Annotated in this window: 105 protein-coding genes and 2 pseudogenes (2 of these 107 running past the window's edge); 54 read left to right on the forward strand and 53 right to left on the reverse strand. The window is 71.4% G+C overall.

Annotated features, from left to right (window positions below):
- Window positions 1-176: the 5' end (the start) of an ABC transporter ATP-binding protein gene (locus tag ACWCO8_RS02040; protein WP_451030473.1), read on the reverse strand. It extends 508 nt beyond the left edge of the window; the window shows 176 of its 684 coding nt (coding positions 1-176); the start codon lies at window positions 174-176; the stop codon falls past the left edge of the window.
- Window positions 173-1,258: an ABC transporter permease gene (locus ACWCO8_RS02045; RefSeq protein WP_451030474.1), complete on the reverse strand. Its 1,086-nt coding sequence runs from the start codon at window positions 1,256-1,258 to the stop codon at window positions 173-175. The genes ACWCO8_RS02040 and ACWCO8_RS02045 overlap by 4 nt, the downstream gene beginning before the upstream one ends.
- 112 nt (window positions 1,259-1,370) lie before the next feature.
- Between ACWCO8_RS02045 and ACWCO8_RS02050 the strand changes: the two genes are divergently transcribed.
- Both ACWCO8_RS02050 and ACWCO8_RS02055 read left to right on the forward strand, forming a co-directional pair.
- Entirely contained in the window at window positions 1,371-2,540 is a 1,170-nt protein-coding gene (locus tag ACWCO8_RS02050; protein WP_451030475.1) for a sensor histidine kinase, read from the forward strand.
- Complete coding sequence (locus tag ACWCO8_RS02055) at window positions 2,537-3,169, forward strand: response regulator transcription factor (RefSeq protein WP_362012739.1); 633 nt, start codon at window positions 2,537-2,539, stop codon at window positions 3,167-3,169. Before ACWCO8_RS02050 ends, ACWCO8_RS02055 begins: the two co-directional genes overlap by 4 nt.
- Before the next feature lie 19 nt (window positions 3,170-3,188).
- Here the strand turns inward: ACWCO8_RS02055 and ACWCO8_RS02060 are convergent, their stop codons facing one another.
- Together ACWCO8_RS02060 and ACWCO8_RS02065 are read right to left on the reverse strand one after the other, a co-directional pair.
- The gene (locus ACWCO8_RS02060; RefSeq protein ID WP_451030476.1) at window positions 3,189-3,941 is read right to left on the reverse strand and encodes a class I SAM-dependent DNA methyltransferase; all 753 of its coding nucleotides are present in this window, start codon (window positions 3,939-3,941) and stop codon (window positions 3,189-3,191) included.
- Window positions 3,942-4,074: 133 nt separating this feature from the next.
- Window positions 4,075-4,395, reverse strand: a complete 321-nt coding sequence (locus ACWCO8_RS02065) for a DUF5955 family protein (RefSeq protein WP_362012734.1) — start codon at window positions 4,393-4,395, stop codon at window positions 4,075-4,077.
- A gap of 169 nt (window positions 4,396-4,564) precedes the next feature.
- Here ACWCO8_RS02065 and ACWCO8_RS02070 point away from each other — a divergent pair, with 169 nt between their 5' ends.
- The 3 genes from ACWCO8_RS02070 to ACWCO8_RS02080 all read left to right on the forward strand — a co-directional run bounded on the left by ACWCO8_RS02070 (window position 4,565) and on the right by ACWCO8_RS02080 (window position 8,474).
- Complete coding sequence (locus tag ACWCO8_RS02070; RefSeq protein WP_362012731.1) at window positions 4,565-5,179, forward strand: nucleotidyltransferase family protein; 615 nt, start codon at window positions 4,565-4,567, stop codon at window positions 5,177-5,179.
- Between the two features lie 237 nt (window positions 5,180-5,416).
- Window positions 5,417-7,039, forward strand: coding sequence for a malate synthase A (aceB, locus tag ACWCO8_RS02075; RefSeq protein WP_451030477.1), 1,623 nt, complete (start codon window positions 5,417-5,419; stop codon window positions 7,037-7,039).
- Between the two features lie 262 nt (window positions 7,040-7,301).
- The gene (locus ACWCO8_RS02080; protein ID WP_451030478.1) at window positions 7,302-8,474 is read left to right on the forward strand and encodes a GDSL-type esterase/lipase family protein; all 1,173 of its coding nucleotides are present in this window, start codon (window positions 7,302-7,304) and stop codon (window positions 8,472-8,474) included.
- Window positions 8,475-8,499: 25 nt separating this feature from the next.
- Here ACWCO8_RS02080 and ACWCO8_RS02085 read toward each other — a convergent pair whose 3' ends face one another.
- Window positions 8,500-10,386 (reverse strand): hypothetical protein, encoded by a 1,887-nt coding sequence (locus ACWCO8_RS02085; RefSeq protein ID WP_451030479.1) that lies wholly within the window; start codon window positions 10,384-10,386, stop codon window positions 8,500-8,502.
- 51 nt (window positions 10,387-10,437) lie between these two features.
- The gene (locus ACWCO8_RS02090) at window positions 10,438-11,388 is read right to left on the reverse strand and encodes a fibronectin type III domain-containing protein (RefSeq protein ID WP_451030480.1); all 951 of its coding nucleotides are present in this window, start codon (window positions 11,386-11,388) and stop codon (window positions 10,438-10,440) included.
- Between the two features lie 133 nt (window positions 11,389-11,521).
- Here ACWCO8_RS02090 and ACWCO8_RS02095 point away from each other — a divergent pair, with 133 nt between their 5' ends.
- Together ACWCO8_RS02095 and ACWCO8_RS02100 are read left to right on the forward strand one after the other, a co-directional pair.
- Window positions 11,522-12,121, forward strand: a complete 600-nt coding sequence (locus tag ACWCO8_RS02095) for a hypothetical protein (RefSeq protein WP_451030481.1) — start codon at window positions 11,522-11,524, stop codon at window positions 12,119-12,121.
- A 119-nt stretch (window positions 12,122-12,240) separates the two neighbouring features.
- Window positions 12,241-13,098 carry a chitosanase gene (locus ACWCO8_RS02100; RefSeq protein WP_451030482.1) on the forward strand — a complete coding sequence of 286 codons (858 nt, stop codon included), beginning with the start codon at window positions 12,241-12,243 and terminating at the stop codon, window positions 13,096-13,098.
- On the opposite strand, the gene ACWCO8_RS02105 is transcribed toward ACWCO8_RS02100, so the two are convergent.
- The 9 genes from ACWCO8_RS02105 to ACWCO8_RS02145 form a co-directional block, all read right to left on the reverse strand.
- Window positions 13,071-13,781, reverse strand: coding sequence for an aspartate/glutamate racemase family protein (locus ACWCO8_RS02105; protein WP_451030483.1), 711 nt, complete (start codon window positions 13,779-13,781; stop codon window positions 13,071-13,073). The two genes, ACWCO8_RS02100 and ACWCO8_RS02105, sit on opposite strands and share 28 nt — an antisense overlap.
- Window positions 13,782-13,849: 68 nt before the next feature.
- Complete coding sequence (locus ACWCO8_RS02110) at window positions 13,850-15,298, reverse strand: nucleobase:cation symporter-2 family protein (protein WP_362012678.1); 1,449 nt, start codon at window positions 15,296-15,298, stop codon at window positions 13,850-13,852.
- 340 nt (window positions 15,299-15,638) lie between these two features.
- Window positions 15,639-17,030, reverse strand: coding sequence for an 8-oxoguanine deaminase (locus tag ACWCO8_RS02115; protein WP_451030484.1), 1,392 nt, complete (start codon window positions 17,028-17,030; stop codon window positions 15,639-15,641).
- A 48-nt stretch (window positions 17,031-17,078) separates the two neighbouring features.
- Complete coding sequence (locus tag ACWCO8_RS02120; protein WP_451030485.1) at window positions 17,079-18,485, reverse strand: nucleobase:cation symporter-2 family protein; 1,407 nt, start codon at window positions 18,483-18,485, stop codon at window positions 17,079-17,081.
- A gap of 70 nt (window positions 18,486-18,555) precedes the next feature.
- The gene (gene pucL / locus ACWCO8_RS02125; RefSeq protein WP_376436837.1) at window positions 18,556-19,479 is read right to left on the reverse strand and encodes a factor-independent urate hydroxylase; all 924 of its coding nucleotides are present in this window, start codon (window positions 19,477-19,479) and stop codon (window positions 18,556-18,558) included.
- A 5-nt stretch (window positions 19,480-19,484) separates the two neighbouring features.
- Window positions 19,485-19,874, reverse strand: a complete 390-nt coding sequence (gene uraH, locus ACWCO8_RS02130) for a hydroxyisourate hydrolase (protein ID WP_355106814.1) — start codon at window positions 19,872-19,874, stop codon at window positions 19,485-19,487.
- Window positions 19,871-20,392 (reverse strand): 2-oxo-4-hydroxy-4-carboxy-5-ureidoimidazoline decarboxylase, encoded by a 522-nt coding sequence (uraD, locus tag ACWCO8_RS02135; protein WP_362012664.1) that lies wholly within the window; start codon window positions 20,390-20,392, stop codon window positions 19,871-19,873. Before uraD ends, uraH begins: the two co-directional genes overlap by 4 nt.
- Window positions 20,393-20,548: 156 nt before the next feature.
- The gene (locus ACWCO8_RS02140) at window positions 20,549-20,887 is read right to left on the reverse strand and encodes a helix-turn-helix domain-containing protein (protein ID WP_362012933.1); all 339 of its coding nucleotides are present in this window, start codon (window positions 20,885-20,887) and stop codon (window positions 20,549-20,551) included.
- A gap of 44 nt (window positions 20,888-20,931) precedes the next feature.
- Complete coding sequence (locus tag ACWCO8_RS02145) at window positions 20,932-21,180, reverse strand: hypothetical protein (protein WP_362012931.1); 249 nt, start codon at window positions 21,178-21,180, stop codon at window positions 20,932-20,934.
- A 140-nt stretch (window positions 21,181-21,320) separates the two neighbouring features.
- Between ACWCO8_RS02145 and ACWCO8_RS02150 the strand changes: the two genes are divergently transcribed.
- From ACWCO8_RS02150 to ACWCO8_RS02165, 4 genes are all read left to right on the forward strand, one after another.
- Window positions 21,321-22,172 (forward strand): TIM barrel protein, encoded by an 852-nt coding sequence (locus tag ACWCO8_RS02150; RefSeq protein ID WP_451030486.1) that lies wholly within the window; start codon window positions 21,321-21,323, stop codon window positions 22,170-22,172.
- A 39-nt stretch (window positions 22,173-22,211) separates the two neighbouring features.
- The gene (locus ACWCO8_RS02155; RefSeq protein WP_451030487.1) at window positions 22,212-23,102 is read left to right on the forward strand and encodes a 2-hydroxy-3-oxopropionate reductase; all 891 of its coding nucleotides are present in this window, start codon (window positions 22,212-22,214) and stop codon (window positions 23,100-23,102) included.
- A 186-nt stretch (window positions 23,103-23,288) separates the two neighbouring features.
- Window positions 23,289-24,746: a catalase gene (locus ACWCO8_RS02160; RefSeq protein WP_451030488.1), complete on the forward strand. Its 1,458-nt coding sequence runs from the start codon at window positions 23,289-23,291 to the stop codon at window positions 24,744-24,746.
- A gap of 467 nt (window positions 24,747-25,213) precedes the next feature.
- On the forward strand, window positions 25,214-25,879 hold the full coding sequence (locus tag ACWCO8_RS02165) for an HNH endonuclease family protein (RefSeq protein ID WP_362012653.1): 666 nt from the start codon (window positions 25,214-25,216) through the stop codon (window positions 25,877-25,879).
- On the opposite strand, the gene ACWCO8_RS02170 is transcribed toward ACWCO8_RS02165, so the two are convergent.
- On the reverse strand, window positions 25,815-27,017 hold the full coding sequence (locus ACWCO8_RS02170) for an MFS transporter (protein WP_451030489.1): 1,203 nt from the start codon (window positions 27,015-27,017) through the stop codon (window positions 25,815-25,817). The genes ACWCO8_RS02165 and ACWCO8_RS02170 overlap by 65 nt on opposite strands.
- Window positions 27,018-27,143: 126 nt before the next feature.
- On the opposite strand from ACWCO8_RS02170, the gene ACWCO8_RS02175 reads away from it, so the two are divergent.
- The gene (locus ACWCO8_RS02175; RefSeq protein WP_451030490.1) at window positions 27,144-28,130 is read left to right on the forward strand and encodes an ArsR family transcriptional regulator; all 987 of its coding nucleotides are present in this window, start codon (window positions 27,144-27,146) and stop codon (window positions 28,128-28,130) included.
- A gap of 69 nt (window positions 28,131-28,199) precedes the next feature.
- Here ACWCO8_RS02175 and gcl read toward each other — a convergent pair whose 3' ends face one another.
- The gene (gene gcl / locus ACWCO8_RS02180; protein ID WP_451030491.1) at window positions 28,200-29,987 is read right to left on the reverse strand and encodes a glyoxylate carboligase; all 1,788 of its coding nucleotides are present in this window, start codon (window positions 29,985-29,987) and stop codon (window positions 28,200-28,202) included.
- A 224-nt stretch (window positions 29,988-30,211) separates the two neighbouring features.
- On the opposite strand from gcl, the gene ACWCO8_RS02185 reads away from it, so the two are divergent.
- The 3 genes from ACWCO8_RS02185 (at window position 30,212) to ACWCO8_RS02195 (ending at window position 32,807) form a co-directional block, all read left to right on the forward strand.
- Window positions 30,212-31,234, forward strand: coding sequence for a hypothetical protein (locus tag ACWCO8_RS02185; RefSeq protein WP_451030492.1), 1,023 nt, complete (start codon window positions 30,212-30,214; stop codon window positions 31,232-31,234).
- Between the two features lie 169 nt (window positions 31,235-31,403).
- Entirely contained in the window at window positions 31,404-32,231 is an 828-nt protein-coding gene (locus ACWCO8_RS02190; protein ID WP_451030493.1) for a TIGR04222 domain-containing membrane protein, read from the forward strand.
- Between the two features lie 27 nt (window positions 32,232-32,258).
- Complete coding sequence (locus tag ACWCO8_RS02195; protein ID WP_362012637.1) at window positions 32,259-32,807, forward strand: GNAT family N-acetyltransferase; 549 nt, start codon at window positions 32,259-32,261, stop codon at window positions 32,805-32,807.
- A gap of 81 nt (window positions 32,808-32,888) precedes the next feature.
- Here the strand turns inward: ACWCO8_RS02195 and ACWCO8_RS02200 are convergent, their stop codons facing one another.
- Window positions 32,889-34,505, reverse strand: coding sequence for an AMP-binding protein (locus ACWCO8_RS02200; RefSeq protein ID WP_451030494.1), 1,617 nt, complete (start codon window positions 34,503-34,505; stop codon window positions 32,889-32,891).
- Complete coding sequence (locus ACWCO8_RS02205) at window positions 34,502-36,190, reverse strand: AMP-binding protein (RefSeq protein WP_451030495.1); 1,689 nt, start codon at window positions 36,188-36,190, stop codon at window positions 34,502-34,504. The genes ACWCO8_RS02200 and ACWCO8_RS02205 overlap by 4 nt, the downstream gene beginning before the upstream one ends.
- 91 nt (window positions 36,191-36,281) lie before the next feature.
- Here ACWCO8_RS02205 and ACWCO8_RS02210 point away from each other — a divergent pair, with 91 nt between their 5' ends.
- Window positions 36,282-37,166, forward strand: coding sequence for a LuxR C-terminal-related transcriptional regulator (locus ACWCO8_RS02210; protein WP_451030496.1), 885 nt, complete (start codon window positions 36,282-36,284; stop codon window positions 37,164-37,166).
- 48 nt (window positions 37,167-37,214) lie between these two features.
- On the opposite strand, the gene ACWCO8_RS02215 is transcribed toward ACWCO8_RS02210, so the two are convergent.
- On the reverse strand, window positions 37,215-38,336 hold the full coding sequence (locus ACWCO8_RS02215) for a winged helix DNA-binding domain-containing protein (protein ID WP_451030497.1): 1,122 nt from the start codon (window positions 38,334-38,336) through the stop codon (window positions 37,215-37,217).
- Between the two features lie 230 nt (window positions 38,337-38,566).
- On the opposite strand from ACWCO8_RS02215, the gene ACWCO8_RS02220 reads away from it, so the two are divergent.
- The 3 genes from ACWCO8_RS02220 to ACWCO8_RS02230 all read left to right on the forward strand — a co-directional run bounded on the left by ACWCO8_RS02220 (window position 38,567) and on the right by ACWCO8_RS02230 (window position 40,991).
- Window positions 38,567-39,697, forward strand: coding sequence for a magnesium and cobalt transport protein CorA (locus ACWCO8_RS02220; protein WP_451030498.1), 1,131 nt, complete (start codon window positions 38,567-38,569; stop codon window positions 39,695-39,697).
- A 398-nt stretch (window positions 39,698-40,095) separates the two neighbouring features.
- Window positions 40,096-40,308, forward strand: coding sequence for a hypothetical protein (locus ACWCO8_RS02225; RefSeq protein ID WP_451030499.1), 213 nt, complete (start codon window positions 40,096-40,098; stop codon window positions 40,306-40,308).
- Window positions 40,309-40,361: 53 nt separating this feature from the next.
- Window positions 40,362-40,991: a restriction endonuclease gene (locus ACWCO8_RS02230; RefSeq protein WP_451030882.1), complete on the forward strand. Its 630-nt coding sequence runs from the start codon at window positions 40,362-40,364 to the stop codon at window positions 40,989-40,991.
- Window positions 40,992-41,054: 63 nt separating this feature from the next.
- Here ACWCO8_RS02230 and ACWCO8_RS02235 read toward each other — a convergent pair whose 3' ends face one another.
- Entirely contained in the window at window positions 41,055-41,210 is a 156-nt protein-coding gene (locus ACWCO8_RS02235) for a hypothetical protein (RefSeq protein WP_451030500.1), read from the reverse strand.
- Between the two features lie 6 nt (window positions 41,211-41,216).
- Here ACWCO8_RS02235 and ACWCO8_RS02240 point away from each other — a divergent pair, with 6 nt between their 5' ends.
- On the forward strand, window positions 41,217-41,396 hold the full coding sequence (locus ACWCO8_RS02240) for a hypothetical protein (protein ID WP_451030501.1): 180 nt from the start codon (window positions 41,217-41,219) through the stop codon (window positions 41,394-41,396).
- A gap of 33 nt (window positions 41,397-41,429) precedes the next feature.
- Here ACWCO8_RS02240 and ACWCO8_RS02245 read toward each other — a convergent pair whose 3' ends face one another.
- Together ACWCO8_RS02245 and ACWCO8_RS02250 are read right to left on the reverse strand one after the other, a co-directional pair.
- The gene (locus ACWCO8_RS02245; RefSeq protein WP_451030502.1) at window positions 41,430-42,668 is read right to left on the reverse strand and encodes an MFS transporter; all 1,239 of its coding nucleotides are present in this window, start codon (window positions 42,666-42,668) and stop codon (window positions 41,430-41,432) included.
- A 284-nt stretch (window positions 42,669-42,952) separates the two neighbouring features.
- Window positions 42,953-44,113 (reverse strand): serine hydrolase domain-containing protein, encoded by a 1,161-nt coding sequence (locus tag ACWCO8_RS02250; RefSeq protein WP_451030503.1) that lies wholly within the window; start codon window positions 44,111-44,113, stop codon window positions 42,953-42,955.
- A 170-nt stretch (window positions 44,114-44,283) separates the two neighbouring features.
- Between ACWCO8_RS02250 and ACWCO8_RS02255 the strand changes: the two genes are divergently transcribed.
- The 3 genes and pseudogenes from ACWCO8_RS02255 to ACWCO8_RS02265 form a co-directional block, all read left to right on the forward strand.
- Complete coding sequence (locus tag ACWCO8_RS02255; RefSeq protein WP_451030504.1) at window positions 44,284-45,564, forward strand: sensor histidine kinase; 1,281 nt, start codon at window positions 44,284-44,286, stop codon at window positions 45,562-45,564.
- Window positions 45,561-46,235, forward strand: a complete 675-nt coding sequence (locus ACWCO8_RS02260; RefSeq protein WP_451030505.1) for a response regulator — start codon at window positions 45,561-45,563, stop codon at window positions 46,233-46,235. The genes ACWCO8_RS02255 and ACWCO8_RS02260 overlap by 4 nt, the downstream gene beginning before the upstream one ends.
- Before the next feature lie 204 nt (window positions 46,236-46,439).
- Window positions 46,440-46,532, forward strand: a pseudogene (locus ACWCO8_RS02265) (IS5/IS1182 family transposase); the annotation flags it as partial.
- A gap of 50 nt (window positions 46,533-46,582) precedes the next feature.
- On the opposite strand, the gene ACWCO8_RS02270 reads toward ACWCO8_RS02265, so the two are convergent.
- From ACWCO8_RS02270 to ACWCO8_RS02290, 5 genes are all read right to left on the reverse strand, one after another.
- Complete coding sequence (locus ACWCO8_RS02270) at window positions 46,583-47,602, reverse strand: hemolysin family protein (protein WP_451030506.1); 1,020 nt, start codon at window positions 47,600-47,602, stop codon at window positions 46,583-46,585.
- Window positions 47,599-48,915 (reverse strand): hemolysin family protein, encoded by a 1,317-nt coding sequence (locus ACWCO8_RS02275; RefSeq protein WP_451030507.1) that lies wholly within the window; start codon window positions 48,913-48,915, stop codon window positions 47,599-47,601. The genes ACWCO8_RS02270 and ACWCO8_RS02275 overlap by 4 nt, the downstream gene beginning before the upstream one ends.
- Before the next feature lie 115 nt (window positions 48,916-49,030).
- Window positions 49,031-50,047 (reverse strand): hemolysin family protein, encoded by a 1,017-nt coding sequence (locus ACWCO8_RS02280; protein ID WP_451030508.1) that lies wholly within the window; start codon window positions 50,045-50,047, stop codon window positions 49,031-49,033.
- Window positions 50,044-51,381 (reverse strand): hemolysin family protein, encoded by a 1,338-nt coding sequence (locus tag ACWCO8_RS02285; protein WP_451030509.1) that lies wholly within the window; start codon window positions 51,379-51,381, stop codon window positions 50,044-50,046. The genes ACWCO8_RS02280 and ACWCO8_RS02285 overlap by 4 nt, the downstream gene beginning before the upstream one ends.
- Before the next feature lie 226 nt (window positions 51,382-51,607).
- A complete protein-coding gene (locus ACWCO8_RS02290; RefSeq protein WP_451030510.1) occupies window positions 51,608-51,811 on the reverse strand; it encodes a hypothetical protein in 204 nt (67 codons plus the stop codon).
- Window positions 51,812-52,021: 210 nt separating this feature from the next.
- On the opposite strand from ACWCO8_RS02290, the gene ACWCO8_RS02295 reads away from it, so the two are divergent.
- Both ACWCO8_RS02295 and ACWCO8_RS02300 read left to right on the forward strand, forming a co-directional pair.
- Window positions 52,022-53,023 (forward strand): sporulation protein, encoded by a 1,002-nt coding sequence (locus ACWCO8_RS02295; protein WP_451030511.1) that lies wholly within the window; start codon window positions 52,022-52,024, stop codon window positions 53,021-53,023.
- 264 nt (window positions 53,024-53,287) lie between these two features.
- Complete coding sequence (locus ACWCO8_RS02300) at window positions 53,288-53,743, forward strand: tellurite resistance TerB family protein (protein WP_451030512.1); 456 nt, start codon at window positions 53,288-53,290, stop codon at window positions 53,741-53,743.
- Between the two features lie 108 nt (window positions 53,744-53,851).
- Here the strand turns inward: ACWCO8_RS02300 and ACWCO8_RS02305 are convergent, their stop codons facing one another.
- Together ACWCO8_RS02305 and ACWCO8_RS02310 are read right to left on the reverse strand one after the other, a co-directional pair.
- On the reverse strand, window positions 53,852-54,784 hold the full coding sequence (locus tag ACWCO8_RS02305) for a M56 family metallopeptidase (RefSeq protein ID WP_451030513.1): 933 nt from the start codon (window positions 54,782-54,784) through the stop codon (window positions 53,852-53,854).
- Between the two features lie 4 nt (window positions 54,785-54,788).
- A complete protein-coding gene (locus ACWCO8_RS02310) occupies window positions 54,789-55,193 on the reverse strand; it encodes a BlaI/MecI/CopY family transcriptional regulator (protein WP_451030514.1) in 405 nt (134 codons plus the stop codon).
- 233 nt (window positions 55,194-55,426) lie between these two features.
- Between ACWCO8_RS02310 and ACWCO8_RS02315 the strand changes: the two genes are divergently transcribed.
- From ACWCO8_RS02315 to ACWCO8_RS02335, 5 genes are all read left to right on the forward strand, one after another.
- Window positions 55,427-56,002 (forward strand): TerD family protein, encoded by a 576-nt coding sequence (locus tag ACWCO8_RS02315; RefSeq protein ID WP_451030515.1) that lies wholly within the window; start codon window positions 55,427-55,429, stop codon window positions 56,000-56,002.
- 21 nt (window positions 56,003-56,023) lie between these two features.
- Window positions 56,024-56,305 carry a Sec-independent protein translocase subunit TatA gene (gene tatA, locus ACWCO8_RS02320; protein WP_451030516.1) on the forward strand — a complete coding sequence of 94 codons (282 nt, stop codon included), beginning with the start codon at window positions 56,024-56,026 and terminating at the stop codon, window positions 56,303-56,305.
- Window positions 56,306-56,926: 621 nt separating this feature from the next.
- Window positions 56,927-57,319, forward strand: a complete 393-nt coding sequence (locus tag ACWCO8_RS02325) for an ArsR/SmtB family transcription factor (protein ID WP_451030517.1) — start codon at window positions 56,927-56,929, stop codon at window positions 57,317-57,319.
- Window positions 57,316-57,573, forward strand: coding sequence for a hypothetical protein (locus ACWCO8_RS02330; protein WP_451030518.1), 258 nt, complete (start codon window positions 57,316-57,318; stop codon window positions 57,571-57,573). The genes ACWCO8_RS02325 and ACWCO8_RS02330 overlap by 4 nt, the downstream gene beginning before the upstream one ends.
- A gap of 155 nt (window positions 57,574-57,728) precedes the next feature.
- Window positions 57,729-59,837: an MMPL family transporter gene (locus ACWCO8_RS02335; RefSeq protein ID WP_451030519.1), complete on the forward strand. Its 2,109-nt coding sequence runs from the start codon at window positions 57,729-57,731 to the stop codon at window positions 59,835-59,837.
- Window positions 59,838-59,850: 13 nt separating this feature from the next.
- On the opposite strand, the gene ACWCO8_RS02340 is transcribed toward ACWCO8_RS02335, so the two are convergent.
- A complete protein-coding gene (locus tag ACWCO8_RS02340) occupies window positions 59,851-60,519 on the reverse strand; it encodes a TetR/AcrR family transcriptional regulator (RefSeq protein WP_451030520.1) in 669 nt (222 codons plus the stop codon).
- Window positions 60,520-60,628: 109 nt separating this feature from the next.
- Here ACWCO8_RS02340 and ACWCO8_RS02345 point away from each other — a divergent pair, with 109 nt between their 5' ends.
- The 10 genes and pseudogenes from ACWCO8_RS02345 to ACWCO8_RS02390 all read left to right on the forward strand — a co-directional run bounded on the left by ACWCO8_RS02345 (window position 60,629) and on the right by ACWCO8_RS02390 (window position 72,330).
- On the forward strand, window positions 60,629-62,092 hold the full coding sequence (locus ACWCO8_RS02345; protein ID WP_451030521.1) for a serine hydrolase domain-containing protein: 1,464 nt from the start codon (window positions 60,629-60,631) through the stop codon (window positions 62,090-62,092).
- A 361-nt stretch (window positions 62,093-62,453) separates the two neighbouring features.
- Window positions 62,454-62,639, forward strand: a pseudogene (locus tag ACWCO8_RS02350) (CorA family divalent cation transporter); the annotation flags it as partial.
- Window positions 62,640-62,782: 143 nt separating this feature from the next.
- A complete protein-coding gene (locus tag ACWCO8_RS02355) occupies window positions 62,783-63,196 on the forward strand; it encodes a DUF7144 family membrane protein (protein ID WP_451030522.1) in 414 nt (137 codons plus the stop codon).
- 51 nt (window positions 63,197-63,247) lie between these two features.
- The gene (locus ACWCO8_RS02360; RefSeq protein ID WP_451030523.1) at window positions 63,248-64,174 is read left to right on the forward strand and encodes an aldose 1-epimerase family protein; all 927 of its coding nucleotides are present in this window, start codon (window positions 63,248-63,250) and stop codon (window positions 64,172-64,174) included.
- Between the two features lie 32 nt (window positions 64,175-64,206).
- Entirely contained in the window at window positions 64,207-65,145 is a 939-nt protein-coding gene (locus tag ACWCO8_RS02365; protein WP_451030524.1) for a cyclase family protein, read from the forward strand.
- 153 nt (window positions 65,146-65,298) lie between these two features.
- Window positions 65,299-66,879 carry a GMC oxidoreductase gene (locus ACWCO8_RS02370; protein WP_451030525.1) on the forward strand — a complete coding sequence of 527 codons (1,581 nt, stop codon included), beginning with the start codon at window positions 65,299-65,301 and terminating at the stop codon, window positions 66,877-66,879.
- 205 nt (window positions 66,880-67,084) lie between these two features.
- A complete protein-coding gene (locus tag ACWCO8_RS02375; RefSeq protein ID WP_451030883.1) occupies window positions 67,085-67,891 on the forward strand; it encodes an SDR family oxidoreductase in 807 nt (268 codons plus the stop codon).
- 42 nt (window positions 67,892-67,933) lie between these two features.
- Window positions 67,934-69,415 (forward strand): cytochrome ubiquinol oxidase subunit I, encoded by a 1,482-nt coding sequence (locus ACWCO8_RS02380; protein ID WP_451030526.1) that lies wholly within the window; start codon window positions 67,934-67,936, stop codon window positions 69,413-69,415.
- A complete protein-coding gene (locus ACWCO8_RS02385) occupies window positions 69,412-70,467 on the forward strand; it encodes a cytochrome d ubiquinol oxidase subunit II (RefSeq protein WP_451030527.1) in 1,056 nt (351 codons plus the stop codon). The genes ACWCO8_RS02380 and ACWCO8_RS02385 overlap by 4 nt, the downstream gene beginning before the upstream one ends.
- Window positions 70,468-70,554: 87 nt before the next feature.
- Complete coding sequence (locus ACWCO8_RS02390) at window positions 70,555-72,330, forward strand: cation:proton antiporter (RefSeq protein ID WP_451030528.1); 1,776 nt, start codon at window positions 70,555-70,557, stop codon at window positions 72,328-72,330.
- A gap of 30 nt (window positions 72,331-72,360) precedes the next feature.
- On the opposite strand, the gene ACWCO8_RS02395 is transcribed toward ACWCO8_RS02390, so the two are convergent.
- Window positions 72,361-74,199, reverse strand: coding sequence for a glycoside hydrolase family 15 protein (locus ACWCO8_RS02395; RefSeq protein ID WP_451030529.1), 1,839 nt, complete (start codon window positions 74,197-74,199; stop codon window positions 72,361-72,363).
- A gap of 264 nt (window positions 74,200-74,463) precedes the next feature.
- Between ACWCO8_RS02395 and ACWCO8_RS02400 the strand changes: the two genes are divergently transcribed.
- On the forward strand, window positions 74,464-75,750 hold the full coding sequence (locus ACWCO8_RS02400) for a DUF2254 domain-containing protein (protein WP_451030530.1): 1,287 nt from the start codon (window positions 74,464-74,466) through the stop codon (window positions 75,748-75,750).
- Between the two features lie 5 nt (window positions 75,751-75,755).
- Here the strand turns inward: ACWCO8_RS02400 and ACWCO8_RS02405 are convergent, their stop codons facing one another.
- On the reverse strand, window positions 75,756-76,763 hold the full coding sequence (locus ACWCO8_RS02405; protein ID WP_451030531.1) for a LacI family DNA-binding transcriptional regulator: 1,008 nt from the start codon (window positions 76,761-76,763) through the stop codon (window positions 75,756-75,758).
- A gap of 180 nt (window positions 76,764-76,943) precedes the next feature.
- Here ACWCO8_RS02405 and ACWCO8_RS02410 point away from each other — a divergent pair, with 180 nt between their 5' ends.
- Together ACWCO8_RS02410 and ACWCO8_RS02415 are read left to right on the forward strand one after the other, a co-directional pair.
- Window positions 76,944-77,888: a carbon-nitrogen hydrolase gene (locus ACWCO8_RS02410; protein WP_451030532.1), complete on the forward strand. Its 945-nt coding sequence runs from the start codon at window positions 76,944-76,946 to the stop codon at window positions 77,886-77,888.
- A 128-nt stretch (window positions 77,889-78,016) separates the two neighbouring features.
- Window positions 78,017-78,961, forward strand: a complete 945-nt coding sequence (locus ACWCO8_RS02415; protein ID WP_451030533.1) for a nitrilase-related carbon-nitrogen hydrolase — start codon at window positions 78,017-78,019, stop codon at window positions 78,959-78,961.
- Here the strand turns inward: ACWCO8_RS02415 and ACWCO8_RS02420 are convergent.
- Window positions 78,954-79,502, reverse strand: coding sequence for a MarR family winged helix-turn-helix transcriptional regulator (locus ACWCO8_RS02420; RefSeq protein WP_451030534.1), 549 nt, complete (start codon window positions 79,500-79,502; stop codon window positions 78,954-78,956). The genes ACWCO8_RS02415 and ACWCO8_RS02420 overlap by 8 nt on opposite strands.
- A gap of 132 nt (window positions 79,503-79,634) precedes the next feature.
- Between ACWCO8_RS02420 and ACWCO8_RS02425 the strand changes: the two genes are divergently transcribed.
- The gene (locus tag ACWCO8_RS02425) at window positions 79,635-80,858 is read left to right on the forward strand and encodes an MFS transporter (protein ID WP_451030535.1); all 1,224 of its coding nucleotides are present in this window, start codon (window positions 79,635-79,637) and stop codon (window positions 80,856-80,858) included.
- 146 nt (window positions 80,859-81,004) lie between these two features.
- Here the strand turns inward: ACWCO8_RS02425 and ACWCO8_RS02430 are convergent, their stop codons facing one another.
- The 3 genes from ACWCO8_RS02430 to ACWCO8_RS02440 all read right to left on the reverse strand — a co-directional run bounded on the left by ACWCO8_RS02430 (window position 81,005) and on the right by ACWCO8_RS02440 (window position 84,646).
- Window positions 81,005-82,096 carry a hypothetical protein gene (locus ACWCO8_RS02430; protein WP_451030536.1) on the reverse strand — a complete coding sequence of 364 codons (1,092 nt, stop codon included), beginning with the start codon at window positions 82,094-82,096 and terminating at the stop codon, window positions 81,005-81,007.
- A gap of 105 nt (window positions 82,097-82,201) precedes the next feature.
- Window positions 82,202-83,983: a lysyl oxidase family protein gene (locus ACWCO8_RS02435; protein WP_451030537.1), complete on the reverse strand. Its 1,782-nt coding sequence runs from the start codon at window positions 83,981-83,983 to the stop codon at window positions 82,202-82,204.
- 261 nt (window positions 83,984-84,244) lie between these two features.
- Entirely contained in the window at window positions 84,245-84,646 is a 402-nt protein-coding gene (locus ACWCO8_RS02440) for a RidA family protein (RefSeq protein WP_451030538.1), read from the reverse strand.
- 143 nt (window positions 84,647-84,789) lie between these two features.
- Here ACWCO8_RS02440 and ACWCO8_RS02445 point away from each other — a divergent pair, with 143 nt between their 5' ends.
- From ACWCO8_RS02445 to ACWCO8_RS02460, 4 genes are all read left to right on the forward strand, one after another.
- The gene (locus tag ACWCO8_RS02445) at window positions 84,790-85,782 is read left to right on the forward strand and encodes a helix-turn-helix transcriptional regulator (RefSeq protein ID WP_451030539.1); all 993 of its coding nucleotides are present in this window, start codon (window positions 84,790-84,792) and stop codon (window positions 85,780-85,782) included.
- 121 nt (window positions 85,783-85,903) lie between these two features.
- Complete coding sequence (locus ACWCO8_RS02450) at window positions 85,904-86,413, forward strand: cupin domain-containing protein (RefSeq protein ID WP_451030540.1); 510 nt, start codon at window positions 85,904-85,906, stop codon at window positions 86,411-86,413.
- Window positions 86,414-86,491: 78 nt separating this feature from the next.
- Complete coding sequence (locus ACWCO8_RS02455) at window positions 86,492-87,397, forward strand: oxygenase MpaB family protein (RefSeq protein WP_451030541.1); 906 nt, start codon at window positions 86,492-86,494, stop codon at window positions 87,395-87,397.
- Between the two features lie 9 nt (window positions 87,398-87,406).
- Window positions 87,407-87,805: a TOBE domain-containing protein gene (locus ACWCO8_RS02460; RefSeq protein ID WP_451030542.1), complete on the forward strand. Its 399-nt coding sequence runs from the start codon at window positions 87,407-87,409 to the stop codon at window positions 87,803-87,805.
- A 16-nt stretch (window positions 87,806-87,821) separates the two neighbouring features.
- Here the strand turns inward: ACWCO8_RS02460 and ACWCO8_RS02465 are convergent, their stop codons facing one another.
- Window positions 87,822-89,369 (reverse strand): PucR family transcriptional regulator, encoded by a 1,548-nt coding sequence (locus ACWCO8_RS02465; RefSeq protein WP_451030543.1) that lies wholly within the window; start codon window positions 89,367-89,369, stop codon window positions 87,822-87,824.
- 256 nt (window positions 89,370-89,625) lie between these two features.
- On the opposite strand from ACWCO8_RS02465, the gene ACWCO8_RS02470 reads away from it, so the two are divergent.
- The 3 genes from ACWCO8_RS02470 to ACWCO8_RS02480 all read left to right on the forward strand — a co-directional run bounded on the left by ACWCO8_RS02470 (window position 89,626) and on the right by ACWCO8_RS02480 (window position 92,945).
- Window positions 89,626-90,018: a TOBE domain-containing protein gene (locus ACWCO8_RS02470; RefSeq protein WP_451030544.1), complete on the forward strand. Its 393-nt coding sequence runs from the start codon at window positions 89,626-89,628 to the stop codon at window positions 90,016-90,018.
- A 75-nt stretch (window positions 90,019-90,093) separates the two neighbouring features.
- On the forward strand, window positions 90,094-90,909 hold the full coding sequence (gene modA, locus ACWCO8_RS02475) for a molybdate ABC transporter substrate-binding protein (RefSeq protein ID WP_451030545.1): 816 nt from the start codon (window positions 90,094-90,096) through the stop codon (window positions 90,907-90,909).
- Window positions 90,910-90,998: 89 nt separating this feature from the next.
- Window positions 90,999-92,945, forward strand: a complete 1,947-nt coding sequence (locus ACWCO8_RS02480) for an ABC transporter permease (RefSeq protein ID WP_451030546.1) — start codon at window positions 90,999-91,001, stop codon at window positions 92,943-92,945.
- A 14-nt stretch (window positions 92,946-92,959) separates the two neighbouring features.
- Here the strand turns inward: ACWCO8_RS02480 and ACWCO8_RS02485 are convergent, their stop codons facing one another.
- Together ACWCO8_RS02485 and ACWCO8_RS02490 are read right to left on the reverse strand one after the other, a co-directional pair.
- On the reverse strand, window positions 92,960-93,379 hold the full coding sequence (locus ACWCO8_RS02485) for a TOBE domain-containing protein (protein WP_451030547.1): 420 nt from the start codon (window positions 93,377-93,379) through the stop codon (window positions 92,960-92,962).
- 178 nt (window positions 93,380-93,557) lie between these two features.
- Entirely contained in the window at window positions 93,558-93,980 is a 423-nt protein-coding gene (locus ACWCO8_RS02490) for a hypothetical protein (protein ID WP_451030548.1), read from the reverse strand.
- Window positions 93,981-94,193: 213 nt separating this feature from the next.
- Here ACWCO8_RS02490 and ACWCO8_RS02495 point away from each other — a divergent pair, with 213 nt between their 5' ends.
- Window positions 94,194-94,862 (forward strand): endonuclease, encoded by a 669-nt coding sequence (locus ACWCO8_RS02495; RefSeq protein WP_451030549.1) that lies wholly within the window; start codon window positions 94,194-94,196, stop codon window positions 94,860-94,862.
- Here ACWCO8_RS02495 and ACWCO8_RS02500 read toward each other — a convergent pair.
- Complete coding sequence (locus ACWCO8_RS02500; protein ID WP_451030550.1) at window positions 94,851-95,204, reverse strand: hypothetical protein; 354 nt, start codon at window positions 95,202-95,204, stop codon at window positions 94,851-94,853. The genes ACWCO8_RS02495 and ACWCO8_RS02500 overlap by 12 nt on opposite strands.
- 58 nt (window positions 95,205-95,262) lie before the next feature.
- Entirely contained in the window at window positions 95,263-96,516 is a 1,254-nt protein-coding gene (locus tag ACWCO8_RS02505) for an NAD(P)/FAD-dependent oxidoreductase (RefSeq protein ID WP_451030551.1), read from the reverse strand.
- 209 nt (window positions 96,517-96,725) lie between these two features.
- Here ACWCO8_RS02505 and ACWCO8_RS02510 point away from each other — a divergent pair, with 209 nt between their 5' ends.
- A complete protein-coding gene (locus ACWCO8_RS02510; protein ID WP_451030552.1) occupies window positions 96,726-99,053 on the forward strand; it encodes a protein kinase domain-containing protein in 2,328 nt (775 codons plus the stop codon).
- Between the two features lie 22 nt (window positions 99,054-99,075).
- Here ACWCO8_RS02510 and ACWCO8_RS02515 read toward each other — a convergent pair whose 3' ends face one another.
- From ACWCO8_RS02515 to ACWCO8_RS02565, 11 genes are all read right to left on the reverse strand, one after another.
- Window positions 99,076-100,191 (reverse strand): agmatine deiminase family protein, encoded by a 1,116-nt coding sequence (locus ACWCO8_RS02515; protein ID WP_362012559.1) that lies wholly within the window; start codon window positions 100,189-100,191, stop codon window positions 99,076-99,078.
- Window position 100,192: 1 nt separating this feature from the next.
- A complete protein-coding gene (locus ACWCO8_RS02520) occupies window positions 100,193-101,035 on the reverse strand; it encodes an ABC transporter ATP-binding protein (RefSeq protein WP_451030553.1) in 843 nt (280 codons plus the stop codon).
- Entirely contained in the window at window positions 101,028-102,056 is a 1,029-nt protein-coding gene (locus ACWCO8_RS02525; RefSeq protein ID WP_451030554.1) for an ABC transporter ATP-binding protein, read from the reverse strand. The genes ACWCO8_RS02520 and ACWCO8_RS02525 overlap by 8 nt, the downstream gene beginning before the upstream one ends.
- Complete coding sequence (locus ACWCO8_RS02530; protein WP_362012551.1) at window positions 102,053-102,913, reverse strand: ABC transporter permease; 861 nt, start codon at window positions 102,911-102,913, stop codon at window positions 102,053-102,055. Before ACWCO8_RS02530 ends, ACWCO8_RS02525 begins: the two co-directional genes overlap by 4 nt.
- On the reverse strand, window positions 102,910-103,887 hold the full coding sequence (locus ACWCO8_RS02535) for an ABC transporter permease (protein ID WP_451030555.1): 978 nt from the start codon (window positions 103,885-103,887) through the stop codon (window positions 102,910-102,912). Before ACWCO8_RS02535 ends, ACWCO8_RS02530 begins: the two co-directional genes overlap by 4 nt.
- Complete coding sequence (locus ACWCO8_RS02540) at window positions 103,884-105,605, reverse strand: ABC transporter substrate-binding protein (RefSeq protein WP_451030556.1); 1,722 nt, start codon at window positions 105,603-105,605, stop codon at window positions 103,884-103,886. The genes ACWCO8_RS02535 and ACWCO8_RS02540 overlap by 4 nt, the downstream gene beginning before the upstream one ends.
- 156 nt (window positions 105,606-105,761) lie before the next feature.
- Window positions 105,762-106,775: an agmatine deiminase family protein gene (locus ACWCO8_RS02545; protein WP_362012544.1), complete on the reverse strand. Its 1,014-nt coding sequence runs from the start codon at window positions 106,773-106,775 to the stop codon at window positions 105,762-105,764.
- A gap of 122 nt (window positions 106,776-106,897) precedes the next feature.
- Window positions 106,898-108,649: an urease subunit alpha gene (locus tag ACWCO8_RS02550; protein WP_451030557.1), complete on the reverse strand. Its 1,752-nt coding sequence runs from the start codon at window positions 108,647-108,649 to the stop codon at window positions 106,898-106,900.
- Window positions 108,646-109,389, reverse strand: a complete 744-nt coding sequence (gene ureA / locus ACWCO8_RS02555) for an urease subunit gamma (protein ID WP_451030558.1) — start codon at window positions 109,387-109,389, stop codon at window positions 108,646-108,648. Before ureA ends, ACWCO8_RS02550 begins: the two co-directional genes overlap by 4 nt.
- 263 nt (window positions 109,390-109,652) lie before the next feature.
- Window positions 109,653-110,234, reverse strand: coding sequence for a TetR/AcrR family transcriptional regulator (locus ACWCO8_RS02560; protein WP_451030559.1), 582 nt, complete (start codon window positions 110,232-110,234; stop codon window positions 109,653-109,655).
- A gap of 71 nt (window positions 110,235-110,305) precedes the next feature.
- A complete protein-coding gene (locus ACWCO8_RS02565; protein WP_451030560.1) occupies window positions 110,306-111,817 on the reverse strand; it encodes a serine/threonine-protein kinase in 1,512 nt (503 codons plus the stop codon).
- A gap of 135 nt (window positions 111,818-111,952) precedes the next feature.
- Between ACWCO8_RS02565 and ACWCO8_RS02570 the strand changes: the two genes are divergently transcribed.
- Window positions 111,953-112,273: the 5' portion of a TetR/AcrR family transcriptional regulator gene (locus ACWCO8_RS02570; RefSeq protein WP_451030561.1), read on the forward strand. Its footprint extends 285 nt past the window's final position; the window shows 321 of its 606 coding nt (coding positions 1-321); it begins with the start codon at window positions 111,953-111,955; the stop codon falls past the right edge of the window.

The following is a 112,273-nucleotide window of genomic DNA, read 5'->3' on the forward strand; positions in this document are numbered from 1 at the left end:
TCCGGGGTCACCAGCGTCGCCGCCACCGCGAGCAGGCTGGACTTGCCGGAGCCCGAGGGTCCGACGACCGCCGTGAGGTGACCGGCGGGGACCTCCAGGGAGACGGCGTCGAGGGCGGTCAGACGGCCGTCGCCGTCGGGATACGTCAGGGTCACGTCGTCGACGAGGAGGGTCATCGGGCACTCCCGAGCGCGGTCAGGGGGTCGACGGCGGTGATCCGCCGGATGGACAGGGCGGCGCCGAGGACGCCGAGCACGATGATCACGGCGGCCGGGCCGAGCACGGTCAGCGGCTCCAGGACGAACGGCACGTTCCCGCCGCTGATCAGCACCCCCGCGCCGACCGCGAGGGCGGTGCCGAGGAGTGTCCCGGCGCCGAGCATCAGGACCGCCTGCCCGAGGGCGTCCTTCAGGAGGTACGGGGTCGAGGCGCCGAGCGCCTTCAGGACGGCCACGTCACCGCTCCGCTGGATCGTCCAGACGGTGAAGAAGGCCCCTATGACCAGCGCGGAGATGGCGAAGAGGAAGCCCCGCATCAGCTGCAGCGAGCCGTTCTCGGCCTGGTAGGACCCTATGGCGGTGAGCGCCCCGTCGATCGTCCGCGACTCCGTGCCGAGGGCCGCGTCGGCGGCCCCGAGGTCGGCGCCGTCCGTCACGCGCAGGGCGATGACGGTGGCCTGTTCCTCAGGGGTCGTGCCGTTGTGCCCGACCTTCTGCCAGTCGTCGAGCGAGGTCCAGACGACGGGCGTGTGGCTGTACGAGGCGTCTCCGGCGACGGCCGCGACCTGGGCCTCCAGCGGACCGAGGCGTACGGCCCCGCCCACGCCGACGCCCAGTTCCTCGGCCGCGGACTCGGAGAGGACGACCCGCCCGGGGCCCAGCTTCCGGCTCTCGGGCGCGAGGGCCGCCGCCGGCTCCGTACCGAAGACGGAGACGGCGACCGTACGGTCCCCGGCGGCGCCGTTGAGCGTCCGGATCGCGAGCGGCTCCGCGCTCACGACCCCCGGCCGCTCGGCCCACCGCCGCCACTGCCCCTCCGTCACCGTCGAGTTGGTGAAGGAGACCGACTGCCCGGACGGCGGCGCGGCGAAGGCCAGCCGGTCCGCCGGCAGCCCGGTGATCCCGGAGATGTTCTCGCGGGCGAGTCCGGCGGTCAGCCCGGACAGCAGTCCGACGAGCAGTGTGATCAGCACGATCACGGTCCCCATCAGCGTGAATCGCCCTTTGGCGAATCTCAGGTCTCTCCATGCCACGAACATGCGGACCAGCTTTCCCGCCCCCGGTGCCTCCCGGCATCGCGCCACGGATGGCTCCGGAATCAATCCTTTGGTTGAGTCCGGATTGTCTGCACCGGCCTACGCTGGACGGACCATGGATCCGCGTTCCCTCACCCCCGCCCTGCGCGCGCTGCGTCTCTGTCTGCATCTGCTGATGGCGGGGCTGCTCGCCCTCGCGGCGGTCCGGGCGGCCTCCGCGGCCGGGGTCGCGCTCGCCGTGGTGACGGGCGGGGTGTACGCGGCCGGGTCCGTGGTGCCCTCCGTACGGAACTCGCAGCGGGCCGCCGCGCTCTGGCTGGCCGTGCTGTGCGCGTCCTGGCTGGCGCTGCTCTGGGCCACGCCCGACGGGCTGTGGGTGGCGTTCCCGCTGTACTTCCTCCAGCTGCACCTGCTGCCGATCCGCTGGGCGCTGCCCGCGGTGGCCCTGACGGCGGTCGCGGCGATCCTGTCGTACGTGGGCCATGGCGCGACGCTCAACCCCGGGGTCTTCATCGGGCCGCTGCTCGGCGGTGCGGTGGCCGTGGCGACGGTCCTCGGTTATCAGGCGCTGTACCGGGAGAGCGAGCGGCGCCGGCGGATGGTGGAGGAGCTGATCGCGACCCGGGCGGAGCTGGCCGCGGCCGAGCGGCACGCGGGCACGCTCGCGGAGCGCGAGCGGCTTGCGCGCGAGATCCACGACACGCTCGCGCAGGGGCTCTCCTCGATCCAGCTGCTGCTGCGGGCCGCCGAGCGGGCGCTGCCCCCGGGCTCGCCGGCCGCCGGGCACATCGAGGCGGCGCGGCGGGCGGCGCAGGACAACCTGGCGGAGGCCCGGAGGTTCGTACGCGCGCTGTCGCCGCCGGACCTGGAGCACGGCTCACTCGCGGCGGCCCTTGAGCGGCTGTGCGAACCGGGCCCCGAGCCCTCCCCGCGCGCCCGCCTCACCGTGAGCGGGACGCCGGTCGAGCTGCCGACGCCGTACGAGGTGGCGCTGCTGCGGATCGCCCAGTCGGCGCTCGCGAACACGGTGCGGCACGCCTCGGCGGCCCGCGCGGAGATCACGCTGTCGTTCATGGACGCCTCGGTGACCCTTGACGTGGTGGACGACGGCAAGGGCTTCGACCCGGCGCTGCTCTCGCCGTCGTCCGAGGACGGCGGTTTCGGGCTGCCGGCGATGCGCGCCCGGGCGGAGTCGCTGGGCGGCACGTTCACGGTGGAGTCGGCCCCCGGCCAGGGCACGGCGGTCGCCGTGTCCCTCCCCCTTCCCGCTGGAGTGTCGACATGACGATCCGTCTTCTGCTGGCCGACGACCATCCGGTGGTACGGGCGGGTCTGCGCGCGGTCCTGGACACCGAGCCGGACTTCGCCGTGGTCGGCGAGGCGGCCACCGCCGAGCGCGCGGTCGAGCTGGCCGAGGCCGGTGGAGTGGACGTGGTCCTGATGGACCTGCAGTTCGGCGCGGGGATGCACGGCTCGGAGGCGACGGCGGCGATCACGGCCCGTACCGGCGGGCCGCGCGTCCTGGTCCTGACCACGTACGACACCGACGCGGACATCCTGGCGGCGGTCGAGGCGGGCGCCTCGGGCTATCTGCTGAAGGACGCCCCGCCGGAGGAGCTGGCGGCGGCGGTCCGCACGGCGGCCGCGGGCCAGTCGGCGCTGGCCCCGGCGGTGGCGCACCGCCTGATGGACCGGATGCGGACCCCGGCGGAGGCGCTGACGAAGCGGGAGCTGGAGGTGCTCCAGCTGGTGGGCGAGGGTCTGTCGAACCAGCAGATCAGCAAGGCGCTGTTCCTGAGCCAGGCGACGGTGAAGTCCCACCTGGTGCACATCTTCGCGAAGCTGGGCGTGGACTCCCGTACGGCGGCGGTGGCGACGGCGACCTCACGACGCCTGATCCGACGCCCGTCCTGACCAGTCTCAGGACTCCCTCTCAGGACTCCTTCTCCCACACGGACACATGCCGACTGCTCTCCCCGGTGAACGGCGTGCGGTCCCAGTCCTGCCACCGGTCGCGCAGCCGCATCCCGGCGATCCGCGCCATCAGGTCGAGCTCCGAGGGCCACACGTACCGGAACGGGATGGCCCGGTGCACGGCACGGCCGTCGCCCGTGAGCGAGAAGTAGTGGGAGCTCATCGCCTGGGTGGCCGGATCCACGGTGTCGAAGCCCCACGAGGCCGCGTCGACGTGGAACGGGACCGCGCTCTGCCCCGGTGGCAGCAGGCGCAGCGGCGGCACCCCGACCTCGATGACGAAGGTGCCGCCGGGTGCGAGGTGGGCCGCGGCGTTGCGGAAGCAGTCCACCTGGGCGTCCTGCGAGGTCAGGTTGTTGATGGTGTTGAAGACGAGGTACGCGGTGGTGAAGGTGCCCGCGCCCGTGAGGCGGGTGGTCGCGAAGTCCCCGATCGTGACGTCGAGGTCCGCGCCGCCGGGCTTGGCGCGCAGCCGCTCCACCATCGCCCGGGAGAGGTCGATGCCGTGCACCGGGACGCCTCGGCCGGCCAGCGGCAGCGCGATACGGCCCGTGCCGATGCCGAACTCGAGGGCGGGTCCGCCGCCGGCGAGCCCGGTCAGCAGGTCGACGGCCGGGTCGACCGCCTCGGGGCGGAACATGTCCGCCGAACCGGTGTCGTAGCGCGCCGCGACATCCTCGCCGAAGTACCCGTCGTCATCAGGATCAGCCATGACCCGGGAGGCTAGGGCGAGGACGGGCCGCCGCGCACGTGGTTTTCGGGGGCTCCCCGGTCGTCCCGGCCCGTCCCGGCCAGCAGCCGTCCCGGCCCGTCCCCGCCGCCCGTCCCGCCGCCCGTCCCGTCCGTCAGACCTCGCGCGGCGGTTCGCCGAAGAGTTCGACCGCCTGGCGGACGTTCGCGAGGCCGTTCGCGAGGGCGCTGACGGAGCCGATCGAGCCGGCGATCAGGAGCAGGGAGCGGCGCAGGCGCCGTACCTCCGGAACGCCGCTGACGGCCATCGCGTCCAGTGCGGCGAGTTCGTCCTCGGCGATTCCCCGGTCGGTGAACTCGGCGCGGTGGCCCGCGAGTTCGCGGCGGAGCCGGGAGACGGCGGCACGCAGCTCTGCCACTCTCGGGTCCTCGTCGCCGCCGGTTGTCACACGCCTCTGCCCAACGCTTCGCAACAACAGTTCTCCCCCTCGCACGACACTGTGCGTCGAACTCCCCCACTCCGAGCCGGCCGGTCGAACGGTGGTCAGGCGCCCGGAGTCGCGAGCCAGTTAACGCCATGGCGCGCCCGGCGCGCCACACCGCGGACACAATTCAGGCGTCCGTGTCATGGGGTATGCAGTCAGCATGACGAACACACGGCAAACGACCCCTCTGGTGGCCGGTCTGCTCCTCGCCGCGGGCGGCGGGCGGCGCCTCGGCGGCCGCCCCAAGGCGCTGCTCACCCACCGCGGCCGTCCGCTGGTCGAGCACGCGGTGCGGGTGCTGCGCGAGGGGGGCTGCGAGGTGATCCATGTCGTCCTCGGCGCCTCGGCCGAGCTCGTACGGGAGCGGGCGCGGCTGCCCGGGTGCGTCCTGGTCGACAACCCGGAGTGGGCGGAGGGCATGGGGTCCTCGCTGCGCGCCGGGCTCGCGTCGCTCGCGGCCGAGACGCTGCCGGTGGACGCGGCGCTCGTGTCCCTGGTGGACCAGCCGGGGATCGGCGCGGAGGCGGTGGACCGGGTCCGGTCGGCGTACCGCTCGCGGGACGCGCTCGCGGCCGCTTCGTACGACGGGAAGCGCGGCCATCCGGTGCTGTTCGGTGCGGACCGCTGGGCGGGGATCGCGGCGGGGGCGGTCGGCGACCAGGGGGCGCGGGACTACCTGAAGACGCACCGGGATGCGATCACCCTGGTGGACTGTTCGGATGTGGCCGAGCCCTACGACATCGACACGGAGGCGGATCTGGCGCACCTTGAGTGAAGGATGTGGCACTGAGCGCCATGGTCTGTCGATCCAGAGAATCTCGATATCAACAAACGATTGAACTTCCACCATGAGGAAACTAGTATCCACTGTTCAGAAGCGCCTGATCCCCTGACGGCGCTCCGCGGCCGTATCTCGGCGCCTGCGGCACTCCGTGCCGATCCGTGACGCCCGGCGGCCGCACAGGCACCGCCCAGCACCGCCCGCGAAGTCCGCTGAAGGAAGTGACAGTTCATGTCCGCACCAGCGCCGTCCCCCCTGGCGATCGTCGAAGCCGCGCCCCTGCCGAGGCAGGAGGAGGTGCTGACCGACGCGGCTCTCGCCTTCGTGGCGGAGCTGCACCGTCGGTTCACCCCGCGCCGGGACGAGCTCCTCGCCCGCCGGGCGGAGCGCCGCGCCGAGATCGCCCGTACCTCGACCCTCGACTTCCTGCCGGAGACCGCCGCCGTCCGCGCGGACGACTCCTGGCGGGTCGCGCCGGCCCCGGCGGCCCTGAACGACCGCCGCGTCGAGATCACCGGCCCGACCGACCGGAAGATGACGATCAACGCGCTGAACTCGGGCGCCAAGGTCTGGCTCGCGGACTTCGAGGACGCCTCGGCCCCGACCTGGGAGAACGTCGTCCTCGGTCAGGTCAATCTGATCGACGCGTACACCCGGCAGATCGACTTCACGGACCCGAAGTCGGGCAAGTCCTACGCGCTCAAGCCTGCCGACGAGCTGGCCACGGTCGTCATGCGGCCGCGCGGCTGGCACCTGGAGGAGCGTCACCTGACGTTCGAGGGCCGCCCGGTCCCCGGCGCGCTGGTCGACTTCGGCCTGTACTTCTTCCACAACGCCAAGCGCCTGATCGAGCTCGGCAAGGGCCCGTACTTCTACCTCCCGAAGACGGAGTCGCACCTGGAGGCCCGCCTCTGGAACGACATCTTCGTCTTCGCGCAGGACTACGTCGGCATCCCGCAGGGCACCGTCCGCGCCACCGTCCTCATCGAGACGATCACGGCCGCGTACGAGATGGAGGAGATCCTCTACGAGCTCCGCGACCACGCCGCGGGCCTCAACGCGGGCCGCTGGGACTACCTCTTCTCCATCGTCAAGAACTTCCGTGACGGCGGGCAGAAGTTCGTCCTGCCGGACCGCAACGCGGTCACGATGACGGCCCCGTTCATGCGCGCGTACACCGAACTCCTCGTCCGCACCTGCCACAAGCGCGGTGCGCACGCGATCGGCGGCATGGCGGCGTTCATCCCGTCCCGCAAGGACGCCGAGGTGAACAAGGTCGCGTTCGAGAAGGTCAAGGCGGACAAGGACCGCGAGGCCGGGGACGGCTTCGACGGCTCCTGGGTCGCCCACCCGGACCTGGTCCCGATCGCGATGGCCTCCTTCGACGCGGTCCTCGGCGACAAGCCGAACCAGAAGGACCGGCTGCGCGAGGACGTGTCGGTGGCGCCCGGTGACCTGATCGCCATCGATTCGCTCGACGCGAAGCCGACGTACGACGGCCTGCGCAACGCGGTCCAGGTCGGCACCCGCTACATCGAGGCCTGGCTCCGCGGCCTCGGCGCGGTCGCCATCTTCAACCTGATGGAGGACGCGGCCACGGCGGAGATCTCGCGCTCGCAGATCTGGCAGTGGATCAACGCCGGTGTCGTCTTCGAGAACGGCGAGACCGCCACTCCCGAGCTGGCCCGCAAGGTCGCGGCGGAGGAACTGGCCGCGATCCGCGCGGAGATCGGCGAGGAGGCCTTCGCGGCCGGCAAGTGGCAGCAGGCGCACGACCTGCTCCTGCACGTCTCGCTCGACGCCGACTACGCGGACTTCCTGACCCTCCCCGCGTACGACCAGCTCATCGGCTGAGTCCCCTTCTTCGGCCGACCCGCACAGCGGCCGAACACCTGAGAACGGCTCCGCCCCCGGTGAACGCACAGCACCGGGGGCGGGGCCGTTCTCCGTCCCTCACCGCTCCCCCGACTTTCGCTCCAGTGCGTTTCACAGGGCACGTGACGCAACCGAAACCAGACGCTACCTAGCGGTAACAAGCCACGGCATGCCAGATTCCGCATGCCACCGGCCGGCGGCTGTCCCCCACTCCTCTGCACCGACGCAGGAGAACACAGCCATGCCCAGAACCCCCCACCGCACGGCCCGAAGACTCGTCACCGCCCGCAGGCTCGTCACCACCGCCCTCGCCGCAGGCGCCCTGCTGACCGCCGGCATCGCCCCCACCGCCGCCGCGAACGGCTCCGGGCCCACCGCCGTCGTGTCGATGGGCGACAGCTACATCTCCGGCGAGGCGGGGCGCTGGCAGGGCAACAGCCTGACGACGAGCGGCAACCGGAACGGCACCGACCGGGCATGGACGGGGAGCGCGTACGACCCCAGCCGGGTGTACGGGACGACGGCGGCCAACGGCTGCCACCGCTCCGACTCGGCGGAGGTGAGGAGCGCGGGCCCGATCGCCTCGGCGCTGATCAACCTGGCCTGCTCGGGGGCGACGACCCGGAACGTCTTCCGCGCCTCGAACGGCGGCGTGGCGTACAAGGGCGAGGCGCCGCAGGCCGACCAGCTGGCGGCCGTCGCCGCCTCCCACGACGTGGGGACGATCGTGCTGTCGGTCGGCGGCAACGACCTGGGCTTCGCCGACATCATCCGCAGCTGCGCGACCGACTACATCGTCTGGTACTCGTACTGCCACGACGACCAGCAGACCGAGGTGGACGCGAAGATCGACGCGGCCATGGCGGGTGTGGCCAAGTCCGTGGACGAGATCCGCGCCGTCATGGCGGGCGCCGGATACGCCGCGTCCGACTACCGGATCGTGCTCCAGTCGTACCCCTCGCCCATCCCGCGCGGTGCCGAGAACCGGTACCCGGAGAGCGGCTGGAGCCGTACGAACACGGGCGGCTGCCCGTTCTGGAACCTGGACGCCGACTGGGCGCGGGACACCCTGGTCCCCCAGGTCTCGAACCGGCTCAAGGGGGTCGCGGCCGCCAAGGGCGTGCAGTTCATGGATCTGCGCGACATGCTCCAGGGCCGTGAGGTGTGCGCGAAGACCAGCAAGCTGGTCAGCGCGACGGTGCCCGCCTCGGCCGCGACGAGCGAGTGGGCGCGCTGGATCGACCCGAACGAGACCCAGGGGCCGATCCAGGAGAACGTCCACCCCAACCACTACGGGCAGTTGGCGCTCGGCCGCTGCCTCGCGCTGATCCAGGCCAAGCCGAGCGGGAACTTCTCCTGCCGCAACACGGCGGGGGCCGGAGCCTCCGGCATGTATCTGACGGCCGTCTCCTGACGGTCGCACCGACCCCCCACGGGGATCAGCGGGTGCGGCGTCCGCTCCGGCCGCGGCGCCGCACTCGCTCGTTCGTCCGCCCGTTCCCCCGGCCGTTCGCCCGCTTCCTCTCCGGCAGCGGGATGCGGAGGGGCACGAGGGTCCGCTCCGCGAGGTACGGGTCGACGGCGGCCATCTCCGCCACCAGGGCGTCGACGCCGCCCGGCCAGTTCGCGGCGGCGGTGTCGAGGACCGTCCGCCGGTCCTCGCCGTGCCGGGAGAGCCGGTCCAGGATCAGGACGGCGCGGGCGGATCGCGGCACCGGGGCCTCGTCCGCCGGCTCGCCCCGGGCGCGCAGCACGCCGTAGGCGTACGCGCCCATCACCGGGTCGTCGAGGGCGCCGCGCAGCGCCTCGACGGGGACGGCCTCGGGGTCGAGGAAGCCGAAGAGCGCGCGGGTCCCGGCGGCCTCGAAGGTCCCGGCGTGGACCGTGCCGAGCGCGTCGAGCAGCGCGGACCAGGCGTCGACGGAGTCGCCGTGGGCGTGCAGCCACTCGGCGAGGACGCGGGTCGCCGCGGCGGCGGACCAGCCCTCGGCCGCGGCGATCACGGTACGGGCGTCCCAGGCGGCGGCCTCCTTGCTGTCGGGCGCCGCGACCCAGCGCACCCGCAGCAGGTAGTGGAGGACCTCGACGCCCCAGGGCGTGAGACCGAAGGCGTCGCCGGTACGGAAGACCATGCCGGTGCCGGCCAGCCGGTCGACGGCGTCGGCCATGGCGCGCGCGCCCGGTTCGAGCGCCGCCCGGTCCTCCTCGGTGGCCTCGGTCCCGGTGAGCCGGGACAGCTCGTCGAGGGGCGGGAGCACGTACTCCGCGGGGGCGTTCACCGGTACGAGGACGGGGGCGTCCTCCAGGCGGGGGTCGACCGGCCAGTCCTCGAACTCGGCGGCCCTGCGGGCGACCGACTCGGCGCAGGCGCCCCGCTGGTAGAGCGCGTAGAGCAGGTGCGCGGCCTCGCCGTCGTACAGGCCGCCGTCCTCGCCCTTCATCTCCTCGACGGCCGCCGCGAGCAGGTCCGCGCCGGCCTCGACGGAGCGCTGGGGCTCGTGGGCCTCGACGGGCGGGGGCGGGAGCGGGACGGCGGAGTCCTCGTAGTAGTTGAGGTGCTCGTCGAGGAGGGTGTCGGCGAGGACGAGGTGCGGGAAAGCCTCGGGGCCCGGGGCGAGATGGGCGTACGGTCCCGTGAGCGCGCCGGAGAGCCCTTCGGCGGTCCACCGGTCGACCAGCAGGCCGCCCAGCCTGCCGAGGCCGTGCGCGACCTCGGCGTCGGTGAGCAGGGGACCGGCAGGCGAGGGCCGCTCCGCCTCGCGCACGTAGGCGCCGCTGAGCGCGTCGGCGAGGAGGGAGTCGGCGACGTCGCTGCGGTTCATCAGGTCCGCCCGGTTGAGCCCGTCCGGCGGCCGCGTCCCGTCGTGCCCGGCGAGCCAGGCCCGTACGGCGCCGGGGTCGGCGGGGTCGGTCCCGTCGGCGCGCAGGAGGGAGGCGTACCAGCGCTGCCAGGTGTAGTTGGCGGGGTCGTTCATGGCCCGTTCGAAGTCGGGCACGATGTCCTCGACGGCGGCCACGATCCGCGCCTGCCGCTTCCCGTTCAGCCGCCCGGCCTCCCGCACGCGCGCGGTGAGCGCCACGAGCACGGCCGGGTAGGCCGCCAGCTCCTCGGGCGTGGCGTAGACGAAGGCGGGCGCGTCCTCGACGAGCAGCCTCCGCACCAGCTCCACGCTCGGCTCGGGCAGCCCGCTCCTGCGGTCGGCCCCGCGCAGCGACAGCAGCGCGAGCACCGCGTCCGCCGCCCGTACGGACGAAGGGTCACGAAGCTCAGGGGTTCCGTCGAGGAACGCGTCGAGCCCGGTGTTGGTGAGCACGGTCCCTGCCACCTTTCCCAGGGTAGTTCCGGCACGGGCCGGACGACGCCCCGGACGGCGCCGTCATGGCACGACAACGGTGCGCTGGGCCGAGAAGTCACCCCAGGTGCCGTCGGGGAGGCGGGCGCGGAGTTTGACGCTGTGGCGGGTGGGCTTCGTGGTGGGGACCGTGAAGGTGTAGGTCGCGCGGCCGGGTGGGGGTTCGGCGCCCCAGATGATGGTGGTGGCGAAGGCGCCGTCGAGGAACAGCTGGTGTTCGGTGACGGGGGCGCCCGTGCTCGGTGGGGTCCAGGTGAGGGTGACCTCGCCCTTCACCGCCTTGGCCGTGAGTTGCGTGGGGGCCGTGTTGGGGGGAGCGCCGGGGGCCGGGGTGGTGGTGAGGTCGGCGGTGGGGCTGTCCGGGGAGGAGTTCTCGGCGGCGTCGCGGGCGCGGACCGTGAAGGAGTAGACCGTGCCCGCCCGAAGGCCCGTGAGGCGGGCGGTGGTGGCGGTGCCGGGGACGGTGTGGATCCGGGCGTCCGCCTGGTAGATGTCGTACGCGGTGACCTTGGTGTCGTCCCGGGCCGGCTGCCAGGTCAGGGTGGCCCCGTGGCTGCCGTCGGCGGTGGCCTGGAGGGTGCGCGGGGTCGTCGGGGGCGTGCGGTCCTGGGCGCTCGCGGCGAGCGTGGTGGCGGGGACGGTCGCGCTGTGCGGCGAGCGGTTGCCGGCGGCGTCGCGGGCCCGGACCGTGAAGGCGTACGCGGTCGCGGGCGTGAGGTTCACGATGTCGACCATGAGCGTGGTGGCGGGGAGGTCCTTGACCTTGCGGCCCTGCTGGTAGACCTCGTAGCCGGTGACCGCGCGGTCGTCGGTGGCCGCGTTCCACATCACGTGGACGGTCTGGGCACTGCCGGAGGCGGCGGTGACGCCCGTGGGGGCGGTGGGGTTCGCGGTGTCCTTCGCGGGGGCTGCGGAACAGGCCGTGAGGGTGAGCGCGACGGCCGTCAACAATGCTGCGGCGAGCGGGCGTTGCACAGGAATGCCTCCGTCCGTCGACTTGGTCCAGACCTGTATGGCACGGGTGCCGCGACCCCGGCAAGAGGGCGGTTGTCAGTGGTGTGCGCTTCACTGGATTCGTCACGCTGAGTAATCAAAGCGAGGGGGAATCGTGACGGACCGTACGACTTTTGTGACGCTCACCGGGCTGCGCGAGCGCGGCTGGACCGACCCGATGGTGCGCGATCTGCTGGGTGAGCCCGACATCCAGGGGCGGGATCCGCGGCGGTGGTCGATCGCGCCCGTGCGGCTCTACCGGCTCGCGCGGGTGGAGGCGGTGGAGCGGACACCGGAGTTCGCCCGGGCCGCGGCCGCCCCCGGGAGCCGTTCGGCGGCCGCCGAGGCGGGGGCGGAGCGGCGACGACGGGCGGTGCTCGCGGCGATCCGGGCGGAGCCGATCACCGTGCCCCGGCTGCCGGCGGCCGAGCTGGAGCGGCGCGCGGTACGGCACCGGCAGCCGCTCGGGGCGCGCGGGCCGGGCGGACCAGGGGGACCCGCCGGCGGGGTGGTGGCCGGGGCGCTGGTGCGGTGGCAGGTGACCTATCTGCGGCACGCCCTGGCGCGGTACGAGACGCTGCTCGACGGGCTGTTCGGGTCGACCGGACGGGCGGAGGCCGAGCGGCTGCTGCGCGCGCGGCTGTACGAGGCGATCGGCGCGGCCTACCCGCACCTGGCCCGGGAGTGCCGACGGCGCGCCGAGGCCGAGAGGTGAGGTCGACAGGTGAGGGTCCGCGCTCAACTCCTTTGCACGCAAGGGGTGTACGGACACTCGCCCGGCTGATAGGAAAGCTTCCTAACAAACCAACCCCCGCTTCTGTTTGGGAGGCCCCGGTGCCCAACCCCCATCAGCGCACCGCGATCCGCGTCGCACTCGGAATCGCCCTGCTCGCCGTCCCGGCGACCGCCATCGCCGCTCCCTCGGACGGCGCCGCCCCGGCCCGCGCCGAGTCGAGGGCGGCCGCTCCCTTCGCCGCCGCGGCCGTCGGTCTCGACGACCCGGCGAAGAAGGAGATCGCCATGAAGCTGGTCTCCAGCGCGGAGAACTCCTCGCTGGACTGGAAGGCGCAGTACAAGTACATCGAGGACATCGGCGACGGGCGGGGCTACACGGCCGGCATCATCGGCTTCTGCTCCGGTACGGGCGACATGCTCGACCTCGTCGAGCTCTACACCGAGCGCAAGCCCGGCAACGTCCTCGCGAAGTACCTGCCCGCGCTCCGCAAGGTCGACGGAACCGACTCGCACGCTGGCCTGGGTTCGGCCTTCGAGCGGGACTGGGCCAAGGCCGCCTCGGACTCCGCCTTCAAGAAGGCCCAGGACGACGAGCGCGACCGGGTCTACTTCAACCCGGCCGTCAAGCAGGCCAAGAGCGACGGCGTGGGCGTGCTCGGTCAGTTCATCTACTACGACGCCATCGTCATGCACGGCGACGGCACCGACTCGGCGAGCTTCCGCAACATCCGTAAGAAGGCCCTCGCGAAGGCGAAGCCGCCGGCCCAGGGCGGGGACGAGATCAAGTACCTCAACGCCTTCCTCGACGCCCGCGTCTGGGCGATGAAGCAGGAGGAGGCGCACAGCGACACCAGCCGGGTCGACACGGCCCAGCGGGTGTTCGTCCGCAACAAGAACCTCAACCTCAACACCCCGCTGGACTGGAAGGTCTACGGGGACAGCTTCCACATCGGCTGACCGGAGCCCTGAACGGAGCCGGACCCCTCCGACACCGCCGGATCGTGCTGCGCCAGCTCGCGTGCGATCCGGCGGCAGGCGGCCGGGACGGGGGCGATCACCGGGACGTCGAAGCGCGCCCGGAGCGCGTCCGCGGCCTCGGCCAGCGGGCCGCCGCCGATCACGACGGCCCGCGCCCCGTCCCGTACGACACACGCCCGTACCGCCTCGGCCAACTCCTCCCGCAGCGCCTCCGGTTCGCGGGCGAGCAGGTGTGCGTCGCCCCGGGTCAGGCGGATCCCGGTGTACCGGTCCGCGAGCCCGAGGGCGGCGATCCGCCGGCCGATCGCCTCCGCCAGGTCCGGGGTCGTCGTCGCCACCCCGAACCGCGCTCCCCCGGCCGCCGCCTCGGCGCAGGCCGCCTCCGCGAGGCCCACGACCGGGACGCCCGCGAAGGCCCGCAGCTCCGCCACGCCCGGATCGCCGAAGGCCCCCACCACAAGGCCCGCGCAGTCCCCGGCCGCCAGGGCCTCGCGTGCCGCCGCGACCACCTCGGGCACCGCCGCCCTCAGCGCCGCCGGGTCGGTCAGCATCCGGGAGCCGCGCGCCACCGTCACCCCGCGTACGGAAGGACCCAGGGTCCGCCGGGCGATCGCCGTCATCATCGCCGTCGTGTCGGCGGAGGTGTTCGGGTTGATCAGCACCACCGAACGCCCGCGGCCGGCCCCCGCGGCGTACGCGGGGACCGGCTCGACGGACGGCGGATGTGCGCTCAGTGGACGTGCGCCGCCTTGGCGCCACGGGTCTCGGAGATCTCCTCGCCCGGTTCCATGGGCGCGGTGACCGTGTCGTCGTCCTGGCCCTTGCCCAGGTGGTTGAAGACCAGGTTCAGCAGGACCGCCGCGACGCAGCCGGTCGAGATGCCCGAGTCCAGGATGATCTTCGCGGTCTCCGGGAAGGCGTGGTAGAACTCCGGCGCCGTGATCGGGATGATGCCGACGGCCAGCGAGACCGCCACGATCAGGACGTTGTTGTCCTTCTCCAGACCGGCCTTGACCAGGGTCTGGATGCCGCTCGCCGCGACCGAGCCGAAGAGGACCACGCCCGCGCCGCCGAGGACCGGTCGCGGTACGACCGAGATCAGCGAGGCGGCGACCGGCGACAGGCCCATCAGGACCAGGAAGCCGCCACCGCAGGCGACCACGAACCGGCTGCGGATCTTCGTCATCGCGACCAGACCGATGTTCTGGGCGAAGGCGCTGCACATGAAGCCGTTGAAGAACGGGCTGATCGCCGAGCCGAGGGTGTCGGCGCGCAGACCGGCGGCGATGGTCTTCTCGTCGGCGGGCCGGTCGACGATCTCACCGAGCGCCAGCATGTCGGCGGTCGACTCGGTCATCGAGACGAGCATGACCACGCACATCGAGATGATCGCGGCGAGCGCGAACTGCGGGGCCCCGAAGTGGAACGGCGACGGGAAGCCGACGATGTCCGCCTCCGTCACCGGGCTGAAGTCCGTGACCCCGAACGGGATCGCGATCAGCGTGCCGATGACCAGACCGACCAGGACGGCGATCTGCTTCAGGAAGCCGCGGGTGAACCGGCGCAGGACGAGCACCACGACGAGGGTGATCGCGGCGAGGGTGAGATAGGTGGTCGAACCGTAGTCCTCGGCCGCCGGATTGGGCCCTTGGGCCCAGCCGAAGGCGACCGGCAGCAGCGAGACACCGATGAGGGTGATCACGGTGCCGGTGACGACCGGCGGGAAGAAACGGACGAGCTTGGAGAAGTACGGGGCGGCTATGAAGCCGAGTACTCCGGCGACGATGATCGCGCCGAAGATGATCGGCAGCGCGTCGGACTTGTCGTCCGTGGTGTCGACGATCGCGAGCATCGGCGCGACGCCGGCGAAGGTGACGCCGTTGACGAACGGCAGTCGGGCGCCGATCTTCCAGACGCCGAGCGTCTGCAGGAAGGTGGCGAGTCCCGCGGTGAAGAGGCTGGCTCCGGTGAGGAAGGTCAGCTCGGTGCCGGAGAGTCCGACGGCCGCGCCGACGATCAGGGGCGGGGCCACGACCCCCGCGTACATGGCGGCCACGTGCTGGAGACCGCTGGTGAACATTTTCAGGGGCGGCAGAGTCTCGTCGACCGGATGCTTCTGGTCTTCGGTGTCGGCGCCTGCGTCGTGCGCATCATTGCGAAACCTGGGCTTGGTGGCCACGGAGGTTCCTCCGGTCGGGTAACACGTCGGCGGTGACGTGGGTGTCATGGAGGTGGTGCAAAGCGGTGCAGGTCGTGCGCCTCACGGGTGCGGCTCATGAGGAAGTGGGGGGGTACTTCTTCATCCTTGAGAACGGCGTTGATCGTTCTCGAAACTGCGTCGATCCTTGAAAACTGCTCGTGTGCCCGGGGAGGCCTGGATGGCTGACACACGTCGACCGTCCGGGGGGTGCCGTACCTCTTGTCGTACGGTCACCCCCCGTCCAGCCGTCCGCGGACCCCGCTCGGGTCCACGGTGACCGACCGAGGGCCGTCCCCCTCGGTCGGACTCCTTGGGGAGGTCAGCCCTGGGCGGTGATGCGCGCCAGGCGCTGGGCCTCCGCGCGCGCGTCGCGGGCGATCGCCTCTTCGTCCGCGAAGAGCAGGCGGTTGTTCTCCACGATCTGCTTGCCGTTGACGAACGAGGCCGTCACCGGGGCGGCGGCGCCGAACACGATCGCGGTGACCGGGTCGGCGATCGAGGAGTGGCCGAGGCCGTCGATCTTCCACAGGACGAAGTCGGCGAGCTTGCCGGCCTCCAGCGAACCGATCGAGTCGGCGCGGCCGAGGACCTGCGCGCCACCGAACGTCCCGAGGCGCAGGGCCTGGCGGGCGTTGAGGGCGGCCTCGCGGTGGGCGCCGAGGCGGTTGATGAGGAGCGCGTTGCGCAGCTCGGTGTGGAGCTCGCCCGACTCGTTGGAGGCGGTGCCGTCGACGCCGAGGCCGACCGGTACGCCGGCGCGCAGCATGTCCGGGACGCGGGCGATGCCGGCGGCGAGCCGCGCGTTGGAGGACGGGCAGTGGGCGACACCGGTCTTCGTCCGGGCGAAGGCCTCGATGTCGGAGTCGTTCATGTGGACGCAGTGCGCCATCCACACGTCCTCGCCGAGGAAGCCGGTGGACTCGAAGTAGTCCGTCGGGCCCATGCCGAAGAGCTCGTGGCAGAACTTCTCCTCCTCCACGGTCTCCGAGCCGTGGGTGTGCATGCGCACACCGAGCCGGCGGCCGAGGGCGGCGCCCTCGCGCAGCAGGTCGGTGGAGATGGAGAACGGCGAGCAGGGGGCGACGGCGACCTGGGTCATCGCGTCGAAGGAGGCGTCGTGGTGCTTCTTGACGGTCTCCTCGGTGGCGATGAGCGCACCCTCGGTCGTCTCGACGGCGAAGTCCGGCGGCAGGCCGCCGTCCTTCTCGCTGCGGTCCATGGAGCCGCGGGCGAGGGTGAAGCGGACGCCCATGTCACGGGCGGCGCCGATGATGGCGCCGGACAGGTCGCCGGAGCCCTGCGGGTAGACGTAGTGGTGGTCCATCGCGGTGGTCACACCCCCGCGGGCCATCATCGCGAGCGAGCCCTGGGCGGCGACGCGGACCATCGACTCGTCGATGCGCGACCAGGTCGGGTAGAGGGCGACCAGCCAGTTGAAGAGGTTGTGGTCGGTGGCCAGGCCCCGGGTGATCCACTGGTAGAAGTGGTGGTGGGTGTTGATCAGACCGGGCGTCACCAGATGACCGGTGGCGTCGATCCGGCGGACCACGTTCTCCAGGCCCTCGGGCGCCTTGCCGGCGCCGAGGGACTCGATCCTGTTGCCGGCGACGACGATGTGCCCGGAGGCGTACTCGGTGTCGTTGGCGTCCACGGTCGCGATCGCACAGTTCTCGATGACGATGCGCTCGACTGCTGCCGAAGGTGCTGCCATGGCGGTGCTTCCTTCATTCCTCGGGGGTGGTGTGGGCACGGCAGGACCCTAGGAGGATTTGAGTGCCGGAGCCGCTTGACGGCTCCGGGTGCCGAGATGGTGGAAGAACAGATTGAGCGAGACCGCGACGAGCGCTCCGGCGCTGATGCCGGAGCCGAGCACGGTCTGTGCCCAGGCCGGGAAGTCGGCGTAGAAGGTGGGAGCGGCGAGCGGGATGATGCCCGCTCCGAGCGCGACGGCCACCAGGATGATGTTGGAGCTGTCGTCGAGTCCGGCTTCCGACAGGGTACGGATTCCGGAGACGGCGATCGAGCCGAAGAGGACGATACCGGCACCCCCGAGGACCGGCATCGGGACCATCGACACGACCGCTCCGAGGACCGGGAACGCGCCGAGGACCAGCAGGGCGCCGCCGGCGACGGCGACGACGTAGCGGGAGCGGACCCGGGTCAGCGAGACCACTCCGACGTTCTGGGCGAAGGCCGAGGTGGGGAAGCCACCGAAGACGGGGCCGATCAGGGTGGCGATGCCGTCGGTGCGCAGGCCTCGGGTGATGGTCTTCCCGTCGCTCCTGCGGTCGCAGATCTCGCCGAGGGCCAGCATGCCGGCGCTCGACTCGGTCATGAGGACCAGCATCACGATGCAGAGGGAGAGGATCGCGGCGGGCTGGAACTCGGGTGCGCCGAAGGCGAAGGGGCTCGGCAGCGCGGCGACGGGCGCCTCGCGCAGGGCGGTGAAGTCGGCCATCCCGAACGGGATCGCGGCGAGCGTGCCGATGAACAGGCCGAGCAACAGGGCGACTTGCTTGACGAAGCCCTTGCCGAAGCGCTGGAAGAGCAGGATGACGACGAGGGTGAAGCCGGCGAGCGCGAGGTACTTCATCGCGCCGAAGTCGGCGGCTTCCTTGTTCCCGCCCTGGGCCCAACTGACCGGTACGGGCATCAGCGTGACGCCGATCAGGGTGATCACGACACCGGTGACGAGCGGCGGGAAGAAGCGGAGCAGCCGGCCGAAGAAGGGGCCGACGGCGAGGCAGAAGACTCCGGCGACCATCACCGCGCCGTAGATGGCGGGGAGTTGGTGGCCGGGGGCGCTGGTCTCGGCGATCGCGAGCATCGGGGCGATGCCGGCGGACGAGGCCGCGTTGACGAACGGGAGCCGGTTGCCGGCGAAGCGGCCGGCGCCGATCGTCTGGAGGATGGTGGCACAGCCGGCGATGAGCAGGCTGGCGGCGATGAGCCGGGTCATGCCTGCGGCGTCCAGGCCGACCGCCTGGCCGATGATCAGCGGAGGGGTGACGACGCCCGCGTACATCGCGGCGATGTGCTGGAGCGCGGCGGGAACGAGCCGCGAGGCGGGGAGCTTCTCGTCCACCGGGTGGACCTCGTGCGAGGCCACCGGCGGGGTGGAACACGGGCCTTCTGCGGATGCCGGCCCCGTTGCGGGCTGTGCCATGGGTACGTCCCTCCGGTGGTGGCGGCCCCCGCCCGACTGCGGGCGGGCGGGGGCGGCCACGAGGTGCCGCTTAGAGGTTGGTCATGTCGACCGGGATCTGCGCCGTGGCTCCGTCACGCAGCACCGTGGCCTCGATGAGGCCGTAGGGGCGGTCGGCGGCGAAGTAGACCTCGTTGTCGTTCTTGAGCCCGAAGGGCTCCAGGTCCACCAGGAAGTGGTGCTTGTTCGGGAGCGAGAAGCGGACCTCGTCGATCTCCGAACGGTGGTTGATGATGCGCGTGGCCATCTGGTACAGCGTCTGCTGCAGCGAGTACGAGTACGTCTCCGAGAAGGCCTCGAGCATGTGGCGCCTGGTCTGCGCGTAGGACTTCTCCCAGTTGGGCATCCGCTGGTCGTCGTCGGTCCAGTTGAACCGCCAGCGGCCGGACACCTGCGTGGCCAGGATGCGGTCGTACGCCTCCTGGAGCGTCGTGTACTTGTCCTTGATGTAGCCCCAGAACTCCGAGTTGGTGGAGTTCATGACGATGAGGTCCTTGAGGCCGGAGATGACCTCCCACTTCTCACCGTCGTACGTGATCTGGGAGACGCGGGTCTCCTGGCCCTTGCGGGCGAAGGAGTGGTTCACCTCGTCCGAGCCGATGAACTTGGAGTTGGCGTCGGAGCTGGCGATCCGCTCCCACGAGTACTCCTCGATCCGGATGCGCGCCCGCTTGATCGGCTCCTGGCTGGTCACGAAGTGACGCGCCAGGTGGATGCCGAACTGCTCGGCCGACTCGATCCCGTACTCCTTGGCGAAGGCGTACACGGTGTTCTTGGTCGTGTCGGTGGGCAGGCAGTGGGCGTTGGAGCCCGTGAGGTGGACGTCGTCGAGGTCGCCGGAGAGGGCGACGGAGACGTTCAGGTCCTTGATGTGGTGGGTGGCGCCGTCCCGCGTGATCTTGACGACGCGGTTCTCTGCTTTGCCGTACTGGTTCTGGCCGAGAATCGTGGGCATGTCTGCTAGCTCCCTCGGTAAACGGAGTAGCCGAACGGGTTGAGCAGCAGCGGTACGTGGTAATGCTCGCCCGGCTTGACGGCGAACGTGATCGCCACCTCCGGGAAGAACGCACCGCTGTCCCTTACGCGGGGGGCGTCCTGCTGCGCCTCGGCTTGCTTCTTGGAGAAATACGCCTCGGTCTCGAAGTCGAGACGTACGTGGGTGGTGCCCTCCGGCAGGGCCGGCAGGTCCTTGCAGCGCCCGTCCGCGTCGGTGGCGGAGCCACCGAGCGTGACCCACTGCGCGTCGAAGCCGCTGCGGGCCGCGAGCGTGATGGCCACGCCCTCGGCGGGGCGGCCGATGCTGGTGTCCAGGATGTGGGTGGACACCGAAGCGGTGGTGTCGGTGCTCATGCGCTCTCTTCCTCAGTGCTCTCTACGAGACGGGTCAGGCGGATGCGGTTGATCTTGCCCAGTTCGGTGCGGACGATCTCCCGCTCCGCCTCGGGCGAGTTCTCGATCCGCTCGCGGACCGCGTCGCGCATCTGCTCACCGGTCTTGCCGGTGGCGCAGATCAGAAAGACATGGCCGAACTTGTCCTGGTAGGCCAGGTTGAGTTCGAGCATCTCGGCCTTGAGCTCCTCGGAGGCGCCGGCCATCCCGCTCTGCTCGCGGGAGGAGGTCGGGTCCCCGGCCTTCGGACGACCGATCGGCGGGTGGCCCGCCATCGCGTCGGCCAGGTCCTCCGCGGTCAGCTCGGCCATGGCGGCGTCGCTGGCGAGGAAGAGGGCGTCGGCGGTGGCGTACGGGCGCTGGGCGAGGATCTTGCTCCCCCACGCCGAGCTGGAGCACACCTCGTGGAGGGCGGCGACGGCGTCGCTGTCCGCGGAGGTGTTGAACCGGGTGAGGCCCGGTGTCGTACCTGAAGTCACGGGAAGCCTCCGTGGCTGTTTTTCGCTGTGCGTCTGACGGGCTGCGGATAGCTAACGCCCTTTGCCGACACCACGTCAACACTTTGTTGAAAACTCGGGGACACAAAAGCCGTCGTCCCGACATCCGGACGACGGCTCCTGTCCACACATGATCAACTAGCCGTTCTCGGCGGCCTTTTCCCTGCTCAGGGCGGTCTCCCGGTTCAGGTAGTTGTACACGGTGAACCGGCTGACACCCAGTGCCCCGGCCACCGTCTCCACTCCGTGTCGCACCGAGAAGGCTCCGCGCGCCTCCAGCATCCGGACCGCTTCCTGCTTGGCCTTGCGGTCGAGCTCGGCGAGCGGCATCCCGTGCCGTCGCTCCATCGCGGCCAGAATGTGGTCGAGCGAGTCCGAGAGCTGCGGCAGCCGTACGGCGAGCACGTCCTCACCCTCCCAGGCGAGCACCACATCGTCGGTCTGGGCCTGCTCGGGCCCGAGTATCTCGGCCCCCATCGCGTCGACCAGCGGCTTCACTGCGGTGATCAGCGGGTGCTCGCTCACGCTTCCTCCCCGATCACATTGACCTGGAGGGAGACGCGGGTCGCGCCGGCCGCCAGGGACTTGCGCAGCAGCGCGTCGACGGCGGTGAGCACGGCGTCGGAGCCGCCTTCCGCCGTATTGCCGAAGGGGCCGACATCCACCGCGTCCAGCTCGGCCGACTGGATGACCTCACGGGCCACGACCGCGTGCTCCGGCGCCTCGTCCAGGTCGAAGGGCTCGGTCGTGAACTCCACTCTCAAACGCACCATGGCCCCACGCTACTGGCCGGATGCGGGCCGACGGCAGCCCTGAGCTGCCGGACCCTCTTGACAAGCACGCGGATCCCCTTGCAACATTCCGTCAGACAGAAAGTTACTTCCGCAATACGGAAGGAGCGCCGCCCCTCATGGCCCGCTTCTCAGAAGGCGCAGTCACGGACCAGCGCTTCGATGTGAACCTGTCGATCCTCTTCACGGAACTCCCGCTCCTGGAGCGCCCCGCGGCCGCCGCCGCGGCGGGCTTCACCGCGGTCGAGCTGTGGTGGCCCTGGATCGACACCGCCACCCCCGCCCAGAGCGAGCTGGACGCCCTCAAGAAGGCTCTGGACGACGCCGGCACTCAGCTGGTGGGTCTGAACTTCTACGCCGGCCAGTTGCCGGGCCCCGACCGCGGCGCGCTCTCCGTGCCCGGTGAGGAGTCGGACCGCTTCCGCGCCAACATCGACGTGGCGGCCGACTTCGCCGCCTCGGTCGGCTGCAAGGCGCTCAACGCGCTCTACGGCAACCGCGTCGAGGGCGTCGACCCGCAGGTCCAGGACGCCCTCGCCCTGGAGAACCTGGTCCTGGCGGCCCGCGCGGCCGACCGGATCGGCGCGATCCTGCTGATCGAGACCCTGAACAAGCCGGAGTCGCCGCTCTACCCGCTGGTGAGCGCCCCCTCGGCGATCGAGGTCGTCGACAAGGTCAACGCCGCCACCGGGCTCGGCAACGCCAAGTTCCTCCTCGACATCTACCACCTGTCGATGAACGGGGAGAACGTCAGCCAGGTCATCGCGGAGTACGCGGACAAGACCGGCCACGTCCAGATCGCCGACAACCCGGGCCGTGGCGCGCCGGGCACCGGCGAGCTCCCCCTGGAGCAGCTGCTCGACGAGCTCAAGAAGGCCGGTTACGACGGCTGGGTCGGCCTGGAGTACAAGGCCGCCGACGCCGCCGCGTCCTTCGAGTGGCTCCCGGCCGAGGCCCGCGCGGCCCGCTGACCTCCTCCCCACGTACCACCAGTTTTGAGAGGCACCCCAATGAGCAACCTCCCCAAGATCGCGTGGATCGGTCTCGGCATCATGGGCTCCCCCATGTCCGAGAACCTGATCAAGGCCGGCTACTCGGTCACCGGCTTCACCCTGGAGCAGGACAAGCTGGACCGTCTCGCCGCGGCCGGCGGCACCGCCGCCGCGTCGATCGCGGAGGCCGTCAAGGACGCCGACGTGATCATCACGATGGTGCCCGCCTCCCCGCACGTCGAGGCGATCTCCTACGGCCCCGAGGGCATCCTGGAGAACGCCAAGTCGGGCGCGCTGATCGTCGACATGTCGTCGATCACCCCGCAGACCTCGGTCGACCTGGCCAAGAACGCCAAGGAGAAGGGCATCCGCGTCATCGACGCGCCCGTCTCCGGCGGCGAGGCCGGCGCCATCGAGGCCGTCCTGTCGATCATGGTGGGTGGCGAGCAGGCCGACTTCGACGTGGCCCTGCCGATCCTCGAGGCGCTGGGCAAGACCATCGTCCTCTGTGGCCCGCACGGCTCCGGCCAGACGGTCAAGGCCGCCAACCAGCTCATCGTCGCCGTCAACATCCAGGCGTGCGCCGAGGCCGTGGTCTTCCTGGAGAAGTCCGGCGTGAACCTCCAGGCCGCCCTGGACGTCCTCAACGGCGGTCTGGCCGGCTCCACGGTCCTGACCCGCAAGAAGGACAACTTCCTGAACCGGGACTTCAAGCCCGGCTTCCGGATCGACCTGCACCACAAGGACATGGGCATCGTCACCGACGCCGCCCGCAACGTCGGCGCGGCCCTCCCGGTCGGTGCCGTCGTGGCCCAGCTGGTCGCCTCCCTGCGTGCGCAGGGCGACGGCGGCCTGGACCACTCGGCCCTGCTGCGCGCCGTCGAGCGCCTCTCCGGCCAGCAGGTCTGACGCAGGTCCACCTCATGACTTCCGGTCGGCGGCGGCGCTGACAACCTGTCCTGTCGCGCCCAGGCGCCGCCGCCGCCCGGAACACCACACTTCACTTTCAACAAACTGTTGACGCTGGGTTCAAGCGAATTTACGCTCCTGAACACCCGCACAGTCAGCGGTGCAGCTCCCGTACGGAAGGTCACCATGTCGAAGCGCGTGCTTACGACCGAGTCCGGCGCCCCCGTCGCCGACAACCAGAACTCCGCCACCGCCGGCGTCGGTGGCCCCATCCTGCTCCAGGACCAGCACCTGCTGGAGAAGCTCGCGCGCTTCAACCGTGAGCGGATCCCGGAGCGCGTGGTGCACGCCCGCGGTTCCGGCGCGTACGGCTACTTCGAGGTGACCGACGACGTCACCGGCTTCACGAAGGCCGACTTCCTCTCCGAGGTCGGCAAGCGCACCGAGACGTTCCTCCGCTTCTCCACCGTGGCCGACTCGCTCGGTGGCGCGGACGCCGTCCGTGACCCGCGCGGCTTCGCGCTGAAGTTCTACACCGAAGAGGGCAACTACGACCTCGTCGGCAACAACACCCCGGTGTTCTTCATCAAGGACCCGATCAAGTTCCCCGACTTCATCCACTCCCAGAAGCGCGACCCCTTCACGGGCAAGCAGGAGCCGGACAACGTCTGGGACTTCTGGGCGCACGCCCCCGAGGCGACGCACCAGATCACCTGGCTCATGGGCGACCGCGGCATCCCGGCCTCGTACCGTCACATGAACGGCTACGGCTCGCACACGTACCAGTGGACCAACGAGGCGGGCGAGGCCTTCTTCGTCAAGTACCACTTCAAGACGAACCAGGGCATCCGCTCCCTCTCCGCCGACCAGGCCGCCGAGCTCGTCGGCAAGGACGCGAACTCGCACCAGACCGACCTGCTCCAGGCCATCGAGCGCGGCGTCGCCCCCTCGTGGACCCTGTACGTCCAGGTCATGCCGGCCGCCGAGGCCGCCGACTACCGCTTCAACCCGTTCGACCTCACCAAGGTGTGGCCGCACAGCGACTACCCGCTGCAGCGCGTGGGCCGGCTGGTCCTCGACCGCAACCCGGACAACGTCTTCGCCGAGGTCGAGCAGTCCGCGTTCTCCCCGAACAACTTCGTCCCGGGCATCGGTCCCTCGCCGGACAAGATGCTCCAGGGCCGGCTCTTCGCCTACGCGGACGCCCACCGCTACCGCCTCGGTGTCAACCACACCCAGCTGCCGGTGAACGCCCCCAAGGCGACCGTGGCCGACAACTACGGCCGCGACGGCTTCATGGCCACCCGCAACGGCCGCCGCACGGACAAGAACTACGAGCCCAACTCGTACTCCGGTCCCTCGCAGACCGACGAGGCACTCTCCGCCCCGCTGGCGATCCACGGCTGGACCGGCACCCACGCGGCGCCCGAGCACGCCAAGGACGACCACTTCTTCCAGGCCGGCGAGCTCTACCGCCTGATGTCCGAGGACGAGAAGAAGCGTCTGGTCGCCAACATCGCCGGTGGCCTGTCCCAGGTGTCCCGCGAGGACATCATCGAGAAGAACCTCGCGCACTTCGCCGCCGCCGACGCGGACTACGGCAAGCGCGTGGCCGAGGCGGTCCGCGACCTGCGCGAGGACTGATCCACGGCGATATCCAGACCGCGTACGGCATATGACGGGAGGTCAGATGCCGTACGCCGTCCGGACCGACGGCCCGGATGAGGGGTGGCCGGCGGAACGGACAGCGTGAGGACCGCGGCGGCGACGAGCCAGTGCGGTGGTAAGGGCGGACCAGGCCCCTTCTTGACCTGAAGGAAGGGATCCCGGTCCCACCCGTCGTCACCGCCGCGGTCCCAACGCCCCCTTCGGGGGAACTCACAGACTCCGCCCGGCGGCGCGAACGTCCTGTCGCGCCAGCCTCGCACCGTCGGGCGGGCACAACGAGAGCGCGGAACCAGGTTTACGGTCCTTGGTTCCGCGCTCTTCTGCGTTCCCTCATCGCCTGTGCGGCAGCGCATCGTTTCTGCGGTGAAGATCCACACCCGCACGGGCGAGCGCACCGCGATTCACCGCGTGTGCGCCCCTCCCCCGCCGCTATCCACTCGTACATGATCAAGAACCTGGTGCGGGGCCTCGCCCCGCTCGCCCTCATCCTGTCGCCGCTCGCCGTGCCCTCCCCGGCCATGTCGGCCAACGTCGTCCTCTTCCCCGACGCCCTCGCCGACCTGACGGAGGCGACCGAGGACCCGGCCGGCTACAAGGAGTCCGCGTTCAAGCACTGGAACGCGGGCCTCGACGCCGCCGACGGCTGCGACACCCGCTCCGAGGTCCTCCTGGAGGAGGCCGTCGACGCCCCGAAGACCGGCCCCAAGTGCGCGCTGACGGGCGGGAAGTGGACCTCGTACTACGACGGCCAGACCGTCACCGACCCGACCGCCCTCCGCGTCGACCACGTCGTCTCCCTGAACGAGGCCTGGGAGTCGGGGGCGTCCGGCTGGACCGCGGCCCGGCGCGAGAAGTACGCCAACGACCTGGGCTCCCCCAACACCCTCGTCGCCGTCACCGCCCGCAGCCAGAAGGACAAGGCCGGCCGCGACCCCGCCGACTGGGTGCCGTCCTCCTCCACCCAGTACTGCCGCTACGTCGCCGAGTGGGTGGGCACCAAGCTGCGCTGGGGCCTGAGCGCCGACAAGGACGAGGTGGAGGCGCTCAAGCTGTTCGCCGACGGTCCCTGCGAGGAGACGGTCGTGGTCCGCTCGAAGGCGCCGCAGTGAGGATGAGTGACACCGTGACGGCGAGCGAGGCGACCGCGAGCACCACCATCGCCGTGCGCGGCGAGGTCGCCTCGGCGACGGCGCCCGCGAGCGCCGCGCTCAGCCCCTGCAGGGCGAGCATGCCGGAGGTGTGCAGCCCGAGGGCGTGACCGCTCAGCTCCTCCGGTACGAGGGCGAGCAGCCGCTCCTGGTACAGCAGGCTCGCGCCGTAGCCGACCGCGGAGACGGTCACGGCGGCGAGGGCGAGCGGCAGCCCCGGGTCAAGGGCGAAGAGCAGGAACGGGGCGGCCAGGAGCGCCTGGAGCGGTGCGGAGAGCCGGCCCCGGAGCCCGCTCGGGACGAACCGGCCCAGGACCGTGTCCCCCACCAGCATTCCGAGCGCGCCGCAGGCGAAGAGCAGCCCGGCGCGCTCGGGGTCGTACGGCACGAAGAGCGACTCGCAGCCCACGATCAGCCCGTTCGGCACCCACAGCGCGATGTACACGCGGCGGCGGGCGCGGGAGGACCAGAGCGTCCGGTTCGTACGCCAGGTCACGGCGGCCGAGGCCCGGCCGGTGGCGCGCGGGGCGCGCCGGGAGAGCCCGAGGCGGGCCACGAGGGCGGCGACGAGGTAGAGCGCGGCCCCGGTCAGCAGGGTGCCGCGCGGGGAGAGCAGCGCGACGAGCAGCCCGCCGGTCGCGAAGCCGGCGATCTGACAGCCGCCGACCGCCATGTTCATCACCGAACGCCCCAGCAGATACCCCTCGCGGGGCAGGACCTCGCCGAGGAGCCCGTAGCGCACCCCGCCACCGACGGACCCGACCAGTCCCTGGGCGAGCAGGATCGCGAAGACCACCCCGATCGGCAGCCCGGGCACGGCCGTCACGGCGGCGCCGACGGCGAAGAACAGCGCCATGCCGGCGAGCGCGGCGCGCGGCGGGAGCCGGTCGGCGGCCGAGAGGAGCGTGGCGGCGCCGAGGAGCTGCGCGAGCGAGGGCCCGAAGAGCGCGAGGGAGGAGAGGAGCGGGGAACCGGTCTGCCGGAACACGAGCGTGGCGAGCCCGAGCCCGGCCACGGTCTGGGCGGCGACCTGGACGGAGCAGGTGAGGAAGAGGGGAGTGAACTCGGGTGTACGGAAGAGGACTCGGTAGCTGCGCATGCGGCGGAGTCTGCGGGGGCGGTCGGGACGGCCGGTAATGTTTCGCGCGGGGGCGAAACGAGAGGCGCGGGACGAGGTAGGTCTCGGGACGGCGTAGGTCGCGGGACGACACAGGGGGCGGGGCGCATGGGGTGGTGGCGGGTCGACGCGGACGCGCTCGCGGGGAGCCGGTTCCTGATCTCCCCGCTGGCGGAGGCCACGGCGGCGCTCCAGACCCTGGACGTACCGAAGGCCACCCACCCGGGCGAGCGGGCCTGGCTGGAGGCCCATCTGCCCGCCTACCGGGCCCGGTTGGCGGCCGAACCGCTCGACGCCCTGCTCGTCCGGGCCGCGCTCGGCACCTCCTGGAACGCCGATTTCGTCACGCCCACGCCCCTGGGCGACCGCGAGTCGACCTTCGAGGAGGAGCTGGCCCGGGTCCGCGCGACGCCGCTCTCCGCGGCCGTGGCGGATCTGGCGGTGTCGCTGGGCGGCGGCCCGGTGCCCGAGCCCCTGGCATCGGCGCCCGATCTTCCGTACCGGATGGCCGAGTTGCTCGCGTGGGTGTGGCGGGAGACGGTTCTGCCGACCTGGCCGCGGCGCCGGCGGATCCTGGAGGCGGACGTCCTCGCGCGCACGGCGCGGCTCACCCGGGAAGGCTGGGCGGCGGCCCTGGACGAGCTGAGTCCGGGCCGCACGCGCTGGCTCGGCGAGGGCCGGCTCCAGGTCAACACCCGTGACCATCCGCCCCGTTCGGCCACCGGAGCGCGGCTGCTCTTCGTACCGGTGACCCCGAGCCGCGGGTGGGTGTCGTGGGAGGGGGCGGAGCGCTTCGCGATCGTCTACCCGTGCGCGGGCGCCCTGGCGGACGTGGAGGGCCCGACCGTTCCCGAGGCCCTCGCCGCGCTGCTCGGGAGCGCGCGGGCCGGGGTGCTCGTACGCCTGGAATCGCCGCTGTCCACCAGCCAGTTGGTGGCGCTGACCGGGCAGGGGCTCGGGTCGGTGGGGCGGCACCTGAAGGTGCTGCTGGACGCGAGGCTCGTACGGAGGAGAAGGGCGGGCAGGTCGGTCCTGTACGACTGGACGGAGGCGGGGGCGGCTCTGGTACGGGCGCAGGGCGGCGGGCCGACGTAGAGGAGGCACACACAGATCGGCCCCCGCTCCGGTGCTCTCGGAGCGGGGGCCGATCGGTGAGGGCCGGGATCAGACCTTGAGGGCCTTGATCGCGGTCGGCGCGTGGCCGGGCTCGGTCGCGAGCTCCTCGAACTCGGTGACGTCGCTCATGTCGACCGTCTTGCTCATCGCGATGTTGGTGATCCGCTCCAGGATCGCCTCGACGACGACCGGGACCTGGAACTCGACGGCCAGCTTCTTGGCCTGCTCCAGGGCCTCGCCCAGCTTCTCCGGGTCGGTGACGCGGATGGCCTTGACGCCCAGGCCCTCGGCGACCTTGACGTGGTCGACGCCGTAGACGCCGATCTCCGGGGTGTTGATGTTCTCGAACTCGAGGTTGACCTCGAAGTTGATGCCCAGGTTGCCCTGCGCCTGCCGGATCAGACCCAGGTAGGCGTTGTTCACGAGGACGTGGACGTAGGGGACCTTGTGCTGGGCGGCGACCGCCAGCTCCTCGATCATGAACTGGAAGTCGTAGTCGCCGGAGAGCGCGACGACCGGGGTCTCCGGGTCCGCGGTGGCGGCACCGATGGCGGCCGGGATGGTCCAGCCGAGCGGGCCGGCCTGGCCGCAGTTGATCCAGTGGCGCGGCTTGTAGACGTGCAGGAACTGCGCGGCCGCGATCTGGGAGAGACCGATGGTGGTGACGTAGCGCGTGTCCGGGCCGAAGGCCTTGTTCATCTCCTCGTAGACGCGCTGCGGCTTGATCGGCACGTTGTCGAAGTGCGTACGGCGCTGGAGGGTGGCCTTGCGCTCCTGGGCGGAGGCGGCCCAGGCGGAGAAGTCCGGGAGCTTGCCCGCGGCCTTCCACTCCTTGGCGATCTCGACGAAGAGCTCGAGGGCGACCTTGGCGTCGGAGGCGATGCCGTAGTCCGGGGCGAAGATCTTGCCGATCTGGGTCGGCTCGATGTCGACGTGGACGAACTTCCGGCCCTTGGTGTAGGCGTCCATGTTGTAACCGGTGTGGCGGTTGGCCCACCGGTTGCCGATGCCGAGGACGAAGTCCGACTCCAGGAAGGTCGCGTTGCCGTAGCGGTGCGCGGTCTGGACGCCGACCATGCCGGCGGACAGCTCGTGGTCGTCCGGGATGGTGCCCCAGCCCATGAGGGTGGAGATGACCGGGATGTTCGTCAGCTCGGCGAGCTCGACCAGCAGGTCGGAGGCGTCGGCGTTGATGATGCCGCCACCGGCGACGATCAGCGGGCGCTCGGACTCCAGGAGGAAGCTCAGGGCCTTCTCGGCCTGCGCGCGGGTCGCCTGCGGCTTGTAGACCGGCAGCGGCTCGTAGGTCTCCGGGTCGAACTCGATCTCGGTCAGCTGGACGTCGATCGGCAGGTCGATGAGGACCGGGCCGGGACGGCCGGAGCGCATCAGGTGGAAGGCCTGCTGGAAGACGCCGGGGACCTGCGCGGCCTCCAGGACCGTGGTGGCGGCCTTGGTGACGGGCTTGGCGATCGAGGCGATGTCGACGGCCTGGAAGTCCTCCTTGTGGAGCTTCGAGACCGGGGCCTGGCCCGTGATGCACAGGATCGGGATCGAGTCCGCGATCGCGGAGTACAGGCCGGTGATCATGTCGGTGCCGGCGGGGCCGGAGGTACCGATGCAGACACCGATGTTGCCGGCCTTGGCACGGGTGTAGCCCTCGGCCATGTGGGACGCGCCCTCGACGTGGCGGGCGAGGGTGTGGCTGACCCCGCCGACGTTCTTGAGCTCGCGGTAGAAGGGGTTGATCGCCGCGCCGGGCACGCCGAACGCGTTGGTGACGCCTTCGCGCTTGAGGATCTCAACGGCCGCTGCGGCGGCGGTCATACGGGGCATGGGAGGGCTCCTGCTTCGGCCAGGCGGAACCGGGTCCGCCACCGTCTCGGCGGGCCGTTTCCGTATTGCGGAAGTATTGTTCTGCTATACGGAAGCAATGTAGGTCGGGGTGGCGAGGGCCGTCAAGGGACTGGGCTCGGCCGATGGCCGAACTCCCTCCCCTCGCGTGGCGGATTGGTGGACGATGGGGGCGGGAAGACAGGGGGTTCGCCGTGGGGTTCGGTGTGGGTGACTCGGTTCCGGTGCGCTGCCCGGAATGCCTCCGTACGCAGGCGTACGCCGCGCCGGTGTTCCCGTGCGCGTGCGGCACCCCGGTGGTGCCCCCGGTGATTCCCGGGGCGACGGGCGAGCCGGTCACGCACCGGAACTGGACGGATGAGTGGGTCACGGTCCGCTGCGCCGCCTGCGGCCGCGAGGACGCGTGGCCCCACCCGGAGCTCGGCTGCACCTGCGGCACGGTCCTGCGAGTACCCGTCCTGCCCCCGACCGGAGGCAGGGGCCCGGCGGAGGGCACGGGTCCGGGTACGGGAGCGGGCGACGGTACGGGACGGGGTACGGGCGCCGGCACGGGTGCCGATTCGGACACCGGGCCCTGGCGGGTCGTGGACCCGCGCTCCGCGACCGACGCGCGCCCGGGTACGGGGACAGGGACGGGTACGGGTACGGGCGGGTGGTTCACTCCGGGGAACGGCGGAGACGGCGCCCCCGAGGGCCATGGCGGCGGGCACCCGTTCACGGGACCGGGCCCCGGCCCGGCCGAGAACCGCGCCCACGCCGCTCCGCAGACCGGCGGGCACCGTGCGTTCGCAGACCGCTACCCCACGCACATACCGCTGCCGCCCACGGCTCCGCACCCCGCGCCGCCGAGGCCCTCCTTCCGGCCGGTGACCATCCGTACCGCCCGGGACGCGGTCGCCGCGTCCGCCGGATACCTGCGCTGGCTCGGGTTCCGGGACGTCGTCCAGCCCGAGGAGCGGTCCACGTCCGAGGTCGACCTGCGGGCGCCCGGACTCGTCGCCCAGGTCGACCCGAGCACCCGCCCGGCCGGCCTGCGGGCCGTCGAGTGCCTCTGGCTCAACGGCCTCAGCAGCACGGCCGTGAGCGTCTTCTTCTCCCTCGCCGGCTACACCCCGGAGGCCCGGTCCCGCGCGGACGAACTCGGCATCCCGCTCTTCGTCCTCGACCTGACGGGCACCCCGCAGCCGGTGAACACCCCGGCCGACGAGCTGGTCACCACGGGCGCGTAGCTCGACGCCACCTCCGAGGGGCCCCCGCGCGGCACCGCGGCCGGAGCCGGAGCCGGTCCTGAAGCGGCCCTCCAGCGCGTCCCCGACTCAAAATAACCTCAGAATTCGGCCAATTCACGCGTGACGATCACCCTCCCCCGGGCACAACAGTCTCGGGGGGTGGGGCGTCATGGGGGCGGAGACGTGGTGGTTCATCGGTGCGTCGTGCGGACAACTGCTGCTCGCGCTCGCCCTGTTGCGAACGCGCAGCCCGCAGCGGGCGGAACTGCCCCCGCAGGCACTGGCGTTGCTCAGGGGCGGACCTCGGGCGGCCGTCGTCGTGGCCCTGGTCGCGCTGCATCAGCGCGGTGCGGTCGCGGCCGGCCGGAAGGGCACGATTCGGGCCAACGGCGGGCCCGGCCGGACGCGTGACCCGGTTCAACTCGGGGTGCACGGTTCACTGCGGCGCGCGCTGGGTCTCCGGGTGCTCGCCGCGCAGCCCCGGGCGCGGCGCGCGATCGACGCGCTGCGGGCCGAACTCGGCCGGGCGGGGCTGCTCCGCCCGTACGGCAGACTGCGCATCGCGCGCGTGCTGCTCGTGGGCGCGGCGGCGACGGTCGTCGCGGGCCTGCTGATCACCCGCCCGTCCGGGACGGAGCTCGCGCTCGCGCTCACCCTCGGAGCCGTACCGACCGGCGCCGCGCTCGCCCTGCTGTTCCTGCCGCCGACCACCCGGGCCGCCCGCCGGCTGCTCGCCGGGCTCCGCGAGCGGCACCCGCTGCCCGCGCACCGGCGCGAGGTGACGGACGGCAATCAGGTGCTGCTGTACGTCGCCCTCTACGGCGACCCCGCGCTCGTGCTCTTCCTCCCCCGCTTCTCCCGCGACGGCGGGCTCCTCGGCCGCGGCGGCGGGACGGACGGGTACGCGACCGGCCGCGGCTGGTTCGGCGGGCAGGACGTGATCGGAGGGAGTTCGGGCGCCGCCGGAGACGGGGGCGGGACCGGGGGCTCGGGTTGAGGCGAGGGTCCGCGCCATACTCGTCGTATGCACATCCGAGCGGCCGCACCGGCCGAACTCCCGCTGCTCCAGGACATCGAGCGGGCCGCGGGCGAACCCTTCCGCTCCGTCGGCATGGCGTTCATCGCCGACGACGAGCCCCTGCCGCTGGACGTCCTGGACGCCTACCGGCGTGCCGGCCGCGCCTGGGTGGCCGCCGACGAGGCCGACCGCCCGGTCGCGTACCTGCTCACGGACACCGTCGACGGGGCCGCCCACATCGAGCAGGTCTCCGTGCACCCGGACGCCGCCCGCCGGGGCATCGGCCGCGCCCTGATCGAGCACCTCGCGGCTCAGGCGGCCGAGCACGGCCTCACGGCGCTCACGCTGACGACCTTCGCCGAGGTCCCCTGGAACGCCCCGTACTACGCCCGCCTCGGCTTCCGCCCGCTCGCCGAGTCCGACCCGGAGCTCACCGTCGGCCTGCGCGCGATCCAGCGTGCCGAGGCCGCCCACGGCCTGGCGACCTGGCCCCGGGTCTGCATGCGCCGCGAGCTGGCGGGCGCCGCCGTGGTCCGGCAGGCGCCCGCGACGTAGCCCGTACGTAGCCGCCTGTACGGGCAGGCACCCGCGCCGTAGGCCGTACGTACCCCGTGGCGCGCGTCCGTACCCCGCCGGCTACCTCTCCTCCCCCGACCCGAAGCGCCGCCGCAGCTCCACCTTCCGCACCTTCCCGCTCACGGTCATCGGGAACTCGGCGAGGATCTCCACCCGGCGCGGGACCTTGTAGTGCGCGAGACGGTCGCGGCAGTACGCGGTGATGTCGTCGAGGCTCGGCGGGTCGGCGGGGTCGCGGGGGATCACGCAGGCCAGGATCTCCTCGCCGTAGCGGGGGTCGGGGACGCCCACGACCTGGACGTCCGCGATCTTCTCGTACCCGTGGAGGAACTCCTCGATCTCGCGCGGGTACACGTTCTCGCCGCCCCGGATGATCATGTCCTTGATCCGGCCGACGATCTGGACGTACCCGTCCTCGCGCATCACCGCGAGGTCCCCTGTGTGCATCCAGCGGCCCGCGTCGACGACCTCGGCGGTCTTCTCGGGCTCGTCCCAGTAGCCGAGCATCACGCTGTAGCCGCGGGTGCGCAGCTCGCCGGGGACCCCGCGCTCGACGGTGAGGCCGGTGACCTGGTCGACGACCTTCACCTCGACGTGCGGCATGACCCGGCCGACCGTGCCGGTGCGGCGCTCCAGGTCGTCGTCGCGCCGGGTCTGGGTGGAGACGGGCGAGGTCTCCGTCATGCCGTAACAGATCGACACCTCGGCCATGTTCATCTCGGCGACCACCCGCTTCATCACCTCCACCGGGCAGGGCGAGCCCGCCATGATGCCGGTGCGGAGGGTGGAGAGGTCGCACGAGGCGAAGTCGGGGAGGTTCAGCTCCGCGATGAACATCGTCGGCACGCCGTACAGGGACGTGCAGCGCTCCTCCTGGACCGCGCGGAGGGTGGCGGCCGGGTCGAAGGACGGCGCGGGGATGACCATGCAGGCGCCGTGCGAGGTGGCGGCGAGGTTGCCCATCACCATGCCGAAGCAGTGGTAGAAGGGCACGGGGATGCAGATCCGGTCCTGCTCGGTGTAGGCGATCATCTCGCCCACGAAATAGCCGTTGTTGAGGATGTTGTGGTGGGAGAGGGTCGCCCCCTTGGGGAAGCCCGTGGTGCCCGAGGTGTACTGGATGTTGACCGGTTCGTCGCAGGAGAGCGCGGCGGGGCGCAGCTCGCCGGCGGTACGGGAGAGCAGCTCGTCCCAGGTCGGGTCGTCGAAGTAGACCGCCTCCCTCAACTCCGGGCATTTCGCGGATACTTTCTCGACCATGGCCCGGTAGTCGCTCGTCTTGTGCGTGCGGGAGGCGAAGAGGAGCGAGATCCCGGCCTGCCGGAGCACGTACTCCAACTCGTGGGCGCGGTAGGCCGGGTTGACGGTCACCATGACCGCGCCGATGCGTGCCGTGGCGTACTGGACGAGCACCCACTCGGGGCAGTTGACCGCCCAGATGCCGACCCGGTCGCCCTTGGTCACCCCGCTGCCGAGCAGGGCGTCGGCCAACTTGTCGACGTCGGCGCCGAATTGGGCGTAGGTCCAGCGGCGCCCGGACGGCACGTCGACGAGCGCCTCGCGCTCGGGCCAGGTGGCGACGGCCCGGTCGAGGTTGGCACCGATCGTGTCGCCGAGGAGGGGGGTGGAGCCGACGCCGTGGGCGTAGGAGAGGCTGGATCCGGTCGAGGTCGTCATGCGAGGTCCCCCTCCGTGTACTCCGTACCCTCACCCTTCGCCGTACGCTCGCGCAGCTCGATCCGGCGGATCTTCCCCGAGACGGTCTTGGGAAGGTCGGCGAACTCGATGCGGCGCAGCCGCTTGTACGGGGCGAGCACCGTGCGCGAGTGGGCGAAGAGCGCCTGCGCGGTCTCCTCGTTCGGCTCCCAGCCGTCCGCGAGGACGACGTACGCCTTGGGGACGGCGAGCCGCAGCGGGTCGGGGGCCGGGACGACGGCGGCCTCGGCGACCGCCTCGTGTTCGAGGAGCGCGCTCTCCAGCTCGAAGGGCGAGATCTTGTAGTCGGAGGCCTTGAAGACGTCGTCGGACCGGCCGATGTAGGTGATGTACCCGTCGGCGTCGCGGGAGCCGATGTCGCCGGTGCGGTAGTAGCCGCCCGCCATGGCCTCGGCCGTACGCTCCGGGTCGCCGTGGTAGCCGGTCATGAGGCCCACCGGGTCGGAGGAGAGATCGAGACAGATCTCGCCCTCGTCCACGTCGGCCTTGCCGCTCACCGGGTCGACCAGGGTGACCCGGAAGCCGGGGCTGGGCCGGCCCATGGAGCCCTCCTTGAGCCGCTGACCTGGGCTGTTGGAGACCTGGACAGCCGTCTCGGTCTGCCCGAACCCGTCACGGATGGTGATGCCCCAGGCCCTCCGCACGGACTCGATGACCTCGGGGTTGAGCGGCTCCCCGGCCGCCACGACCTCGCGCGGCGGGTGCTTCAGCTGCGTGAGGTCGGCCTGGATCAGCATGCGCCAGACGGTCGGTGGCGCGCAGAAGCTGGTGACGCCGTTCCGCTCCATCTCGGCCATCAGGCGGGCCGGGTCGAAGCGCGTGTAGTTGTGGATGAAGACGGTCGCCTCCGCGTTCCAGGGGGCGAAGAGGTTGGACCAGGCGTGCTTGGCCCAGCCGGGCGAGGAGATGTTGAGGTGCACGTCGCCGGGCTTGAGCCCGATCCAGTACATGGTGGCGAGATGGCCGATCGGGTACGAGGTGTGGGTGTGCTCGACGAGCTTGGGGCGGGCCGTGGTGCCGGAGGTGAAGTAGAGCATCAGCGGGTCGTCGGCGCGGGTGACGCCGTCGGGCTCGAAGACGTCGGAGGCGCGGGAGGCGTCGGCGTACGAGACCCATCCGCGCGCCTCCCCGCCCTGCGGTCCACCGACGACGATCCGGGTGTAATCCCCGGGCACGTCATCGAACTTGGCGGTGTCCTCGGCGCGCGCGATCACGTACCGGGCCCGGCCGCGCTCGACGCGGTCCCGCAGGTCGACCGGGCCGAGGAGCGGGGTGGCCGGGATGACGACGGCGCGCAGCTTCATCGCGGCGAGCGCGGTCTCCCACAGCTCGGCCTGGTTGCCGAGCATGACGATGATCCGGTCGCCGGCCCGAACGCCCTGCGAGCGCAGCCAGTTGGCGACCCGGTGGGAGCGTTCACTCATCTCGGCGAAGGTGACGCGCGTCTCGGTGCCGTCCTCCTCGACGATGTGCAGCGCGGTCCTGTCGTTGCCGGCCGCGATGACGTCGAACCACTCCAGGGCCCAGTTGAACCGGTCCGGACGGGGCCAGGCGAAACCCTCGTAGGCGGCCTCGTACTCCTCGCGGTGCTGGAGCAGGAAGTCGCGGGCGGCCCGGAACCTCTCCGTCGCGGTGGTGGGCGTCATGTGTCCTCCTCGTTGCGGGACCGGTCACGGACATCGTGTAATCAGTGACCCAGGTCTCACTACCCCCGTTCGGGGGTGAAGGAGTAGTCGCGTGGCCGAGCTGACGGAATCGGTGGAGATGCGTGCGGCGCTGTTGCGGCTGCGCCGGTCCACGGGCCTGGAGGTCGCCTTCGGCGGACTGCTGCACGACGGCCGGGCGGGCGGTGGCCGGGTGGACGGTGGCCGGGCGGGCCGGGACGGGCGCGAGGGCCGCGACGGGCGTCGGCTGCGGATCGCGGAGCTGAACGGCGCCGTGACCCCGGCCCTGCGGGGCCTCTCGATCTCGGCCGGCAGCGGCCTGGGCGGGAAGTGCCTGGCGCTGTCGCGGCCCTGCGCGGTCGTGGACTATCCGTCGGCGCGGCACATCACGCACGAGTACGACGGCCCGGTGTCGGCGGAGGGCCTGCGGTCGGTGATCGCGGTGCCGATCGTCGTACGGCGCCAGGTGCGGGGCGTGCTGTACGGGGCGCTGCGGGACGCGCTGCCGCTCGGCGACCGGGTCTTCGACGCGGCGGTGGCGGCGGCCCGGGACGTGGAGCAGGCGCTGGCGGTACGGGACGAGGCGCGGGACCACGTACGGGAGCTGCTTGCGGAGGGGCCCTCGGCGGAGATCCGCGAGGCGCACGGCGACCTGCGCGCCCTGGTGCCCCAGGTCACGGACCCGGACGTGCGGGCCCGGCTGCTTGAGGTGTGCGCCCGCCTGGAGGCGGCCACGGCGGGCCCGGTGCGCCGTCCGGCGGGCGTGGCGCTGACGCCGCGCGAGCTGGACGTTCTGGTGGCGGTGGCGTCGGGGGCGACGAACGCGACGGCGGCGGACCGCCTGGGGCTCCGCCCGGAGACCGTGAAGGGCTACCTGCGCTCGACGATGCGGAAGCTGGGGGCGCACACGCGGGGTGAGGCGGTGGTGGCGGCGAGAAGGGCGGGGCTACTCCCGTAGGGGCGGCTGACGCCGCCAGTGGGGGCGGCTGACGCCGCACCCGTTCGCCTACACGTCGACGACCCCGAACCCGACCTCGAACGGAACCCCCTCCTCCGCCATCACGCTCAGCATTCGCTCGGCCTCCTCGGCCAGCTCGGCACGCACGCTCTTGGTCGTACGGCCGAAGGGCTGGATGGTCATCGTCGTGCGCTCCTTGGCCTCCTCCAGGCGCCAGAGCCCGGCGAGGAGGCCGTCGAGGAGGAAGACGGAGAAGGCCTGGTTCCCCTTCCAGGTGCGGTTCTTCGCCTCGGCGGAGACGAAGCGGCTGCGGTCCGCGTGGGAGAGGAGGACGTTGTCGTACTCGGGAAGGAAGCGCGGCGGGGCCGGGGTGTTGGGGTCGGGGCGGGGGGCCTCGGGGAGGTCGAAGAGTTCGACGCCGCTCTCGTCCTGGAAGGCGAGGAGGCGGGGGCGGAGGCGCTCGAAGGCCTCGCGGAGGCGGGTGAGGCCGCACCAGGTCTGCATGTCCTTGACGGAGGCGGGCCCGAAGGCGGCGAGGTACCGGAGGACGACGGCGTCCAGGTCGATCTCGGGCTCGGCGGCGCCGGACGTGTGGAGCCAGGTCCGGGCCGTGGTGAGGCGGACCTGCCCGCTGCGGCGCCAGAGGCCGCGCGGGGTGACCTGGACGAGGGGCAGCAGGCAGCGGGCGGCGACCGAGAGGGACTGCGGGTCGGCGTCGGGCCAGTGGACGAGCAGGGCCTCGCGGATCTCCTTGGGGGTGCGGGGCTCCTCCTCGACGAGCGCGCGCGAGAGGTCGACGAGGCGGTCGAGGTCGACGCCGTCGAGACCGGCGCGGAAGATCTTGAGCTCGCGGGCGCGGGCGGGCTGGACGAGCGGCCGGAGAATGCGGACGTCCTCGGCGGTGTGGGTGTGGATGGTGGAGCGCAGGGTGACGATCCGGGCGACCTCGCGGGACTCCATGAGCGCGGAGAGCTGCTCGGGGCGGAACCCGGCGAGCCGGGCGGCGAGGGCGTAGTACGGCGGTTTGGTGTTCTGCGCCTGGAGCCCGAGGAGATGGCTGACGGCGTCCTTGGCGGACATCGAGGCGGGCTCCAGCAGGAGCTGCCGGGCCAGCGTGGCGCGACCCAGGGCGCGGGTGGAGAGAACCGGGTTCGTCGAGGTGGAGGCCATGAACGGCACGCTACTCGGGCTTGCGGACAGGGAGTGTCCGCAAGGGAAGGGCGGCGGCCCGGTCAGGGCACGGGGCGCACGGACCGGGGCACGGACACCGGCCGCCGCGCTGCGGCAATTCACCCCGTATATCCTTCCCGGGAGACTGGCCACGCCCCCTGACCCCAACAGCACCCACACCCGCACCCACACCCACGCCCACGCCCACGCCCACGGAGATGGACCCCACGATGTCGGAGCGTCGCCCCCGCGCAGCCTGGCGCCGTCAGCCGGAACCGCCGGAGCGGACGCCCCGGCCGGAGCCGAAGCCGTCCGAGGCGGAGGCCGCGGCAGCGGACCGGCCGAGCGTGGTGCAGGCCACGTTGTACCGCGACGGCCGCAAGGTGGCGTCCCCCGACACGCTGGCCGAGACCTTCCGTCAGCTGCGCGAGCACCCGGACGGCATGGCGTGGATCGGCCTGCACCGCCCGACGGAGTCCGAACTGCACTCACTGGCGGGCGAGTTCGACCTGCATGAGCTGGCGGTGGAGGACGCGCTCGAGGCGCACCAGCGCCCGAAGCTGGAACGGTACGGGGAAACGCTCTTCGTCGTTCTGCGGGCGGCCCGCTACCTGGACGCCCAGGAGGAGGTCGACTTCGGCGAGCTCCACATCTTCGTGGGCCAGGACTTCGTGATCACGGTCCGCCACGGCGCGGCCCCGGACCTCTCGGCGGTCCGCCTCCGCATGGAGGAGGACCCGGACCTGCTGGCCCTGGGCCCGGAGGCGGTCCTGTACGCGATCCTGGACGCGGTGGTCGACGGCTACGCCCCGGTGGTGGCGGGCGTCCAGAACGACATCGACGAGATCGAGACCGAGGTCTTCAGCGGCGACCCGGCGGTCTCGCGCCGCATCTACGAACTCTCCCGTGAAATGGTCGAGTTCCAGCGCGCGACCCGCCCTCTGGTGGGCATGCTGCACGGCCTGATGGCGGGCTTCGCGAAGTACGGCACGGACGAGGAACTCCAGCGCTACCTCCGCGACGTGGCCGACCACGTCACCCACACCAGCGAACGCGTGGACGGCTTCCGCCAGGCCCTGACAGAAATCCTGACCGTCAACGCAACCCTGGTCACCGAACAACAGAACGCGGAAATGCGCGCGTTGGCGGAAGCGGGCTTCGAACAGAACGAGGAGATCAAGAAGATCTCCTCGTGGGCGGCGATTCTGTTTGCACCCACGTTGGTGGGAACGATCTACGGCATGAACTTCGACAACATGCCGGAGTTGCACTGGGTGGGCGGGTATCCGTTCGCCATTGTGCTGATGGCAGTGGTGTGTACGAGTCTGTACGTGATCTTCAAGAGGCGGGACTGGCTGTAGCCACCCACCCCAGACCTTGATCCACTTAGCATGAGCAAACCCAGGGTGGCACCTCCAGAAGCCCCCTGGGGAGAATCTGGGGAGAATCGCGCGAGAGGGTCGATCGGGCACAGGACCTCCGCCTCCCCAAGGGGCGGCGCCCGGCGCAGTCGCCCCTTGGTCGCGCTCCGCAAGAACAGGCCATTCAACGAGCCCTGCCTTTCCGCAGTGTGGGACCCGACGCTGAGGCCTCGGCGCAGGCCAGAGGTACGTGCAGGCGGGCAGGCGCTCACGCGAGCATGGCCGACTCGCCCTCTTGCGGCCCGCTCGATCGTGACGATGCATCAGGTTATGTCAGTGGCCGCCGCTACAACCGATCTAGAGGTCCGCACGGTGCGGACCGATGGGGAGGAAGCACCATGCCGAAGGTTCCGGACGGGTACGTGCGCGTACGAAGCCACCTCCGCCGCAAGCCGGGGCCGAAGTCAGCCAAGGGGCTGAGCGCGTGGGCCGTGGCCGGCCTGTGTGCGGTGGTGTGGCTGTGGGGTCAGGTCTTCGGGTTCGGCGACGATTCCGCCGCACAGCAGCCTGCACCGAAGCCCGCCGTCTCCGCGTCGGTGGGCGGGCAGTGACGCCCCGGTCTCGGCGGAGGATCCGATGGCGGCCGCGTAGTACAACGGACGTCCTGGGCGCGGCAGCCGTCGCCCTCGCGCTCGCGGTCGCCCTGGCACAGGCCGCGTCCCGTCTGGTGACGAATGCCGCCGAGGCCTGGCCTCTGCTGGCTCTGGCCGGGCTTGTCTGCGCTGTCGCCCTGGTCGGCCTTCGAATACGGGACCATCACCGGCATCGCGCGGACAGCGAGAGACTGGCCCATCTGCGCATCTCCTTGCCGGAGTTGGACGCTATGAGCAACCAGGAGTTCGAGTACGCACTGCGCGACCTCCTCGTCCGCGACGGCTGGACGGCCAAGAAGGTGGGCCAGGGCGGGGACCAGGCCGCGGACGTGATCGGCGTCCGACTACCCCTCGGGCGGATCGTGGTACAGGCGAAACACACCCGCGTCGGCGGCAAGGTCGGCTCATCGGTGATGTACCAAGTGAAGGGCACGGCAGGTCCTGCCCACGGGGCGGACCACGCGGTCGTCGTCACCAACGGCACGTTCACCCGCGACGCCATGGCCTGGGGTGACCGCCACGGCGTGCGCTGGGTGGACCGCGAGCGGCTGAACCGCTGGGCCCACGAGGGCAAAGCGTTGCATGAACTGCTCGGACTGCCTGCAAGGAGCAGCCGCTTGTCCTGGCGTCGGACGGCATAACGCGGGCAGCAGTTGGCCTCTCGACGAGAACGGGTGGCACAGCATGTGCTGTGCCACCCGTTCTCAGGCGAGGGCGAGGTTCTCCGGAACGTACGCGGGGGCCACGCCGAGCAGCCCGTCGACGGCCGCCCGCCCCTTGCCGCCGGCCTCGGGAATGAAGGGGGCAGCTCGCCTCTCCCGCTCGGGCTCCGGTCCGCCCCAAGGCAGCTCGACCTCCACGGACGGATGCCGCAGGACAACGCCAACGGCGGCGGCACGGTCATCCTCGGCGTCGTCTGGTACGACGAGGAGTTCTTCACCGACCGGCGCGACGCCTGGCTCGGCGTGATGCACCAGCGCATCTACAAGGACCTCGGCATCCCGCTGGAGAACATCGAGGTCTCCCACCGGCGGCTGATCGCCTGACGATCGGTCGGCGAGAAGGCGGGCCCGGGGCAGCTAGGCGCCCCGGGCCCGCCCGTTCGCACCCGCTCCGACGGGCTCCTGCCCGGGTACGGGACCGGTCGGAGCCCAGCGGGCAGCGAGGACCGCGCCGAGCAGTCCCACGCCGACCAGGCAGAGGCCGGCCACTGCGAACGCCAGGCTCGGGCGGTGCGCTGCGAGCGCGGGCACGAACAGCATCGAGACCGTCCCCGCGGTACGGATGACCGTGAGGTCCACGGACATCAGGCGCAGCCGGTGGGCCGGAGGAAAGCCCGACAGGTGAGTGACGAGAGCGACTTGAACGAACGGATTGACCGCCCCAAGCAGGACGGACAGGGCCAGCAGCGCCGGGACCGACCCCGCGAGCGCGATCGACGCGAGGGCCACGCCGGAGGCCCCCCAGGCCAGGCAGTAGAAGGCCGGCAGGTTGGGCGGCAGGCGAAGATTCCCGGCGAGACCGTTCGCCGCGAGCGCTCCAGCGCCCGTGGCGGCGAGCGCGGCGCCGTACGTTCCGGCACCGGCGCCGAGTTGGAGGGTGATGAAGGCCGGCAACGCGAGGGCGACGGTGTGGGCCGCGATGCCGACGCCGTGGATCCCGATGGCGATCGCCGTGTCCGGTCGCGTCCGCAGCAGCATCCGGGCCTGGGCCGGGGCCGTTTCCTTCTCCGGAGCACGGGCCTGCCGCACCACCGTGCTGCGGCGGGCCAAGACGGCGAGGGCGACGGCGGAGACGAGGAAGGTGGCCCCGTCCAGCCAGAACAGGGTGGTCATCGGCATGACCGCGAGCAGCAGCCCGGCCGCGCCCGGCCCGGCGATCCGCGCGATCCGGCCCGACAGATCCATCAGGCCGCTCACCGCCTGGACGTCCCGCTTGTCGACCAACTCGGGCGTCAGCGCACCCAGGTTCGGATCGAACACGGCCCCCGCGAACCCGGCCACCAGAACCAGAGCGATCGCTCCGGCCAGCCCCAGGTGGGTCCACGCCAACGGAAGAACGACCACCAGCCCGGCCCGTACGACATCCACCACGGCCAGCGCCCTGAGCGAGCCGAACCGACCCACGATCCGGCGCCCGACCGTGCCGAGCACGATGTACGGAACGGACTCGGCGATAGCCACGAGCCCCATCGCGAACGCCCCGGACTCCTCGAAGGCGATCCACATGACCGCCATCGCGTACAGCCGGTCCCCGAAGACCGACAGGGCCTGCCCCACCCACAGCGTGAGCACGGACCGGCTCCGAAGCAGCCGCACGTAACCCAAGATCACCACCGGTCCAGGAACGAACAGAACCCGGCGACACCGCAGAGCACCGGGAACGCACGTCACCCTAGAGCACCACGACATGAGAGTCAGGCGATGTCAGAAGAAATCAGGATTCCCCGCGAGGCTGGGGCCTCCGCCGAATCCCACTGCGGACAGCCAGCGCGATGGGCAGCCTCCGCCTCCACCTGGACGCGGATCAGGTTGATGCCTGGTCAGGGGCCCTTCTCGTGCGCCGGCCACTGGCGCGAGCCGATCCCCGGCGCGAGGCAGCGTCAGCGGCGGCAGAGGGCCGTATCCACGACGGTCTCGACGCGCCTCGTGCCCGAGATGTCGGCCGGGATGCTCGTCACCGCGATGTTCGCGGCGTAGCCGTCGTCGGTCGCTCCGCCGCGGGTCTCGTATCCCACGATGTCGCCGCCATGGCCCCAGTAGACGCCGCCGCACGACAGCTTCCTGCTCATGAGGCCCAGGCCGTAGCGGGCACCGGTGTCGCCGACCGGGACAGTGGTGCGCATCTGGGCGAGCTGGGCGGCCGGGAGGAGGCCGCCGTCGAGGAGCGCGGTGAAGAAGCGGTTGAGGTCGGAGTTGGTGGAGATCATCTGGCCCGCCGCCCAGCCTGCCGACGGGTCGATCTCGGTGTACTCGCGCAGCGGCTCGCCCGCCGGCATCACTCGGTAGCCCTTCGGGTGGGGTTCCCTGATGGTCCTGTCGCCGGGGGCGGGGAAGTAGGTGTGGCGCAGCCCGAGGTGCTGGACGACGCGCCGGTCGATTTCCTCGGCGAGGGGGCGGCCGGTGACCTTCTGGACGATGAGGCCGGCCAGGACGTAGTTCGTGTTGCTGTAGCTCCACTTCGTCCCGGGCCGGAACTCGGCCTTGTGCTTGAGGGCGATGTCGACGAGGTCGCGAGGCTCGAAGTACCGGTACGCAATTTCGTCGTCGCTGATGTGCGCCCCGTACTCGGGAAGCCCGCTGGTGTGCTGCAGGAGCTGACGGACGGTGATGCGGCGGCCGTCGTTGCCCTTCCCGCGTACGAGGCCCGGGAGGTAGGTGTCGACGGAGGCATCGAGGGCGATCTTCCCCTCGCCGACCAGTTGCAGAACGACGACGGCGACGAACGTCTTGGTGTTGCTGCCCATCCGCACCTGGCCGTCCCTCGGCACCTTCGCACCGGTGGCCAGGTCGCCAACGCCCGCGGTGTACGTACGGGTGCGGCCGTCCGGGCCCTGGACGGTCGCCAGCGCGGCGGGTTGGCCCTCGCGCACCAGTCCATTCAGGCCCTGCTGGACAGAGTCCGGCCGGGCGGCGGCAGATGCCGTGGGCGGAGCCAGGGTGCCCGTGGTCATGACGGCGACGGCCACCGCGGCCGCGGCCGCCAGCACTCCGCGGCGCCGCGTCGTGGAAGTACGGGGCCCGTGCCAGGTCTGCTCACGCATGAGTCAACTCCAGGGAAATCGTGGGGTGCTGTCGGCTGAGCCGCCCGTCAACCGGGCAGGGCACGATCATGGATTCCCGGGCTCCGGCGCGCATCGCGGGAAAGCGGGAGAACGTACTCCCCCGATCGGGGGAGGCCGCGGGTGTGCCGCCCCGTACATACTGGCCGATCATGATCAAGGGACTTCGGCCGCTGCTGCGCCGCTCCACGTACTCGGGTGCGCTGTTCGCCTACCTCGCCGTCCTGGCGAGCCTTCCCCTGTTGTCCCTCGCGCTGCTGCCGGCGCTGGCGTGGCGCTCCGCTCCCGAGGGCGTGCAGATCGTCGTGGTCTTGCTCGGCTGGACGGTACTGATCGGCCTGGTCGGTCTCGCGCGCACCACGCGGCGGGTGCTGGTCGTGTCCGCCCGCCGGCTGCTGAGGGTGTCGTTGCCCGAGCCTGTCGCCGTACGTACGCCCCCGAGCCGGCTCGGCGACGGGCCGGCCGCCGCTGTGCCGTCCCGCGTCGACCGCTGGCGGACTCCTCTCTGGCTGCTGCTGCACGTGGCGCTCGGATGGACGGGAGCACTGGCGAGCGGCGTGCTGCTCTTCGCGGGCCTGACCCTTCCGGGGGGTTGGCTCGACGCCGAGTTGGGGCTGAGCCTGTTCGGCCGGACGGTACGGGTGGAGGGCGGCTGGCAGAGCTGGGCGGTCGCGCTCGGCTGCCTGCTGCTCGCGGCGAGCGTGTGCGTGGTGGTGACGAAGGCGCTGCGCTGGTCGGCGCCCCGGCTGCTCGGGCCATCCTCGGCCGAGCGGCTCGTGCTGGCGGCCGAGCGGGAACTGCGGCTGGCCGAAAGGAACCGGCTGGCCCACGAACTGCACGACTCGATCGGGCATACGCTCACGACGACCACGATCCAGGCGGCGGTGGCGGGCGAGGTGCTCTCCGCCGACCCGGTGGCGGCGCGGGCCGCCCTGCGCAGCATCGAGGAGTCGTCCCGGGCCGCGCTGGAGGACCTGGACTACGTGCTCGGCGTCCTGCGCGAACGAGAGGCCGAGACGGCGCCGGCCCGCACCCTGGCCGATCTGCCCGAGCTGCTCGACCGGTTGCGGCACGCGGGCGCGGTGGTGGAGCTGGAGCTGTCGGGGGACCCGGCGCAGGTGCGGGGGACGCTCTCCCGCGCGGCCTACCGGATCCTGCAGGAGGGGCTGACGAACGCGATGCGGCACGGAGCGGGTGGTCCGATCGAGGTCCGGGTGGCGGCCATGCCGGACCGGCTGGAGCTCGGCGTGGTCAACCGGACCGGGGACGGGCCGGGTACGAGCACGGGGCCGGGCGCCTTCCCCACGTCCGGGCACGGCCTGCCCGGCCTCGCCGAGCGCGTGCGACTGCTGCACGGCGAGATCGACGCGGGCCCGGACGGGCCGCGGCACTGGCGGTTGGCCGTCCGGCTGCCCGTACGGTTGTCGCCATGACCGGCTCCGGCAGCACCCCCGTCACCCTCCTGATCGCGGACGATGACGAGGTGACCCGCAGCGGTCTGCGCACCTTGCTCGCGGCACAGCCGGGGCTCGCGGTGGTCGGCGAGGCCGCCGACGGCGTCGAGGCGGTCGAACAGGCACGGCGGCTGCGTCCGGACGTGGTCCTGATGGACGTCCGGATGCCGCGCCGCAACGGGATCGAGGCCACCCGGCACCTCCTCGCCGGGTCGGCCGAACCGCCGAAGGTCGTGGTGATCACCACCTTCGAGAACGACGACTACGTCACCGCCGCGCTCAGCGCTGGCGCCAGCGGGTTCGTGCTGAAGCGGCTTCCGGTCCGGCAGATCGCTGAGGCGGTGCGGGTGGTGGCGGCGGGGGAGGCGATCCTCTTTCCGACAACCCTGCGCCGGATGATCGCACCCCGGCCGCTGCACTCCGCCGAGGCCCTGCCGAGGGCGGCGCTGACGGGGCGGGAGGAGGAGGTGCTGCGGCTGATGGCCACCGGCCTGTCCAACCCGGAGATCGCGGAGTCGCTCACAGTGAGCCTGGAGACGGTGAAAACGCACGTCGGGAACGTGCTGACCAAGCTCGGCGCACAGAACCGGACCCACGCGGTGGTGATCGCGTACGAATCCGGCCTGGTGGTCCCGGGGTTCGCCGGCTGAGCCCCGGAACGTCGTCGGGACCCGCACCGGAGCCCCCCTCTGATTCCCCACCCCGGGGGACCGGAGGGGCGGCTCTCGTGCATTCCGGGGCCGGGCCGAGTACGGCGGCCCGGCGACCTCGTGTGACTCCCCCATGAGGGACCCACCTCCGGACCACGTCCCGGCACGCTTCAGAAGTGCCCGACGACAGCCACGTCGCTCGGCGAGTCCTGGCGCATCTTCTGCAGATCCCGATGCAGTCCAAACCCCATGACGTCAATCGCCAAAGTCGTCCTCACCCTTGAGCGGCAACGCTGATGAAGCTCACTGATACGTGCAGTCCATGCATCGTGGCCTTTGGGATGTCGTCAGACTGTCTGGGGTCCCATGATGCGTACGAGTAGGTCGTCGAGGCTCACGAGCCCCGTGAGGTCGCCGTGCTCGTCCAGGACTAGGGCGAGGGACGCGCGCCGCTGTCGCAGCAGTTCGACGGCGTGGGAAACGGTCGTGGTGGCAGTCAGTTCGGGGACCGGGCGTGCGAGGTCCTGTGCGGTCAGGTATCTGCCTCGGGTACGGGCGACCAGGGCGTCGCGCGCGTGGAGCGAGCCGATGATGCGGTCTCCGTCGCGGACGAGGAGGCGGGTGCGATCCGCTTCCGATGCTCGGGCGAGGAGCGTGTCCAGGTCAGCCGTGGCCGGGACGGTGACCATGTCGGCGGCCGGAATCTGGAGTTCGGCGACCGGGGTCTGGGGCTCGGTCAGGGAGCGGGTGATCAGCTGCGAGTCCGTCTTGTTGATCAGGCCGAGGCGCTCGGACTCCTCAACGAGGTGCGTGAGCTGTTCGCGGTTGTGGACAGCGGCCAGTTCGTCACGGGGCTGGACGCGGCACAACCGTACGAGGGCGTTGCTGACCTTGTTCAGGATCCCGATCAGCGGTCGGACCGCCTTGACCACGGCCCGGAACGGCGGGGTGAGGAGCATCGCCGCGCGTTCCGGGTGGGCGATCGCCCAGGACTTGGGGGCCATCTCCCCTACAACCATGTGCAGGAACACCACGATGATCATGGCGACCGCGAAGGCGATGCCGTAGCTGAGGGCCGTCGGCAGCCCCAGGTCGACCAGGAGCGGGTCGAGTTCGTGGGAGATCGCGGGCTTGGAGACCGAGCCCAGGCCCAGGGTGCAGATGGTGATGCCGAGCTGGGCGCCGGCGAGCATCAGTGACAGTTCGCGCATACCGGCGAGCGCTGCCTTGGCGCCGCGCTGTCCGTCCGCGACGGCCTTCTCGATGCGGTGCCGCTTGGCGGCGACGAGCGCGAACTCGGCGGCGACGAAGAACCCGCTGCCGATCAGCAGCAGGACGGTGACGAAGAGCGCCATCGGGAAACTCATGCCTGCGCCTCCTCGGCGACGGACGGGGCCTGCTCGAGTCGGACGTGTTCCGGAACGTGCCGGTCGAGGCTCAGGACCTCGATCCGTACGCCGTCGACGGTGAGCCGGTCACCGATCGTCGGGAAGCGGCCGAGGCGGTCGATGATCAGGCCGGCCACGGTGTCGTAGTCGTCTTCCTCGGGCAGGACGATGCCGGTCGCGTCCTCGACCTCGTCCAGGCGGCGGCCCGCGTCGACGCGCCAGCCGTCCCCCTCCGCGACGGCGAGGGCGACGACCGTGTCGGTCTCGTCCGCGATGTCGCCCACGAGCTCCTCGGCGATGTCCTCGTACGTGACGATCCCGGCGACGCCGCCGTGCTCGTCGAGGACCACCGCGAACTCGTCGTCGTACTCCCGCATCCGGGCCACCGCCTGCGGCAGCGGCAGGGTGTCGGGCAGCAGGAGCGGGGAGCGGGCGGCCTCCGCCGCGGTCATGCTGTCGAAGCGGTCGGCGGGCAGGCGCATGAGTTCGCGTACGCCGAGGACCCCGGCGACGTCGTCCGGATGGTCGCCGATGACCGGGTAGTTGGAATGGCCATGCTTCGCGATCAGCTCGACGGCCTCGGTGAGCGGAGCGTCCTTGCGTACGAAGACGGCGTCGACGCGCGGAACCATCACCTCGCCCATCGTCCGCTCCGAGAACTCCAGAGCGTGGTCCAGGAGTTCGGCGGTGTCGGCGGGCAGCTGACCCTGCTCGTGGGACTCCCCGATGAGGTGGCTGAGCTCTTCGAGCGTCGCGCCGTGGTGCAGCTCCTCGACCGGTTCGATGCCGAGCTTGCGCAGAAGCTTGTTCGCGGCGCCGTCAAAGACGTGCACCACCGGGCCGACGATCTTCAGGTAGAGGAGGGTGGAAGAAGCCAGCGACTTGGCGAGGCGCTCCGGCACCGCCAGCGCCAGGTTCTTCGGGGCCAGTTCGCCGAGAACCATCTGGAGGACCGTGGCGAGAACGAAGGCCAGGGTCACGGAGATGGCCGAGACCGCGCCGTCGGGCAGGCCCGTTCCCTCCAGTGCCGGCCTGAGCAGCGCCGAGACCGACGGTTCGGCCAGGAAGCCGACCACCAGGCCGGTGACCGTGATGCCGAGTTGGGCGCCGGAGAGCATGAACGAGAGGCGTTCGAGGACCTTCAGGGCGCGGGCCGCGCGCCTGTCGCCCGCCTCCGCCTCCCGGGCGAGCTCGAGCCGGTCGGCGGCCACGTACGCGAACTCCTGGGCCACGAAGTAGCCGGTGCCGGCCGTCAGGACGAGGACGGCCAGCAGGCCGAGAACTGCGGTCATCGGCTACCGCACCCCATCACGTCGGGGTGCGTCGATCTGGCGGACAAGAAGAAGCTCCTTCGTGGGGCGGTGATCAGAACCGAGTATCTACGGGTACGCGAAGGGTCGCGCGGAATCACACGGTGGCGGGGCCGACCAGCTCCTCCAGGACGTCCTCCATCGTCACGTAGCCGAGGACGGTGCCGGCCTGGCCGGTGACCGCGGCGAGGTGACTGCCGGCGGCGCGCAGGGCGGTGAGGGTGTCGTCCAGCGGAGTGTCGATCCGTACGCGCGTCACGGCGTGGAACGCCGTGCGCGGGAAGGGTTGGTCGCGGTCCGCGACCCCCAGGGTGTCCTTGATGTGGAGGTAGCCCAGGACGGCCCCGGCCGGGCCGGTGACCGGGAGGCGAGAGTAGCCCGCGCGTGAGGCGGTCCGCTCCAGCTCGGCGGGGGTGACCCGATGGTCGACCGTGACCATCCGGGCGGCGGGTACGAGGATCTCGCCGACCGGCCGGGTTCCCAGCTCCAGCGCGTCGCGCAGCCGCTCGCCGTCGGCGGGCGACAGCAGGCCTGCTTCGCTGGTGTCCTGGACCATGCGGGCGAGCTCGTCGTCGGTGAAGACCGCGGAGACCTCGTTCTTCGGTTCGACACGCAGCAGACGCAGGAGCGCGTTGGCGAAGGCGTTGATGCCGAAGATCACAGGCTTCATCGCCCGGGTGAGGCCGATCAGCGGCGGGCCCAGGAGCAGCGCGGTCCGCACCGGGGCGGCGAGCGCGATGTTCTTGGGGACCATCTCACCGATCAGCATGTGCGCGTACGTCGCCAGGCTGAGGGCGATGACGAAGGCGACCGGGTGGACGAATCCATGCGGGACATGGGCCGCCTCGAAGGCGGGCTCCAAGAGGTGGGCGATGGCCGGTTCGGCGACCGCGCCCAGGACCAGGGAGGAGACGGTGATGCCCAGCTGGGCGGTGGCCATGACGGCGGAGATGTGCTCCAGGCCCCACAGGGTCGTGCGGGCCCGCTTGTCGCCCTCGCGGGCCATGGGCTCGATCTGGCTGCGGCGTACGGAGATCAGGGCGAACTCGCCGCCGACGAAGAACGCGTTCGTCAGGAGGGTGAAAAAGCCGATGGTGAGCTGGACGGCGGTCATCGGGACGCCCCCGCGTGCTTGTGCTCCGCGGTGCGGGCGGGCTCGGTGAGGTGGATCCGGTCCGCCCGGTGGTGCTCGACATCGAGGATGTCGAGTCGCCAGCCGTCGAGCAGGACCGCGTCGCCCTGGGCGGGGATGCGTCCGAGGCGGGTGGCGATCAGGCCGGCCAGAGTCTCGTACGGGCCGTGGGGCGCGCGCAGCCCTATGCGGGCCAGCTCGTCGATCCGTACACCGCCGTCGACCTCCCAAGTGGCCCTGCCGTCCTCGGTGGGCGGCGCGGGCAGCAGGTCGGGGGTCTCGGACGGGTCGTGCTCGTCGCGCACCTCGCCGACGACCTCCTCGACGATGTCCTCCACCGTCGCCACGCCGGCCGTGCCGCCGTACTCGTCGATCACGACAGCCATGGTGCGGCTCGCCCGCAGCCGCTCCAGGAGCCGGTCGGCGGGCAGGGTCTCGGGCACAAGGAGGGGCGCGGTCACGAGCTTGGTGATCGGAGTGGCCGCCCGGGCGGCCGGATCCAGGGCGAGGACGTCACGGATGTGGACGGTGCCGATCACGTCGTCGAGACTGACCCGGTAGACGGGGAAGCGGGACAGGCCGGTGGCGTGGGTGAGGTTCGCGGCGTCCGCCGCCGTGGCCTGCGCTTCCAGGGCGCAGACGTCGACGCGCGGTGTCATCACGTTCTCGGCCGTCAGCTCGCCCAGGTGGAGCGTACGGACGAACAGCTCGACGGAGTCCGCCTCGATTGCACCCTCGGCGGCCGAGTGCCTGGCCAGGGACGCCAGCTCGGCAGGGGTACGGACGGAGGCCAGCTCCTCGGCCGGCTCGAGGCCGAAGCGGCGTACGAACCGGTTCGCGGTGTTGTTGAGGTGCCGGATGAACGGCCCGAAGGCCGCGGTGAAGCCCCGCTGTGGTCCTGCCACGACCTTGGCGACGGCCAGCGGACGGGAGATCGCCCAGTTCTTCGGGACGAGCTCGCCGACGACCATGAGCACGACCGTGGAGATCGCCACCCCGAGAACAGTGGCGACCGAGGACGCCGCGGCGCCCAGACCGATCGCCTCCAGCGGGCCGCGCAGCAGCGCCGCCAGGGACGGTTCGGCGAGCATGCCGATCACCAGCGAGGTGACGGTGATTCCCAGCTGAGCACCGGAGAGCTGGACGGTCAGTCCTCGAACGGCGCGCAACGCCCCTTCGGCGCCCCGTTCCTTCGCCTCGGCGGCCCGCTCCAACTCACCGCGCTCGACAGTGGTGAGGGAGAACTCGGCCGCCACGAACACCGCACACATCAGCGTGAGGGCCAGGGCCAGAAGCAGCAGAAGCACTTCGGTCACCGTGCCACCTCCGCTCCCCGGCTCGACTGGGCTGAGCAGGCGGTGGCACGGCTCGTACTGGGAGGCTCACCCATTGCGGGTCGCTCACTCCTTCTCGTCCTCGGGCTGAATCGTCGGCAGGCAGGTGCACTGCTTTCTACACCACTGTAAAGGATTGGCAAAGCGACATCGAGAGGCCAGGGCACCGGAACAGCCAGGCTCCAGCGCCCCTACGTGGAGGGCCCGGCTACCCCGCGTCCCGCTCCACCCTCCAGCCCCAGTCCCTGGATCCGGTGCCGGCGATCACCGCACCCACACCCAGGCCCAGCGTGAGACCGAGGCCGACGTCGTCGAGCCAGGCCATGCCGAACAGGATTCCGGCCACCAGGCCGATCGGGATCGCGGAGGCAGCCAACCCGCCGCAGGTCTGGTGATCGCCATCGTCTGTCACGCGAAACTCCTGTGACTCACCCATCACGTCGCCACCTTCCTCGCCGGGAGGGGCCGATCGTGACCCACCCCCGACACGCCTCTTTCGGACTTTCCCACCGAAGCCCCTTGGGGCGCGCCGCCGTTGGGCGCCCGTCGCGTATTCTTCTACAGTGATGTAGAGGTCGCCAATGGCGACTCCCCACATACGCAAGAAGGAGTGAACGCCACGATGGTGTTCAAGCGACTGCTCGGTTCCCTCGGCGTCGGCGGCCCGACCGTGGACACGGTCCTCGACCCCGGCACGGTGACTCCGGGCGGCAACCTCACGGGCCAGGTCCGGCTGACCGGCGGCAACAGCAACTTCACGATCGAGCACATCACCCTCGAACTGGTGGCCCGCGTCGAGGCCGAGCACGAGGGCGAGGAGTCCGAAGGGATGGTCGTCTTCGACCGCTTCACGGTGGCCGGCGACTTCCGCCTCGCCGAGGGCGAGGCTCAAAGCCTGCCCTTCGCTGTCACCCTGCCCTGGGAGACCCCGATCACCGAACTGTACGGCCAAGGTCTCGGCATCACCCTCGGCCTGCGCACCGAAATCAGCGTCGCCGGCGCCATGGACAAGGGCGACCTCGACCCTCTCGCCGTACGCCCCCTCCCGGCCCAGGAGGCGATCCTCGAAGCGTTCGGCGGGCTCGGCTTCGGCTTCAAGTCGGCCGACCTCGAACTTGGGCACATCCGGGGAACGGGGCAGCAACTGCCCTTCTACCAGGAGATCGAGATCACGCCGTCGCCGCAGTACGCGCACCAGGTCAGCGAGATCGAGGTGACCTTCCTCGCGGGCCCGGAGGGCCTCGAAGTCGTACTGGAAGCCGACAAGCGCGGCGGGTTGTTCTCCGAAGGACACGACGCCTTCGCCCGCCACACAGTCAGCCACCACGGCATCGACCAGGTCGACTGGAACGCCGAGGTCGACTCCTGGATGCGACAGCTCGTCGAACACCGCGCCGCGCACGGGGCGCACTCCCCGTACGGGCCGCACGACGCCACTCACCACGGTGCGCCGCCCACCGACGGGCACCGCTCCCGCCCGGGCATGGGCACGGCAGTCGCGGCGGGTGCGGGAGGGCTCGCTGTCGGCGTAGTGGGCGGCATGGTCGCGGCCGAAGTCGTCGACGAGATCGGCGACTTCTTCGAGGGCGACGAGGAGGACGAGGAGGAGGGCGACGAAGGCTGACGTCCCCCGCCAGTCGCTCGCCCAGCCCCCCGTGGGGCCCGTCGGCCGCAGCCACTCTCGGCCGCGGGCCCGCTCCACGCCCGACCGAGGCCCTACTTCGTACGGCCACCTGCGCCGCGCCACAGCCAACTCCTGCGTGAAGCGACCGGAATGACGCCGTTGGCACACAACCCCTGATAGCTTCTACATCGATGTAGAAGATGCGCTGGCGCGGACCGTATCCATCCGGCCGGGCCCGCCTCCGACACGTAACGGAGTTCCGAAATGGCCCTGTGGGACCGCATCAAGGAGTCCGCATCGACGATGCAGACTCAGCTGAACGCGAAGAAGAACGACCTGAAGAGCGGCGCCTTCCGGGACGCCAGCATGGCGATGTGCGCGCTCGTCGCCGCCGCCGACGGCACGATCGACCCGACCGAACGCCGCCGCGTGACGGAGCTCATCTCCACCAACGAGGTGCTGCAGAACTTCGACGCCACCGACCTCCAGCGACGTTTCGACGGGAACCTGAACAAGCTCACCGCCGACTTCGACTTCGGCAAGGTCAGCGTCCTGCAAGAGATCGCCAAGGCGAAGAAGAAGCCCGCCGAAGCCCGCGCCGTCATCCAGATCGGCATCGTCATCGGCGGCGCGGACGGCGACTTCGACAAGACCGAGCAGGCCGTCGTACGCGAGGCATGCTTCACCCTCGACCTGCCGCCGCACGAGTTCGACCTCTAGGTCGCCTCCGGAGGGACCGGACTGGCTCGCGACGCCCTTCAGGCGGACGGCCATCCTTCTGGACACTCCATAGGTCCCCGCGGCAGGCGGGGCCGCACGACGCCGCCTCTAGAGCGGCGTCGCCGCGCGCAGGATGAGGAACAGGGTGACGGCGGAGTTCGCGGAGGAGAGTGCGGACACCGCCGTCCCCGCCGCGGCGCCCCAGGCGGCCATCCCCACCGCGGTGAACAGCGACGGCCATGCCCGCGAGGCCGGCGGCGGGGCCAGCAGGGCGGACACCCGGCGCGGCACCGGGCCGGCGGTGGCGAAGCCGGCGAGGGTGGCCACCGGCGCGCCTCGCGAGATCAGGGCGGACTTACCGATGGCCCGTGCGACCGTTCGGCGGCTGCCGACGCGTGCCGCCGCATCCTCGTCCGCCCACCGCTCGGTCGCATAGGTGACGGCGGTACGCAGCGGGCGCAGGAACGGGTTGGCCCGGGCCGCCAACTGCGCGACGAGCAGGTAGCGGTGGTGCCGGCCCGCCAGGTGAGCTCGCTCGTGGGCGAAGAGCGCCCTGCGCTCAGCCGACCTCAACCCATCGAGCATGCCTCGGCTGACGACCACACGGTCGAGCCGGCCAGGCAGCGCGTACGCATACGGCGCGTCATCGGGGAGGACGGCGACGGAAGTGGCTCGAGGCAGCGCGCGGAGCGCCAGGTCCGCCCGTCGACGAACCTTCCGATGACGCCAGAGGGTTCGCCCGCAGGCGACGACCACGACGAGGAGCGCGGGGATGGCGATCCGTCCGGCGATCTCGTCGTACGGCACCGCCTCCCGCACCTCGGGGTCCGACCAGGCGTCCGGAAGCGGGTTTCCCGGGAGTTGCGCGGTGCCGACCACCATCAGCAGCCCGAGGCACAGGGTGCTGCACACGCCCAGCACGGCGGCGACACCGGCCAGCAGCCGGGTCGCAGTGCGCGGGTGCAGATGCTGTTCGGCCAGCCTGGCAACCGGCCACGCGGTCAGGGGCAGGACGAGCGGCAGGAAGACGAAGACCCCCATGGCGTCAGCCCTCCCCCTCCCCTTCCGATTGCGCGAGCAGGTCGCGCAGCAGCCGCTCGTCAGCGGAGGAAAGAGTCGTCACGAAGCTCGCGAGGACAGCCTCCCGATCACGTTCCCCATCCAGCACCCGCCGCATCCGCAGTGCGGCGAGCCCGGCCTCGTCGGCGACGGCCGTCCATTCGAAGGACCGGCCGGCTCGCTCCCGGGAGACCGCGCCCTTGGCGTGGAGGCGGGTCAGAATCGTGATGACCGTGGTGTACGCGAGGTCTCCGCCGAGCCGCTCCTGCACCCAGCCCGCCGTGACCGGCCGCTCCGACTGGAGCACGGCAGCCAGTACCTCGGCCTCCAGCTCGCCCTGGCCACGGCGCCGCGTGGAGTGGCCGGCACCGTCTCTGTTCCGGTCCGTCATGCCGTCAACCTCCCGCCTGCCCACGCTCGGCATCAGTGAACTCCTGGGTGGGTCCACCCGCCACAGGAGCGGCTCATCTTACTGAGACACCACGCATGCGCCCGCTTCCGTTTCCCGGGACGCCGCCTACGCATCCCGCCACCGTTCATGGCGCGTCCCAGGCTGACGCCGCCTACCTTCATTTTCTACGCCACTGTAGATTTGAGCACCTGGACTCGGGAAAGGGATACGACATGACCGTGAGCCTCGCCAAGGGCGGCAACGTCTCACTGAGCAAGGAAGCACCGGGGTTGACCGCGGTCATCGTCGGCCTGGGGTGGGACGTCCGTACGACCACCGGGGCCGGCCACGACCTCGACGCAAGCGCCCTCCTGCTCGACGAGACCGGAAAGGTCGCCTCCGACGGCCACTTCGTCTTCTACAACAACCTCACCAGCCCCGACGGCTCGGTCGAGCACACCGGCGACAACCTCACCGGTGAAGGCGAGGGCGACGACGAGGCCATCAAGGTCAACCTGGCCGCGGTACCGGCCGACATCACAAAGATCGTCTTCCCCGTCTCCATCCATGACGCCGAGAACCGTGGCCAGAGCTTCGGCCAGGTCCGCAACGCCTTCATTCGCGTGGTGAACCAGACCGGCGGCGCCGAACTCGCCCGCTACGACCTCTCGGAGGACGCCGCGACCGAGACCGCGATGATCTTCGGTGAGCTCTACCGCCACGGCGCCGACTGGAAGTTCCGCGCCGTGGGCCAGGGATACGCTTCCGGGCTCGCCGGCATCGCCACCGACTTCGGCGTCCACATCTGACCCGAGCGGGGAGAGGAAACCATGTTCGGAATCAGCGAGATAGCGATCCTCGTGATCGTTGTCATCGTCCTGCTCGGCGCCAAGAAGCTCCCGGAGCTGGCCCGCAACGCCGGCAAGGCGGCTCGCATCCTGAAGAGCGAGGCCAAGGCGATGAAGACCGAAGACGGCGCGGCACAGGAGCAGCAGGCGTCGTACGAGGTCAAGCAGACTCCGCCCACCGACGCGAAGCCGACGGCGGGCGGGACCCAGCCGAACGCACCGCGGTCGTCTGAAGGCCCCCGCTCCGGCCCGACCGCCGGCTGACGGCTGCCTCACTGGTCGGTCGGGAAGGCGCTTCAACCCGCTCGTTCCGACCGACCCGCTGCGGCGGCCGATCCCGCCCAGTCAGGTCAGCGCCGACGCATCCGCCCGCAGCAGAACCTCAGGTGTGCGACATCCCGTGGGGCTTCTCCGAGCGATCAGGTGAAGGAGAGGGGCCCGGTCAGCGCTGGTCGCCGCCGCGTACGACTGGGAGCCGCCCGTCGTGCGACCGTACTGAACTACGTCTGCTCCGTGGACTGTTGGGCGGCCTCGCGATCGCAAGGAGTCGAACTGCTCCCGCTCGCACTCGGCGGCCTGCTCATCGCCACCCTCGGTGCGCTCCTGCCCGCCGGCTCAGCCGCCAGAGCCCGAACGGCCACGGCCCTGCGCACCGAATAGGCGGTCAGGTTCGGGCTCGTGCCGACGACCCCCACCGCAAGGAGCGGTGGGGGTCGTCGGCTGGTCCACTCCTTCATCTCGGCCGAATGTGAAGGGATGAGGGGGGGCACCCTGAGACAACCCTGAAATGCGCGCCTGTCGAACCTGAGATGTGTCAGGAATCTTTGACAGGTGTCTGCGGGGCCTGTCAGCCTGAACTGACAGGTACGGATGAAGGGGGTCGAGATGACCGGTGTCCCGCCCTTGGGTCCGGCTCCGACCGGGGACGAGCTGCTCAAGATCCTCGGCGCGCTGGGGAATCCCCACCGCCTGCGGATCGTGGCCGCACTCGCCGGCGGGGGCCGGAACTACGTCAGCCGGCTCGCCCGCGAGCTCGGCATCGGCCGCCCCCTGCTCCATATGCATCTGCAGCGTCTGGAGGCGGCCGGGCTGGTCAGCGGTTCGCTGGAGCTCGCGGACGACGGCAAAGCGATGAAGTTCTTCGATGTCACGCCGTTCGCCTACGCGCTCACGCCTCATGTCATAGCGGAGGCCGCCCTGACGATCACCGAGGAAGAGAAGCAGAACCCCGTGAAGGACACGCAAGACACGAAGGACACGAAGGAGACGGCGCGATGAATGGAGCGGACTGGGCGGGAGTGGTCGGCGCCGCCGGTGTCTTTCTCCTCCTGATCACGGTCGTGTGGCAGGTCGCCGCGACCTGGCGGGCCCGCATGCTCGCCGCCCGCGAGGAGCAGTACCGGCAGCTCTCGGCGAAGTACGCCGCCCTGTTGGAGGACAACGTCGAGCTGCACCGGCGCACGCTGGAGGAGCTGACACAGGCCCGGGCGTCAATCGCGTCGATGGAGAAGATGATGCGCTCCATCGAGTAGCGGCACCCCCGAGCCGTACGGCCGGGAGCGGGAACTCCCGGCCGTACGCATGGAGAACACAACCCGGGCACATCCCACGCCACGGCAGGTCGCCAAACCATCACGCCGCGGTGCGGGACTCGTGCGCCCCGAACTCCACACTCAGGAGATTACTCATGAACGCGCTGCTCAAGCGCATGACCGCCGCCCCGGCCGGCCGGCGCTCGAAATGGCTCGTACTGGCGGCGTGGCTGATCCTCGCCGTCGCGCTAGGCCCGCTGGCCGGGAAGCTCGGTGAGGTCGAGGACAGCAGCGCCAACGCCTTCCTGCCGCGGGGGGCGGAGTCCGCCCGGGTCAACACCGAGCTGGAGAAGTTCCGTACGGATCCGAAGGACGCGGTGATGCCCGCGGTCGTCGTGTACTCCGGCGCGGACGCCCGCCAGACGGCGGACTCGGACCTGACTGTCTTCGCTCCTCTCGCCGCCGAAGGCGAGCGGGTCTCGGGGCCCATTCCCTCCGAGGACGGCAAGGCCCTGATGACGGTCGTCCCGCTCTCGACGGAGGACGAGATCACCGACAGGGTCGACGAGCTCCGCGATGTCGCGGGCGCGAACGCCCCGCCCGGCGTCGACGTCCAGGTCGGCGGACCGGCCGGATCGCTCACGGACCAGGTCGCGGTCTTCGACTCACTCGACTCCACCCTGATGCTCGCCACGGGGCTGGTCGTCGCGGTGCTCCTGCTGATCACGTACCGCAGCCCGATCCTGTGGCTCTTCCCGCTGCTCGCCGTCGGCTTCGCCGCCGTGCTGACCCAGGTGGGCACGTACCTGCTGGCGAAGTACGCCGGACTGCCTGTCGACCCGCAGAGTGCGGGCATCCTCATGGTCCTCGTGTTCGGCGTCGGAACGGACTACGCACTGCTGCTCATCGCCCGGTACCGGGAGGAGCTGCACCGGCACGAGGACCGGCACACCGCCATGCGGATCGCTCTGCGCCGCTCCGGTCCGGCGATCCTGGCCTCCGCCGGCACCATCGCCGTCGGGCTGGCGTGCCTGGCCCTCGCCGACATCAACTCCTCCCGGTCCATGGGCCTGGTCGGCGCGGTCGGCGTGCTCTGCGGATTCCTGGCGATGATCACCGTGCTGCCCGCACTGCTCGTGATCGCGGGCCGCTGGGTCTTCTGGCCGTTCGTGCCGCAGCACGGCACGCCGGCGCGCAAGGCCCGGACCGTGTGGGCCCGGGTCGGAGCGGCTGTGGCCCGCCGTCCGCGCTGGTCCTGGATGATGTCGGTCGCCGTCACCGGCGTCCTCGCACTGAGCGCCGTCGGGATCGACATGGGGCTGCGGCAGGCCGACATGTTCCAGGACAAGCCGGAGTCCGTGGTCGCCCAGGACCGGATCTCGGCGCACTTCCCCTCCGGGTCCTCCGACCCGGCGAAGGTCGTCACCAAGGCGGATCGGGCGGGCGAGGTGAAGGCTGCGGCGGCAGCGGTCGAGGGCGTCTCACGCGTCGAGGACGGCGAGCGCACCCAGGACGGCGAACTCGCCACCCTCGCCGTCGTCCTGGCGGACGCGCCCGACAGCCAAGGGGCCAAGGACGCCGTGGACGCGGTGCGCGAGGCCGTGCACACGGTCGACGGGGCCGACGCGCTCGTCGGCGGTACGACGGCCCAGACGCTCGACACCCAGCGGGCGGCCGACCGCGATCTGAAGACCGTGATTCCGGTCGTCCTCGCCGTCGTCCTGCTCGTCCTGATGTGGCTGCTGCGCTCACTGGTGGCGCCGGTTCTGCTGCTCGCGACCGTGGTGCTCTCGTACTTCGGCGCGCTCGGAGCGTCGAACCTGCTCTTCGAGCACGTCCTCGGGTACGCGGGCGTCGACTGGTCGATCCCCCTGATGGGCTTCGTCTTCCTCGTCGCCCTCGGCATCGACTACAACATCTTCCTCATGCACCGGGTACGGGAGGAAGCCGACCGGCTCGGGCACGCCCGTGGCGTCCTGGAGGGGCTCGCCAGCACCGGCGGCGTGATCACCTCCGCGGGTGTCGTCCTGGCCGCGACCTTCGCCGTCTTCGCGGGACTGCCACTGGTGACGATGGCTCAGATGGGCATCCTCGTCGGCATCGGCGTCCTCCTGGACACCTTCCTGGTGCGGACGGTCCTCGTCCCCGCACTGGCACTGGACCTGGGCCGCTGGTTCTGGTGGCCGGGCCGGCTCTTCCGCGAGCTCGGCGACCGCGAGGACGAACAGCACCAGGAGGTGCAGCGGGCGCGTCAGCCCGCCTGACACTCCGCCCGCATCACGACGGCTCGGGTGATGCCGCCGGGCGCTCGCCGGGAGACCGGCCGCGCAGGCGGCATTCGCCCGTGAAGACGGTGGCGAGATGGTCCCCGAGGGCTGCGAGCACGGCGTCGGCCGGCAGCCCGTCGGGATCGGCGAAATGGTGGGCAGTGAGGCCGTCGGCGTACGCGGCGATGCGCGCCGCCTCCTTCGCCACATCCGCGGACTCGGGGACCTCGCCGCACTCCTGGGCGTTGGTGATCGCCTGCGCGAGCAGCGCGCGGGTACGGCCGAGCGCGGCGGCCTTGGTCGCGCCGAGGCGGGGGTCGTCGGCGGCGCGACCGGTGAAGGCCAGGGCCACCCGCCACTCCTGACGACGCTGTTCATCGAGCGGCATGTACTCGGCGAGGCCATCGAGGACGATGTGCTCAACGCGGGCGCCGACCGCCTCGGAGCGCTCGATCAGGTCGCTGACCCGGCGTTCGATCCTTTCCAGCACGTAGCCGTAGGTGAACAGCAGCATCTCGTCCTTGCTGCGGAAGTAGTGCTGGACCAGGCCGACCGAGATGCCCGCCTCGGCGGCGGTCTTGGCGACCGTCACCGCGTTCAGGCCCTCGGCGGCGATGATCCGGCCCACCGCGGTGGCCACTTGGTGGCGGCGCTCTTCGTGATCGGCTACGCGAGGCATGCCGTAACCATATCGCGGTACGGTAACGTCGCCATCGAAACCGTACAGCCATATGGTTATGGGAGGCGCCATGCGTGCCACTGTTCTGCATGCCCGGATACGGGCATGGATGCTGCTATTACTCATACTCGCGGCCGTCACGACGGCCGGAGTTCCCGCCGCCCGGGCCGCCGACGGCGGAAGATACGCGGAGGTCGACCGCTACGCGGCGGCACAGCGCGAGCGGGCCGACGTGCCCGGCATGGCGCTCGCTGTCGTCGACCGCGACAAGGGCCTGGTCCACAGCCGGACTTGGGGGTCGAACGGGAACGGCGCGCCGATCACGACCCGCACCCCCTTCCTGCTCGGCTCACTGGCGAAACCGTTCACGGCCCTGGCCGTGATGCAGCTGGTCGAGGCGGGGAAGGTGGGCCTGGACGACCCGGTGCGGCGCCATCTGCCGTGGTTCCGCCCCACCGACATCACCGTGCGCCACCTACTCAACCAATCCAGCGGCCTCTCGGAGGACGACGGCTTCGCGCAGTCGGACCGCTTCGACAACACGCCCGGTGGCATCCAGCGCATCGCCCGCGGCCTCGCCGACGTCACCCCCGTGGCCCCGCCCGGCAAGCGCCACGAGTACAGCGCCGCCAACTACATGCTGCTCGGCGCCCTGGTGGAGACGGTCAGCGGCCGCACCTTCAGCGACCGGATGCACGAGTCCGTCTTCGGCCCGCTCGGCATGACCGGCGCGATCACCGACGCCGGCGACGCGGAACGCAGCAGCCTCGCCCCCGGCCACCGGTACGTCTTCGGCAAGCCCTGGCGCCACTCCGCCCCGTTCGACACGTCAGGTGCCCCGTACGGATACGTTGGCGCGACACTCGACGACCTGGTTCAGTTCACGCGAGCCCAACTCGGCGGCGGAGCGGCCTCGTCCGTCCTCTCCCCCGCCGGCTTCCGCCAGATGCACACCGGAACGGTGCCGGTCCACACCTCGCACCGCTACGGACTCGGCTGGCGCGACGACCGCTTCGACGACCTCGGCACCCGCATCGTCTGGCACGGCGGAGCCACCACGGACTACCAAGGCAGCATCGTGCTCGCCCCGGACAAGGGCCTCGCCGTCATCGTCCTGCACAACGCCTACGCCCCGTACAAGGACGAATTCCTGGTCGGCACTGGCCTCGGCGCCATGCGCGTCCTGCTCGGCGCCGAGCCCGAAACGGTAGGTGACGACCCGATGTTCGGCCAGTTGCTCAGCACGCTGTGCATCGCGACCGCCGCCCTCACGGTCGCGACCGGCTGGTCGCTGTACCGTCTGGTCCGCCCGAGGCGCGGCGGCCGGGGGGACAGCCGACGGACCCTCATCGGGTCGGCGGCGGCAATACTCGGCTGCCTCCTCCTCGCGACCACAGCCTTCCTGCTCCTTCCCAGATTCGTGGCAACAGACCTGCGCCAGATCCTCCTCTTCACCCCCGACGCGGGCTACCTCCTCGTGACAACAGGCTCGCTCGCGCTCGCCCTTGCAGTCCTGCGTGGCCTCGCCGGCTTCCAGACGATTCGCAGGAAGGCCGCCCGCAACCGGAACTGATCACCCGGCGGCGCCAACCGCAGGCCTGTCCCCGCGGAAGCGGCTCACCCCTCCCCCGGCAGATGAACCAACGAAGCCGGGAGGGGTGCTCCGGCCCGTCGCCAAGCATGTCGGACCCGGACCGCTACACCTTCTAATACGGCGCGTGAACGCCCGCACGGCTCAAGCAAGGCGTCCCACCAGGGGCAAGGCCTTCAGGAGACGGCGCCCTCTGGGGAGAATGACTCCGCGATGGGGAGCGGCCGGGGAGAATCGGCCACGCAAATCGGCGTCATCATGAATCCTTCGGAAAGACGCAAAGTCGCAGGTCAGAGCTGCTCGCACAGCAATCCGGGCAGGTCAGCGTGTCGAGGGTGACGACTTCAAGAAGATCTCCTCCTGGGCCGCCATCCTCTTCGCCCCCACCCTCGTCGGCACGATCTACGGCATGAACTTCGACAACATGCCGGAGCTCCACTGGGCGGGCGGGTACCCGTTCGCCATTGTGCTGATGGCCGTGGTGTGTACGAGTCTGTACGTGATCTTCAAGAGGCGGGACTGGCTGTAACGGGCGGGCGGGCACCGACCCTGACGGGGCGGTCCGGGTTGGCCGACATGCGTGTGCGGAGGCAGAGGGGAAGATGGGAGATAGCCGACTCGCCACGCTCGGGCGGGCGTGGTGGGCGGAGTGACGACAGGAAGGAACCTGTCATGACCACACAAACGGGCGAGCCCGGCCGGAGAGAGGCGGAGCACGGGAGCGGCTGGCTGCTGTTCGCCGCCGTGATGATGATCTTCGGCGGCATCATGATGCTGCTCGGAGGCATCTCGGCCATCGCGAAGGACGATGTGTTCCTCACGACCCGCAACTACATCTACGCGTTCGATCTCACCGGATGGGGCTGGGTCCATCTCATCCTGGGCATCGTGATCACGCTGGCCGGCGTCGCCCTGTTCTCGGGCGCCACCTGGGCCAGGGTCGTCGGCATCGCACTGGCCGGCCTGAGCATGATCTCCAACTTCCTGTGGCTCCCGTACACGCCCTGGTGGGCGCTGTTGATCATCGCGATCGACGCCCTCGTCATCTGGGCGCTGTGCGTCGCTCCCAAGCCGCTGAGAAGCTGAGGAACGACCGGCCTCACACGAACTCCCTCGTCGTGGACGTGAGGAGCCCACATGTCCGCAAGCCCCACCGGCGCGCAGTGGCAGGTGACCCGCGGCGGACAGAGCGTCGTGGTCGTCCAGTTGGGCGGCGCTCTGCGCGAGTACGCCGTGCACGGGCGAGCGGTGCTCGACGGGTTCGCCGCCGACTCCCCCATCACCGGCGGCCGCGGGCAACTCCTCGTCCCCTGGCCGAACCGCGTGGGCGGCGGACGCTACCGCTTCGGCGGCCGGGACATGCGACTCCCCCTGACGGAACCGGAGAAGAACAACGCGATCCACGGGCTGCTCCGGTGGTCGCTCTGGGAGCTGCTCGCCCGCACCGACGACGCGCTGATCGTCGGCACCACGCTCTGCCCCCAGCCCGGATATCCCTTTCTCCTCGACGTCCGCGCGGAGTACCGGCTGCGGCCGGAAGGGCTGGAGACCGCCCTCTTCGCCACCAACTCCGGTACGCGACCGGCACCTTACGGCGCCGGCCAGCATCCCTATCTGACGGTCGGCACGGACCTCGTCGACACCGCGCTGCTGACCGTGCCCGCCCGGTCCGTCCTGCTCACCGACGACCGAGGGCTTCCGGTCGGCCAGGAGCCCGTCGACGGCACTCCGTACGACTTCCGGGCCGCCCGCCCCATCGGCGAGCTGCGTCTGGACACCGCCTTCACCGGACTGGACCGCGACACCGCCGGCCGGACGGCCGTACGCCTGGCGCATCCCTCCGGGCTACGGGGTGTCGACCTGTGGCTCGGCGAAGGCACCCGGTACGTACAGGTATACACGGGCGACACGCTGGCCGAGCCCGATCGTCGGCGGCGCGCGGTCGCCGTCGAGGCCATGTCCTGTCCGCCGGACGCTCTGCGCAGCGGCACGGACCTCACCGTCCTGGCAGCGGGCTCCACGCATGTGCTCCGGTGGGGCCTCACCCCTTGGGGGCCGCCGTGACGTCCTCCGCACAGCCGCCGGACGCCCCGGCCATGAGCGCGCCCGCATTCCGGGCGCTCTACGACCGCCTGCGGCACCGGGCGGCACCCCAGGAGGGCGAGGACCGCCCCGACCGCACGAGCCCGCGGCCCGGTGCGCTCCGTCATGTGACGGCCGCGCGTGTGGTGGCGGCCGCTGCCGAGGTCCGCCTCGGTCGTACGGTGTCGCTGGCCGCTCCGATCGAGACCGTGGCGGGCCCCGACGACCCCGAGCCGGCCGTCCACCGGATGACCGGGCCGGGCCCAGGTGAACTCGGAGCGGACGGGCTGCACTTCGCCACCGACCGCTTTGCCATGAACGTGCACGGGGACGCGGACAGCCATCTCGACGCCCTCTGCCACGTGGTGTTCGACGGGCAGCTCTACGGCCACGTGCCCGCGAGCAGCGTGACGGCCGAGGGCGCCCGTGCGCTCTCCGTGGACCTGGTCGCGAACGGCATCGTCGGTCGGGGCGTGCTGCTGGACATCCCACGGCTCCGTGGAGTGTCCTGGCTGGAGCCGGGCGACCAGGTGACATCGGACGATCTGACGGCCGCCGAGGCCGCTCAAGGGGTCCGTGTCGGACCGGGGGACCTGCTGTTCGTCCGGGTGGGCCACCGCCTTCGTCGTACAGAAGTCGGACCGTGGAAGGCCGCGACGGCTCGGGCCGGCCTCCACCCGACCGCCCTGGAGTTCCTGGCCGAGCGGGAGGTCGCGGTGCTGGGCGGCGACGGCAACAACGACAGCGCCCCCAGCGCGGTGGCGGACATCGACTTTCCCGTGCATGTCCTGGCCATGCATGCCATGGGCATCCATCTGCTGGACTACCTGCGGTTCGAGGACCTGGTGCCGGTATGCGCGCGGGCGGGGCGCTGGAGCTTCCTGTGCGTCGTGGCCCCCCTGCGGCTGCCCGAGGCCACGGGCTCGCCCGTGAACCCCGTCGCGGTGCTGTGAGCGCGGTGCCCGGTTCACGGGACGGGCTCTCCGGTCGCCTTTCGCGAGCAGGGCGGATACGTTCGAACGGGTGGGACCACTCGGCCCCCGCGTCGGCGGGAAGACAGGGCCTGACGCCCGTCAGTGCCCGTGATCACAAGGACGGTGGTCGCCGTGGGCGACGCCCCTCACTACGACGTGGTCATCATCGGTACCGGTGCGGGCGGCGGCACCCTCGCCCATCGCCTCGCCCCTTCCGGAAAACGCGTGCTCCTCGTCGAACGAGGCGGCTACCTGCCGCGCGAGCGGGACAACTGGGACTCGACGGCCGTCTTCGTCAAGGGCAAGTACCGGGCCCCGGAGTTCTGGCTGGACAAGCACGGCGCCGAGTTCCCGCCGGAGGTCAACTACTACGTCGGCGGCAACACCAAGTTCTACGGCGCCGCCCTCTTCCGGCTGCGGCCCGAGGACTTCGGCGAACTCCGCCACCACGGCGGCCTCTCCCCCGCCTGGCCGATCCGGTACGAGGACCTGGAGCCGTACTACACCCAGGCCGAGCACCTCTACCGCGTCCACGGACGCCATGGCGAGGATCCCGGCGAGGGCCCGGTGAGCGCACAGTACGCCCACCCGCCCGTTCAACACGAGCCGCGCATCCAGCAGTTGAGCGACGACCTCCAGAAGCACGGTCTGCACCCCTTCCACCTGCCGATCGGTGTCGATCTCAGCCAGGAGAACGGAGGGCGGGCCACCCACAGCAGCGTCTGCATCCGCTGCGACCGGGTGGACGGCTTCCCGTGTCTCGTGCGCGGCAAGTCCGACGCCGAAGTGATCTGTGTGGAGCCCGCGCTACGGCACCCCAACGTCGAGTTGGTCACGGACACGCACGTGGTCCGGCTGGAGACCGACGCGACCGGACGCCGTGTCAGCGCCGTCGTCGGCCGACTCCCCGACGGCTCCGAGGTCCGGTACACGGCGGACGTCGTGGTCGTCTCCTGCGGGGCGGTCAACTCCGCGGCGCTGCTGCTCGCCTCGGCGAACGAGCACCATCCCCGCGGCCTCGCCAACAGCTCCGACGTGGTCGGCCGGTTCTACATGCGGCACAACAACGAAGCCCTGATGGCGGTGTCGAAGGAGCCCAACGACACCCGGTTCCAGAAGACCTTGGCCCTGCACGACTGGTACCTCGGCGCGGACGACTGGGACTTCCCGCTGGGCGGGATCCAGATGCTCGGCAAGTCGGACGCCGAACAGATCCACGGCGAGGCCCCGCGGTGGGCGGGTGCCGTGACGCCGGACATGCCGTTCGAGGTGCTCGCGCACCACGCCGTCGACTTCTGGCTGTGCGGCGAGGACCTGCCCCTGGCCGACAACCGCGTCACCCTCGACGGTGACGGGCGGATCCACCTCGCCCTCGACGAGAAGAACAACATCGAGGGCCCGCGTCGGCTGAAGCACAAGCTGGAGGGCATGCTGGGCCACCTGGGCATGCACGAGCACCATCTGCTCCCCCACAGCATCTACCTGCACAAGGGCATGCCGATCGGCGCGACCGCGCACCAGGCGGGCACCGTGCGCTTCGGCACGGACCCGGCCGCCTCCGCCCTCGACGTCGACTGCAAGGCCCACGACCTCGACAACCTCTACGTCGTCGACACGAGCTTCTTCCCGAGCATCGGCGCGGTCAACCCGTCCTTGACGGCCATCGCCAACGCCCTGCGGGTCGGCGACCACCTCATCGCCCGCCTGGGCTGACCGTACCCGCGGCCCGGGTTCCGTTGGACCGATCGGACGAAGATGCGCGGCCCAACGGCCCAAAGACAGTTCTCGGTGCATGCCGTCCGCCGGAGCCGGTGGTTGCGTGACCTCCGTGCTCGGCCGGTGGCAGCCGTGCGGGCACGGCCGCGCAGCGAGGAGGCAGGGCATCGTGGATTCGACCGAGGGAGCACCGCAGGGTGTGATCCCCGCACGTCTGCTGAAGGGTCAGAAGGCCCTGGTCACCGGAGCCAATTCGGGCATCGGCAAGGCCACGGCCATCGGCCTGGGCCGGGCCGGCGCCGAGGTGGTCGTGAACTATGTCGCAGGCCGTGAGGCCGCAGAGGAAGTGGTCGAGGAGATCGCTTCGTTCGGGGTGCGTGCGGCGGCCTACGAGGCGGACGTGTCCAAGGAGGACCAGGTCGAGGCGATGATGGACCGGATGGTCGAGGAGTTCGGGACCATCGACATCCTCGTCGCCAACGCGGGCCTGCAACGGGACGCCCGGCTCGCCGACATGACGCTCGCCCAGTGGCAGAAGGTCATCGACGTCAACCTCACCGGTCAGTTCCTGTGCGCCCGGGAGGCGACGAAAGAGTTCCGGCGCCGTGGCGTCGTCCCGGAGGTGTCCCGGGCCGCCGGAAAGATCGTCTGCATGAGTTCGGTGCACCAGATCATCCCGTGGTCGGGGCACGTGAACTACGCGTCCTCCAAGGGCGGTGTGCAGATGATGATGCAAACCCTGGCCCAGGAGCTCGCGCCGGAGAAGATCCGGGTGAACGCGGTCGCCCCGGGGGCGATCAGGACACCGATCAACCGCGATGCCTGGGAGACTCCCGAGGCGCGCGAGGACCTGCTGAGGCTCATCCCGTACGACCGGATCGGCGACCCCGAGGACATCGCCCATGCCGTGGTCGCGCTCGCCTCCGACCTCATGGACTACGTGGTGGGAACCACCCTGTACGTCGACGGCGGCATGACACTCTTCCCGGGCTTCGCCACCGGCGGCTGACCGGCCGCCCCACTTCGGACGTCACGAACAGCGAAGGCGCGCATGCCCACCTCGTTCCACCTGCTGGCGGACGCCCCGGCCCAGCTGCTGCCGGCCCGGGAACTCATGGCCTTCACTCTGGCGTCCCACATCATCCTGGTGCCCCTGGGCGTGGCCTTTCCCTTCATCACCCTGGTCATGCACTACCGCGGGCTGCGCCGCAAGGACGCCGCGGCGTTGCTCCTGGCGCGGCGCTGGTCGGCCGTCATGGCGGTGCAGTTCGCGCTCGGCATCGTCACCGGCACGGTGCTCTCCTTCGAGTTCGGCCTGCTCTGGCCGGGTCTGATGGGCAGGTGGGGTGATGTCTTCGGCATCGGGTTCGGCGTCGAGGCCTGGGCGTTCTTCCTGGAGGCCGTGCTCATCGCCATCTACTTGTACGGGTGGCGGCGGCTGAAACCCCGTACGCACTTCCTGCTCGGTCTTCCGCTCCCGGCCGCCGCGCTGCTCGGGGCGTTCGGCATCCTGGCCGCCAACTCCTGGATGAACACGCCTCAGGGCTTCTCCCTCGACTCCGAGGGGAACCCGGTCGACGTCGACGTCTGGAAGGCGATCTTCACCCCGATGTTCGGGCCGCAGTACTGGCACTTCGTCGTGGCGATGGTCATCACCGCGGGGTTCATGGTCGCCGGGGTCTACGCCATGGGCTGGCTACGCGGCCGCCGGGACCACTACCACCGGCTCGGATTCGCCGTTCCGTTCACCATCGCCGCGGTGGCCACTCCTCTGCAGTTCGTCCTCGGCGACTCCATCGCCCGGTCGGTGTTCCACAAGCAGCCGGTGAAGTTCGCCGCCCTTGAGATCGTCTGGGAGACCGACACCCGGGTACCGGAGTACCTCTTCGGGCGCCTGAACGAGGACGGGACCGTCTCGGGCGGCATCAAGATCCCGCTGCTCGACTCGGTCCTCGCCGGATTCAGCCCCGACACCAAGGTGGTGGGACTGACCTCCGTACCGGCGGACCAGCGTCCGACGGCCACCCAGGCGACCATCGCCCACTGGGCCTTCGACCTGATGGTCGTCATCGGCTCCGTCCTGGTGCTGCTCGCCCTCTGGTACGGCCTGGTCTGGCTGAGACACCGGCGACTTCCCGCGTCCCGGTGGTTCTACCGCTCCGCCGCCTGTGCGGGCGTCGCCTCCGTCGTGGCCGTCGAGTGCGGCTGGATCGCCACCGAGGTGGGACGCCAGCCATGGATCGTCTACCAGAACATGCGGGTCGCCGAGGCGGTGACCTCGACCCGCTCCACGAGCCTCTGGATCATGCTCGGCGTGGTGATGGTCGTGTACGTGTTCCTCTTCGGCTCGTTCCTCGCCATCCTGCTCAAGATGCGAACGCGCTGGCGGCTCGCCGACGAGGAACGGGCCGCCGGAGGTACGGCCCACGTGCCGGAGGCGGACACCCCCTACGGGCCACGGGCGCCCCTGCCCGCAGGCGACGCCCCCGCCGCCGGTGGTGGATCGTCCCGGACCGAGGACGGCCGGTCATGACCGCCGACTTCATCGCCGTGGTGCTGCTCGTCGCCGTCACCGCGTACGCCTGCGCGGGCGGTACGGACTACGGCGCCGGGTTCTGGGACCTGACGGCCGGGGGAACGGACCGCGGCAGGCGGCCACGATGGCTCATCGACCACGCCATGGCCCCCGTCTGGGAGGTCAACAACGTCTGGCTGATCTTCGTCCTCGTCCTCATGTGGACCGGCTTCCCGATCCTCTTCCAGACCGTGTTCTCCGCGATGTGGCTGCCGCTGGCGCTCGCCGCCGTGGGCATCGTCCTGCGCGGAGCCGGCTTCGCGTTCCGCAAGCCCTCGCGGCGGCTCGTCGGCCGACGGCTGTACGGGGCCGTGTTCGCCGTCTCCTCGCTCGTCACGCCGTTCTTCCTCGGTGCCGCGGTCGGCGGGATCGCGTCGGGACGGGTGGCACCGGGCACGGCGGCGTCGACGGACGCCTGGTCGAACCCGACCTCGCTCACGTTCGGTCTTGTGGCCATCGCGACGACGGCCTTCCTCGGCGCGGTGTTCCTGACGGGAGACGCCCACCGGTTCGAAGCACCCGATCTGGTCGGCTACTTCAGGCGCCGGGCGCTGGGCTGCCTCGCCGTCCTCACCGTCCTGGCGGTGGTCACCGGCTTCGTCACGCACGAGGACTCCCCGTACGTGTGGCACGGACTCACCCACGGCCTGGGGCTGCTCTTCGTCGTCATGGCCGGGGTGGCCGCCCTCGCCACCACCTGGCTGCTCCTGCGGCCGCCGGGCATGTGGATGCGCGTCACGGCGGTCGGGGTCGTCGCCTCCGCCGTCGTCGCCTGGGGCATGGCCCAACGCCCGTATCTCCTCCCCACGTCGCTGACCGTGGCCGATGCCGCGGGCGCGTCCGCCACGCTGACATGGCTGGCGATCGTCACCCTGGTGGCCCTGGTGCTCGTCGTACCGGCGGTCGTCCTCCTGTACTGGCTGGACACCCACGGCGAGCTGGAGGAGCTCACCGACGCCGAACTGCGCGGAGGAAACGGCACGGACGGCGACACCACATCCGGCGGCTGAGCTCCCGTACCCGCGCGGGACACCCGCCTCACGTCCGCATCCACGCAGGACATCCCCTCAAGCCCGGACTCCGACGGAGGAACCGCTGTGACCGACGACGAGATCCTGCTCGGACTCGCTCTGACGGTGGTGCTCGCCACCGGCTCGCAGATCCTGGCGAGCAAGCTGCGCGTCCCGGCCCTGATCGTCCTGCTGCCGGTCGGCTTCGCCGCCGGCGCGATCACGGACGTCATCCACCCGGACAGGTTGATCGGGCCGACCTTCTCCGCCCTCGTGTCGCTGGCCGTCGCGGTGATCCTCTACGACGCCGGGCTCGGCCTCGACCTGCGCAAACTCACCGGCCGCACCCGGGGGATCGTAGGACGACTGCTGGTGTACGGGGTGCTGCTCACGTTCCTGGTCACCGCATCGGTGTCACCCGCGATGTTCGACATGCCCCTCAGGGTCGCCTCGATGCTCGGCGTGATCCTCGTCGTCTCGGGTCCCACCGTCGTGGGTCCGCTGCTCGACTTCGTACGGCCGAACGACAAGGTGCGGCGCATCCTGATCTGGGAGGGGACGCTGACCGACCCGATCGGCGGCATCCTCGGCGCGCTCACCTTCCACGCCATCGCCACGACGCACCAGATCGACATCGGCCGGGGCTACCAGCTGGGCCAGTTCGCCATCAGCCTCGCTGTCGGGCTGGTCGGCGGGGCCGTGGGAACCGCGCTGCTGTGGTTCACCCTGCGTACCCTGAGACTCGGCGAGACCCTCGGCACGCTGGCCCAACTCGCCACCGTGATCGCGGTATCGGCGGGCTGCGACATCGTGCGCGACGACACGGGGCTCATCGCCGCGATCGTCACCGGGCTGGCCGTCGCCAACATCCCGGGGTTCGACATGCCTGCTCGGCGTCCCTTCTTCGCGACCCTGGTGCAACTGATCATCGGGCTGCTGTTCGTCTCCATCTCCTCCACCGTCACACCCGCGTCCCTGGTGCCGGTGCTCCTTCCCGCGCTCGCCCTCATCGCGATCCTCGTCCTGGTGGTGCGGCCGCTGGTGGCCTTCGGGGCGACAGCGCACTCCGGACTGGCCCGGGGGGAGCGGGCCTTCATCGGGTGGATGGACCCGCGAGGCATCGTCGCGGCGGCCACGGCCTCGGCCTTCTCGGCCAGCCTGGTCGAACGGGGGGTGAGCGGGGCCGGGAGGATCCTTCCCGTCACGTTTCTGGTGATCGTGGGAACCGTTCTGCTCTACTCGCTGACGGCAGCCCCCATGGCCAGACGGCTGGGCGTCGTCAAACCGACGGGCACGCGGATCCTCCTGGTGGGTGGGGAGCCCTGGGTGGTCGACCTGGGACGGGCCCTGCGGTCCGCGGGTCTCGAGGTCGTGATGTGGGCGGGACTCGACGAGGAGCGGGCCCTGATCAAGGCCGCCGGGATCGACCTGGCCAAGGGCGATCTGCTGGCCACCGCCATCAACCCCGGGGCGCGACTCGAGGGCGTGACGGCCGTGTTCCTGGCCACCGATGACGACGACTTCAACGCGCTCGCCTCCGTGGTGATGCAGGACAATGTCGAAGGGCCCGTCTACCGGGTCGGACCGCCGCACGACAGCCACGGAGTCGTAGCTCCGTACACCGGTGGCGACATCCTCTTCGGCCGTTCCCTCGTCCGGCACGTCCTCGCGGAGCGTTACGAGCGGGGCGCCCGGTTCGTGGTGCAGCCCGCGTCCGCACCACTGCCGGCGGATCATCACACCTTGTTCGTCGTGCGGGCGGACCAGACCCTGGACCCGGTCACCGAGCGGAAGGAGACCGTCCCGCGGGAGGGTGACACCGTCGTGCTGTTCGGTACGGTCCCGACGGCCGCAGGGGAGTGAACCGGGGCCCGGGGCCGGGGCCCCGGACGACTAGCGGCGCACGCCTTTGAGCCTCGCGTCCAGCGTGATCGCCGCGTCGATCAGGGCCAGGTGCGTGAAGGCCTGGGGGAAGTTGCCCAGTTGCCGCCCCGTCAGGCCGATCTCCTCGGAGTACAGACCCAGGTGGTTGGCGTAGGTGAGCATCTTCTCCAGCACCAGCCGGGCCAGGTCCGTACGGCCGGCCCGCGCCAGGGCGTCGACGTACATGAACGTGCACAGCGAGAACGTGCCCTCGGAACCGCGCAGTCCGTCGGGTGACGCCTCCGGGTTGTAGCGGTAGACCAGGCTGTCGCTGACCAGCTCACGATCCATCGCCTCCAGCGTGGACGTCCACTTCGGATCCTCGGGGGTGAGGAAGCCGACCGTCGGCATGCGCAGCAGCGACGAGTCGAGCACGTCGTCGCCGTAGTGCTGTACGAAGGCCTGCTTCTTCGGGTCCCATCCTCGGCTGAGGACCTGCCGGTAGATCGCGTCACGTGCTTCGACCCAGCGGCCACCGGCCGCGGGACGGCCGTCGTCGTAGGCGATGCGCAGGGCGCGGTCGAAGGCCACCCAGGACATCACGCGGCCGTAGGTGAAGTCCTTCCGGCCGCCGCGGGTCTCCCACAGTCCTTCTCCGGGCTGATCCCAGTGGTCGACGAGCCAGTCGAGGAGCGTGTGCAGGGCGGTCCAGCCCCCGGTGTCGAGATGCATGCCGTGCCGGTGCGCGAAGTAGATGCTGTCGAGCGCCTCACCGTAGATGTCCAGTTGCAGCTGGCTCGCCGCCCCGTTGCCGATGCGGACCGGTGCCGACCCGCAGTACCCCTCCCAATGTTCCAGCGTCTCCTCGACGAGGTCGGAGGTGCCGTCGACGCGGTACATGATGTTCAGTGGCCCGGTGCCGTTCCCCTCGCCGGCCTTCTCCTTGACGCGGTCGTGCAGCCAGCCGATGAACGAATTCGCCTCCTCCGTGAACCCGAGCCCCAGCAGCGCGTACACCGAGAACGAGGCGTCACGGATCCAGGTGAACCGGTAGTCCCAGTTGCGCTCGCCGCCCAACTGCTCGGGCAGCCCCGTCGTGGGGGCGGCCACCAGGGCGCCCGTCGGCGCGTACGTCATGAGCTTCAGCGTCACCGCCGAGCGTTCCACCGCCTCCCGCCAGCGGCCCGCGTAGGTGGACTGGCCCAGCCACGAGCGCCAGAAGCCGACCGTCTCACCGAAGAGCCGTTCGAACTCCTGCACCCGGACCACGTGCGGCGGCCCGTCGGGGGACGACTCGACGACCATGCCGCGCTGCTGCCCCGCGTGCAGGGTCAGCGAGAAGCGCAGGTCCTTGTCGGCCGAGAGGATGTTCAGCGGCCGGTCGTCCTGCGGCTCACGGACGGGGTGGACGGCGAGGTCGAGGCCCTCCGAGGTGAACAGGGCCCCCTGCTCCGCGATGTGCAGCCGGTGGGGCCTACGCCCGTAGTCGAAGCGCGGAGCGATCTCCCCCTCGAACGTCATGCTGCCCCGGACACAGCGCAGCATGCGGACCAGGCGGTGCCGGTCCGTGGCCGTCGTGCCGGTCACCGGCATGAAGTCGACCACCTCGCCCGCCCCGGCCTCGGTCATGAACCGTGTCACCAGAACGGCTGTGTCGGGGTGGTAGAGCTGTTTGGTGGTGTACGTCTCCGCGGCCGGCCGGACGGTGAAGTGGCCGCCCTTCCGCCGGTCGAGCAGAGCGCCGAAGACGCTGGGCGAGTCGAAGCGCGGGCAGCAGAACCAGTCGATCGTGCCCTCGGTGGTCACGAGCGCGGCGGTCTGCAGATCGCCGATCAGGCCGTGGTTCTCGATCAGGGGATAGTCGTCCATCATGAGCCCCTCTCGGCCCGGCGGACAACGATCGGACACCGTTGCACGGCGGACGCGGCAGCACCGGACGTCACTCGGTCAGCGTAGGCCGACGCGGTCGGCGCGTCCTGGCGAGGGAGAGTCGCGTGAGGTGGCGGCGCGGGGTTCCGCCGCTGCGCGGGTCCCGGAACGGCTCTACGGTGTGAGGACGGCGGTCCCGTCGAGGTGGCCCGCCGTCTCGTGTGCCTCATGAGCACCGGAGTCTCCGGGTGAAGGGGGCGTGACGTGGGTGTCCTGACGTCCTGGGCGGCCCGGTTCAGGCTGCGGCAATACGTCAAGGCGAGCCTGTGGATCGTGCCGATGTTCGGCCTCGTCCTCGGCGCCCTGCTCGCCGAACTCGCCCTTGCCGTCGATCGCGCGGACCGCCCGCCGAGCGGCTGGCACTACTCCGCGACGACCGCGAGCGGCGTCCTCACCGCCATCGTGGGGGCGATGGTCGCGCTGCTCGGATTCGTCGTCACCATCGGCGTCCTGGTCGTGCAGCAGGCCACGGGAACCCTGTCACCCCGCTACATGCGCCTCTGGTACCGCGACCGGCTGCAGAAGGCGGTACTGGCGACCTTCACCGGGACGTTCGCGTTCGCCTTCTCCCTGCTGCGCAGCATCGAGGCCGAATCCGTCCCCGACCTCGGTGTCACCCTGGCCGGCGCCGCGGTGGCCGTCAGTCTCGTCCTCCTGCTCATCTACCTCAACAGGTTCACCCACAGCCTCCGACCGGTGGCCATCGCCGAGTTGGTCGCGCAGATGGGACTGGCCGTCTTCACGAGCGGGGCCGCCACGATCCGGTCCGCCGCGCCGCGCGAAGACGCGGCCGGGCCGGCCGACGCTCCGGTGATGCGTATCCGTACCGACCGAGGCGGAGCCATCCAGGCGTTCGACGCCTCCGGGCTCGTCGCGGAGGCCGCGCGCCACGACTGCGTCTTCGTCGTGACCCGGCTGATCGGCGACTTCGTCCCGCCCGGCACCGTGCTGGTCGAGGTTCACGGGGGTACCTCGAAGCCGGACCCGGAACGGGTGACCTCTCTCGTCGCGCTCGGGGCCGAACGCACCATCGAACAGGACCCCGCCTTCGCGCTGAGGGTCCTCGTCGACATCGCCATCAGGGCGCTCTCCCCCGCGGTGAACGACCCCACCACCGCTGTGCAGGTGATCAACTACATCGAGTCGTTCCTGCACACGGTCGGCCACGCGCGTCTTCCCGGCCGCTATGTCCTGGCCGATCGCCACGGCCATCCCCGGCTCGTCCTGCCGGGGCGGGACTGGGACGCGTATCTCCAGCTCGCCGTGTGCGAGATCCGCGACTACGGCGGCTCGTCCGTGCAGGTCTGTCGACGGCTCCGCGCCATGCTCGACGGTCTGGTCGAGACCCTGCCGCCGCCGCGGCACACCGCTGTGCGAGCGGAGTCGGGCCTGTTGCGGGAGTCGATCGCGCGGGAGTTCACCGACCCGGCCCGCCGGGCCATCGCGGAACAGGCCGACCACCAGGGCATCGGCGGGCGGTACTCCGCGTAGGCCCCCTAGCCCGCCGCAGGGCCCAGGGTGGAGGGGCGGGTTTCCAGGGTCCATGCGTGGCGGCGGACGGTGTCCGCGGCGGTGCGGTGGGCCAGGATGTCGCAGAGGAGTGCGGCGCAGGCGCGGCCGTAGGCGGTGGGGCGCAGGTCGACGGCGGTGATGGGCGGGTTGCTGCTGCGGGTGGCGGTGCTGTCGACGCAGGAGGCCACGAGGAAGTCCTGGCCCGGGGTGCGCCCGAGGGTGGCTGCCGCGTGGAGGACTCCCGGGGCGGCGCCGTCGGGGGCGCAGATGACGGCGTCGACGTCCGGGTGTTCGGCGAGCAGGACCCGGGTCGCCTGCTCGGCCTCCAGGGCGGTGGCCGCGAAGGAGACCGTACGGATCTCCACCGGGACGCCGTGCTCGCGTCCCCAGTTCTCGGCGGCGGCGTGCAGGGCGGCGGCCCAGGCCGAGGTGTCGGCGGGTGCGAGGAGGGCGGGGCACCGGGCCCCGCGGTCGCGCACGTGGTCGAGGAGCGCCGTGAGGGAGGCGGAGTTGTCGCAGACGACGGCGCCGGTCGGGGCGGGGGCCGGGCCGAGGTAGCGCTCGCCGGTGACGACGGGGACGCCGGCGCCGAGGAGGGCGGGCACCGCGGCGTCGCCGACCTCCGGGTCGATGACGAGGAGCCCGTCGACCCGCGAGGCGAGCGGCCCGTGCGTGCCGGTGGCCGGGGCGAGGAGGACGACGTCGAGCCCTTCCTCCTGGGCGCGGGCGACCGCCCCGAAGGCGAGGTTCATGTAGTAGTCGAGCCGCGTCGCCGTCTGGGGCAGGTGGAGCCCGACCGCCCCCGTGCTGGCGCGGCGCAGTCGGCGCGCGGCGCTGTTCGGGCGGTAGCCGAGCCGGTCGGCGACCTCCCTGACGTGGTCCCGCGTGGCCTCGGCCACGCGCCCCGAGCCCTGGAGGGCGTCGGAGACGGTGCTCTTGGAGACTCCGGCGGCGCGGGCGACGTCGAGGAGGGTCACGGTGCGGGCGTTCACGGTCGGAAGTCTAGACGTTCGAGGTCAGCCGCACCGGAACGTTCCGGCAGAGCTTCCGCCCCTCCTTGCCGGAACGTTCCGGCGCGGTCTACAGTCCTGAGTGCCGGAACGTTCCGGCAAGGTCCGTGAGTGCGGTCTCGCACCGTGCCGCCCTCCCCCGCACCCGTCTGGAATGTCGCCATGCGTCTGATCGCCGCCTACAACCCGCCCGCCTCCCCCTCCAGGACCCGCCCCGCCGACCGCGCCCCGCTCCGCGTCGCCGCCGTCCAGCAGCGCTGGCACCGGGATCCGGTCGAGCACCGCGCCGCCCTCCTCGAGGGCATCCGGCTCGCGGCGGAGGAGGGCGCGCGCGTGGTGTGCCTCCAGGAGCTGACGCTCTCGCCGTACTTCGCGGTCGCACGGAAGGCCGATCACCCGGCGCCGGCCGCGCCCGAGGACCTCCTGACCGGCCCGACCTTCACCTTCGCCGCCGAGGCCGCCCGCGAGCACGGCGTCTACGTGCACGCCTCGCTCTACGAGCGGGCGCCGGCGCCCGGCGGCGAGGACGACGGCCTCGGCTACAACACCGCGATCCTCGTGGCCCCGGACGGCACGCTCGCCCAGCGGACCCGCAAGACGCACATCCCGGTCACCGAGGGCTACTACGAGGACCAGTGGTTCCGGCAGGGCCCCGCCGGTGACGACGCGTTCCCGCTGGTGAAGGTCGACGAGGCGCACTTCGGCCTGCCGACCTGCTGGGACCAGTGGTTCCCCGAGCTGGCCCGCGCCTACTCCCTGGCCGGCGCCGACATCCTCGTCTACCCGACCGCCATCGGCTCCGAGCCGGGCCACCCCGGCTTCGACACCCAGCCGCTCTGGCAGAAGGTCATCACCGGCAACGCCGTCGCCAACGCCACCTTCATGGTCGTTCCCAACCGCATCGGCGCCGAGAACGGCCTGGTCTTCTACGGCAGTTCCTTCATCGTCGACCCGTACGGCCGGGTCCTCGCCCAGGCACCTCGCGACGAACCCGCCGTCCTCGTCGCCGACCTCGACCTCGACGCCCGCCGCGACTGGCTGGAACTCTTCCCGTTCCTCACCACCCGCCGCCCCGACGCCTACGCCCCGCTGACCGCGACCCCCTGACGGCCACACGAACCGCACCGACAGCCTCAGCCCTGCACCGCCCCCCACGCCCTACCTTCCACCGGGCGGAGCAGGGCCTTTTTCACACCATCGAAGCTGACTGAAATTTCAGCCAGAAAGGGAATCCCATGATCTCCTACCAGCTGCTCACCTCCTCCGGCTCCCCCCTCGGCTCCCCCGGGCGCACCCGGCCCGCCGAACGCGAACCCTTGCGCGTCGGCCTTGTGCAGATGCGCTGGTACGCCGACGAGCGCGAGCACGACGCCAGGCTCCGCGAGGGCGTGGAGTTGGCGGCGGCGCAGGGCGCGAAGGTCGTGTGCCTGCCCGAGCTCACCCGGAGCCCGTACTTCTGCAACACGGACGATCCGATGGCCGACGGCGCGGACCGCTACCTGGAGGACGTGGAGACCGGGCCCACCGTGGCGCTCGCGGCCGAGCTGGCGACCCGGCTCGGCATCACCGTCCACGCTTCGCTCTACGAGCGCGCGGAGGACGGGGGCCTCGGCTACAACACCGCCGTCTGCGTCGACTCCGACGGCCGGCTCATCGCCCGGACCCGTAAGAACCACATCCCCGCCTTCCCCGGCTACCGCGAGGACCTGTGCTTCCGGCCCGGCGACAGCGGGTTCCCGGTCGTCGAGCACGCCGGCGCCCGGTTCGGCTTCCCGACCTGTTGGGACGAGTGGTTCCCCGAGCTGGCCCGCGCCTACTCCCTGGCCGGGGCGGAGATCCTCGTCCACCCCACAGCGATCGGCTCCGAGGTGGACCTGCCCGCCTTCGACACCCGGCCCATGTGGGAGCAGGCGATCAGCGCCAACGGCCTCACCAACGCCCTGTTCATGATCGTCCCCAACCGGGTCGGGACCGAGGGCCGTTCCACCTTCTACGGCTCCTCCTTCATCTCCGACCCGTACGGCCGGATCATGCTGCGCGCCCCGCGCGACACTCCGGCCGTCCTCGTCGCCGACCTCGACCTCGACCAGCGCCGGGACTGGCTCGAGTTCGGCCTCATGCGCACCCGCCGGCCCGAGCTGTACGGCGCGCTCACCGACCCCGTCACCCCGCCTAGGTGATGGAGGTGTCGCCGAGGGAGATCAGGAGGCGGCGCAGTTTGTGCGCAAGGTCCTCGCACTCCTCCCGGTCGAAGAAGGCGAGCATGCGGGCCTCGTTGGCGAGGTGGTCGGCCATGTAGGCCCGGGTGATCTCGTGGCCCCGCTCGGTGAGGCGGATCTTCACCGAGCGGCGGTCGGCGGTGTCGCGGACCCGTTCGACCAGGCCTTTGGCCTCCATCCGGTCGATGCGGTTCGTGATCGCACCGGAGGTGACCATGGCCGCCTTGCGGAAGGCGCCGGCGGTCAGCTCGTACGGCGGGCCCGAGCGCTGAAGGGTGGTCAGGACGTCGAACTCGCCGAGTTCCAGCTGGCGTTCGGCCGCGAACGCGCGGAACTCCTTCTCCAGCGCGACACCGAGACGCTGGAGCCGGCCGAGCACCTCGACGGGCCACAGCGCCTCGGCCAGGTCGGGGCGCTCCCGCGTCCACTGCCCGATGATGCCGTCGACGGCATCGGCCGCGTCGCCATCCCCGTGGCCGTCCCCGATGTCGGCTCCGCTCATGGTCCGTCCCCTCCTCGCGTCACTGCCCCAGAGATTATCTCAACGTTGAATCACTTGACGCTGAACGAGTCGCCCTGCTTTTATCTCAACGTTGAAATAATCAACCTTGAACGGATGCATTCGGGGGTTCTCGTGTCCGCAGCAGTCTCCGCCGTCCCTTCCACCGCTCCAGCGGTGTCCCGCCGGCCGTCCGCGCTCTGGCTGGCGCTCCTCGCCGCGCCCATCGCCACCGGAGCCAACGCACCGGTCCTGATCCTTCCCGACATGGCCCGTTCCCTGGGCGTCTCCACGGCCGGGGCCACGTGGCTGGTCACCGTCTTCGCCTGGTCCATGACCGTGGGAACACCCCTGTTCGCGGCGCTCGTACGCCACCGTGGCCTGCGCGCGGCTCTCGTCACGGGCACGGTCGCCGCGCTCGCCGGCACCGCGCTCGTCGCGGTCTCGCCGTGGTTTGCTCTGACGCTCGTGGGCAGAGCGGCTCAGGCGGCGGGCGGTGCGGGGCTGGTCGCCGTGGCGATGAACCTCGCCGGCTCGACGCGCAGGATGGGGGCGATCACCGCGGGGTTCGGGGTCCTGGGCGCGGTCGGCCCGCTTCTCGGCTCCGCCCTCGCGGCCCTGGCGGACTGGCGCGCCTCGCTGGCCGTGTCCGCCCTGGCCCTCCTGGCGGTCCCCGCCGTCTGGCGCCACATCCCCCGTACCGGCTCGCAACCCACCCCGCACACCACGCCGTTCGACGCGGTCGGGGCCGGGCTCGTCACGGCCCTGGCGTCGGCACTGGTACTGATTCCCATGGCCCCGCTCACGGGCGCACTGGTCGCCGCGGCGGTGGTCGTCCCGCTGACCGTGCATGTCCGGCGCCACCCGGACGGCTTCGTTCCCGCCGCCGTGCTGCGCTCCCGTGCGTTCGTCAGCTCCTCCCTGCTCGCGTTCGCGTTCTCCACCTCCTACTTCATCCTGCTGTTCGCCCTGCCCGAGCTGGCGCGGCGGCACACGGACTGGAGCACCGAGGCCGTCGGTACAGGACAGCTGGTCGCGCTCCTGACCGGCTCCGCGCTCTCGTGGCTCCTCGCCGCGTCGGCCGCGCGCCTGGGCCACCGGAAGGTCCTCACCGTCCTGATCACCCTCGGCACGGCCGCACCCCTCACCGCCGCGTTCACGTCGTGGGGGCCCGCGCTGCTCCTCGCCGCGGCGGCCGCCGTCTTCGTCGCCACCGGCAGCAACGCCACCCTGTCCGTCCACGCCGCCCAGCCCGCCCCGGCCCCCCAACGACCGGCCGCGATCGGCCTCTTCGTCCTCTGCTACCAACTGGGCGGAGCCCTCGGCCCCGCCCTCGCCACCCTCCTCGTCCTGACGTGAAGGACCCTTCAGACCCTTCAGGCGCGGTTCGGGCCGAGTTGGAGCCGACTGTGTCGCATGCGCCGGGCCGCCTCTTCGAGGTCGGCCTGGCGTACGGCTTCCTCCCAGACCGCGAAGGCGAACCAGGCGCCGCACGCCAGCGGCCGCTACTGACAGTCCGGCTGCTGCTCGTCCTCGTCGGTGGCGTACGGGTGGACGTACCGGCCGTCGTCGAGCGGAGCGAACCAGCCGCCGAGGGTCAGTGGCGTGATGTCGTCGTTCGAGTCTTGGTAGAGCCACTCAAAGTCCGTGTCCTCGTACGCCCAGGAGGCGAAGGCGTCCAGGGCGTCCGTGGTGGCGTCGTCCAGGAGGCCGTACAGGTCGAGGGTGGCCTCCGCGTGGCCCAGGAGGAGTTTGAGAGCCACTGCCTCCGCCAGGCAGCCGAGGTGCAGGAAGCTGCCGTCGGTGAAGCGGGTGGTCAGGGCGATCGTGGTCACCAGGAAGCGGCGGGCGAAGAGTTCGTCGTATTCGAGGGCGTAGCGGGGCGGGAGCTCGCCCAGGTGCCACAGTTCGCTGTCGCACTCGGCGACATTGGTCTCCTCCTCGGCAAGGGTCTGGACGTCGTCGTACAGCTCGTCGACGAGGAGTTCCGTGGCGTACACCAGGGCCCCGGCGGCCAGTTCGGCCGTCTCCGGGGCGATGCCGTCGAAGGACGCGGCGGCGAGGGAGGCCAGGCGCGGGGCCAGTGCGCGGATCTGGGGCTCGTGGTCGACGTCCGGGTCCGTCATGCCGCCGCCCGCCGGTGCGTTCGCCGGGTGCGCAGGTGTGCTCGTCGTCGCGGCCGCGCTCGCCTTGTGCTGGGCGCGGCGGGTCTCCAGGTCGCTGGACGGCGCGTTCGGGCCGTCGGCGGCCTCCAGGCTCTCGCGGGTCAGGTCGATGTGGAGTTTGACCTCGCTGCTCTCCACCACCCAGTCGGCGAGGAGCTCCGAGCGTTCCAGGACGTCCTCGGCGACCGAGCCGACGGCATGCTCGGCGATCTCCAAGGAGAGCGCATGGACGAAGACCTTGAGGATCGCCCCGCGCGCGTGGACGGCGACGATCGTCTCCAGGACGTCGATCTCGATTCCGTCGGGTCCCTCGATCGCCTCCACGGAGTCGAACCCGCGCTCCAACAGCGTTGAAGTGCCGACCTGTTGGAGTGCGTCCAACTCCTCCGCACCGTCGGGTACCCGCGCATCCACCGTTACGACGTAGCTCACGTCCGCAAGCGTGCCAGGAACCGGTCCGATTGTTGTCCGGTCGCGCGAAGCCGCGGGCGAAGAGAGCGGGTGGCGACGGCGGTTGCCGCGCCACCCGCTCCACGGTCAGTTCGCGTTCACGAGGTCGTGCGCGGGGACCGTCACGGTGCGCTTGCCGGGGGTGCCGCCGAGGACGATCTTCCGGAGGGCGCTGTTGTTGTCGAGGTTGGTCTCCTTCAGGCGCTTCGCCGGGTTGGCGAGCACCTGGATGTAGTACGTGCCGTTGGGGATGTCCGTGATGTCGAACGACTGGCCCGGCAGGTCCTGGGTGTACGTGTCACCGGAGCCGACGTCCAGGACCTCGCGGACGGAGATGGAGTTCTCCTGGCCGCAGGCGGTGGACAGATCGGTGTTGTACGGGTGCCAGTTGGCGTTCTTAACCGTGTAGTCGACCGCGTCGGTGTTGGCCAGGCAGAAGGCCTCCTTGCCGCTGCGTACCGCTTCCTTCTGGTCCGCCTTCAGGAGCCGGTAGCTGGCGAAGTCGGTGAAGTGCCAGTGCACATGGCCCGGACGCGGGTCCCACTCCATGGTGCCTGTCGGGGTGTAGCCGACCTGCTTGCCCTGGGCGTCGTAGAAGTACTGGTACGCGTCCATCGTGGCCTTGCCGGGCGACCGGAAGCCGTCCACGACGAGCTGGGCCGGACCGGCGTTCCACACGTTGGCGCTGAAGGCCAGGTAGTCCTTGCCGGGGATGTCCTCGGCGCCGTCGCTGATGACGATGCCGTAGGCCGGCAGCGAGCGCAGGTCCGGCTTGGGGACGTCCGCCGGGACGGAGGCCTTGCCGGTGGGCCGCTGGGACATCGGCTTGAGGGCGGGCGCCTTGCGCGATCCGTCGGTCTGCCCGGCGGTGTCGCCCGTCTGCAGCCGCATGTCCGCGCGCGCGGCCTGCTGCTGCTTCTTCAGCGCCCAGGGCAGGGCCGGCGGCGCGGCCTTCAGCGGGCCGTGGCCCACGTTGTACGAGACGCCCGCGCCGCTGGTCTCCGGCGCGCCGGCCTGGGCCGGCGTCGGGGCGTGACCCGCCCCGTGCCCGGCGTGTGCGGACGGGGCCGGGGCCTGGGCCGGGGCCTGGTGACCGGCGCCGTGTCCGGCGTGCTCGCCGGCGGCGGCCGAGCGGGCGGCCGCGCCGCCGCGGCCCTCCTCCCAACTGCGCTCCTCGACGGTGACCTTCACCGTCGCGGGCTTGTCGGCGATGCCGAAGAGGTCGCGGTACTTCTTGGCGACCCCGACCTTGGCCGTGTACGTACCGGCGGCGAGCTTCACCGGCTGGGTGTAGGAGCCGGCGTAGGTGTTGGACGCCCACCCCTTCTCGACGCCCCACACGGAACCGAGGGTGAAGGGGTTGGTGGGGCAGCTCTCCGGATACTTCGAGGTGGCGGGCGCGTCGGCCCGGACCCGTCCGCTGGCGTTGTTCGGACAGAAGCTCTCCGTCCGGGTGACGACCTTCTTGCCCGCCTTGTCGGTGAGGGTGATCTCCGCGAAGCCGGGCAGCCCGGAGAAGTCCTTCACGGTGCCCAGGGGCAGCGTCTTGGACGTCGCCTTGCCGCCGTTGAACACGGTCTGGGTGATGGTCACCGGGTCCTTGTAGGACTTCCGGGTCACCTTGAACTCCAGCGGAGTCCCCTCCGCGGTCAGGTAGGTGCCCAGGTCCAGAAAGACGCCCGGCTCCTCCTTCCACGAGGTGAGCGTGACCGATTCGGTCGCGGCGATCAGACTCAGCTTGGGCCCCGTCGCGGCCTTCGCCTGATCCGGCGTGGCGGCCATGAAGCCGGCCGTCACCGCCATGGCGGCGACGGCCGTGGTACCGGCGAGCAGCGGACGCCGCAGCCGGGTGGTGCGCTTGGTGGTCATCGTTCCCTCGTCCTCCGGATGCTGTGAGAAGGAAGCGGACAGCGGGCCACCCGGCCGAGCGGGACAGGGACGGACTCGCGGTCCGTACGGTCCGGCCGGCGCGGTGAGAGGCACTCGCTGCGCCCGTGGGGAGAGAGGAGGCGGAGGGATGCCGGGTTGTCCGGGGGGTCGAAATGGTCGGGATGTTGGCCGAATAGTGCCGCCCGACACGGCCGCGTAGGCGAGCCGCGCCCGCGCTCGCCTACGAGGCGGTGCGCCGCGTCAGGGGCGGGCGGCCAGGGCCTCGACCTCGAAGAGCACGTCGGGCGTGGCCAGGCTCGCGACGCCGATGAGGGTCTGCGTGGGCGGATTCTTGCTCCAGACCTCCTGTACGGCCCCGGCGATCGGGCCGAGCTTGCTGACGTCGTGGTTCACGACGTACGTCCGGAGCTGGACGACATGGCTGAGGTCGAGGCCATGGGCGGCGAGGGCGACGCCGATGTTGTGGAACGTCCGCTTCACCTGCTCGGCGAAGTCGGTCGAGACGACCGCGCCGTCGGGGCCGGATCCGTACTGGCCCGCGACAAGCACCAGTTCCGTACCGGCGGGGACGGTGGCGGTGTGGCTGTAGCCGAACGGGACCGGGTCGTGCAGGCCGTCGGGGTTGACGAAGGCGTGTGCCATGCGGGTGTCACCTCGTGTGTGTGAGGGGGCGGTTGGGCTGTGTGGTGTGGTGTGGTGCGTTGGATTGCTTCGCTTTGCTTTGTGGGGAGAGCCTCGCAAGCAATCACGACACCGTCTGTCGTGTATCCGGTAGCGTTTTCGCCGTGCGCGCCGATCGGTTGGTCTCGCTGGTGCTGTTGCTGCGGCAGCACGGTCGGTTGTCCGCGGCCACCCTGGCCCGCGAGCTGGAGGTGTCCACCCGGACTGTGCTGCGCGACATCGACGCGCTGTCCGCCGCCGGTGTCCCGGTCTACGCCGAACGCGGTCGGCACGGCGGTTTCGAGCTGCTGCCCGGCTTCCGTACCGAGCTCACGGGACTGAACCACGACGAGGCGCTCGCCCTGTTGGTCGCCGGATCGCGGCGCGGCGCCCAGGTGTTCGGCCTCGGATCGGCGCTCGCCTCGGCCATGCTGAAGGTGGTCGACGCGCTGCCCGCCGGCTATCGGGCCACCGCCGCAGGCGCGGCTCAGCGGCTGCTCATCGACCCGGAGACCGACCTCCTCTCGCGCCGGCTGGTCGCCGAGGAGGTCCCCGACAGCATCGCGGCCGAGGTGCGGAGCGCGGTGTTCGCCGGACACAAGCTGCGCATCCACTACGCGGCCGTGGACCAGCCCGCGAAGTGGCGCACGGTGGACCCGATCGGCCTGGTCACCGTGCGCGACCAGGGCTACTTGCTCGCCACGCGCTCCGGCGCGGACCGCACCTACCGGCTGTCCCGCATCCTGGCCGCCGAGGAACTCGAAGAACCGGCCCAGCGACCGGACCGGGTCGACCTGGACCGGGCCTGGCAGGAACGCAGCAGGCAGTTCAGGACCGGCGGCGACCAAGTCACCGTGCTGGTACGGATACACCCGTCCCGGAGGGACGACCTGGTGGGCACCGCGCTCGCCGTCCTCGGCGAGGAAGCAGACGCGGCAAGCGAGTGGCTACGACTCGAGGTCACCTTCCAAGACCCGCGTCACGCCGAATGGGCGGTGTGGCAACTCGGCACGTACGCGGAGGCCTTGGGGCCGCAGTGGTTGCGCGATTCCCTGCGCGAGCGCGCCACCGCCATCGCCGACCGATACGGCGTGTCCTCCGAAGACGCTGGGCACTGACGCGCGCCTCGCATGTCCGGATCTGCAGGGGATTCGTCATGGCGGCCCGGCAGCCCCGCGACTGACGATGGAGGCCGTACGGGGACTCGCCCGGAGACCCCTGAAGTGTTGGGAGACAGCCATGCGTGCCAAGGCAAGGACCCTCACCGCGGTTGTGGCCGCCATGACTTCGGTCGCCTTGCTGGCAGCCTGCTCGGCCGGCGACGCCGAAGCCAAGGCCAACGCCACGTCCCAGGCCAAAAGTGCCCAGGAGAGCAAGAAGACGTCCGCGTTCCTCTCCTTCCCCTCGCCCAGCCTCCCCTGGGAGGAGCTGCCGGAGTCGGGCGGCGTGAAGTACGCGAACGTACGCGGAGACCTCGCGGGGAGCGGCAGCTACGAGGCGTTCGTGCGCTTCCCCGCCGGGAAGGACAACCCGATGCACATCCACACCCAAGACCTGCCGACCGTCGTCCTGAAGGGCACCTTCTACGCGGACATCGACGGGAAGCGCGTCCAGTACCCGGCCGGCTCCTACTACAAGCTCCCCGCGGACAAGCCGCACCTGAGCGGATGCGAGAAGGGAGAGGACTGCCTCCTCTTCCAGTACCAGGACGACCACTTCGACCTGGTGCCCACCAAGACCGGGCGGTAGCCCGGGCGAGCCGCGTCGGGTGTCCGGTCGGGACGGCGACCACCTGCGGGTGCGCGGCACCCCGGACATACTGGACGTGTGCAATCGCCGTCACTGCTCGCCCAAGGACTGCGGGAACGAGCCGGTGAGGCCCTGTTGCAGCGGGTCGCGGGCCCGGCGGCGCACCAGAAGCGCGCCCGTATCCACGGCACGCCGGGGCCTCGATGGTTCGGCCCGGACCGGCCTGTGCGCCGGGTGCACTCCGACGCGTCGATGTACGTCGGGGGGCTCGCGGCCCTGTTGCTCCAGTCCCTCCACCCGGTCGCCATGGCCGCGGTCTCCGCGCACTCCGGCTTCCAGGGAGACCCCTGGGGGCGGCTGCAGCGCACCAGCACCTTCCTGGCCGTGACGACGTTCGGCACCAGCGACGACGCCGAGGCCGCGGTGGGCAGGGTACGGGAGGTGCACGCGCGGGTCGTCGGGCGGACGTCCGAGGGGGTGCCGTACCGCGCGTCCGATCCGCACCTCCTCACGTGGGTGCACATCGCCGAGGCGTCCTGCTTTCTGCGGGCCCACCAGCGCTACGGCCGCCGCCCGCTCGGTACGGCCGAACAGGACGGCTACGTCGCCGACATGGCGCTCGTCGCGCGCCGGCTCGGCGTGACCGACCCGCCCGAGACGATGGCCGAACTGACCGCCCGCCTCGCCGCCTACCGGCCCGAGCTGCGCGGCACCCCGGAGTCCCGCGCGACGGCGCGCTTCCTGCTGGCGCACCCGCCGATCCCCCGCCCCGCACGGCTCCCGTACGCCTTCCTGGCGGCCGCGGCCGTCGCGCTCCTGCCGCGGTGGGTCAGGGCCGCGCTCGACCCGCCGCTCTCCGTCCGCCTCATGCTGCCCGTCGCCCCGCTCGGCGGGCGCGCGATCATCGCCCTGGTCCGGTGGGCGATCCCGCCCCCGCCCCTGCCACCGGCCGCCGGAGCGCCGTCCGCGGCGGGGGTGACCTAGAGTGCGGGTGTGCCGTCGTACAGCATTGGGCAGGCCGCGCAGCTGCTCGGAGTGAGTTCGGAGACCGTTCGCCGGTGGGCGGACGGCGGCAGGCTCGGCATGGAGCGCGACGGGTCCGGCAAGCGCACGATCGACGGGGTCGCGCTGGCCCGGTTCGCGGGAGAGCGCGGCGCCGGGCTGCACGCCGTACCGGAGGACGACGTCCCGACCTCCGTACGGAACTCGTTCGTGGGGATCGTGACCGCCGTACGCGTCGACGACGTGGCCGCGCAGGTCGAGGTGCAGTCCGGGCCGCACCGGCTGGTGTCCCTCGTGACGCGCGAGGCCGTCGAGGAGCTGGCCCTGGAGGTCGGCGTCACGGTCACCGCGCGGGTGAAGTCGACCAGCGTGCACATCGACCTTCCCTGACCGCCATCCCTTTCGGTCAGCGGCAGAGCAGGGCCGCCCGCAGGTCGAGCTTGTGGTCGAGGCGGGACAGGTCGCGGCCGGTGAGGGCCTCGATGCGCTCGACGCGGTAGTGGACCGTGTTGACGTGGAGGTGCAGGGCTTCCGCGGTCCTCGCCCAGGAGCAGTTGTGTGCCAGGAAGACCTCCAGGGTCTCCAGGAGCGTCGCGTTCGAGCCCTTGCCGGCGTCCAGCAGCGGGCCGAGGACGGTGTCCAGGTACGCCGCCCGTACGTCGACGGGGACGCCCGCGAGCAGCGTCCTGAGGTCGGCGAGGTCCGCAGGGCGCGCCACCCGCGCCGCCGCCGCGCCAGCGGAAGCCTCCGATGTCGCCGAGCGGGCGGCCGCGAGGGCGTAGCGGGCCTGGGCGAGGGCGCTGGGGAGTTCGGCGGGGCCCGGGACGGGGTCGCTGACCCCGGCGTGCAGGGCGGCCCCGGGGCGGCAGGCGTGGAGCAGCGGCCACACCTCGCCGAGCCGTGCGGGTACCTCCCCGCCCGGGTCCGGCTCGTGTGCGAGGACCGCGACGGCCTCGCCCTCCACCCGTCCGGCGACGGCGAAGGCGACCGTACGCTGGTGCTTCAGGCCCTCCGCGAGGGCCGCGGCGGCGTCGCCCCGCTCGTCCGGGTTGTCCGAGGCCGCGACCACCACGGTGTACGCGGCGGCGCCGGCGATGCCGCACGAACGGAGCGCCTCCTCAAGGGCGTTCACCTCCCCGTACGCCGCGCCCACCCGGGTCACCAGCTCCTCGTGGGCCTGCCGGCCGGGCGCCGCCCGCAGGTCCTGGCGTCGGCGGTGGCGGCCGACCAGGTCGCCGATCTCGTGCAGGATCCGGGGCGGCACCTGGCCGTCCTCCGGCAGGTGCAGGTACCAGGTGTCGAAGACGCTGTCGTCGGCCTCGATCCGTACGGTCGTACCGAGCCGGCCGCGCAGCGCCTCCGCCGCGCGCCGGGCGGGGAGTTCGGGCGCGGTCGCGGTCCGGGCGACCGTACGCCCGCTGCCGGTGAGCAGGTGGCAGTCGGGCGTGCCGAGGTGGGCGAAGGACAGGTCGAGGAGTTCGGCCGTCGACGCGCCGCGTTCCAGGGCGCGTTCGAGGTCGACGCGTACGTTCTCGGGGAGCGCGTAGTGGTCCGTGGGGCGGCGGCTGAGCTCGCCCCACTGGCGGAGGTAGACGGCCTCGGTGATGGCCCGGAAGCTGGTGTGCGCGGGCACCGCGAGCAGCGCGACGCGGTGCTTCCGGCAGGCGTCCGCCAGTTCGGCCGGCACCTCGCCGTGCGTCTCCTCCCCCGCGAGCAGGGCCACCGCGCCCGCCTCGCGCAGGGCGGACACGAACCGGTCGGTCTTGACCGGATCGCCCTCGCGGGCCCACCACACGAGGCCACTGAGGACGATCTCGCCCGGCTGCAGGAACCGGGCCGGGTCCTCGAGGTCGGTCGCCGTGACGCCGCCGATCTCCTGGCCGAGCAGGGCCTCTTCGCCCCAGACGAGGGAGAGGTCGAGACGGTCGAGACGGAGAAGGTGATCGACCTGCATACGGGACTCCTTGTCGTACTCGCGGACGAGGCCGCACCTCACATTCACCAAGCGGATGAGGGTTCCGTCATCGTAAGTGCGAAGTCAAAGTGACGAAACACCTCTCGAATGTGCCGAAGGGCCAGGCCTCTCCCGTCCGAGGGGTGAGACGCCACCCCTCCCTCCCCGTACCTTTCTCCAAGCCCACTCTCATCCGCGATGGAGAGTCACACGAGTTTGTTGCAGATGAGAGCCGGATCGCCCTACGGTGTCGCACATGCAGTCCTACACCATCGGGCAGGCCGCACGGCTTCTGGGCGTGAGCCCCGACACCGCGCGGCGCTGGGCGGATGCGGGCAGGGTCGCGACGCATCGCGACGAGAGCGGGCGGCGCGTCATCGACGGCAAGTCACTCGCCTCGTTCTCGACGGAGATCGCCCAGGGCGGGGGCGAGGACGACGCGTCCTACACCTCCGCCCGGAACGCCTTCCCGGGCATCGTCACCGGAATCAAGCTCGGCGACATCGCGGCCCAGGTCACCATCCAGGCCGGCCCGCACCGGCTGGTCTCCCTCCTCACCCGCGAGGCCGTGGAGGAACTCGGACTGGAAGTCGGCATGCAGGCCACCGCCCGCGTGAAGTCGACCAGCGTGCACATCGACCGCACCTGAACGCACCCACCCCGGCCGTCGGCGCGACCGGCCCCCGCCGCATCTTCCGTTCGTCCCCAAGGAGTTACGACCCTCATGTCCTTCACCCTCACCCTCACCAGACGACGTGCCGCCGCTGCCGCCCTCACCGCGGCCCTGCTCGTCCCGCTCGCCGCGTGCGGCAACGACGACACCAAGAAGGACACCGGCGGCTCCACCGCCTCCGGCTCCGCGAGTGCCGCGCCCAAGGCCAACCTGACCGTGCTCGCCGCGGCTTCGCTGACCAACGTGTTCAAGACGGCCGGCGCCGCGTACGAGAAGGCCAACCCGGGCACCAAGGTGACGTTCTCCTTCGCCGGCTCGCAGGAGCTCGTCGCCCAGGTCTCGCAGGGCTCGCCCGCCGACGTCCTGGTCACCGCCGACACCAAGAGCATGGACAAGGTCAAGGCCGACACCGGCACCCCGGCGATCATCGCCAAGAACCGGCTCGTCATCGCCACCGGCGAGGGCAACCCGCACAAGGTCGACGACCTGAAGGACCTCGCGGACACCAAGCTCAAGGTCGTTCTCGCCGCGCCCGAGGTCCCGGCGGGCAAGTACAGCAAGCAGGTCCTCGACGCCCAGAAGATCACGGTCAAGCCGGTCTCCCAGGAGCCCAACGTCCGCGCCGTGCTCAGCAAGGTCGAGCTGGGCGAGGCCGACGCCGGTCTCGTCTACAAGACCGACGCCGCGAGCGCCGAGGACAAGGTCGACGCCGTCGAGATCCCCGACGCGCAGAACGCCATCGCGCAGTACCCGGCCGCCACGCTCAAGGACTCCAAGAACGCCGAGGCGGCCGCCGCCTTCGTCGCGTGGCTGTCCTCGCCCGAGGGCCAGAAGATCCTTCAGGACGCCGGCTTCCAGAAGCCGTAACGGACCGGGATCGCTCATATCGTGAGGGGCTGTCCGTATCCGGGGGGACGGACAGCCCCTCCTCATGTCTTCTCACTGCGGGGTCATCGATGAAACGAGCAGGCGCGCGTACGCCCGGCGCACGTCCCCCACTGACGCTGGCGCTGCCCGCGTTGCTTGCCGTGGCCTTCCTGACGCTCCCGCTGCTCGGGATCCTCGTACGGACCGAGTGGGGCGAGCTCGCCGACCACCTGTCCTCGCCGGGCACCGTCGAGGCGCTCAAGCTGTCGCTCGTCGTCTCCTTCTGGGCGCTCGGGCTCTCGCTGCTGCTCGGCGTGCCGCTCGCCTGGCTGCTCGCCCGGGTCCCGTTCCCCGGCAAGGCGCTCGTCCGCTCGCTCGTCCTGCTGCCGATGGTCCTGCCGCCCACCGTCGGCGGTGTGGCCCTGCTCCTCGCCTTCGGCCGGCGCGGACTCCTCGGGCCGTGGCTGGAGAACACCTTCGGCATCACGCTGCCCTTCCACACCTCAGGCGCCGTCCTCGCGGCCACCTTCGTCGCGATGCCGTTCCTCGTCATCAGCCTGGAGGGCGCCCTCGGCGGGCTGCGGCCCCGTTACGAGGAGACGGCGGCCTCCCTCGGCGCCTCGCCGGTACGCGTCTTCTTCACCGTCACCCTGCCGATGGTGGCCCCCGGGGTCATCGCCGGCGCGGCCCTCACCTGGGCGCGGGCGCTCGGCGAGTTCGGCGCCACCATCACCTTCGCCGGCAACCTGCCCGGCACCACCCAGACCCTGCCCCTCCAGGTCTACCTGCTGCTCCAGGACGAACCGGAAGCAGCCACCTCCGTCTCCCTGCTCCTCCTCGCCATCGCCATGGGCGTGCTCATCGCCCTGCGCGGGCGGTGGACCGGCACCCCGACCGACCGGGAGCGGCGTCCCGCTCCCCCGGTGGACGCGGAAGCCGAAGCGGAGGCGGGACCTGTCCCAGCGGCCGAGGCGGAGCCCGTTGCCGGACAGCCCGCTGAACGCTGGACCCTGCACGCCGAACTCACCGGCTTCACGCACCTCACCCTCGACGCCGAAGCGGGCACCACCATCGCCGTCGTCGGCCCGAACGGCGCCGGGAAGACCACCCTGCTCCGCGCCCTCCTCGGCCTCACGCCCCGCGCGCACGCCGACCTCACCCTCGGCGACACCGACGTCACCGCCCTGCCGCCGCACCGCCGCCACGTCGCCTGGGTCCCCCAGGACGGCGCGCTCTTCCCGCATCTGACGGCCCTCGCCAACACCGCCTTCGGCCTGCGCGCCCAGGGCGTCTCCCGGGGCGAGGCCCGGCGCGAGGCGCAGGCGTGGCTCGACCGGCTCGGGGTCGGCCATCTCTCGCACCGCCGCCCCGGCCAGCTGTCCGGCGGCCAGGCCCAGCGCGTCGCCCTGGCCCGTGCCCTCGCGGCCAGGCCCCGGCTCCTGGTCCTGGACGAACCGCTCGCCGCGCTCGACCAGACCACCCGCGCCCACGTACGGCACACCCTGCGCACCCACCTCGCGGGCTTCGGCGGCGTCTGCCTGATCGTCACCCACGACCCCGTCGAGGCCGTCTCCCTCGCCGACCGCGTCCTCGTCCTCGACGACGGACGCGCCCTCCAGGACGACTCCCCGGCCGAGGTCACCCGCCACCCGCGCTCCCCCTGGGTGGCCCGCATGCTCGGCCGCAACGCCTGGCCGGGTACGGCGACCCCGGAGGGCCTCGCCCTCGACGGGGGCGGTGTCCTTGTGGCCACCGACCCGCCGCCGCCGGGCACCCCGGCGCTCGCGATCGTCGCGCCCGAAGCGGTCTCCGTCCACCGCGAGAAGCCCGCCGGAAGCCCCCGTAACGTCTGGCCCGGCACCGTACGCGAGATCACCACCAGCGGCAGCCGACTGCGGGTCCTCATCACTTCCGAGGGGGCGCCCGACCTCGTCGCCGAGATCACCCCGCAGTCGGCCGCCGAACTCGGCCTCGGCGACGGCGTGTCCGTCTGGACCAGCGTCAAGGCGACGGAGCCGACGGTCGTTCCGCTCTGATCTCCGACTGGAGATCAGGCAGCCGAGAGGGAGATCTCCGTCGACTTGATCAGGGCGACGACGGAGGTACCGGCGTTCAGGCCGAGGTCCTCGACGGCGTCCTTGGTGATGGCGGCGGTCAGCTCGCCGCCCTGGACGGAGACCTTCACCGAGCCCATGGCGCCGCCCGTCGCCACCTCGGTGACGGAGCCGGCGAGCTGGTTGCGGATGGAGATGCCCGTGACGGGGCCGGTCGCGAGGGCGACCTCGGTGGACTTCACCAGGGCCTTGACCGAGGAGCCCTCGGCCAGGCCGAGGTCCTTGGCGGCGTCGGCGGTGATGGCGGCGGTGATCTCCTGGCCGCCGTCCAGGCGTACCTTCACGGACGCCATGGCCTCACCCAGGGTGACCGCTGTGACGGTGCCGGGGAGCTGGTTACGAATGGACAGGGTCATGGAGCACACGCCTCACATAGCCGGGATCCAGCAGTCGTCACTTCTGTGACCTGCACTGAGACCGACGCTACCCGCGAGAAGATCGCTCGCCGCGAAGGACATCGCATCCACCAGCCGAACGGACGCGATGAGCTCGCGTTTCCAGGAATGTCCCGCTTGATCTTGATGACACGGGAGTTCAGGTGGGTCCCGGGCGGGTCGCGGTCGCGGACCGGTGGTGGCGGCGGCGCTCTCTCAGGGCGTCGGTGGGGCGCCGGTGGACGATACGGAAGCGGTGACTCTCGTGGGCGAGTTCGCGGCCCTCGGCGTCCACGAACCGGCCCGTCACGTCGTACGTCCCGCAGCCCCGCCCGACGGGCAGCCGCTCGGCCGGCAGCTGGACCTCGTACGGCCCTCCGGCCCGGAACCCGCCGAGTACGTTACGGGCGGTGGCGATCGTCCTCCCCTCGTACGACCGCTCCTCCACGAACGTCAGTCCGTCGACCTCCTCGCCGGTACGGAAGGTCAGCGCGACGCCGACGACCGTCCCCTCCGGCAGCTCGACGACGTCCTGCTCCGGCAGGCTCAGGTCCACGGTGACCCGGCCGAACTCGTCCGACACCAAGGCCACATCCATCAATTGGAAGACCGCCATCTCGGACTCACGACCTCTCGCCACGGACGCCCGTCGCGTTCACTCCAGTGGAATCCACGGTACGCCTTGAGCGCGGTCACGCCGCGTGTACAGGGGGCCACGCGACGTGCCGCGCATGGTGGTCGCGCGGCCGGGCAGAGGCTCAGCGAGCCTGCTGCCATCAGCCGGAAGGAGCGTCCGATGGAGTCCGCCCGGACGGTCGAAGGGCTGCTGCGCGAGCACGGACGGACCTACGCCGACGAAGCCGGGATCACTCTCCGTGACACGCCGGCCCCGCTCTACCAGCTCCTCGTCCTCACGGTCCTGTGCTCGATCCGGATCAAGGCCGCGACGGCCACGGCGGCCGCCAGGGAGCTGTTCGCGGAGGGGCTGCGGACGCCGCAGGCGATGGCGGACGCCACCTGGCAGGAGCGCGTTGACGCCCTCGGGCGGGCCCACTACGTGCGGTACGACGAGAGCACGGCGACCGCGCTCGGTGAGGGCGCGCGGCTGGTGCTCGACCGCTTCCACGGCGACCTGCGAAGGCTCCACGAGGAGGCCGCAAGTGACACCGAGCGGCTGCGCGGGCTGCTGCGGGAGGTGCCCCGGATCGGTCCTGTGGGCGCGGACATCTTCTGCCGCGAAGCCCAGGCCGTGTGGCCGGAGTTGCGCCCGTACTTCGACGCGCGCTCCCGCGCGACCGCCGCCGAACTCGGGCTCCCGCACACCCCGGCGGGCCTCGCGCGGCACGTGCCCCCAGAGGATCTGGCCCGCCTCGCGGCCGCCCTCGTACGCGTCAGTCTGTCGTCGAAGACGTCCAGGTCGTCCCGGAGTTCCCCGTCGTCCCGTAGAACATCCTCAGACCGCTGACCCGGACGGCTCGGTCTCCCGCGCCGCCGTCAGCTTGCGGTGGCGGTCGAGTTCGAACATGGCGAGGACCGGGGCGGACATGCTCAGCGCCAGGACGAAGGCGCGGGAGACGGCGCCGCCGTCCCAGACCCGGGCGACGTTCGCCACCAGCGCGCAGCACAGCAGCACCGCAGGCAACGCCCTGCGCCACAACGGCAGTTCACCGATCCGCCACACCCGGACGGACTGGACCGTGTTGAAGACGAGAAGGGCCAGCGCGACAAGCGCGAGGACCGGCAGCATGACGGGCACGACGGGACTCCTGAGCAGGCGGAACGGCGAGCCGCGGACCTCTCGGCTCACCAGCGCATGATCGTACCGGCGCCGTCTCCTCGGCCGTCTCCTCAGCCGTGTCCCGCGGCTACGTGGTCGCCCTGCGGTGCCGGTAGTTGACGGCCGACGCCTTGGCCACCGCCACGGGGTTCAGGAACCGCAGCGGGCCGATCAGACGGGACGCGAACCGGTGCATGTGCCGGGCCATGGACGCGTCGCGCGCCGCCGCCGAGAACATCAGCCGTTCCACGGGGTTGAACGGCCTGGACTTGGCGAAGTCGACGGCCAGGTTCTGGTGCGGGGACAGCCTGCGCCGGTGCTTGCGGGCGTACAGCGCGAGGGACTTGTCGAGGTCGCCCTGACCGGTCAGGGCCGGGCCGACCGCTTCCGTCAGCCATTGCGCGGTCTCGAGGGCCCACGCGCACCCCACTCCCCACAGCGGATCGCCGGTCAGCGCGGCGTCGCCGATGAGCGCGAGGCCCGGCGCCGTCGGCTTGCGGCTGTGCAGGGGGTAGTCGACCAGGCCGATGATCTTCGAGACGCGCTCGGCGGAGTCGATGGGCGGCGCCTCGGGCAGGCCGCGGATGAAAGCGTTGAAGCTGCCCTCCAGGTCCTCCCGGAAGCCCGGCAGCCGCTTCTTGTCCGGGACCACGGCGAGGACCGTGATCCCGTCGTCGTTCGGGAACGCGTACGCCATGTCGGGCTCCAGGAACCAGACGTGCCCGATCCCGTCGCGCAGCGGAAGGTCCCGGTAGTGCGCGAGGTAGGCGAACCGGGCGTTCTCGTACTGCCGTGTGGCCACCCCGGCGTACTTCGCCACGGCCGAGTCCTTGCCGTCGGCGCCGACCACCAGGCGGGCCCGTATCTCCCGCTCGCCCTGCGGTGTCGAGGCCCGCACCCCCACCGTCCGCCCGGCTTCCGTGACCAGGCCGGCCACTCGATGGCCGAGGAGCAGATCGACGCCGGGAGTCTGCGCCGCCTGGGACCTGATCAACGGATCGAGGACGCTGCGCCGGATGTTGTACGCGTACGGCAGCTCCGGGCCCCCGGGTGCGGGCCTCGGCTCGATCCAGCCCCAACGGGTGTACCAGCGTGCGTCGTTGTGGAGCGCGCCCGCCTTCTCCAGGGCGGGGACGAGGCCGATCTCCTCGAGGACCGGGTAGGCGTTGGCCGAGATGGAGTGGGTGCACAGCACCTTGTACGCCTCGGGATCCGAGCGGCGTTCCAGCAGGGCGACGCGGGCGCCTCGTCGGGCGAGCAGGACCGCCGCCGCGCTGCCGGCGAGGCCGGCTCCGCCGATGACGACGTCGTAGTCGTCCCCCGCGCTCTCAGGCTTGGTCATTGCGCTGATCTCCCCCTCGGGGTGTGATGAGCCGTTCACAGGAGTGGTCGTCCAGTACAACTGCTGTCAGGCGCAAGCCGAATGGTAGTGCGAGATAGTGTGCCGCTGACGGTGCGTACACGGGGGCGAGGCAGGAGATGACACTGCGGGACGGGGATCCGCGGGCGATCGGTGGGTATGCCCTGATCGCCAGGCTCGGATCCGGCGGGATGGGGACGGTGTACTCGGGGCGGGCCGCTTCGGGCCGGCTCGTCGCGGTCAAGCTGGTGCACCAGCAGTTCGCCGACGACCCCGAGTTCCGTACCCGGTTCCGGCAGGAGGTGGCGGCCGCCCGGCGGGTGAGCGGGGCCTTCACCGCCGCCGTGGTGGACGCCGACCCGGACGCGGAGCGGCCCTGGATGGCCACCCAGCTCGTGCAGGGGCAGACGCTGGGCGCGCGCGTGAAGGCGGACGGGCCGCTGCGCGGGGAGGAGTTGCGGGGTCTCGCGCTCGGTCTGGTGGAGGCGCTGCGCGAGCTGCACACCACCGGGGTCATCCACCGCGATCTGAAGCCGGACAACGTGCTCCTCACGGACGACGGGCCGCGGGTCATCGACTTCGGGATCTCGCGGGCGGCCGGGCAGAAGACGCTGACCTCGACCGGCCAGATCCTGGGCACGCCGCCGTACATGTCACCCGAGCAACTGTCGGCCCCGGCACGGGTGCAGGCTTCCTCGGACGTGTTCTCGCTGGGCTCCGTGGTGGTCTTCGCGGCGACCGGACGGGGGCCCTTCGACGCGGACTCGCATTACATGACCGCCTACCGCGTGGTGTCGGAACCGCCGGAGATCGGCGCGCTGACCGATCCGCTCCGGGCCGTGCTCGCAGCCTGCCTGGCCAAGGAGGCGGCCGACCGACCGGGACCGGACGAGCTGCTGGCCGCGCTTGCGGCGATCCCGGCGGTCGGCTGGGAGTCTCCCGTACGCGAGGGGAAGGCCGAGGAGACGGGATCGCCCTCGGACGGGCCACCGACCGAGGACGCCGGGGGTCCGCCGACCGGAGACGCCGGCGGACCCCCGACCGGGCCGGTCAGAGACATCGCCTCCGGCGCGAACGCGAGCGCGGGCGCGGTAGCCGTGCGGCGGCCGCGGTTCCGCCGGCGCTCCCTCCTCGCCCTCGCGCTCGTGGCGTCACTGCTGGCCGGCGGCGGGGTCTACGTACGGTACTTCCAGCCGGACGGCGGTCCGCGGGACGACGCCAAGCCCCCGTCCCAGGGCGCGACGCGCCCGCCCGCGCAACCCGCCGCCAACGGGACGCTCCCCCCGTACGTGGCGACCGACGGCGGCAGCCCGGCCGGCAACCGGGCGTACGCGGACTCGCCCGCCCGGCGCCCCGCCGGCTGGCGGGCCTGGAACGGCGGGAACGACATGGGGGCCTGCGTGTACGCGGACTCCTCGCTGGTGTGCACGGCGCCCGGCCCCGAGGCCGGTTCGGACGACACCCTCAGCCGGTTCGACGCGGCGACCGGCGAGCCGCTGTGGGGGCAGCTCCTGGAGGACGTCGTCGACGGGCAGAGCCCGCTGGTGGCTCCCGGAGCCGTCGCCGGAAGCCACACGGTGATCGTGCTCGGCAGGGGCGGGTTCACCGCCCACGACCTCTCCGACGGCGCTCCCCGCTGGCAGTTCCCCACCAAGAAACGGCTGGGGCGACCGGTCCTGGACGCGGACGGCAGCCGGGTGTTCGCGGTCGACGCGTCGGGCACGGTCACCGCGCTGGAGACCCGGTACGGCAAGGTCCTGTGGCAGCGGACGGTGTACGGCTCCGAGGACGGCCACCCGGTGCTGCGGGTCGCGGCGGACCGGGTGTACGTACAGGGGCGGTCGCAGAGCACCGGCACATTGGCCCACAGCTCCGTGACCGCCCTCGACGCGTCGACCGGGAAGGAGCTGCCGTTCGGGACTCCCGAGGACGGCACCCGGTTCGCGCTGCCCGGGACGTGCGCGCCGCGCGGACTGACGCTGGCCCAGGACGAGGGCCCGGGCCCTGCCGAGGGCGAGTCCGACACCGGGTCCGCGGACGGGGCGACCGTCTTCCTGTGTGCCAAGGAGGACGGGACGGGTGTGCTGCGCGGTGATCCCGCCTGGCGGCGGACCACGGACCTCCGGTACGCCGGTACGACCCTGTCCGGACCGGCCTCGGCCGGGGCCAAGGTGTACCTCCTGGCGGCCTCGCCGAAGGGCGAACCGGCCTTCGTCGAGCTCGACCAGAAGTCCGGCGAGGCCGTGTGGCGGGTGCCGCTGGCGGAGGAGTGCCCCGGACTGAAGCGTGCTGAGGCGGCGAACGCGGTGGTGGTGACCGAGGGGCTCGCGTACGTACGCTGCACGACCTCGGGCGTGGTGATCGACCTGGTCTCCCGTAAGAAGACCGGCCGGTTCACCGTCCCGCGCGGTGGCGTCCCCACCGGCCCGGACGGCCCGGCCGGCTTCCTGGTCGTGGGCGGAGTGGTCTTCACCCCGACCACGAAGGGCTGGTCCGCCGTCGAACCCACCCGGGCCTAGACCCGGGTGGGGCCCAAGAGGGTCAGGCGACGGGCTGCTGCTGCGTGACGCAGTGGATGCCGCCGCCGCCCGTGCCGAGGCGGTCGATGTTCAGCTGCTCGATGACACGGTCCGGGTAGAGCCGGGCCAGGGTCGCGCGGGCGGCCTGGTCGGCCTTGGTGTCACCGAAGTGGGCGCTGATGACGGCGCCGTTGCAGAGGTAGAAGTTGGCGTAGGAGGCCAGGAAGTCCCGGTTGGTGGAGCGGATCTTGTTGTAGTCCGGGCCCTGGAGCTTCATCGTGTCCATGGGGACGCCGCTCGCGGTCGTCGAGGCGGACAGGATGCTGAACTGCTGGCGGGCGTCGCGGGCGTAGGCGTCGTTGTCCGAGGCCAGGGGCATCTGGACGAGGGCCTCACCGGGGGCGAGGAAGCGGGACGTGGCGTCGACATGGTCGTCGGTGATGTCCTGGCCGCGGACGCCGTCGAACCAGATCATCTTGGAGGCGCCGTACGCGTCGAACAGCGCCGTCTCGATCTGGCGCTCCGTCATCCCGGGGTTCCGGTTGCGGTTCACCAGGCTGCTGCGGGTCGCCATGAGGGTGCCCGCGCCGTCCTGCTCGACGGCGCCGCCCTCGCCGACCAGGTCGGCGGAGGTGAACGGGACACCGACCCAGGCGGCGATCCGCCCGGCCACCAGGGCGTCCTTGGCGTGGGCCTGCTTGTTGCCCCACCCGTTGAAGTTGAGGCCGACGGCGTCCAGGCCGCCCTGGCCGTCCGTACGGAAGACGGGTCCGGTGTCGCGCATCCACGCGTCGTCGACGGGGATGGAGCTGAGGACGGTGACCGAGGAGCCGCACTGCGAGCGGGCCTTGGCGGCGCTGCCGGAGTTGGCGCACATGACGACAGGTTCGTACTTGGCGATCGTCCGGGCGATCAGGGCGATGTCCGCCTGGACGCCGCTCAGCTTGTTGCCCCAGATGGAGGTGGAGTCGGGCCAGGCCATCCAGGTGCGGGCGTGGCGGACTTCCTCGTTGGGGACCCGGAAGGTGCCGGCGGCCGCGCGGGCCCGGCCGAGGTTCGTCGTCGTGGCGAGGGCGGCGCCGACGGCGGTCGCGCCGGCGGCGACGAGGAATCCTCGCCTGTTCAGGGATCGCGTCACTTCATCCTCCTGTGTGGGGGTGTGCCTGAGGGGACGACAGCTCCAGGCGAGCGGCCGCGATCCCGTCCGGGTTCCAGCCGGGGCGCGGTACGGAGTCCAGGAGCAGCCGGGTGTACGGGTGGTGCGGCGCGGCGAGCACCTCGCTGGTGGCGCCCGCCTCGACGACACGGCCGCGGTGCATGACGAGGACCTCGTCGGTGACGCACCGGACCACGCCGAGGTCGTGGGTGATGAACAGGTAGCCGATCGGGGTCCGTTCGCGGATGTCGGCGAGCAGATTGAGGATCTGGGCCTGGACGGACACGTCGAGGGCGGCGACCGCCTCGTCCAGGACGAGGACGGCGGGTTCGACTGCGAGGGCGCGGGCGATGGCGACCCGCTGACGCTGGCCGCCGGAGAGCTGCCGGGGCAGCGCGTCGGCCGCGCGGGTGCCGAGGCCCACCTGGTCGAGGAGCTCCCGGATGCGGGGCTCGGGGTCGCGGTCGGGGAAGTGCAGCCGCAGGGTCTCCCGCAGGACCCGTTCGACGCTGGTCCTGGGGTCGAGGGAGAGGTACGGGTCCTGGAAGACCATCTGCACCTCGCGGGCCCGGGCGAGGCGCTGTGCCCGGCCGCGTACCCGGGCGGGCCTGGCCCGGCCCCGTACCCGTACGTCTCCGGCGTCGGCCCGCTCCAGGCCCACGACGATGCGGGCGGTGGTGGTCTTGCCGGAGCCGGAGCCGCCGACGATGCCGAGGGAGCCGCCCTCGGGCAGGGTGAACGAGACGTCGTCCACGGCCCGTACGGTGCCGAAGGTGCGGCTCAGGCCGGACACGCGCAGCAGGGGTTCGGTTTCGGATTCAGGCATCGACGACCGCTCCTTCTTCGGCGAGCCGGTCGCTGTGGTGGCAGGCGGCGAGGTGTTCGGGCCGGTCGGGGGCCGGCCGGCGGTCCGGGGCGGTTTCCCGGCAGATCCCGGTGGCGAGGGGGCAGCGGTCCGCGAAGGCGCAGCCGGGCAGGGGGCTGCGCAGGTCGGGGGGCTGTCCGGGGATGGCGGAGAGTCTGCCGCCGGGGGCCGTGAGGCGGGGCGTGGAGGCGAGCAGGGCCGCGGTGTACGGGTGGCGGGGGCGCTCGAAGAGGGCTTCGGCGGGGCCGGTCTCGGCGATCCGCCCGGCGTACATGACGTAGACCCGGTCGCTGATCGCCGCCGCGAGGTCGAGGTCGTGGGTGACGAAGAGCAGCCCGGTGCGGAAGCTCGCGCGGAGCCGGGCGAGAAGGGCGATCACCTCGGCCTGGGTGGTGACGTCGAGCGCGGTGGTCGGTTCGTCGGCGAGGAGGAGGGCGGGGTCGCCCATCAACGCGGCGGCGATCACGACCCGTTGCAGCATGCCGCCCGAGACCTGCGTCGGGTACTTGTGGAGGGTGGCCGCGTCGAGGCCTACGGCGCCGAGCAGTTCGGTCGCCCGGGCGGTGGCGGTCGGCCCGTCCATGAGCCCGGTCGAGCGGACGCCCTCGGTGAGGAAGTCCCCGATGCGGCGAAGCGGGTTGAGGGTGGCGCGCGGGTCCTGGAAGATCATGGCGACGGTGCCCGCGCGCAGGGCGCGCAGCCGGTCGGCGGTCGCGGTGAGGACGTCGCGGCCCTCGACGAGGACGGTGCCTTCGGTGGTGGCGCCGGGCGGCAGGAGCCCCAGGGCGGCGCGTGAGGTGAGGGACTTGCCCGAGCCGGACTCGCCGACGAGAGCGACGGTCTCCCCCGGTCCGACGGTGAGGTCGACGCCGTCGAGGACGGGCCGGGCGGCGCCGGGCAGGCCGAGGCGCAGGCCCCGGATGTCGAGCGTGGGCACGGGCGGCTCGGACGTGGCCGAAGTCGACTGGGTCATGGTGCTCATCGGGCTCTCCTGGCTACGCGGTCGGCCCAGCGCTCTCCGACCACGTTGAACGCGACGACGGTGAGCACGACGAGGACGCACGGCAGGATCGCGGAGAGCGGGTAGCCGTGCTGGATCGCGGTCTGGCCGTCGAAGACCATGCGGCCCCAGTCGGGCGTCAGCGGGGGCACGCCGAGGCCGAGGAAGGACAGGCCGGCGAGGTCCATGAGGGCGTAGCCGAAGTTGATGGTGGACTGGGCGAGGACGACGGGGGCGATGTTGGGCAGGATGTGGCGCAGGCAGATCTGGAGCGCCGAGTGCCCCTGCACCTGGTAGGCGCTGACGTACGGGCGGGCCCGTTCGGCGAGGACGAGGGTGCGGGTGAGCCGGCTGACGTACGGCAGGTAGGCCAGGCCGAGCGCCGCGACGGGGGCGAGCAGCCCCTCCCCGTACACCGAGACGACGAGGATCGCCAGGAGCATTCCGGGGAAGGCGAAGACGAGTTCGGTCGACCGGGACAGGACGGAGTCGAGCCAGCCGCCGCGCCAGGCCGCGGCGGTGCCGACGGCCACCCCGGCGAGGGTGGAGAGCGCGACGACGCCGAGCGGACCGAGCAGGGAGGTACGGGCGCCGAGCAGGAGCCGGGACAGGGTGTCGCGGCCGGCGGTGTCGGCGCCGAGCGGGTGGTCGGCGGAGGGCCCGGCGAGGGCGGCGCCGAGGTCGACCGCGTTGGGGTCGTGCGGCGCCAGCCAGGGCGCGAGCAGCGCCGCGAGGACGACGAGCCCGACCACGCCCAGGCAGACCAGGTGGAGGGGTGAACGGCCGGAGCTCGCGGTGATCTTCGCGAGTCCGGGGCGTCGGGTGAGGACGGCGGTCATGCGGTGGCCCCTCTCGTGCCGAGGGTGATCCGGGGGTCGACGAGGGGCAGCAGCAGGTCGACGATCAGGTTCACGGCCATGAAGAGGGCCACGATGATCAGGGAGACGGCCTGGACGGTCGGGAAGTCCTTGGTCGTGGTGGCCAGTTCGAGGAGCTGTCCGATGCCGCCGATGCTGAACGCCGTCTCCACGAGGACCGTGCAGACGAGGAGCGTGGAGACGATCAGGCCTCCGGTGGTGAGCACGGTCCCGAGCGAGTTGCGCAGCACATGGCGCCGGATGACCTGGCGTTCGGGGACGCCCCGGCTGCGCGCCACGGTCACGTGCTCGCTGTCGAGGGCGTCGAGCATGGCGGCGCGGGTGACACGGGCGAGCATGCCGATCAGGTAGAGCGCGAGGGCGATCGCGGGCAGGGTCAGGTGCCACACCATGTCGAGGAAGCCGTCGCCGGCGCCGCCGCTGGGGAACCAGCCGAGCCTGACCGCGAAGAGGCCCTGGAGCAGGACGGCCGCGACGAAGGACGGGGTGCCGACGGCGAGCGCGGTGGCGACGAGGACGGTGGCGTCCGTCCTCCCGCCGCGTACGGCGGCGACCTTGCCGAGCATGAGTCCGACGATCACGACGACGGCGAGCGCCATGGTGATCAGCAGCAGCGTGGTGGGCAGCCGGTCGGCGAGCAGCCGGGAGACGTCGGTGCGGTAGGTGAGGGACCGCCCGAAGTCGCCCTGGACGATGTCGCCGAGCCAGCGGAGGTAGCGCTCGGCGAACGGGTCGTCGAGGTGGTAGCGGGCGTTGATCGCGGCGAGCGCCTCCGGCGAGGCGGAGCGCCCGGAGAGCAGGAAGCTCGCGGGGCTGCCGGGCGCCAGGTACATGGCGCCGAAGACCACGAACGAGGCGACGAGGAGGGTGGCCGCCATCTCGGCGACCCGCCGTACGGCGAACCTGAGGAAGGCGGGGAGGGCTACGGATCTCAAGGCGCGGCCCCCGGCTCGGTCCGGTCGGCGCCCGTGGCACCTTCGCCGGAAGCGCCCACGTCCGCGGCCCACGGGTAGTACATGTAGGCGATGGTGGTCGGGGCTCCGGTGATCCTCTTGTTGAGGAAGAGGGCGGTCGGCCACTCCGCCACCGGGATCCACGGCAGCTGCTCGGCGGCGTGCCGCTGGAGCTCGCCCTCGATGCGCAGACGCCGGTCCTGGTCGTAGGTGGCGGTGGCCTCCTCGACGATGGCGTCGTACCGCTTGTCGCTGTATCCGGCGAAGTTGAGGTACGCGCCGGTCCTGAAGTTCGTCAGGAAGTCGAGCGGGTCGGTGATCGAGTCGTAGTAGGTGAGCGGGAACATGTCGATGCCCTCGCGCGCCTCGGGGTCGGTGAAGAGCGCCGTGAAGGCGTTGGGGGCGACGGACTTGAGCTCGATCCGCAGCCCGATCTCGCTGCCGGCGGCCTGCACGGCGGTGGCGAGCAGGGAGACGTCCTGGCCGATGGAGCTGGTGGCGACGGTCAGGGTCTTGCCGGTGGCGCCGGCCTCCTTGACGAGCGCGCGGGCCTTCTCGACGTCCCGTTCGGTGGGCGGCAGTCCGGCGAAGGCGGCCTTGCGCACGTCGGGCGAGCCCGCCGCCCACGCGGCGCGCGTGGTGAGGGAGCTGGTGGCCGTACCTGCGCCGCCGAGCCCGGCCTTCACGAACCCGGAGCGGTCCAGGGCGAGGGAGAGCGCCTGGCGTACGCGTACGTCGCCCAGCGCGCCGCGCATGTTCGTGATGCCGAGGTTGACCGTACTGAGGCCCTCGCCGAACCAGAGGGTGCCGACGCCGCTGGTCTTGAGCCGCCCATAGCTCTCGGTCGGGATCAAATAGCCGCCGTCGGCCTCGCCGCTGAGCAGCGCGTTGGTCCGGGCGGAGGGGTCGGTGAGGAAGCGGAAGACGACCTTTCCGGCCTTGGCGCGGGTGCCCTTGGGGCCGCCCCAGTAGCCGTCGAAGCGCTTCAGTTCGAGCGACTGCCCCTTCTGCCAGGTGCCGAGCGTGAACGGGCCGGTGCAGGCGAGGCCGCCGGAGGTGCCGTAGTCGGCGCCGGCCGCGGTGACCCCCGCCTTGGAGGCGACGACACCGGCGGCGGTCGCCATGTACTGCGGGAACTGCGAGTCGGGCTTCTTCAGCTTGACCGTGACCTGGAGCGGGCCGGTCTTGTGGATGGAGGCGACGTTCTGGAAGTTCTGCGCCCAGGCGGCGGCGTTCGCGGGATCCGTCTGCCGGCCGAGGCTGAAGACGACGTCGTCCGCCGTCATCGTCCGGCCGTCGTGGAACCGCACGCCGCTCCGCAGGTCGTACACCCAGGTGTTCGGGTCGGGGTTGGTGGCCTTCTGCGCGAGTCCCGGTTCGAGGGTGAGCCCGGGCGTCCAACGCATCAGGCTCTCGCAGACGTTGGAGAGGATCGTGTTCTGCGGGTAGTCGAACGCCATCGTGTAGTCGAGCGTCGGCGGTTCCGCGTAGACGGCCCAGGTGAAGGAGTCGATCTCCCCCTTGGGCTCGGGCGTACCGGCCGAGAGCGCGAACGAGGCACCGGTTCCGTCCGCCCCGGCACGGGGCGGACCGGCGCAGGCCGCGAGGCCGGTGAGCACGGCGAGCGAGGCGAGGGCCGCGAGCGCGGTCCTGGCCTGGCGGCGTCCTGGGACGCGGGGAGGGGGCGGTGCGGTGCTCATCGTCGCGCTCTCTTTCGGTACGGCAGTCGGTACGGCGAGGGGAGGAGTGCCGAGGGGTACGGAGGGAGGGGTGAGGATGCGGCGGGGGCGGTGCCCCAGGGGGCTCCGCGCGGAGGCTGGGCCGGGGACGGGCCCCCAGGGGCTGCGCGGAGAGGCCTACGCGCGGGGGCGGGCCGCCGGGAGCTGCTGGGTGATGCAGTGGACGCCACCACCGCCGTACGCGATCACCGGAGCCGGGACTCCGACGACCTTGCGGTCCGGGTGGGCGGCGGCGAGCACCTCCATGGCGGCCAGGTCCTGCGGCATCCCGGCCACGGGGACGACGAGGCCGCCGTTGGCCAGGTAGTAGTTCAGGTACGAGACCTCGATCGGGACGCCGGCGACCTCGCCGAACGCGGTCTGCGGCACGTCGACGATCTCCAGGGCCCGGCCCCGGGCGTCGGTGGAGACCTCCAGGACGGCGCGGTTGGCGCGCATCCGGGCGTAGTCGGGGTGCTCGGGGTCCGCGGGCAGGGACACGACGACCTTGCCGGGCGCGGCGAAGGCGCAGACGCCGTCGACGTGACCGTCGGTCTCGGTGTCGAGCAGTCCGCCGTACGGGAGCCAGATCACCTTCTCGACCCCGAGCCGCGCCTTCAGCTCGGCCTCGATCTGGTCCCGGGTCAGGTCGGGGTTGCGGTTGGGGTGGAGCAGGCACTGCTCGGTGGTGATGAGGGTGCCCTCGCCGTCGACGGTGATCGCCCCGCCTTCGAGGATCATGTCGGAGGCGACCCGGTCGACACCGAGGTGCTCAAGGAGCAGGGCGCTGATCCGGTCGTCGGAGTCGTACGGGTGGTGCTTGCGGCCCCAGGCGTTGAAGCGGAAGTCGACACCGGCCCGGTTCCCGTCCCCGTCCAGGACGAACAGGGGCGCGGAGTCGCGGAACCAGGAGTCGTCGAGGGGCAGTTCGACGACGGTGACGTCGTCACCGCAGTGGGCGCGGACGTCGTCGCCGAAGCCGGGCGGGGCGACCATCGTGACGGGCTCGAAGCGGGCGATCGCACGGGCGACCTCGGAGTACTCCCACTTCACGGCGGAGAGGACGCCGCTCCACAGGTCCTCGCGGGTGGGCCAGGCCATCAGGCAGCCCTCGTGCTCGTCCCACTCGGCGGGCATACGGAAACCGGTCATCAGGGTCTCTTTTCGGTCGTTGGAGAGGATCGTGGCCCTAACTGAATTTTCAGTCAAGACTCTGGACAAGAGAAAGCCGGGAGAACGGAGAGGAAATAGGTGCGTCAGGTACGTCAGGTGCCTCAGAGGAAGTAGAGGCGGTTGAGGGAGATGGAGTCGGCCGGCTCCGAGCGCAGGGGCGCCCCGTCGAGCGTCACGAGGCCGGTGCGGCCGTCGACCTGTACGTCTCCGGTACGGGAGTTGCGGAGCATGTCGGCCGGTCCGATGCCCCGGGTGCCGCGTACGGCGACCCGGCGACGGCGGGTGGCCAGGGCGTCGTACGGCCGGCCGGAGGAACCCGACTCGGCGGCGGCGCGGCTCACGAACGCCACGGAGAGGTCCGCGGGCGCGGCCCCGTGAGCGCCGAACAGCGGCCCGAGGACGAGCGGTTCGCACGTGTCCGTGGCCGCGTTGGGATCACCGGTCACTCCGTACGCGGGGAAACCGTTCTTGACGACCATCTGCGGCTTGGCGCCGAAGAACGGGGGCCGCCAGAGCACGATGTCGGCCATCTTGCCGACCTCGATCGAGCCGATCTCGTACGCGAGGCCGTGGGCGATCGCCGGGTTGATGGTCAGCTTGGCCATGTAGCGCAGCACGCGCGCGTTGTCGTCGTGCGCGCCGTCGCCCTCCATCGGGCCCAGCTCGGCCTTCATCTTCCCGGCCATGGCGAAGGTCCGGCGTACGGTCTCGCCGGCCCTTCCCATCCCCTGCGCGTCGGACGAGGTGATCCCGATCGCGCCCAGGTCGTGCAGGACGTCCTCCGCCCCCATCGTCCCCGCCCGGATCCGGTCCCGCGCCATGGCGGCATCACCCGGCAGGTCCGTCTTGAGCGCATGGACGGAGACGATCATCCCGTAATGCTCGGCCACGGCATCACGGCCGAACGGGAGCGTGGGATTGGTGGACGAGCCGATGACGTTCGGCACGCCCGCCATCTTCAGCACGTTCGGTACGTGCCCGCCGCCGCAGCCCTCGATATGGAACGCGTGGATGGTCCGCCCGTCCAGAACCTTCAACGTGTCCTCGACGGACAGACACTCGTTCAGGCCGTCACTGTGCAGCGCGACCTGGACATCGTGCTCCTCCGCCACCCGCAGCGCGGTGTCCAGGGCCCGGGTGTGGGCGCCCATGTCCTCGTGGACCTTGAACCCGGACGCCCCGCCCTCGGCGAGCGCCTCGACCAGCGGCGCCGGATCCGAGGACGAACCCCGCGCCAGGAAACCGATGTTGACCGGCCAGGCGTCGAACGCGTTGAAGGCGTGCTTCAGGGCCCATGGCGAGTTGACGCCGACGCCCCAACTCGGGCCTATCTCCTGCCCGATGATCGTGGTCACGCCGCTCGCCAGGGACGCCTCCATGATGCGCGGCGAGAGCAGATGCACATGGGTGTCGACGGCTCCGGCGGTGGCGATCAGCCCCTCCCCCGGGATCATCGTCGTCCCCGTGCCGACGACCACGTCGACACCGTCGAGGGTGTCCGGGTTGCCCGCGCGCCCGATCGCGTGGATCCGGCCCTCCCGGATCCCGATCGAGACCTTGCGGATGCCCAGGACCGCGTCGATGACCAGCACGTTGGTGATCACCATGTCGCAGGTCTCGCGGACGGCCGCGGCCTTCAGGTGCATCCCGTCGCGCGCGGTCTTCCCGAAGCCCGCGAGGAACTCGTCCCCCGGCTGCTGCGAGTCGGACTCGACCCGGACGACGAGCCCGGAGTCGCCCAGGACGACCCGGTCGCCCGCGCGTGGCCCGTGCACGGCGGCGTACTCGTGCGGGTCGATGTGGCGGCTGCGCCCGGGGGCGCAGTGGTCGCCGTGGCGGGTCGGCCGGCTCATGCCCGTACCCCTTCCGATGCCGAGGTGTCGTGGGTGGGTTCCGAGGCGTCGCAGACCGGGGCCGCGCCGAGATAGCCGCAGGCCGCGGCGCGGGCCAGGGCCCTGAGCCTGGCGCCCGGCGCGTCGAGCGGGCCGTCGACGAGCCCGGCGAAGCCGGTGACGACACGCGCCCCGCCGATGGGGACGAGGCCCACCTCGACGGTCTGGCCGGGGTCGAAGCGGGTCGAGGAACCGACGGGGGCCGCCTGCCGCATGCCGTAGGCGGCGGCGCGGTCGAAGTCCAGGCGCGGATTGGCCTCGAAGAAGTGGAAGTGCGAGGTCACGCTGATCGGCACGGTGGCCGTGTTGCGCACCCTGAGCGTCACGACCGGCTCGGGCACGGCGAGAGTGTCGGGGCCCGGCAGTACGGCTCCGGGGGCGCCGTCGTTCCTGTCCAGGGCGCCGAACGGCTCGGCGACGGCGGCGAGCCGGCTGCCGTCGTCGAAGACGGCCTCGACCTGGATCTCGGTGACCACGTCGACGACGCCGGGCAGCACGTCGTCCGGGCCCAGGACCGAGCGCCCGCGCTCGATCGCCTCGGCCAGGCGCAGCCCGTCACGGGCGGCCTCGCAGACCGTGTCCGCGATGAGGGCGGTGGCCTCGGGGACGTTGAGCCGCAGACCGCGCGCGTGGCGGGCCCTGGCCAGTTCGGCGGCGGTGAACAGCAGCAGCCGGTCCCGCTCGGTGGGCGTCAGTGGCATGTCGACCTCGCGTACGTGACGTACATGGGTTGTTCCTTCCTCCCCTGCGACGACGACGGCGGGGAGAGAGCGAGGGGGTCCGGGGCTTCCGTGACGCGGCCGGCGCGGCTCGAATCCGTCCGAGGTGGGCGACCGGGCCGGTGGGGCCCTGCGATGAACTCACTGTGGCACTGACTGAAATTTCAGTCAATAGTTGAGACGCACCTCGGCCACCTGGATGAAGTACACGATCCGAAGGTGGCCCTACGGCTGCCGAGGTGGCGCTACGGCTGCCGCAGCCCGGCCAGCTCGACCTCGACGGCCTCCGACATGAGGGTGCGCGCGTGCTCGATCGCGAGGCCGCCGCTCAGCCAGCGCATGCTCAGGCCCTCGAGCAGTGCCGTGAGCCGCTCGGCGGCCGCCGCGAGCGTGACCGCCGGCGTGAGGGGCTGCACCTGGCCCAGGAGCCCGGCCACCTCCTGCACCCAGACCAGGGTCGCCCGGGCGAGGTCCTCGCGCAGGACGGGGTCGAAGACGGCGCTCGCGCGCAGCTCGCCCCAGGCCGTGCTGTTCTCCCGTACCTCGGGGGTGTCCTGGAGTTCGAGGAGCAGGACCTGGTCGAGCTCCTCGCGCGGGCTCAGCGGCTGCGCGTCGACGTCCTGCGCGGTGGTGTAGCGCTCGGCGCGGTCGTTGATGAACTCCAACGTGTGCCGAAGGATCCCGGTGCGGTCCTTGAAGTGGTAGTAGATCAGACCGGTGGAGACGCCCGCCTCTTCGGCCAGTTCCTCCACGCGGAGCCCGCGGACGCCACGCCGGGCGATCACCCGCGCGGCCGCTTCCAGGATCTGAGTACTACGAGATGCCATGCGACGAACCCTATCCGCACCGGTCGGCCCGGGCGTAAGCCCTTCCACCAGCCCCGGCGTCCGTCCTGACATCAGCCCTGGCGTCCGTACTGACTCAGGACGAGCGTGACGGGTCCGGGGCCGGAGGCGCCCTCGACAAGGCGCGCGACGACGAGCCGCCGGCCGTCGGCGCTGCGGACGCAGAACGGCCGCTCGTCGGCGAGCTCTTCGTACGGCAGGCTCGTGACCGGTTCCGCGTCGATCCCGCGCTCGCAGTCGGCGGGGCCGAGGGCGTACCCCGAGGCGATGAAGGCGTCGGCGTCCTCGGGCAGCACGAACCCGCCCTTGTCGCGAGCGAGATACCAGGCGGCGGTGTCGGCGGGCGTCACCTTCCCGGCCGCCAGGTCGAACTCGTAGCCGTCGTCGGGCGCGGTCAGCTCCACGTCCGCGTAGCCCGGGGTGTACGCGACGCCCGAGGCGCCGCCGCCCGGGTCGCCGCCCAGCCAGTACACGGCCCCGGCTGCCACGACGAGCGCGGTGAGGACGGCGGCTCCGACCGTCAGCGCCGTACGGCCCCGCCGGGATCTGTGGCGGTCCCGGCGCGCGACCGTTCCGCCCGGCACGTCGCCGCTCGTCGCGACGCGCTCCGTGGGGATCGGGACGGCCGGGACCACAGGGGCGACCGGGGCCGCATGGACGGTCGGGGCGGCCGCCCCGCGCATGACCTCGCGTCCGACCGCGCCGAACTCGGGTGCGGCGCCGACGGCGGGGTGGGCGCGGACGGCGGCGATCAGCTCGGCGGGAGTGGGGCGCCGCTCGGGCGCCTTGGCAAGGCAACGCCCGACGATCTCGCGCAGTTCCTCCGGTACGCGCGAGAGGTCGGCCGGCTCGTGGACCACGCGGTAGAGGGCCGCCGACTCGGGCCCCGTCCCGAAGGGCAGGGCGCCGCCGGCCACGTAGGCGGCCAGCGCGCCGAGCGCGAAGACGTCGGTCGCGGGCGTCACGGCGTGCCCGAGGGCCTGCTCGGGAGCCATGTACGCGGCGGTGCCGATCCTCAGGCCGGTGCCGGTGAGCCCGGTGGCGTCGGCCGCGCGGGCGATGCCGAAGTCGATGACGCGCGGGCCGTCCTCGGCGACGAGGACGTTGGCGGGCTTGAGGTCGCGGTGGATCACTCCGGCCGCGTGGATGACCTGGAGGGCCTCGGCGATCCCGGCGACGAGCAGCAGCACCGTGGGCGCGGGCAGCGGGCCCCGGCTCTCGACCACCTGCTGGAGCGAGGGGCCCGCCACATAGGCGGTGGCGAGCCAGGGGACGGCGTCGTCGGCGCCGGCGTCCACCACCTGCGCGGTGAACAGGCCGTGGATGCGGCGCGCGCTCGCGACCTCCTGGGCGAACCGCCTGCGGAACTCCGGGTCGGCCGCGAAGTCCTCCCGTACGACCTTCAGCGCGATGGGGCGACCGCCCGGTGTGTGGGCGAGGTAAACCACGCCCATGCCGCCGGAGCCGAGCCGGGCCTGGACGCGGTAGCCGCCTATCTCGTGGGGGTCGTCGGGGGTCAGCGGCGGGTGGACCGGCTGCGCCACGGGCGGCTGGGTCGAGGACATGGGCGGCTCTTTCGGCGGTACGGAACGGCGAGGCCGATGGGGCGCACGGCACGCCCTGCGCCTGAGGGTGCCTGTTGACTAAAGTTTCAGTCAATCTCAGTGGTCCGATCTCGGACCCCGATGAAGGAGCACACGATGGCGGAGCGCAGGGCGGCGGAGCGCACGGCGAAGGGCCGGAAGACGGCGATCCTGGAGGCCGCGGCCCGGGTGATCGCACGCCGTGGCGTGCGCGGGCTGCGGATGGAGGAGCTGGCCGCAGAGGCCCGCGTCTCCAAGGCCCTCGTCTACTACCACTTCGCGGACCGCGCCGACCTGTTGCGCCACACGCTGCACTTCATCGTCGACCGGGCCGAGCGGTACACCCGCGACGGACCGCTGGAACGCCGCCTGCTCCGGGAGCTCCAGGACACCCCCGAGGTACGGGAGAACAGCACCGCCTGGGCGGAGCTGCGGGCC

It is taken from the genome of Streptomyces sp. NPDC001927 (genome assembly GCF_053594455.1).

Bases quoted from the DNA above. Each gene is read 5' to 3' on its own strand.
- ureA (WP_451030558.1), bottom strand. From the start codon at position 109,389: ATGCCACTGACGCCCACCGAGCGGGACCGGCTGCTGCTGTTCACCGCC.
- modA (WP_451030545.1), top strand. From the start codon at position 90,094: ATGTCCTTCACCCTCACCCTCACCAGACGACGTGCCGCCGCTGCCGCC.
- ACWCO8_RS02365 (WP_451030524.1), top strand. From the start codon at position 64,207: ATGAGCGCGCCCGCATTCCGGGCGCTCTACGACCGCCTGCGGCACCGG.
- ACWCO8_RS02275 (WP_451030507.1), bottom strand. From the start codon at position 48,915: ATGACCGCAGTTCTCGGCCTGCTGGCCGTCCTCGTCCTGACGGCCGGC.
- ACWCO8_RS02520 (WP_451030553.1), bottom strand. From the start codon at position 101,035: ATGCCTGAATCCGAAACCGAACCCCTGCTGCGCGTGTCCGGCCTGAGC.
- ACWCO8_RS02220 (WP_451030498.1), top strand. From the start codon at position 38,567: ATGTCGGAGCGTCGCCCCCGCGCAGCCTGGCGCCGTCAGCCGGAACCG.
- ACWCO8_RS02545 (WP_362012544.1), bottom strand. From the start codon at position 106,775: ATGACCGGTTTCCGTATGCCCGCCGAGTGGGACGAGCACGAGGGCTGC.
- ACWCO8_RS02190 (WP_451030493.1), top strand. From the start codon at position 31,404: ATGGGGGCGGAGACGTGGTGGTTCATCGGTGCGTCGTGCGGACAACTG.
- ACWCO8_RS02420 (WP_451030534.1), bottom strand. From the start codon at position 79,502: ATGAGCGGAGCCGACATCGGGGACGGCCACGGGGATGGCGACGCGGCC.
- ACWCO8_RS02335 (WP_451030519.1), top strand. From the start codon at position 57,729: ATGAACGCGCTGCTCAAGCGCATGACCGCCGCCCCGGCCGGCCGGCGC.
- ACWCO8_RS02415 (WP_451030533.1), top strand. From the start codon at position 78,017: ATGATCTCCTACCAGCTGCTCACCTCCTCCGGCTCCCCCCTCGGCTCC.
- ACWCO8_RS02360 (WP_451030523.1), top strand. From the start codon at position 63,248: ATGTCCGCAAGCCCCACCGGCGCGCAGTGGCAGGTGACCCGCGGCGGA.
- ACWCO8_RS02200 (WP_451030494.1), bottom strand. From the start codon at position 34,505: ATGACGACCTCGACCGGATCCAGCCTCTCCTACGCCCACGGCGTCGGC.
- ACWCO8_RS02395 (WP_451030529.1), bottom strand. From the start codon at position 74,199: ATGGACGACTATCCCCTGATCGAGAACCACGGCCTGATCGGCGATCTG.
- ACWCO8_RS02325 (WP_451030517.1), top strand. From the start codon at position 56,927: ATGACCGGTGTCCCGCCCTTGGGTCCGGCTCCGACCGGGGACGAGCTG.
- ACWCO8_RS02205 (WP_451030495.1), bottom strand. From the start codon at position 36,190: ATGACGCCCACCACCGCGACGGAGAGGTTCCGGGCCGCCCGCGACTTC.
- ACWCO8_RS02280 (WP_451030508.1), bottom strand. From the start codon at position 50,047: ATGACCGCCGTCCAGCTCACCATCGGCTTTTTCACCCTCCTGACGAAC.
- ACWCO8_RS02165 (WP_362012653.1), top strand. From the start codon at position 25,214: ATGATCAAGAACCTGGTGCGGGGCCTCGCCCCGCTCGCCCTCATCCTG.
- ACWCO8_RS02410 (WP_451030532.1), top strand. From the start codon at position 76,944: ATGCGTCTGATCGCCGCCTACAACCCGCCCGCCTCCCCCTCCAGGACC.
- ACWCO8_RS02440 (WP_451030538.1), bottom strand. From the start codon at position 84,646: ATGGCACACGCCTTCGTCAACCCCGACGGCCTGCACGACCCGGTCCCG.
- ACWCO8_RS02045 (WP_451030474.1), bottom strand. From the start codon at position 1,258: ATGTTCGTGGCATGGAGAGACCTGAGATTCGCCAAAGGGCGATTCACG.
- ACWCO8_RS02080 (WP_451030478.1), top strand. From the start codon at position 7,302: ATGCCCAGAACCCCCCACCGCACGGCCCGAAGACTCGTCACCGCCCGC.
- ACWCO8_RS02070 (WP_362012731.1), top strand. From the start codon at position 4,565: ATGACGAACACACGGCAAACGACCCCTCTGGTGGCCGGTCTGCTCCTC.
- ACWCO8_RS02250 (WP_451030503.1), bottom strand. From the start codon at position 44,113: ATGCGTGAGCAGACCTGGCACGGGCCCCGTACTTCCACGACGCGGCGC.
- ACWCO8_RS02270 (WP_451030506.1), bottom strand. From the start codon at position 47,602: ATGAGTTTCCCGATGGCGCTCTTCGTCACCGTCCTGCTGCTGATCGGC.
- ACWCO8_RS02450 (WP_451030540.1), top strand. From the start codon at position 85,904: ATGCGTGCCAAGGCAAGGACCCTCACCGCGGTTGTGGCCGCCATGACT.
- ACWCO8_RS02255 (WP_451030504.1), top strand. From the start codon at position 44,284: ATGATCAAGGGACTTCGGCCGCTGCTGCGCCGCTCCACGTACTCGGGT.
- ACWCO8_RS02300 (WP_451030512.1), top strand. From the start codon at position 53,288: ATGGCCCTGTGGGACCGCATCAAGGAGTCCGCATCGACGATGCAGACT.
- ACWCO8_RS02195 (WP_362012637.1), top strand. From the start codon at position 32,259: ATGCACATCCGAGCGGCCGCACCGGCCGAACTCCCGCTGCTCCAGGAC.
- uraH (WP_355106814.1), bottom strand. From the start codon at position 19,874: ATGAGCACCGACACCACCGCTTCGGTGTCCACCCACATCCTGGACACC.
- ACWCO8_RS02060 (WP_451030476.1), bottom strand. From the start codon at position 3,941: ATGGCTGATCCTGATGACGACGGGTACTTCGGCGAGGATGTCGCGGCG.
- ACWCO8_RS02305 (WP_451030513.1), bottom strand. From the start codon at position 54,784: ATGGGGGTCTTCGTCTTCCTGCCGCTCGTCCTGCCCCTGACCGCGTGG.
- ACWCO8_RS02530 (WP_362012551.1), bottom strand. From the start codon at position 102,913: ATGACCGCCGTCCTCACCCGACGCCCCGGACTCGCGAAGATCACCGCG.
- tatA (WP_451030516.1), top strand. From the start codon at position 56,024: ATGTTCGGAATCAGCGAGATAGCGATCCTCGTGATCGTTGTCATCGTC.
- ACWCO8_RS02465 (WP_451030543.1), bottom strand. From the start codon at position 89,369: ATGCAGGTCGATCACCTTCTCCGTCTCGACCGTCTCGACCTCTCCCTC.
- ACWCO8_RS02345 (WP_451030521.1), top strand. From the start codon at position 60,629: ATGCTGCTATTACTCATACTCGCGGCCGTCACGACGGCCGGAGTTCCC.
- aceB (WP_451030477.1), top strand. From the start codon at position 5,417: ATGTCCGCACCAGCGCCGTCCCCCCTGGCGATCGTCGAAGCCGCGCCC.
- ACWCO8_RS02240 (WP_451030501.1), top strand. From the start codon at position 41,217: ATGCCGCAGGACAACGCCAACGGCGGCGGCACGGTCATCCTCGGCGTC.
- ACWCO8_RS02050 (WP_451030475.1), top strand. From the start codon at position 1,371: ATGGATCCGCGTTCCCTCACCCCCGCCCTGCGCGCGCTGCGTCTCTGT.
- ACWCO8_RS02330 (WP_451030518.1), top strand. From the start codon at position 57,316: ATGAATGGAGCGGACTGGGCGGGAGTGGTCGGCGCCGCCGGTGTCTTT.
- ACWCO8_RS02115 (WP_451030484.1), bottom strand. From the start codon at position 17,030: ATGGCAGCACCTTCGGCAGCAGTCGAGCGCATCGTCATCGAGAACTGT.
- ACWCO8_RS02140 (WP_362012933.1), bottom strand. From the start codon at position 20,887: ATGGGGGCCGAGATACTCGGGCCCGAGCAGGCCCAGACCGACGATGTG.
- ACWCO8_RS02055 (WP_362012739.1), top strand. From the start codon at position 2,537: ATGACGATCCGTCTTCTGCTGGCCGACGACCATCCGGTGGTACGGGCG.
- ACWCO8_RS02525 (WP_451030554.1), bottom strand. From the start codon at position 102,056: ATGAGCACCATGACCCAGTCGACTTCGGCCACGTCCGAGCCGCCCGTG.
- ACWCO8_RS02565 (WP_451030560.1), bottom strand. From the start codon at position 111,817: ATGTCCTCGACCCAGCCGCCCGTGGCGCAGCCGGTCCACCCGCCGCTG.
- ACWCO8_RS02435 (WP_451030537.1), bottom strand. From the start codon at position 83,983: ATGACCACCAAGCGCACCACCCGGCTGCGGCGTCCGCTGCTCGCCGGT.
- gcl (WP_451030491.1), bottom strand. From the start codon at position 29,987: ATGCCCCGTATGACCGCCGCCGCAGCGGCCGTTGAGATCCTCAAGCGC.
- ACWCO8_RS02550 (WP_451030557.1), bottom strand. From the start codon at position 108,649: ATGAGCCGGCCGACCCGCCACGGCGACCACTGCGCCCCCGGGCGCAGC.
- ACWCO8_RS02355 (WP_451030522.1), top strand. From the start codon at position 62,783: ATGACCACACAAACGGGCGAGCCCGGCCGGAGAGAGGCGGAGCACGGG.
- pucL (WP_376436837.1), bottom strand. From the start codon at position 19,479: ATGCCCACGATTCTCGGCCAGAACCAGTACGGCAAAGCAGAGAACCGC.
- ACWCO8_RS02470 (WP_451030544.1), top strand. From the start codon at position 89,626: ATGCAGTCCTACACCATCGGGCAGGCCGCACGGCTTCTGGGCGTGAGC.
- ACWCO8_RS02380 (WP_451030526.1), top strand. From the start codon at position 67,934: ATGCCCACCTCGTTCCACCTGCTGGCGGACGCCCCGGCCCAGCTGCTG.
- ACWCO8_RS02540 (WP_451030556.1), bottom strand. From the start codon at position 105,605: ATGAGCACCGCACCGCCCCCTCCCCGCGTCCCAGGACGCCGCCAGGCC.
- ACWCO8_RS02340 (WP_451030520.1), bottom strand. From the start codon at position 60,519: ATGCCTCGCGTAGCCGATCACGAAGAGCGCCGCCACCAAGTGGCCACC.
- ACWCO8_RS02215 (WP_451030497.1), bottom strand. From the start codon at position 38,336: ATGGCCTCCACCTCGACGAACCCGGTTCTCTCCACCCGCGCCCTGGGT.
- ACWCO8_RS02510 (WP_451030552.1), top strand. From the start codon at position 96,726: ATGGGGACGGTGTACTCGGGGCGGGCCGCTTCGGGCCGGCTCGTCGCG.
- ACWCO8_RS02150 (WP_451030486.1), top strand. From the start codon at position 21,321: ATGGCCCGCTTCTCAGAAGGCGCAGTCACGGACCAGCGCTTCGATGTG.
- ACWCO8_RS02160 (WP_451030488.1), top strand. From the start codon at position 23,289: ATGTCGAAGCGCGTGCTTACGACCGAGTCCGGCGCCCCCGTCGCCGAC.
- ACWCO8_RS02155 (WP_451030487.1), top strand. From the start codon at position 22,212: ATGAGCAACCTCCCCAAGATCGCGTGGATCGGTCTCGGCATCATGGGC.
- ACWCO8_RS02495 (WP_451030549.1), top strand. From the start codon at position 94,194: ATGGAGTCCGCCCGGACGGTCGAAGGGCTGCTGCGCGAGCACGGACGG.
- ACWCO8_RS02560 (WP_451030559.1), bottom strand. From the start codon at position 110,234: ATGGCATCTCGTAGTACTCAGATCCTGGAAGCGGCCGCGCGGGTGATC.
- ACWCO8_RS02310 (WP_451030514.1), bottom strand. From the start codon at position 55,193: ATGACGGACCGGAACAGAGACGGTGCCGGCCACTCCACGCGGCGCCGT.
- ACWCO8_RS02225 (WP_451030499.1), top strand. From the start codon at position 40,096: ATGCCGAAGGTTCCGGACGGGTACGTGCGCGTACGAAGCCACCTCCGC.
- ACWCO8_RS02260 (WP_451030505.1), top strand. From the start codon at position 45,561: ATGACCGGCTCCGGCAGCACCCCCGTCACCCTCCTGATCGCGGACGAT.
- ACWCO8_RS02120 (WP_451030485.1), bottom strand. From the start codon at position 18,485: ATGGCACAGCCCGCAACGGGGCCGGCATCCGCAGAAGGCCCGTGTTCC.
- ACWCO8_RS02505 (WP_451030551.1), bottom strand. From the start codon at position 96,516: ATGACCAAGCCTGAGAGCGCGGGGGACGACTACGACGTCGTCATCGGC.
- ACWCO8_RS02315 (WP_451030515.1), top strand. From the start codon at position 55,427: ATGACCGTGAGCCTCGCCAAGGGCGGCAACGTCTCACTGAGCAAGGAA.
- ACWCO8_RS02480 (WP_451030546.1), top strand. From the start codon at position 90,999: ATGAAACGAGCAGGCGCGCGTACGCCCGGCGCACGTCCCCCACTGACG.
- ACWCO8_RS02170 (WP_451030489.1), bottom strand. From the start codon at position 27,017: ATGCGCAGCTACCGAGTCCTCTTCCGTACACCCGAGTTCACTCCCCTC.
- ACWCO8_RS02175 (WP_451030490.1), top strand. From the start codon at position 27,144: ATGGGGTGGTGGCGGGTCGACGCGGACGCGCTCGCGGGGAGCCGGTTC.
- ACWCO8_RS02295 (WP_451030511.1), top strand. From the start codon at position 52,022: ATGGTGTTCAAGCGACTGCTCGGTTCCCTCGGCGTCGGCGGCCCGACC.
- ACWCO8_RS02485 (WP_451030547.1), bottom strand. From the start codon at position 93,379: ATGACCCTGTCCATTCGTAACCAGCTCCCCGGCACCGTCACAGCGGTC.
- ACWCO8_RS02385 (WP_451030527.1), top strand. From the start codon at position 69,412: ATGACCGCCGACTTCATCGCCGTGGTGCTGCTCGTCGCCGTCACCGCG.